Annotated in this window: 120 protein-coding genes, 1 tRNA gene, 3 pseudogenes and 1 other annotated feature (2 of these 125 cut by a window edge); of the genes and pseudogenes, 86 read left to right on the top strand and 38 right to left on the bottom strand. The window is 53.2% G+C overall.

Going from position 1 to position 112644, the window contains the following annotated elements; genetic code table 11:
* A protein-coding gene (locus tag U9M73_RS02350) for a hypothetical protein (RefSeq protein WP_323076146.1) crosses the window boundary here: on the bottom strand, positions 1–122 show its beginning. The gene continues 427 nt to the left of window position 1, outside the view; the window shows 122 of its 549 coding nt (coding positions 1–122); it begins with the start codon at positions 120–122; its stop codon lies off the left edge, out of view.
* Positions 123–334: 212 nt separating this feature from the next.
* On the opposite strand from U9M73_RS02350, the gene U9M73_RS02355 reads away from it, so the two are divergent.
* The 6 genes from U9M73_RS02355 to sufB all read left to right on the top strand — a co-directional run bounded on the left by U9M73_RS02355 (position 335) and on the right by sufB (position 6256).
* Complete coding sequence (locus U9M73_RS02355; RefSeq protein ID WP_323076147.1) at positions 335–808, top strand: Dps family protein; 474 nt, start codon at positions 335–337, stop codon at positions 806–808.
* A 285-nt stretch (positions 809–1093) separates the two neighbouring features.
* Entirely contained in the window at positions 1094–1876 is a 783-nt protein-coding gene (sufC, locus tag U9M73_RS02360) for a Fe-S cluster assembly ATPase SufC (protein WP_016312906.1), read from the top strand.
* Positions 1877–1895: 19 nt separating this feature from the next.
* The gene (sufD, locus tag U9M73_RS02365) at positions 1896–3197 is read left to right on the top strand and encodes a Fe-S cluster assembly protein SufD (protein ID WP_016312905.1); all 1302 of its coding nucleotides are present in this window, start codon (positions 1896–1898) and stop codon (positions 3195–3197) included.
* Positions 3194–4414 carry a cysteine desulfurase gene (locus U9M73_RS02370; RefSeq protein WP_407673870.1) on the top strand — a complete coding sequence of 407 codons (1221 nt, stop codon included), beginning with the start codon at positions 3194–3196 and terminating at the stop codon, positions 4412–4414. Before sufD ends, U9M73_RS02370 begins: the two co-directional genes overlap by 4 nt.
* Positions 4414–4836 (top strand): Fe-S cluster assembly sulfur transfer protein SufU, encoded by a 423-nt coding sequence (gene sufU / locus U9M73_RS02375; RefSeq protein WP_036646693.1) that lies wholly within the window; start codon positions 4414–4416, stop codon positions 4834–4836. Before U9M73_RS02370 ends, sufU begins: the two co-directional genes overlap by 1 nt.
* A 22-nt stretch (positions 4837–4858) precedes the next feature.
* Positions 4859–6256: a Fe-S cluster assembly protein SufB gene (sufB, locus tag U9M73_RS02380; RefSeq protein ID WP_009227089.1), complete on the top strand. Its 1398-nt coding sequence runs from the start codon at positions 4859–4861 to the stop codon at positions 6254–6256.
* A 67-nt stretch (positions 6257–6323) separates the two neighbouring features.
* Here the strand turns inward: sufB and U9M73_RS02385 are convergent, their stop codons facing one another.
* The 3 genes from U9M73_RS02385 to U9M73_RS02395 all read right to left on the bottom strand — a co-directional run bounded on the left by U9M73_RS02385 (position 6324) and on the right by U9M73_RS02395 (position 8667).
* Positions 6324–6662, bottom strand: a complete 339-nt coding sequence (locus tag U9M73_RS02385) for a L,D-transpeptidase (RefSeq protein WP_009227090.1) — start codon at positions 6660–6662, stop codon at positions 6324–6326.
* Positions 6663–6800: 138 nt separating this feature from the next.
* A complete protein-coding gene (locus U9M73_RS02390; RefSeq protein ID WP_028538233.1) occupies positions 6801–7832 on the bottom strand; it encodes an HD-GYP domain-containing protein in 1032 nt (343 codons plus the stop codon).
* Positions 7833–7914: 82 nt separating this feature from the next.
* Positions 7915–8667 carry a molybdenum cofactor biosynthesis protein gene (locus tag U9M73_RS02395; RefSeq protein ID WP_009227092.1) on the bottom strand — a complete coding sequence of 251 codons (753 nt, stop codon included), beginning with the start codon at positions 8665–8667 and terminating at the stop codon, positions 7915–7917.
* A gap of 136 nt (positions 8668–8803) precedes the next feature.
* Here U9M73_RS02395 and U9M73_RS02400 point away from each other — a divergent pair, with 136 nt between their 5' ends.
* The 10 genes from U9M73_RS02400 (at position 8804) to U9M73_RS02445 (ending at position 17577) form a co-directional block, all read left to right on the top strand.
* On the top strand, positions 8804–10237 hold the full coding sequence (locus tag U9M73_RS02400) for a bifunctional metallophosphatase/5'-nucleotidase (protein ID WP_323076149.1): 1434 nt from the start codon (positions 8804–8806) through the stop codon (positions 10235–10237).
* Between the two features lie 36 nt (positions 10238–10273).
* A complete protein-coding gene (locus U9M73_RS02405; protein ID WP_323076151.1) occupies positions 10274–11101 on the top strand; it encodes an undecaprenyl-diphosphate phosphatase in 828 nt (275 codons plus the stop codon).
* A gap of 161 nt (positions 11102–11262) precedes the next feature.
* Positions 11263–12402: a radical SAM/CxCxxxxC motif protein YfkAB gene (yfkAB, locus tag U9M73_RS02410; protein WP_009227095.1), complete on the top strand. Its 1140-nt coding sequence runs from the start codon at positions 11263–11265 to the stop codon at positions 12400–12402.
* 31 nt (positions 12403–12433) lie between these two features.
* Positions 12434–13798, top strand: a complete 1365-nt coding sequence (locus U9M73_RS02415; protein ID WP_009227096.1) for a hemolysin family protein — start codon at positions 12434–12436, stop codon at positions 13796–13798.
* 187 nt (positions 13799–13985) lie between these two features.
* Entirely contained in the window at positions 13986–14204 is a 219-nt protein-coding gene (locus U9M73_RS02420) for a spore coat associated protein CotJA (protein ID WP_009227055.1), read from the top strand.
* A gap of 4 nt (positions 14205–14208) precedes the next feature.
* Entirely contained in the window at positions 14209–14487 is a 279-nt protein-coding gene (locus tag U9M73_RS02425) for a spore coat protein CotJB (protein WP_009227054.1), read from the top strand.
* A gap of 52 nt (positions 14488–14539) precedes the next feature.
* Positions 14540–15109, top strand: a complete 570-nt coding sequence (locus tag U9M73_RS02430) for a manganese catalase family protein (RefSeq protein WP_009227053.1) — start codon at positions 14540–14542, stop codon at positions 15107–15109.
* Positions 15110–15151: 42 nt separating this feature from the next.
* On the top strand, positions 15152–15349 hold the full coding sequence (locus U9M73_RS02435) for a hypothetical protein (protein ID WP_083791541.1): 198 nt from the start codon (positions 15152–15154) through the stop codon (positions 15347–15349).
* A 518-nt stretch (positions 15350–15867) separates the two neighbouring features.
* The gene (locus U9M73_RS02440; protein WP_323076153.1) at positions 15868–16956 is read left to right on the top strand and encodes an AI-2E family transporter; all 1089 of its coding nucleotides are present in this window, start codon (positions 15868–15870) and stop codon (positions 16954–16956) included.
* Between the two features lie 72 nt (positions 16957–17028).
* On the top strand, positions 17029–17577 hold the full coding sequence (locus tag U9M73_RS02445; protein WP_009227051.1) for a CueP family metal-binding protein: 549 nt from the start codon (positions 17029–17031) through the stop codon (positions 17575–17577).
* 60 nt (positions 17578–17637) lie between these two features.
* Here U9M73_RS02445 and U9M73_RS02450 read toward each other — a convergent pair whose 3' ends face one another.
* Positions 17638–18204 carry a sulfite exporter TauE/SafE family protein gene (locus U9M73_RS02450; RefSeq protein ID WP_407673871.1) on the bottom strand — a complete coding sequence of 189 codons (567 nt, stop codon included), beginning with the start codon at positions 18202–18204 and terminating at the stop codon, positions 17638–17640.
* Between the two features lie 301 nt (positions 18205–18505).
* On the opposite strand from U9M73_RS02450, the gene U9M73_RS02455 reads away from it, so the two are divergent.
* From U9M73_RS02455 to U9M73_RS02480, 6 genes are all read left to right on the top strand, one after another.
* The gene (locus U9M73_RS02455; protein WP_157273556.1) at positions 18506–19585 is read left to right on the top strand and encodes an FAD:protein FMN transferase; all 1080 of its coding nucleotides are present in this window, start codon (positions 18506–18508) and stop codon (positions 19583–19585) included.
* A 289-nt stretch (positions 19586–19874) separates the two neighbouring features.
* A complete protein-coding gene (gene yfcE / locus U9M73_RS02460; protein WP_323076155.1) occupies positions 19875–20423 on the top strand; it encodes a phosphodiesterase in 549 nt (182 codons plus the stop codon).
* Entirely contained in the window at positions 20420–21511 is a 1092-nt protein-coding gene (locus U9M73_RS02465; RefSeq protein WP_323076156.1) for a GIY-YIG nuclease family protein, read from the top strand. The genes yfcE and U9M73_RS02465 overlap by 4 nt, the downstream gene beginning before the upstream one ends.
* 241 nt (positions 21512–21752) lie before the next feature.
* On the top strand, positions 21753–23315 hold the full coding sequence (locus tag U9M73_RS02470) for a cellulase family glycosylhydrolase (RefSeq protein ID WP_323076157.1): 1563 nt from the start codon (positions 21753–21755) through the stop codon (positions 23313–23315).
* 417 nt (positions 23316–23732) lie between these two features.
* Positions 23733–23879: a hypothetical protein gene (locus U9M73_RS02475; protein ID WP_009227045.1), complete on the top strand. Its 147-nt coding sequence runs from the start codon at positions 23733–23735 to the stop codon at positions 23877–23879.
* 251 nt (positions 23880–24130) lie between these two features.
* On the top strand, positions 24131–24829 hold the full coding sequence (locus U9M73_RS02480; protein WP_260071506.1) for an HAD family hydrolase: 699 nt from the start codon (positions 24131–24133) through the stop codon (positions 24827–24829).
* A 33-nt stretch (positions 24830–24862) separates the two neighbouring features.
* On the opposite strand, the gene U9M73_RS02485 is transcribed toward U9M73_RS02480, so the two are convergent.
* From U9M73_RS02485 to U9M73_RS02510, 6 genes are read right to left on the bottom strand one after another with little or no spacing between them, the layout of a single operon-like run.
* Positions 24863–25972: a YheC/YheD family endospore coat-associated protein gene (locus U9M73_RS02485; protein ID WP_323076159.1), complete on the bottom strand. Its 1110-nt coding sequence runs from the start codon at positions 25970–25972 to the stop codon at positions 24863–24865.
* Entirely contained in the window at positions 25929–26483 is a 555-nt protein-coding gene (locus tag U9M73_RS02490; RefSeq protein WP_323079048.1) for a GNAT family N-acetyltransferase, read from the bottom strand. Before U9M73_RS02490 ends, U9M73_RS02485 begins: the two co-directional genes overlap by 44 nt.
* Positions 26484–26520: 37 nt before the next feature.
* A complete protein-coding gene (locus tag U9M73_RS02495; protein WP_009227040.1) occupies positions 26521–27645 on the bottom strand; it encodes a YheC/YheD family endospore coat-associated protein in 1125 nt (374 codons plus the stop codon).
* On the bottom strand, positions 27642–29018 hold the full coding sequence (locus U9M73_RS02500; protein ID WP_323076161.1) for a YheC/YheD family endospore coat-associated protein: 1377 nt from the start codon (positions 29016–29018) through the stop codon (positions 27642–27644). The genes U9M73_RS02495 and U9M73_RS02500 overlap by 4 nt, the downstream gene beginning before the upstream one ends.
* Positions 29019–29041: 23 nt before the next feature.
* Positions 29042–30154, bottom strand: a complete 1113-nt coding sequence (locus tag U9M73_RS02505; protein ID WP_323076162.1) for a YheC/YheD family endospore coat-associated protein — start codon at positions 30152–30154, stop codon at positions 29042–29044.
* A 41-nt stretch (positions 30155–30195) separates the two neighbouring features.
* A complete protein-coding gene (locus U9M73_RS02510; RefSeq protein ID WP_323076165.1) occupies positions 30196–31563 on the bottom strand; it encodes a YheC/YheD family endospore coat-associated protein in 1368 nt (455 codons plus the stop codon).
* A gap of 241 nt (positions 31564–31804) precedes the next feature.
* Here U9M73_RS02510 and U9M73_RS02515 point away from each other — a divergent pair, with 241 nt between their 5' ends.
* From U9M73_RS02515 to U9M73_RS02535, 5 genes and pseudogenes are all read left to right on the top strand, one after another.
* Positions 31805–32968 carry a DUF445 family protein gene (locus U9M73_RS02515; protein ID WP_323076172.1) on the top strand — a complete coding sequence of 388 codons (1164 nt, stop codon included), beginning with the start codon at positions 31805–31807 and terminating at the stop codon, positions 32966–32968.
* Between the two features lie 418 nt (positions 32969–33386).
* Positions 33387–33731 carry a YlbF/YmcA family competence regulator gene (locus U9M73_RS02520; protein WP_323076174.1) on the top strand — a complete coding sequence of 115 codons (345 nt, stop codon included), beginning with the start codon at positions 33387–33389 and terminating at the stop codon, positions 33729–33731.
* Between the two features lie 139 nt (positions 33732–33870).
* Positions 33871–34164: a hypothetical protein gene (locus tag U9M73_RS02525; protein ID WP_009227034.1), complete on the top strand. Its 294-nt coding sequence runs from the start codon at positions 33871–33873 to the stop codon at positions 34162–34164.
* 193 nt (positions 34165–34357) lie between these two features.
* Positions 34358–35287, top strand: a complete 930-nt coding sequence (gene hemG, locus U9M73_RS02530; RefSeq protein ID WP_323076175.1) for a protoporphyrinogen oxidase — start codon at positions 34358–34360, stop codon at positions 35285–35287.
* A pseudogene (locus U9M73_RS02535) lies at positions 35287–35808 on the top strand (radical SAM protein); the annotation flags it as partial. The gene hemG and the pseudogene U9M73_RS02535, both read left to right, overlap by 1 nt.
* A gap of 24 nt (positions 35809–35832) precedes the next feature.
* Here the strand turns inward: U9M73_RS02535 and U9M73_RS02540 are convergent.
* Genes U9M73_RS02540 through U9M73_RS02550 form a run of 3 tightly spaced genes read right to left on the bottom strand, consistent with a single transcriptional unit; the run spans position 35833 to position 36679 of the window.
* Positions 35833–36069 (bottom strand): DUF2249 domain-containing protein, encoded by a 237-nt coding sequence (locus tag U9M73_RS02540; RefSeq protein WP_009226731.1) that lies wholly within the window; start codon positions 36067–36069, stop codon positions 35833–35835.
* Positions 36070–36429: a hypothetical protein gene (locus U9M73_RS02545; protein ID WP_323076177.1), complete on the bottom strand. Its 360-nt coding sequence runs from the start codon at positions 36427–36429 to the stop codon at positions 36070–36072.
* 16 nt (positions 36430–36445) lie between these two features.
* On the bottom strand, positions 36446–36679 hold the full coding sequence (locus U9M73_RS02550) for a DUF2249 domain-containing protein (RefSeq protein WP_009226733.1): 234 nt from the start codon (positions 36677–36679) through the stop codon (positions 36446–36448).
* Between the two features lie 227 nt (positions 36680–36906).
* On the opposite strand from U9M73_RS02550, the gene U9M73_RS02555 reads away from it, so the two are divergent.
* Positions 36907–37647: a YwiC-like family protein gene (locus U9M73_RS02555; protein ID WP_009226734.1), complete on the top strand. Its 741-nt coding sequence runs from the start codon at positions 36907–36909 to the stop codon at positions 37645–37647.
* A gap of 51 nt (positions 37648–37698) precedes the next feature.
* Positions 37699–39033: a DRTGG domain-containing protein gene (locus tag U9M73_RS02560; protein WP_323076180.1), complete on the top strand. Its 1335-nt coding sequence runs from the start codon at positions 37699–37701 to the stop codon at positions 39031–39033.
* A 60-nt stretch (positions 39034–39093) separates the two neighbouring features.
* Here the strand turns inward: U9M73_RS02560 and U9M73_RS02565 are convergent, their stop codons facing one another.
* The 3 genes from U9M73_RS02565 to U9M73_RS02575 all read right to left on the bottom strand — a co-directional run bounded on the left by U9M73_RS02565 (position 39094) and on the right by U9M73_RS02575 (position 40419).
* Positions 39094–39393 carry a YtpI family protein gene (locus U9M73_RS02565; protein WP_009226736.1) on the bottom strand — a complete coding sequence of 100 codons (300 nt, stop codon included), beginning with the start codon at positions 39391–39393 and terminating at the stop codon, positions 39094–39096.
* A 199-nt stretch (positions 39394–39592) separates the two neighbouring features.
* Positions 39593–40093, bottom strand: a complete 501-nt coding sequence (locus U9M73_RS02570) for a sporulation membrane protein YtrI (protein ID WP_036646464.1) — start codon at positions 40091–40093, stop codon at positions 39593–39595.
* Positions 40090–40419, bottom strand: a complete 330-nt coding sequence (locus U9M73_RS02575) for a YtrH family sporulation protein (protein WP_009226738.1) — start codon at positions 40417–40419, stop codon at positions 40090–40092. The genes U9M73_RS02570 and U9M73_RS02575 overlap by 4 nt, the downstream gene beginning before the upstream one ends.
* 111 nt (positions 40420–40530) lie before the next feature.
* On the opposite strand from U9M73_RS02575, the gene U9M73_RS02580 reads away from it, so the two are divergent.
* The 8 genes from U9M73_RS02580 (at position 40531) to U9M73_RS02615 (ending at position 50885) form a co-directional block, all read left to right on the top strand.
* The gene (locus tag U9M73_RS02580; RefSeq protein WP_323076181.1) at positions 40531–44283 is read left to right on the top strand and encodes a DNA polymerase III subunit alpha; all 3753 of its coding nucleotides are present in this window, start codon (positions 40531–40533) and stop codon (positions 44281–44283) included.
* An 867-nt stretch (positions 44284–45150) separates the two neighbouring features.
* Complete coding sequence (locus U9M73_RS02585; RefSeq protein WP_009226741.1) at positions 45151–45645, top strand: phosphatidylglycerophosphatase A family protein; 495 nt, start codon at positions 45151–45153, stop codon at positions 45643–45645.
* 250 nt (positions 45646–45895) lie between these two features.
* Positions 45896–46084 (top strand): hypothetical protein, encoded by a 189-nt coding sequence (locus U9M73_RS02590; RefSeq protein WP_009226742.1) that lies wholly within the window; start codon positions 45896–45898, stop codon positions 46082–46084.
* A 123-nt stretch (positions 46085–46207) separates the two neighbouring features.
* Positions 46208–47101, top strand: a complete 894-nt coding sequence (gene accD / locus U9M73_RS02595) for an acetyl-CoA carboxylase, carboxyltransferase subunit beta (RefSeq protein WP_009226743.1) — start codon at positions 46208–46210, stop codon at positions 47099–47101.
* A complete protein-coding gene (locus U9M73_RS02600; RefSeq protein ID WP_009226744.1) occupies positions 47102–48202 on the top strand; it encodes an acetyl-CoA carboxylase carboxyltransferase subunit alpha in 1101 nt (366 codons plus the stop codon).
* 247 nt (positions 48203–48449) lie between these two features.
* Positions 48450–49871 carry a pyruvate kinase gene (pyk, locus tag U9M73_RS02605; protein ID WP_323076183.1) on the top strand — a complete coding sequence of 474 codons (1422 nt, stop codon included), beginning with the start codon at positions 48450–48452 and terminating at the stop codon, positions 49869–49871.
* A 135-nt stretch (positions 49872–50006) separates the two neighbouring features.
* Positions 50007–50426 carry an acyl-CoA thioesterase gene (locus tag U9M73_RS02610; protein WP_009226746.1) on the top strand — a complete coding sequence of 140 codons (420 nt, stop codon included), beginning with the start codon at positions 50007–50009 and terminating at the stop codon, positions 50424–50426.
* A gap of 66 nt (positions 50427–50492) precedes the next feature.
* On the top strand, positions 50493–50885 hold the full coding sequence (locus tag U9M73_RS02615; protein WP_009226747.1) for an FxsA family protein: 393 nt from the start codon (positions 50493–50495) through the stop codon (positions 50883–50885).
* Between the two features lie 91 nt (positions 50886–50976).
* Here the strand turns inward: U9M73_RS02615 and ytvI are convergent, their stop codons facing one another.
* A complete protein-coding gene (gene ytvI, locus U9M73_RS02620; RefSeq protein ID WP_009226748.1) occupies positions 50977–52095 on the bottom strand; it encodes a sporulation integral membrane protein YtvI in 1119 nt (372 codons plus the stop codon).
* 352 nt (positions 52096–52447) lie between these two features.
* Between ytvI and citZ the strand changes: the two genes are divergently transcribed.
* The 3 genes from citZ to U9M73_RS02635 all read left to right on the top strand — a co-directional run bounded on the left by citZ (position 52448) and on the right by U9M73_RS02635 (position 55561).
* Positions 52448–53560, top strand: a complete 1113-nt coding sequence (gene citZ, locus U9M73_RS02625; RefSeq protein ID WP_009226749.1) for a citrate synthase — start codon at positions 52448–52450, stop codon at positions 53558–53560.
* 87 nt (positions 53561–53647) lie between these two features.
* Positions 53648–54943, top strand: coding sequence for an NADP-dependent isocitrate dehydrogenase (gene icd / locus U9M73_RS02630; protein WP_016312838.1), 1296 nt, complete (start codon positions 53648–53650; stop codon positions 54941–54943).
* A gap of 192 nt (positions 54944–55135) precedes the next feature.
* The gene (locus tag U9M73_RS02635; protein ID WP_009226751.1) at positions 55136–55561 is read left to right on the top strand and encodes a hypothetical protein; all 426 of its coding nucleotides are present in this window, start codon (positions 55136–55138) and stop codon (positions 55559–55561) included.
* Between the two features lie 81 nt (positions 55562–55642).
* Here U9M73_RS02635 and U9M73_RS02640 read toward each other — a convergent pair whose 3' ends face one another.
* On the bottom strand, positions 55643–55996 hold the full coding sequence (locus tag U9M73_RS02640; protein WP_009226752.1) for a helix-turn-helix domain-containing protein: 354 nt from the start codon (positions 55994–55996) through the stop codon (positions 55643–55645).
* A gap of 164 nt (positions 55997–56160) precedes the next feature.
* On the opposite strand from U9M73_RS02640, the gene U9M73_RS02645 reads away from it, so the two are divergent.
* The 12 genes from U9M73_RS02645 to U9M73_RS02700 all read left to right on the top strand — a co-directional run bounded on the left by U9M73_RS02645 (position 56161) and on the right by U9M73_RS02700 (position 70490).
* Positions 56161–57051, top strand: coding sequence for a glycosyltransferase family 2 protein (locus tag U9M73_RS02645; RefSeq protein WP_323076185.1), 891 nt, complete (start codon positions 56161–56163; stop codon positions 57049–57051).
* Between the two features lie 98 nt (positions 57052–57149).
* Complete coding sequence (locus U9M73_RS02650) at positions 57150–58019, top strand: SDR family oxidoreductase (protein WP_323076187.1); 870 nt, start codon at positions 57150–57152, stop codon at positions 58017–58019.
* Between the two features lie 304 nt (positions 58020–58323).
* Positions 58324–59877, top strand: coding sequence for a fumarate hydratase (locus U9M73_RS02655; protein ID WP_009226755.1), 1554 nt, complete (start codon positions 58324–58326; stop codon positions 59875–59877).
* Between the two features lie 2 nt (positions 59878–59879).
* Positions 59880–61676 carry a two-component system histidine kinase PnpS gene (pnpS, locus tag U9M73_RS02660; protein WP_036646475.1) on the top strand — a complete coding sequence of 599 codons (1797 nt, stop codon included), beginning with the start codon at positions 59880–59882 and terminating at the stop codon, positions 61674–61676.
* 147 nt (positions 61677–61823) lie between these two features.
* Positions 61824–62549 carry a response regulator transcription factor gene (locus U9M73_RS02665; protein ID WP_009226757.1) on the top strand — a complete coding sequence of 242 codons (726 nt, stop codon included), beginning with the start codon at positions 61824–61826 and terminating at the stop codon, positions 62547–62549.
* A gap of 116 nt (positions 62550–62665) precedes the next feature.
* A complete protein-coding gene (locus U9M73_RS02670; RefSeq protein ID WP_323076191.1) occupies positions 62666–63892 on the top strand; it encodes a methyl-accepting chemotaxis protein in 1227 nt (408 codons plus the stop codon).
* Positions 63893–64130: 238 nt separating this feature from the next.
* The gene (gene pstB / locus U9M73_RS02675) at positions 64131–64886 is read left to right on the top strand and encodes a phosphate ABC transporter ATP-binding protein PstB (RefSeq protein ID WP_009226759.1); all 756 of its coding nucleotides are present in this window, start codon (positions 64131–64133) and stop codon (positions 64884–64886) included.
* An 18-nt stretch (positions 64887–64904) separates the two neighbouring features.
* Positions 64905–65564, top strand: a complete 660-nt coding sequence (gene phoU, locus U9M73_RS02680) for a phosphate signaling complex protein PhoU (RefSeq protein ID WP_009226760.1) — start codon at positions 64905–64907, stop codon at positions 65562–65564.
* Positions 65565–65720: 156 nt separating this feature from the next.
* On the top strand, positions 65721–68381 hold the full coding sequence (polA, locus tag U9M73_RS02685; RefSeq protein WP_009226761.1) for a DNA polymerase I: 2661 nt from the start codon (positions 65721–65723) through the stop codon (positions 68379–68381).
* Positions 68382–68421: 40 nt separating this feature from the next.
* Entirely contained in the window at positions 68422–69279 is an 858-nt protein-coding gene (gene mutM, locus U9M73_RS02690; RefSeq protein WP_009226762.1) for a DNA-formamidopyrimidine glycosylase, read from the top strand.
* 54 nt (positions 69280–69333) lie between these two features.
* Positions 69334–69930, top strand: a complete 597-nt coding sequence (coaE, locus tag U9M73_RS02695) for a dephospho-CoA kinase (RefSeq protein WP_009226763.1) — start codon at positions 69334–69336, stop codon at positions 69928–69930.
* The gene (locus tag U9M73_RS02700; protein WP_009226764.1) at positions 69927–70490 is read left to right on the top strand and encodes a lytic transglycosylase domain-containing protein; all 564 of its coding nucleotides are present in this window, start codon (positions 69927–69929) and stop codon (positions 70488–70490) included. The genes coaE and U9M73_RS02700 overlap by 4 nt, the downstream gene beginning before the upstream one ends.
* A gap of 73 nt (positions 70491–70563) precedes the next feature.
* Here the strand turns inward: U9M73_RS02700 and U9M73_RS02705 are convergent, their stop codons facing one another.
* A complete protein-coding gene (locus U9M73_RS02705) occupies positions 70564–70785 on the bottom strand; it encodes an alpha/beta-type small acid-soluble spore protein (protein ID WP_009226765.1) in 222 nt (73 codons plus the stop codon).
* 137 nt (positions 70786–70922) lie between these two features.
* On the opposite strand from U9M73_RS02705, the gene nrdR reads away from it, so the two are divergent.
* The 6 genes from nrdR to U9M73_RS02735 all read left to right on the top strand — a co-directional run bounded on the left by nrdR (position 70923) and on the right by U9M73_RS02735 (position 75966).
* The gene (nrdR, locus tag U9M73_RS02710; RefSeq protein ID WP_009226766.1) at positions 70923–71393 is read left to right on the top strand and encodes a transcriptional regulator NrdR; all 471 of its coding nucleotides are present in this window, start codon (positions 70923–70925) and stop codon (positions 71391–71393) included.
* A 180-nt stretch (positions 71394–71573) separates the two neighbouring features.
* Positions 71574–72530 carry a phosphate ABC transporter substrate-binding protein gene (locus U9M73_RS02715; RefSeq protein ID WP_260070003.1) on the top strand — a complete coding sequence of 319 codons (957 nt, stop codon included), beginning with the start codon at positions 71574–71576 and terminating at the stop codon, positions 72528–72530.
* An 86-nt stretch (positions 72531–72616) separates the two neighbouring features.
* Positions 72617–73519, top strand: a complete 903-nt coding sequence (pstC, locus tag U9M73_RS02720) for a phosphate ABC transporter permease subunit PstC (protein WP_323076194.1) — start codon at positions 72617–72619, stop codon at positions 73517–73519.
* Entirely contained in the window at positions 73516–74403 is an 888-nt protein-coding gene (pstA, locus tag U9M73_RS02725) for a phosphate ABC transporter permease PstA (protein ID WP_260070004.1), read from the top strand. Before pstC ends, pstA begins: the two co-directional genes overlap by 4 nt.
* A gap of 14 nt (positions 74404–74417) precedes the next feature.
* Positions 74418–75176: a phosphate ABC transporter ATP-binding protein PstB gene (gene pstB, locus U9M73_RS02730; protein ID WP_009226770.1), complete on the top strand. Its 759-nt coding sequence runs from the start codon at positions 74418–74420 to the stop codon at positions 75174–75176.
* Between the two features lie 166 nt (positions 75177–75342).
* Positions 75343–75966 carry a DedA family protein gene (locus tag U9M73_RS02735; RefSeq protein ID WP_036646478.1) on the top strand — a complete coding sequence of 208 codons (624 nt, stop codon included), beginning with the start codon at positions 75343–75345 and terminating at the stop codon, positions 75964–75966.
* Between the two features lie 38 nt (positions 75967–76004).
* On the opposite strand, the gene U9M73_RS02740 is transcribed toward U9M73_RS02735, so the two are convergent.
* Positions 76005–76247 (bottom strand): hypothetical protein, encoded by a 243-nt coding sequence (locus U9M73_RS02740; protein ID WP_260070069.1) that lies wholly within the window; start codon positions 76245–76247, stop codon positions 76005–76007.
* 204 nt (positions 76248–76451) lie between these two features.
* On the opposite strand from U9M73_RS02740, the gene U9M73_RS02745 reads away from it, so the two are divergent.
* Genes U9M73_RS02745 through U9M73_RS02755 form a run of 3 tightly spaced genes read left to right on the top strand, consistent with a single transcriptional unit; the run spans position 76452 to position 76933 of the window.
* Positions 76452–76571 (top strand): sporulation protein YjcZ, encoded by a 120-nt coding sequence (locus tag U9M73_RS02745; RefSeq protein ID WP_198136240.1) that lies wholly within the window; start codon positions 76452–76454, stop codon positions 76569–76571.
* Positions 76572–76623: 52 nt separating this feature from the next.
* A complete protein-coding gene (locus U9M73_RS02750; RefSeq protein WP_260070005.1) occupies positions 76624–76770 on the top strand; it encodes a hypothetical protein in 147 nt (48 codons plus the stop codon).
* A 37-nt stretch (positions 76771–76807) separates the two neighbouring features.
* A complete protein-coding gene (locus U9M73_RS02755; RefSeq protein ID WP_232282365.1) occupies positions 76808–76933 on the top strand; it encodes a DinB family protein in 126 nt (41 codons plus the stop codon).
* A 160-nt stretch (positions 76934–77093) separates the two neighbouring features.
* Here U9M73_RS02755 and U9M73_RS02760 read toward each other — a convergent pair whose 3' ends face one another.
* Genes U9M73_RS02760 through U9M73_RS02770 form a run of 3 tightly spaced genes read right to left on the bottom strand, consistent with a single transcriptional unit; the run spans position 77094 to position 80258 of the window.
* The gene (locus U9M73_RS02760; protein WP_009226775.1) at positions 77094–77927 is read right to left on the bottom strand and encodes a carbohydrate ABC transporter permease; all 834 of its coding nucleotides are present in this window, start codon (positions 77925–77927) and stop codon (positions 77094–77096) included.
* Between the two features lie 23 nt (positions 77928–77950).
* Positions 77951–78838 carry a carbohydrate ABC transporter permease gene (locus U9M73_RS02765; protein WP_009226776.1) on the bottom strand — a complete coding sequence of 296 codons (888 nt, stop codon included), beginning with the start codon at positions 78836–78838 and terminating at the stop codon, positions 77951–77953.
* A 49-nt stretch (positions 78839–78887) separates the two neighbouring features.
* The gene (locus U9M73_RS02770; RefSeq protein ID WP_407673968.1) at positions 78888–80258 is read right to left on the bottom strand and encodes an ABC transporter substrate-binding protein; all 1371 of its coding nucleotides are present in this window, start codon (positions 80256–80258) and stop codon (positions 78888–78890) included.
* Positions 80259–80510: 252 nt separating this feature from the next.
* Between U9M73_RS02770 and U9M73_RS02775 the strand changes: the two genes are divergently transcribed.
* Complete coding sequence (locus U9M73_RS02775) at positions 80511–80693, top strand: hypothetical protein (protein ID WP_323076196.1); 183 nt, start codon at positions 80511–80513, stop codon at positions 80691–80693.
* 140 nt (positions 80694–80833) lie between these two features.
* On the opposite strand, the gene U9M73_RS02780 is transcribed toward U9M73_RS02775, so the two are convergent.
* Positions 80834–82078 (bottom strand): IS110 family RNA-guided transposase, encoded by a 1245-nt coding sequence (locus tag U9M73_RS02780; RefSeq protein WP_016310842.1) that lies wholly within the window; start codon positions 82076–82078, stop codon positions 80834–80836.
* A 563-nt stretch (positions 82079–82641) separates the two neighbouring features.
* Between U9M73_RS02780 and U9M73_RS02785 the strand changes: the two are divergent.
* The 4 genes and pseudogenes from U9M73_RS02785 to U9M73_RS02800 all read left to right on the top strand — a co-directional run bounded on the left by U9M73_RS02785 (position 82642) and on the right by U9M73_RS02800 (position 84092).
* Positions 82642–83173: pseudogene (locus U9M73_RS02785) on the top strand (ATP-binding cassette domain-containing protein).
* A gap of 6 nt (positions 83174–83179) precedes the next feature.
* Positions 83180–83362 (top strand): hypothetical protein, encoded by a 183-nt coding sequence (locus tag U9M73_RS02790; protein WP_260070007.1) that lies wholly within the window; start codon positions 83180–83182, stop codon positions 83360–83362.
* Positions 83359–83859: a hypothetical protein gene (locus U9M73_RS02795; protein WP_323076197.1), complete on the top strand. Its 501-nt coding sequence runs from the start codon at positions 83359–83361 to the stop codon at positions 83857–83859. The genes U9M73_RS02790 and U9M73_RS02795 overlap by 4 nt, the downstream gene beginning before the upstream one ends.
* Complete coding sequence (locus U9M73_RS02800; protein WP_323076198.1) at positions 83835–84092, top strand: hypothetical protein; 258 nt, start codon at positions 83835–83837, stop codon at positions 84090–84092. Before U9M73_RS02795 ends, U9M73_RS02800 begins: the two co-directional genes overlap by 25 nt.
* 95 nt (positions 84093–84187) lie before the next feature.
* Here U9M73_RS02800 and U9M73_RS02805 read toward each other — a convergent pair whose 3' ends face one another.
* Positions 84188–86053 (bottom strand): arginine--tRNA ligase, encoded by a 1866-nt coding sequence (locus U9M73_RS02805; RefSeq protein WP_036646481.1) that lies wholly within the window; start codon positions 86051–86053, stop codon positions 84188–84190.
* Positions 86054–86096: 43 nt separating this feature from the next.
* Positions 86097–86318: a binding site (T-box leader), on the bottom strand.
* On the opposite strand from U9M73_RS02805, the pseudogene U9M73_RS02810 reads away from it, so the two are divergent.
* The 4 genes and pseudogenes from U9M73_RS02810 (at position 86313) to U9M73_RS02825 (ending at position 90386) form a co-directional block, all read left to right on the top strand.
* Positions 86313–87719, top strand: a pseudogene (locus tag U9M73_RS02810) (spore germination protein). (Overlaps the previous feature by 6 nt.)
* A 20-nt stretch (positions 87720–87739) precedes the next feature.
* A complete protein-coding gene (locus U9M73_RS02815) occupies positions 87740–88063 on the top strand; it encodes a Ger(x)C family spore germination protein (RefSeq protein WP_323076199.1) in 324 nt (107 codons plus the stop codon).
* Positions 88064–88270: 207 nt separating this feature from the next.
* On the top strand, positions 88271–88924 hold the full coding sequence (locus U9M73_RS02820; RefSeq protein WP_036646488.1) for a transcriptional regulator: 654 nt from the start codon (positions 88271–88273) through the stop codon (positions 88922–88924).
* A gap of 535 nt (positions 88925–89459) precedes the next feature.
* Positions 89460–90386, top strand: coding sequence for a VOC family protein (locus U9M73_RS02825; RefSeq protein WP_050769828.1), 927 nt, complete (start codon positions 89460–89462; stop codon positions 90384–90386).
* Positions 90387–90542: 156 nt separating this feature from the next.
* On the opposite strand, the gene U9M73_RS02830 is transcribed toward U9M73_RS02825, so the two are convergent.
* Together U9M73_RS02830 and U9M73_RS02835 are read right to left on the bottom strand one after the other, a co-directional pair.
* Positions 90543–90618: transfer RNA gene (locus U9M73_RS02830), tRNA-Ala, on the bottom strand.
* A 132-nt stretch (positions 90619–90750) separates the two neighbouring features.
* Positions 90751–91059, bottom strand: coding sequence for a hypothetical protein (locus U9M73_RS02835; RefSeq protein WP_323076201.1), 309 nt, complete (start codon positions 91057–91059; stop codon positions 90751–90753).
* A gap of 165 nt (positions 91060–91224) precedes the next feature.
* Between U9M73_RS02835 and U9M73_RS02840 the strand changes: the two genes are divergently transcribed.
* The 4 genes from U9M73_RS02840 (at position 91225) to racE (ending at position 93513) form a co-directional block, all read left to right on the top strand.
* Complete coding sequence (locus U9M73_RS02840; RefSeq protein ID WP_323076203.1) at positions 91225–91512, top strand: Dabb family protein; 288 nt, start codon at positions 91225–91227, stop codon at positions 91510–91512.
* A 24-nt stretch (positions 91513–91536) separates the two neighbouring features.
* Positions 91537–91956: a DUF86 domain-containing protein gene (locus tag U9M73_RS02845; protein WP_009222723.1), complete on the top strand. Its 420-nt coding sequence runs from the start codon at positions 91537–91539 to the stop codon at positions 91954–91956.
* Positions 91957–92075: 119 nt separating this feature from the next.
* A complete protein-coding gene (locus U9M73_RS02850; RefSeq protein WP_323076206.1) occupies positions 92076–92516 on the top strand; it encodes a YtxH domain-containing protein in 441 nt (146 codons plus the stop codon).
* 178 nt (positions 92517–92694) lie between these two features.
* Positions 92695–93513, top strand: coding sequence for a glutamate racemase (gene racE, locus U9M73_RS02855; RefSeq protein ID WP_009222725.1), 819 nt, complete (start codon positions 92695–92697; stop codon positions 93511–93513).
* Positions 93514–93602: 89 nt separating this feature from the next.
* Here racE and U9M73_RS02860 read toward each other — a convergent pair whose 3' ends face one another.
* Positions 93603–94499, bottom strand: a complete 897-nt coding sequence (locus tag U9M73_RS02860; protein WP_009222726.1) for a diacylglycerol/lipid kinase family protein — start codon at positions 94497–94499, stop codon at positions 93603–93605.
* Between the two features lie 121 nt (positions 94500–94620).
* On the opposite strand from U9M73_RS02860, the gene U9M73_RS02865 reads away from it, so the two are divergent.
* The 4 genes from U9M73_RS02865 to U9M73_RS02880 all read left to right on the top strand — a co-directional run bounded on the left by U9M73_RS02865 (position 94621) and on the right by U9M73_RS02880 (position 96272).
* The gene (locus U9M73_RS02865; RefSeq protein ID WP_323076209.1) at positions 94621–95244 is read left to right on the top strand and encodes a TraX family protein; all 624 of its coding nucleotides are present in this window, start codon (positions 94621–94623) and stop codon (positions 95242–95244) included.
* A 137-nt stretch (positions 95245–95381) separates the two neighbouring features.
* Positions 95382–95621, top strand: coding sequence for a hypothetical protein (locus tag U9M73_RS02870; protein WP_009222728.1), 240 nt, complete (start codon positions 95382–95384; stop codon positions 95619–95621).
* Positions 95622–95702: 81 nt separating this feature from the next.
* On the top strand, positions 95703–96005 hold the full coding sequence (locus tag U9M73_RS02875; protein ID WP_009222729.1) for a heme biosynthesis protein HemY: 303 nt from the start codon (positions 95703–95705) through the stop codon (positions 96003–96005).
* Between the two features lie 36 nt (positions 96006–96041).
* Positions 96042–96272 (top strand): YuzB family protein, encoded by a 231-nt coding sequence (locus U9M73_RS02880; RefSeq protein ID WP_009222730.1) that lies wholly within the window; start codon positions 96042–96044, stop codon positions 96270–96272.
* Between the two features lie 51 nt (positions 96273–96323).
* Here U9M73_RS02880 and U9M73_RS22130 read toward each other — a convergent pair whose 3' ends face one another.
* The 4 genes from U9M73_RS22130 to U9M73_RS02895 all read right to left on the bottom strand — a co-directional run bounded on the left by U9M73_RS22130 (position 96324) and on the right by U9M73_RS02895 (position 100508).
* Positions 96324–96524, bottom strand: a complete 201-nt coding sequence (locus tag U9M73_RS22130) for an FtsW/RodA/SpoVE family cell cycle protein (protein WP_407673873.1) — start codon at positions 96522–96524, stop codon at positions 96324–96326.
* Positions 96433–96852, bottom strand: coding sequence for a hypothetical protein (locus U9M73_RS02885; protein WP_198136148.1), 420 nt, complete (start codon positions 96850–96852; stop codon positions 96433–96435). The genes U9M73_RS22130 and U9M73_RS02885 overlap by 92 nt, the downstream gene beginning before the upstream one ends.
* 389 nt (positions 96853–97241) lie before the next feature.
* Positions 97242–99302, bottom strand: coding sequence for an LTA synthase family protein (locus tag U9M73_RS02890; RefSeq protein ID WP_323076214.1), 2061 nt, complete (start codon positions 99300–99302; stop codon positions 97242–97244).
* Between the two features lie 60 nt (positions 99303–99362).
* Positions 99363–100508 carry a THUMP domain-containing class I SAM-dependent RNA methyltransferase gene (locus U9M73_RS02895; RefSeq protein WP_323076215.1) on the bottom strand — a complete coding sequence of 382 codons (1146 nt, stop codon included), beginning with the start codon at positions 100506–100508 and terminating at the stop codon, positions 99363–99365.
* Between the two features lie 138 nt (positions 100509–100646).
* Between U9M73_RS02895 and U9M73_RS02900 the strand changes: the two genes are divergently transcribed.
* On the top strand, positions 100647–101276 hold the full coding sequence (locus U9M73_RS02900) for an O-methyltransferase (protein ID WP_009222735.1): 630 nt from the start codon (positions 100647–100649) through the stop codon (positions 101274–101276).
* A 374-nt stretch (positions 101277–101650) separates the two neighbouring features.
* Positions 101651–103000: a lytic polysaccharide monooxygenase gene (locus U9M73_RS02905; protein ID WP_323076216.1), complete on the top strand. Its 1350-nt coding sequence runs from the start codon at positions 101651–101653 to the stop codon at positions 102998–103000.
* 59 nt (positions 103001–103059) lie between these two features.
* Here the strand turns inward: U9M73_RS02905 and U9M73_RS02910 are convergent, their stop codons facing one another.
* Positions 103060–103410, bottom strand: a complete 351-nt coding sequence (locus tag U9M73_RS02910) for a winged helix-turn-helix transcriptional regulator (RefSeq protein ID WP_407673969.1) — start codon at positions 103408–103410, stop codon at positions 103060–103062.
* On the opposite strand from U9M73_RS02910, the gene U9M73_RS02915 reads away from it, so the two are divergent.
* The 4 genes from U9M73_RS02915 (at position 103411) to pfkB (ending at position 106136) form a co-directional block, all read left to right on the top strand.
* Entirely contained in the window at positions 103411–104157 is a 747-nt protein-coding gene (locus U9M73_RS02915; RefSeq protein ID WP_323076219.1) for an MFS transporter, read from the top strand.
* A 10-nt stretch (positions 104158–104167) separates the two neighbouring features.
* Positions 104168–104380 (top strand): hypothetical protein, encoded by a 213-nt coding sequence (locus U9M73_RS02920; protein WP_323076220.1) that lies wholly within the window; start codon positions 104168–104170, stop codon positions 104378–104380.
* A gap of 81 nt (positions 104381–104461) precedes the next feature.
* Entirely contained in the window at positions 104462–105211 is a 750-nt protein-coding gene (locus U9M73_RS02925) for a DeoR/GlpR family DNA-binding transcription regulator (protein WP_323076221.1), read from the top strand.
* A 7-nt stretch (positions 105212–105218) separates the two neighbouring features.
* The gene (gene pfkB / locus U9M73_RS02930; protein WP_036643846.1) at positions 105219–106136 is read left to right on the top strand and encodes a 1-phosphofructokinase; all 918 of its coding nucleotides are present in this window, start codon (positions 105219–105221) and stop codon (positions 106134–106136) included.
* 116 nt (positions 106137–106252) lie between these two features.
* Here pfkB and U9M73_RS02935 read toward each other — a convergent pair whose 3' ends face one another.
* Positions 106253–106954, bottom strand: a complete 702-nt coding sequence (locus U9M73_RS02935) for a cupin domain-containing protein (protein ID WP_009222741.1) — start codon at positions 106952–106954, stop codon at positions 106253–106255.
* 176 nt (positions 106955–107130) lie between these two features.
* Here U9M73_RS02935 and U9M73_RS02940 point away from each other — a divergent pair, with 176 nt between their 5' ends.
* On the top strand, positions 107131–107352 hold the full coding sequence (locus U9M73_RS02940; protein ID WP_323076222.1) for a DUF2905 domain-containing protein: 222 nt from the start codon (positions 107131–107133) through the stop codon (positions 107350–107352).
* A 152-nt stretch (positions 107353–107504) separates the two neighbouring features.
* Here U9M73_RS02940 and U9M73_RS02945 read toward each other — a convergent pair whose 3' ends face one another.
* The 3 genes from U9M73_RS02945 to shc form a co-directional block, all read right to left on the bottom strand.
* Positions 107505–108950, bottom strand: coding sequence for a transposase (locus U9M73_RS02945; protein WP_009222856.1), 1446 nt, complete (start codon positions 108948–108950; stop codon positions 107505–107507).
* 200 nt (positions 108951–109150) lie between these two features.
* Positions 109151–109834, bottom strand: a complete 684-nt coding sequence (locus U9M73_RS02950) for a DUF559 domain-containing protein (RefSeq protein ID WP_323076224.1) — start codon at positions 109832–109834, stop codon at positions 109151–109153.
* A 144-nt stretch (positions 109835–109978) separates the two neighbouring features.
* A complete protein-coding gene (shc, locus tag U9M73_RS02955; protein WP_323076226.1) occupies positions 109979–111913 on the bottom strand; it encodes a squalene--hopene cyclase in 1935 nt (644 codons plus the stop codon).
* Positions 111914–112056: 143 nt separating this feature from the next.
* On the opposite strand from shc, the gene U9M73_RS02960 reads away from it, so the two are divergent.
* On the top strand, positions 112057–112644 hold the 5' portion of the coding sequence (locus tag U9M73_RS02960) for an alanyl-tRNA editing protein (protein WP_323076227.1). Its footprint extends 579 nt past the window's final position; only the first 588 of its 1167 coding nucleotides appear in the window; its start codon is at positions 112057–112059; its stop codon lies off the right edge, out of view.

The following is a 112644-nucleotide window of genomic DNA, read 5'->3' on the forward strand; positions in this document are numbered from 1 at the left end:
AGCAGCTTCATCAGCGCTTGCAGAGCCACCGGGTTCGTTGTCCCTTTGACTAGAATCTCGACGTTAAATAAATAGCCCAATTCGTCATCTTGTTTCTGATGTTGACCGGTTTGATTTTCCATAATTCCCCCACAGTGATTTCAAGTTGGCAGAGAAAGGTCGTCCCTCTTCTGTTGAAAATCCTCAATAATAATAGCACCACTATGACAACAATCATAGCCCAAATTTCAAGAAATTTACACAAATCTATACATCTCATGGATCTTTTGTTTCGTCCTCCCGGAATCAGGGTAAAATAATGACAACTTTTAATTGAAGAAAGCAGGGGATAAGGATGGGCAAATCGGAAGCTACACCGGCAAAGAATACGAAGAAATCCAGCCTGGAGCAGCTGCTGAATGAACAGGTTGCTAACCTAAACGTGCTTTATGTCAAACTGCACAACTACCATTGGTATGTTAAAGGGACGAACTTCTTTCGGCTGCACGCCAAATTTGAGGAGCTATATAATGAAGTTACTGAACAAATGGATGCCATTGCCGAGCGGATGCTCGCACTGAAGTGGAACCCGGCAGCTTCGCTGGAAGAGTATCTGGACCTGGCCACCATTCAGGAGGCAACCGGGAAGGAGGAGCCGCAGGCGATGGTTCAGCATGTGCTTGAGGACCTGGCGACCTTAACGGAGGCGTACAACGAAGGGATTGGTCTCGCGGATCAGGTGGAGGATAACGTCACCAGCGATTTGTTAACCGGTTATCTTGGCAAATGGGAAAAACAGATGTGGATGCTCCGGGCTTACCTGGATTGATAGATCTTCTCTGAGCCAAAGGCAGAGATCACGCATTCCAAGAGGGCTTGGCCGCAAGCGCGGGCCGAGTCCTTTTGCATTGTCTGGGATGACGATATTGCATAACAATGAACATCCGCCGTCATACGTTGCTTATGGATATAAAGTAGGTTAGAATGAAATGAGAATCAGTGAGAATCACTTAGAATTATTCTAATGTGATAATTGTTATGATATAATGGCAAGAACAAGGGCGGCGGCCCTAAGCAAATAACGTTAATTTTCGTGAATGGAAGGAGCAGTTACATGGCAACGCATTTTGTAGTTGAGGGTTTGAAAGCAACAATCGAGGAGAAGGAGATCCTGAAAGGGATTAACCTTGAGATAAAAGGCGGGGAAATCCACGCCATCATGGGACCAAACGGAACCGGGAAAAGTACGCTGGCTTCTGCGCTGATGGGCCATCCGAAGTATGAAGTTACGGATGGTAAAGTGACGCTGAACGGGGAAGACGTGTTGGAGATGGCCGTTGACGAACGCGCCCGCGCTGGGATGTTCCTGGCGATGCAATATCCTAGCGAAATCGCTGGCGTAACGAATGCAGACTTCCTGCGCAGTGCCATTAATGCCCGCCGCGGTGAAGGGAATGAAATTTCCCTGATCAAATTCATTCGTCAAATGGAAGAGCAAATGAAAGTGCTGGAGATGAATCCAGAGTTTGCGCACCGTTATTTGAACGAAGGTTTCTCCGGCGGGGAGAAGAAACGGAACGAAATTTTGCAAATGCTGCTGCTTGATCCGAAGATCGTTATTCTGGACGAAATCGACTCTGGTCTTGACATCGACGCTTTGCGGATCGTGGCTAATGGTGTTAACTCCATGCGCAGCGAAGACCGCGGCTTCTTGATTATTACTCACTATCAACGTCTGTTAAACTACATCAAACCGGACTTCGTTCACGTGATGATGCAAGGCCGTATCGTGAAATCCGGCGGTCCTGAGCTTGCCGAACGCCTGGAAGCGGAAGGTTACGATTGGGTCAAAGAAGAGCTGGGTATCGTGGACGAAACAGTTGGTCAAGAAGCCTAATCGGAAGGAGGAGTAAAGAATGACGACACAAACCGTACTTCCGGTAGAAGCGGAGCAACTCAAACAACTGTCCGCGAAGCGCGGCGAACCGGACTGGCTGACCGACAGCCGGACGAAGGCGCTGCAGCTGGCGGCGGAACTGGAACTGCCCAAATTGGAGAAGACGCGGATTGACCGCTGGGATTTGAGCAACTTCGGAACCCTTGCTGAAGCTCGGGGTGAACATACGCAGCAGTTACCTGACAGCATTCAATCGCTGGTGGAATTGAATGAGCAGAGCAATCTGCTGGTTCAACGGAATGCAGATACTGTATTTACCAAGCTGGCACCGGAGCTGGCAAGCCAAGGCGTGATCTTCACCGATTTGGAGACCGCCGTGCGGGAGCATGGGGATCTGGTGAAGGCGCACCTGCACAGCGTGATCAAGCCGGATGAGAATCGCTTGGCCGCTTTGCATGCAGCTTTGTGGAATGGCGGAGTTTTTCTGTACGTTCCGAAGAACGTGGTGATTGATACGCCGCTGCAAACGATTTTCCTGTTGGATGACGCGAGCTCTTCGTTCACGCCTCACGTTCTGATCGTGGCGGACACGAACAGCCAAGTTACCTACGTGGATAACTATATTTCTGTAAATCTGAATGGAAGCATCGTGCATAACGGTGCAGCCGAAGTGGTGGTGAAGCCGGGCGCCAAAGTCCAATTCGCGACAGTGCACCATTTGGCTGAGCAAGCAACGGATGTGACCTATCGCCGTGCTGTTGTTGAGAATGACGGCAGCATCGAATGGATCATCGGCGAAATGAACAATGGCGATTCGGCGAGTGAGACACTGTCGATCTTGAAAGGGAACGGCTCGAACTCGGATGCGAAGGTCATCGCCGTTGGTTCGGGGAAACAACGTTTGAACTACACGACGAAGGCCGTCCATTATGGGAAGAGCTCGAACAGCCAAATGATTACCCGCGCCGTAATGCGGGAAGAAGCTACTGCGATTATTAACGGGATCACGAAAATCGAGAAAGGTGCCACGAAAGCGGACGGTCAGCAAACTGAGAAAGTGCTCATGCTAAGCCCGAAGGCTCGCGGTGACGCCAACCCGATTCTGCTGATTGACGAAGATGACGTTTCCGCAGGACACGCCGCTTCCGTTGGGCAGGTGAACCCAGAGCAAATTTACTACTTGATGTCCCGCGGGATTACCCGTGCAGAGGCGGAACGCTTGGTCATTTACGGCTTCTTGGCGCCGGTCGTTTCGGATATCCCGCTGGAACCGTTGCAGAAGCAACTGCAAGGTCTAGTGGAAAGGAAGCTGGGACAATGACTATCCATGCTGAAGAGCTGAAGAAGCAATTCCCCATTCTGCAGCAAGAGATAAACGGGCATCCGCTCGTTTATCTCGACAGTGCGGCTTCCTCGCAGAAGCCGACGGTCGTAATTGAAGCGTTAAAGCATTATTACGAATGGGATAATGCGAACGTGCATCGCGGCGTGCATACGCTGGGCAGCCGGGCGACCGATGCTTATGAGAATGCCCGCGAGAAGGTAGCCAGATTTATCGGGGCTGCGCGCCGGGAAGAAATTATTTTTACCCGTGGCACTACGACCTCGCTGAATTTGGTTGCATCCTCTTACGGAGCGGCGAATGTCGGTGAAGGCGACGAAATCGTCATTACTCCGATGGAGCATCATAGCAATTTGATTCCTTGGCAGCAATTGGCGTTGAAGAAGAAAGCTGTATTGAAATATATCCCGCTGCAGCCGGACGGTCATATCGATTTGGCGGATGCGGAGAAGACGATTACTCCCAAGACGAAGATCGTGGCGACCGCCTACGTATCCAACGTCCTGGGCGTTGTTAATCCCGTCAAGGAGCTCGCGGCGATTGCTCATCGCAACGGGGCGGTTATGGTTGTTGACGGCGCGCAGAGCACCCCGCACATGAAGGTTAACGTACAGGAGCTGGATGCTGATTTTTATGCTTTTTCCGGCCACAAAATGTGCGCACCAACTGGAATTGGGGTACTCTATGGAAAGAAGCATCTGCTGGAAGCCATGGAGCCGATCGAATACGGCGGAGAAATGATCGACGATGTCGGATTGTATGAATCAAGCTGGAAGGAGCTTCCGTGGAAATTTGAAGGCGGGACGCCAATTATCGCGGGTGCGGTTGGGTTGGCGGCAGCCATCGATTTCCTTGAAGGCATCGGGCTTGAGGAAATTCACCGGCACGAGGCCAAGCTTGCCACTTATGCGATGAACCGCCTGTCGGAGATCGAAGGACTCACCCTCTACGGACCGCGCGAGCGTGAAGTAGGGCTAATCACCTTCAATCTGCAGGACATTCACCCGCATGATGTTGCGACCGTGCTTGATGCTTCCGGGATCGCCATCCGGGCGGGTCACCACTGCTGCCAGCCGCTGATGCGTTGGCTTGAAGCAAGCGCAACGGCTAGAGCAAGCCTGTATTTATACAATACGGAACAGGATATCGACCGACTGGCGGAAGCTTTAATCCAAACAAAGGAGTATTTTGGGTGATGCAACTAGACGATTTATACCGCCGTGTCATAATGGATCATTATAAAAATCCGCGGAACCGCGGGAAGTTTGAGGAAGGCGCGCTGACGGTCGATTTGAACAATCCGACCTGCGGCGACCGCATTTCCTTGCAGTTGATTGTGGAAGGAGACGTCGTCAAGGACGCCCGCTTTACCGGGGAAGGCTGCTCCATCAGCATGTCGTCGGCTTCGATGATGACTGAGGCCGTCAAAGGACGGACGATCGAGGACGCGATGGAGCTAGCTGGACGGTTCTCCCGGCTGATGATGGGAGAAACGGTGGAGTTTGACGACTATGAAGATCTTGAGGCCTTATCCGGCGTTAGAAAATTTCCTGCCCGCATCAAATGCGCTACGTTAGCTTGGAATGCGCTGAAAAAAGGAATCCAAGCGGAAATCTAATCCCCTGAGGAGGTAGCCGAACATGGCCAAAAAAGCACCGGAATTAGAAGAGTATAAATACGGTTTCCGGGATGAACACAAGGCGATCTTTCAATCCGGTAAAGGCTTGACCCGTGAAATCGTAACGGAAATCTCCCGTATTAAAGGCGAGCCGGAGTGGATGCTTAATTTCCGCCTCAAATCGCTTGAGCAGTTCGAGAAAATGCCGTTGCCGCGTTGGGGCGGAGATTTGAGCGAGCTCGATTTTAACGATATTCAATACTACGTGAAACCATCTGAGAAACAAGGTAAGACGTGGGAAGAAGTCCCGGCAGAAATCAAAGAAACGTTTGATAAGCTGGGGATTCCAGAGGCCGAGCAGAAGTTCCTGGCCGGCGTCTCCGCGCAATACGAGTCGGAGGTCGTATACCATAGCATTCAGAAGGACCTGGAAGATCAAGGGGTTATCTTCATGGATACGGATTCCGCATTGCGTGAGTATCCGGAACTGTTCAAAGAGTACTTCGGTACGGTAGTTCCTGCTGCGGACAACAAGTTTGCGGCTCTGAACAGCGCCGTATGGTCCGGGGGCAGCTTCATTTACGTGCCAAAAGGCGTGAAATGCGAAGTGCCGCTGCAGGCTTATTTCCGGATCAACTCGGAGAACATGGGACAATTTGAACGTACGCTGATCATCGCCGACGAAGGCAGCTTCGTGCATTACACCGAAGGCTGCACGGCGCCGATTTACAGCACGAACTCGCTGCATAGCGCGGTCGTGGAAATCATCGTGAAGAAGGACGCTCGCGTTCGCTACACGACGATCCAGAACTGGGCACCAAACATCTATAACCTGGTTACGAAACGTGCGGTAGCCGAAGAGAACGCAACGATGGAATGGGTTGACGGCAATATCGGCTCGAAGTTGACGATGAAGTACCCAGCCGTTATCTTGAAAGGCCGCGGCGCGAAAGGCAGCGTGCTGTCCATCGCCGTTGCCGGCAAAGGTCAGCTTCAGGATGCCGGTGCGAAAATGATCCACCTGGCGCCGGATACAACGTCGACGATCGTGTCGAAGTCGATTTCCAAACATGGCGGTAAGGTCACTTACCGCGGTCTCGCTTCCTTCGGCCGACAAGCGGAAGGCGCGAAATCGAACATCAAATGCGATACGCTGATTCTCGATAACGAGTCGACGTCGGATACGATCCCATACAACGAGATCATGAACGACAACATCACGCTGGAGCATGAGGCGACCGTATCGAAGGTGTCGGAGGAGCAGCTCTTCTATCTGATGAGCCGCGGTCTGACCGAAGAAGAAGCAACGCAAATGATCGTTATGGGCTTTATCGAGCCGTTCACGAAAGAGCTGCCGATGGAATATGCGGTAGAGATGAACCGCTTGATCAAATTTGAGATGGAAGGCTCGATCGGTTAAAAGTTTAGGCCAAACGAAAGGAGAAGCCCCTGAGCGGGACTTCTCCTTTTTTTTGCGTGGTTGGGCTTTACTGGCGGATCGTTACGCTGGTTCCGATCGGCACGATCCGGGCTAGCTCGATGACGTCCGGGTTATACATTCGGATACACCCGTGTGAAACCTCTTTGCCGATGGAGGAAGGATCATCAGTGCCGTGGATCCCGTAATGGGGCTTGGACAAGCCCATCCAATAGGCGCCAAACGGCCCGCCGGGATTGGGGGCTTTGTTGACGATGGTATACGACCCTACAGGGGTTTGCGTGAGCATGGTTCCGATCCCAACCGGAAACCCACGTACGACGTTGTTGTTATCCAGCAGGTACAGCATGCGATCCGATATATCCACGATGATGCGGTAATTGGGCATGTAGGCGCGCCTCCCGTTGTTTTTTGCTAGTGTATGACGGGTAGGCATAAGTTGGTTGGGCGAATGCGTAAGAGCCGATCGCCAAGGCTTAAGGCAAAATAAAACCCGGGTCCTGTGCAGGCCCGGGAGAATTCCGTATTAGAGATATACTTCTGCGATTGAGGTTTCGCGTTCTTTGGACAGGTCGACAAATCGGGAATCCGTCTTGACCAGCGGACGGAAGAAGTCCGTTTGATTCGTCATGACGATAGAACCGATCTCGCCGGTGCTCAGCATCACTTTCTTGCCGATGAAGTTCGGCAACAGATGACGGATCAATGCTTGCGTTGGCTCCGGGCTCAACTGGCCGAAGCTAAGGCTGTTTAACTCGCGCAGCACGGACAGCAGCTCCTGCTTCGAGCGGTAGACCCGGTTGGAGGTCATCGCCGCATACACGTCTGCAACCGCGGCGATCTTGGCGAACGGATGGATATCCTTGCTTGTTAAGCCATGCGGATAACCGCTGCCGTCCTCCCGTTCGTGATGCTGCAGCGCCACCAAGGCCGAAAGCTCGTCTCCGGTAGAATTGAGAATAATGTCATGACCGTATTCGGAATGACGCTTCACTTCTTCGAATTCCTCCGGCGTCAGCTTGCCGGGCTTGGATAAAATGCTCTGTGGGACCTTGCTCTTGCCGATATCGATCAAGTAGCCGGCTTTCCCAGCCTTGTAGGCTTCTTCCTTAGGATACCCTAACCAGGAGGCGATATAATAACTGAGCATGCCGACTTGCATGGAATGATGGTAAGTATAATTGTCACCGTCACCAATCATCAGCAATAAAGAGACGACGTCCTTCTGGTTATCCAGTTCTGAGATCATCGGCTCTAACAGCTTGTCCACTTTCGCTTCGTCGATCGTCCCGTTCGTTAGCGCTTTCAGGAACAGTTCCTCGAAACCGTCAACGGCTTCATCCATATATGGCTTGGCCCGGAAGGCAGGATCCGAAGGGAATTCGGCGTCTAAGGTTTGCGGTTCGATATCTACGTAGTCGATCCCATGCTGCATTAGCTTAACGATGGAATCGCTGCTCAATTCACAGCCTTTCTGCAAAACAAAAACGCCGAAATGATTAAATACGTCATGTTGGAGACGGTCGCCTGGACTGAGCTCCATAATATGTACTTTCAAAGACGATGACACCTCGTAATCTTCCTGTTTTTCTTAATCATATCAGGAAACAAATGGGTTGACAACGAAATTGTTAGGTTTGTCAATCACCCGAAAGGAGGTGTTCTCCCGGTACACGAGGGTCCCACGGACCAAGTCCATGGCCCTTCCACTCCGAACCGTCTTCCCAGATTTCCTTTTTCCAGATCGGGACAATCTGCTTAAGACGTTCAATCGCGTAGCGGCTGGCCTCGTAGCATCCGGCCCGGTGAGGTGCCGATACGGCGATGACGACACTGATTTCCGCGATATCCACGCGACCGATCCGGTGGCTAATCGCACAGCGGGTTCCTGGCCAGCGCTCCGTGATCTCGGCGCCGATTTGGCGCAGCTTGGCTAAGGCCATCGGCACATAGGCTTCGTATTCGAGATGGACGGTCCGTTGACCTTGCGTCCATTCCCGGGTAGTCCCGGTGAACGTTAGAACGGCGCCATGGTCGGGGGTGATAACCTTAGCCGTGATCTCCTCCACGGACAGCGGTTCTTCCGTGATGATGTACAGTTGATCGTCCGCCGGATCCGAAGCATCGTTCGAACTCCATTCTCCGCCGGATACCGGCGGGATCAGTGCGATCTCGTCCTCCGCATGGATGGGCGTATCGCCTGCAGCGTACTCCTGATTTACCGCAACGAAGGAGGCGGAAATCAGCGCAGCTGCTGAGGGATAAGCCTCAGCTAACGCTTCCTTTAACGAGGCTGCTGTAATTGGACGTTCTGGATAAGGGTATGCAAAGCTTAAGGTTGACGTACCGATCCGGTCCGCCAACCCGGCAAAAAGAGCAATTTGAATATTCATAGGAGTCTCCTCGGAATAGTTTGTAAGTAATATACATTATAACAAGACAACGATCAATTTTAAGGTATATAATACACATTGAACTCTAAAATTTAGAATAAGCCGAATAGATTGAGAGGGCAAGGAGGTAGTGCTTATGCCGGAGACGAACCAGGAAACGTTAACGATACTCTACACCAACGATATTCACAGCCATTTTGAAACGATGGGGCGCATCGCGGCGATGATTGATGAGTTGCGTGCCGAGGCGCCGGCTTCTACGCTCCTTCTCGATATCGGCGACCATATGGACCGGGCGGCGATCGAAACCGAAGGCACCTTAGGACAGGCCAATGTGGACGTGCTGAACCTAACGGGATACGATGCGGTAACGATCGGCAATAATGAAGGGCTGACCTTTACGCCGGAAATGTTGGGCCAGGCCTACGCCGGCCTGCACAGCTCCGTCGTTTGCGGAAATATCGTAGAGATGCGGACGGGACGGCCCCCAGCGTGGATGCAGAGCCGTCTGGTCGTGCACAAGCAGGGGTTTAAGATTGGGCTGGTGGCTGCGACGGCTGCGTTTGCTGAGTTCTATGAGCTGCTGGGCTTGGAATCCCTGAATCCGCTGGAAACGATCGCCAGGGATGTAATTCAGCTGCGCGATGAGGTGGATCTGGTCATTGTGATGTCCCATTTAGGCCTGCCGATGGATCAGCAGCTGGCCGAGACGGTACCGGGCATCGACCTGATCATCGGCGGGCATACCCATCATTTGCTGGAGGAGCCGCTGCGCATCGGATCAACGATGGTTACGGCTGCAGGGAAGTTCGGTAACTACTTAGGGAAGGTTGTTGTTCTCCGGGAGGCCGTAACCGGACGGTTATCGATGGACGGGGTTTGCCTGCCTGTCCGGGAAGGGCCGAAGCTGGAGCAGGTGGAGACGGCCATCGCCTTGCAGAGAGAAGCAGCAAAGCTCCGGTTGAATCGCACGGTTGCGGTGACGGATCGCGAGCTGCCGGTGTCCTACGAGGCAGAATCTCCGTTTGGCAATCTGCTGGCTCAAGCGGTGCGCCGTCATACCAACAGCGAATTTTCTCTGGTGAACAGCGGTCAGTTGCTCGCTAGCCTGCCGGCTGGAGAGATCAGCGAAGGAATGCTGCATGAACGTTGCCCTTCGCCGATTAACCCTTGTACGATGCGGCTGTCTGGGGAAGATATTTTGGCAAGTCTGGAGGAATCGCTGCTTGAGGAGAAGAGGGGTAAATTCATTATGGGATTTGGCTTTCGGGGAAAGGTGCTTGGCGGCATTTGCGTTGACGGATTGGAGATTGAATACAACCCTGACGCTCCCCCTTTCGAGCGGATCATCCGGGCAAGCGTTGCGGGCAAGCCATTGCGGAGCGACCAGACGTATCTCGTAGGCACGCTGGATATGTTCACCTTTGGCGTCGGTTATGAACGATTAAAGCGGGGGACGGAGAAGCGTTATATGCTCCCTGAATTTTTGCGCGATCTGCTCCGCTTTGAACTGCAGACGGCCGGCGCAGTGGATACCTGTTTTCAATCCCGGTGGAAAAAAGTAGAATAACTATAGCGCGAAGTCACACTCGATCAGGAGGAACGAATGAGTCTTATTGTCTCGATTATTTTAGCCATTGTGGAAGGTTTAACCGAGTTTATTCCGGTCTCGTCGACGGGACACATGATATTAACTGCCAAGCTGATGGGATACGATGATCAGTCGCCGGAGATGAAGACCTTTGAAATCGTCATTCAGCTTGGGGCGATCCTTGCCATGGCCTGGGTTTACCGGGAACGGATCTTAAATCTGCTTGGCTTAAGCAAAAAAATAACGGTCGTTGACCTGAACGCCCCGAAGGGCCGTCTTAATTTAATCCATATTCTGCTGGGGATTGTGCCGGCGCTGGCTGTCGGATTTTTCTTCCGCGATTTTATCAAAGGCCTGTTCAGCTCGCAGACGGTATTATGGGCGCTTGTCGTTGGCGGCTTATTCATGATCTTCGCCGAATGGTTTAATAAGAACAAAGCGGTGGTTACTGCGCAAGAAATGGATCAGCTGACCTATAAACAAGCGCTTCTGATCGGGTTGTATCAGTGTATCTCCGTGCTCTGGCCCGGCTTCTCCCGGTCCGGCTCGACGATTGCCGGCGGGATGCTGAGCGGTGCCAGCTACAAAGCGGCTGCCGACTTCTCGTTCCTTATTGCCATCCCGATCATGTGTGCGGTGTCCGCTTACGAAATGCTGGATTCGTACCGCTATTTGACGTCCGAAACGATCGGGTATTTCTTGATCGGTTTTGTGGTTGCTTTTGTTGTGGCCTATGTGGTCGTACTGGCGTTCTTAAAGCTCATCCAAAAGGTGCAGCTTCGCCATTTTGCTTATTATCGGTTTGTTTTGGCCGCCTTGTTCTGGATCTTTATTATGCGTTAATACACTTCAAGGGCGGGCAGTATTTCAAGCTGGAATGAAATCCAGGAAAAAGATTTATAATGAGGACGGGAGAAACGTCATCTTACGACAGTAGATATGTCCGCTTTCGCACTCCATCCGGATTGCGGGAGCGGACGGAATAGAAATGGTGGTAGTGGATAATGAGAAAACAGACGATAACGATAAATGAAGGCATTCGGCCGATCAGCCCGAGTTATGATCCATGGGACCCGATTTTGTCCCTGCGGGAGTTTGGTCGTCATGCCTTAACCAGCGTCGAGCTGACGGTAACGAATTTATGCAATATGCGTTGCGAGCACTGCGCGGTTGGCGACAGTCTCGTGCTGAAGGAACCCGAGCAGCTTCCGCTGCCGCTGATTCTGAAGGCGCTGGATGAAGTTGAACATTTGCAGACGATTAGTATCACGGGCGGCGAGCCGACATTTCGGCGCCAAACCGTGGAGGAGAAAATTATCCCGCTGCTGAAATACGCCAAGGAGCGCGGGATTCGTTCGCAAATCAATTCCAATCTGACATTAGACTATGAACGTTACGAGAAGCTGCTTCCTTATTTGGATGTGATGCACATCTCGTTTAACTATACAAGCGAACGCGATTTCCATGAGATCGGATTCGCTCGCAGCGGACACCCGGTCAAGCCGGAGGTCGCTTATAAAATGTACGAGACGATGATTGAGAACACACGCAAACTCAGCGAAGCGGGCATGTTCGTGTCTGCCGAGTCGATGATTAACTATCGGACGCACCGCAAACTGCCGGAGATTCATCGCATGATCGTAGAAATGGGCTGCAAAAGACATGAGGTCCATCCGATGTATGCGGCCGATTTTGCCGAAGGGTTGCCTGTGCTGGCGTTAAGCGATATGCGAGCGGCGATCCACTCGCTGCTGGACGCTCGGGATCCGGACGTATGGATGCTGTTCGGAACGCTGCCTTTCTTTGCTTGTAACGGGAATGAAGAAGACTTGCAGCTGCTGCGCAGGCTGCGGAAAGAGCCTAACGTGACCGTTCGCAATGATCCGGATGGACGTAACCGCGTAAATGTGAATATGTTCACCGGGGATGTCTTTGTAACGGATTTTGCTGCCATCCCGGCCTTTGGCAATGTGCGGGAAGGGAAGCTGGACGAGATCTTCAGCCGCTGGCTGACGGAGCATCCATTAAACCAGAAGGTCAACTGCCACTGCGATGCGGCTGGTTGCTGCGGCCCGAATCTCTTGGTTGCGGACATGTATTATCAAGATACGGATTTTAAATCGCGTAAAGCGGCTGCTCTATAAGTAGAACTAAACTAGAAAAGAGGCGTATGACATGCCGGTAGCCCTCGATGCTCATACCAATTTTGAAATCGGCAAGCTGATATGGAACTTACTGATCGTCCTAATTCTCGTCTTCTTAAACGGATTCTTTGTGGCTGCCGAATTTTCGCTCGTGAAGGTTCGCCAATCCCGGCTGACTCAACTGGCCCGGGAGGGCAACCGCCGGGCGAATTACGCACTGAAGGTCAATAAGCGGCTCGACACCTACTTGTCGGCGACACAGCTTGGCATCACGCTGGCATCGCTGGGGCTCGGGTGGGTCGGAGAACCTGCGGTGTCCGAGCTTTTAATTGAACCGCTGATGCATAAGATGGGCGCAACCGATCCCACTCTGATCTCCACGGTCTCGGTGGCGGTCGGTTTTGCGATCATTACGTTTTTACATATTGTGATGGGGGAGCTGGCTCCAAAATCGCTGGCGATCCAAAAGTCGGAAGCGGCGTCCTTATGGCTGTCTTGGCCGTTGTTGATGTTTTATCGCTTATTCCTTCCCGTGATCTGGCTCTTGAATACAGCGGCAAACGGCGCGCTCCGGCTGATTGGAATTGAACCGGCCAGTGAGAGCGAGGCGGCGCATTCCGAGGAAGAAATTCGCATTCTCATGGATCAAAGCGCCAAAAGCGGCGTCATCGATAAAGATGAAATGAAGCTGGTGGACAATATTTTCGACTTCTCCGACATGCTGGCCCGTGAGGTCATGCTGCCGCGGACGGATATGGATTGCTTGTACACGAATTTGAGCTGGGAAGATAATATGAAAATCGTAGCCAACACGAAGCACTCCCGCTATCCGGTTGCCGTCGAGGATAAGGATCAGATCATCGGGTTCGTACATATTACCGACCTGCTGCTGCCCGATTCGGAGAAGCCGCTTCGTTTGGAGGAGATGGTTCGCCCGATCCTGAACGTGCCGGAGTCGATGGAAATCAGCCAGGTGCTTCGCTTGATGCAGAAGAAGCATTCTCAAGTAACGCTTGTCGTCGATGAATACGGCGGAACGGCCGGACTGCTGACCGCGGAAGAAATTCTCGAGGAGATCGTTGGCGATCTCCATGACGAGTTCGAGGATGAACGTCCGGATATCGAGAAAATAACGGATGATGTCTATTCGGTGGACGGCCGCTTGTTGATCGAAGAAGTCAATGAACTGGTCGGCAGCGACATTGAAGACGAGGAAGTGGACTCCATCGGTGGCTGGTTGTTTAAGGAGTTGGAAGGCACCCCGGCCAAAGGCAAAAGAAAACAGGTTGACCGCTTCTTATTCGAGGTTGAGGAAGCCAGCCGATTGCGCATCACGCGCGTGAAGGTCATCCGCCTCGTTGTCGAGGAGCCGGAAGAGGAAATCGAAGAGGAATAAAGCCGGACAAGCTTCATCCGGCTGCATAACGCTGTCCCTGGGATTTAGGGGCGGCGTTTATTTTTTTGTAAAAATACGTCTCTTCTGGTTCATTATTTGGGCGATTGTCATATGTTATAGGTAGGATGCAGGGAAAATTTGGTGGCTTGCCTGCATGACCAATGCTTGAAGTAAGGAGGAAGTTTCTTTGAACCATCCTCAAGAACGTGTGTGGACCCCGTATATTGGCCCATTCGATCCGTGTCCGCCGATCACGCAAAAAACCTACAGCACCCCTCCGCAGCTGTTTATCCACTTTCAACCTCCGAATTTGCCGCAGTTTAGCCCGATGGACGCCCTGAGACACGGTACGTTATGGCCGGCTTTGTACAGCCCTTATGAATCCAAATGGGGAAAAGGACGGTGATCCCATGTCGACAAATCCCAACAACCAACCGTTCGATCAGGAGTTTTACGAGAAGCTTGAGAAGCTGCAGGCGCTGGACTTCGCGCTGGTAGAGCTGAATTTGTATCTGGATACGCATCCGGATGATCTTGCCGCGATCCAGCAATTTAATCAGCTGACCCAGGAGCGGACGCAGCACGCAAATCATTTTCAACAGTTGTATGGCCCGCTGCAAAACTTCGGGCGCGCGTATTCGAAATTCCCGTGGGAATGGTCGAAAAGCCCTTGGCCGTGGCAGGTTTAGCTTTCCTGCCTTCCATCCGTGACGGGAAGCTAAAGGAGGTTAAACAGGAATTATGTGGGTGTATGAGAAAAAGCTGCAATACCCGGTACGCGTCAGCAAATGCGATCCGCGGATGGCGAAACTGCTGATCGAGCAGTACGGCGGCGCTGATGGGGAGCTGGCAGCAGCGCTGCGTTATCTGAATCAGAGATATACGATTCCCGACAAGGTGATCGGGCTCCTGAACGACATTGGGACAGAAGAATTCGCCCATCTTGAAATGATCGCCACGATGGTCTACAAGCTGACCAAAGACGCGACGCCGGAGATGCTGAAGGCGGCCGGGATGGATCCGTATTATGTGAACCACGACAAGGCGCTCTTTTACGAGAACGCGGGCGGGGTGCCTTTTACGGCGACGTACATCCAGGCGAAAGGCGATCCGATCGCCGACCTGTACGAGGACATCGCAGCCGAGGAGAAGGCGCGGGCTACATATCAGTGGCTCATCGACATGACCGACGACGTGGATATCCAGGACAGCCTGAAGTTCCTGCGCGAACGCGAAATCGTGCACAGCTTGCGGTTCCGTGAAGCGGTAGAAATTCTGAAAGAGGATCGGGAGCATAAGAAATTCTTCTAATTTTTGAAATGAACTTATTTTATCGTTGAAGGGGATCTGATCATGGCCAAAAATAAACGTGGAAAATCGCTTTGGAACTTACCTTCGCGCGGTCGTGGAACGTGTCCAGTGTGCGGAAGCACGCGAATCAAGCTGCTGTATGTCATAAACACAAGTGCAGGGCAACAGCTGAAAGTCTGCAAGAATTGCTCGAACGCCTCGCAGGCAAGAATTGATGCAGCAGGCCAGCAGGCGGGTTGAGTTAAGGAGTCAGTAGGGTACGAGGTAACAGGAGAGAAACGGCGAATTTCCGCTTCTCTCCTGTTTACGTTACCGCATTCTTTCAGGGTCTATGATTCTTCTTCTAGCTAATGTCTGTTACTCCTTGCATCGTTTGAAGATATCAATAAAGAAGTAATACAGAATTCAGTGTAAATAGAACCCCGAGTATTAAAAATAAGTTTCGAAGTTTATGTCTATTTCTCATCAAATACATATTGCTGGTTTTTTGGCCCACAGCAGGGCTATAGATATTTTAAGCATTCCAAGCATAATAAGTCCACTCTAGGTTTTTAACTTTTTTGATCTTGAATCAATTTCCACATTTGATTTGGAAGCGAGTGTGAGAAATAAGGCCTTTTTTTACCGCTAAACAGCAACGCAACGGACTCCATACCTCGATAAGCTGGGGGAAACCCGCTGAATTTTATTTTTGATCTGAAAACCAATAATATAGAATAGAGATCTTTTTTATTCGACGAATTATACAAAGTGAGGTGATGATGAGAATGAATTTGCTGGAGAGATGGACGCGCGGAGCGAAATTTGTTTTGATTCTGCTGGCCATCGTGTATGTGTTCTCCTTAGTGAGGCCGTTTTTTCGCCCAATGGAGGCCGTCATCGGGGCCCTTTTGATTCCGCTCCTGCTGTCCGGTTTCTTTTACTATTTGCTCCGCCCTGTGGTCCAGTACATGGAAAAGCATAAGATTCGTCGGTCCTTGGCGATCCTTATCCTCTATGTCGTTATGGCGATCTTGGCCATGGCCTTTATCGCGGTGGTCTGGCCGATGTTGCAAGCCCAACTGATCAATTTAGTGCAAAACATCCCCCAATTTATAAGCTTGCTTGAAGAGCGACTAAAGGAATGGGGAGAATTGCCTTTCCTTGCGTCCATTTTTCCTTCCGATTCCGGATTAGCCGACAATTTCTCGGAATACTTAAGCCAGGGAATCTCCTTCTTGACGAATTACTTGAGCGGTTTCTTCTCTTTCTTGTCCCAGTTCGCGATCGTGATGTTTACGTTCCCGATCCTGCTCTACTACATGCTCAAGGAAGGGCATCGCTTCAAACGCAGCCTGGTCAAGCTCTCGCCCATCCGTTATCGGAAAGAAGTGTATCGCGCTGCCATTGAAATGGACAAGGCGCTGAACGATTATATTATCGGCCGGGTGATCGTAAACGCAGCGTTGGGCGTACTGATGTTTATCGGCTTCCTGATCATTGGACTGCCGTATGCGCTGTTGTTGACGACGATTGCGGTTATTATGAATTTCATCCCTTTGTTTGGGGCGATTATCTCCGCCATTCCCATTGTCATTATCGGGCTCATCGAGTCTCCGTCTACCGGCATTTGGGCGTTGGTCATCATTTTGTTGGCGCAGCAGATTCAGGATAATGTGATCTCACCCTACGTGTTCGGAAAAAAGCTGGACATCCATCCGGTGACGACCATTTTGCTCGTTTTGGGAAGCGGCAATTGGTTTGGCATCATTGGGATGCTGATCGTCATCCCGGTGTATATGCTGTTAAAAATTGCCTGGAAGCGGATTTACAAGCTGTTCCTCCGGTCGCAATGGGAAACATTGTGAGGATTATGCTATAATTGGATTGTTCAGAAAGGAACAAGCAATCGAATACTAGGTAGCGAAAGGGTGCCGATAATGAAACGCAATACCATCTTGGCGGCGGCCGGGTTCATTGTGGTTGCCGCGTTGGGAAGTTATTTTCTTATCACGGGACAAGCCGATAAGCAAACGGAATCAAAAGCTCTAGACGCTCAGAGCATCAAGCAGATGGTTCATGACTACAGCGTGGGTAAACTCACCGCTAAGTCTGCTTCGATTACGTCCAGCCATTTGATCGTGGACGGGGATACGGCGGACTCGAAGACGTATGAACTGCCGAAGGACGAATTTTTCGTCTCGATCGCGCCTTACGAGAATCAGACACATCCTTGCGAGATTCATAGCTTGACCGGATGCCGCGGCGAGATGACGGAGCAAGAGTTTCAAGTCAACGTCACCGATGCGAATGGGAATACCGTGTTGGACCAAAAGATGACGTCCCAGGCGAACGGATTTATCGACTTGTGGCTGCCTCGCAATCAAACCTACCGGATTCAAGTCAGTCATGACGGTAAAACCGCCGAGTCGGAAATCTCCACATTTGATGGAGATCAAACCTGCATTACTTCGTTGCAGCTCAGCTAGTGCTAAACGTATAAAAATGACGGACCCTCATCAGAAGGGTCCTTTTTTTTGGATCGATAATTAGAACAAGAGGATTGCGCCGCCCAGCATCGGGGTGAGCACCATGCACGTTTTTAGCCAAGCCGCAGGCACGCGCTTCGTGAGCTTGGCTCCAATATACGCGCCGGTCATCGTGCCGATGACAACGGTGGCGAGCAATTGTACATCCAGGTACCCGATGGTAATGTAACCGGCCCCTCCGGCGAGGGCAATTGGCATAATGACCAGCATGGTTGTTCCGGCGGCGTATCGCATGGACATTCCAAGGAGCAGCATCAGCCCCAGTTGGATAAAGGGGGTCGACCCGATTCCGAACAGCCCCGATAAAGCGCCGGTAATGAAGCCAACGAGCGGTGCATTCACCCCAAAGCGCCAGCCTTTGCCGGATGAGGCGTCCATGATCTCGGGCGTCTTCGGCCGCCGGGAGACATAGGCCATTCGAAACCACAGGGCGAATCCGGAAGCGAACAGCATCCCGGAGGTCAAATATCCCAGCTGATCTTCGGGGATCAGGGATGACCAGCCCGAGCTGATCCACGCTCCCGCTGCAACGGTTAAGCCGACGACCACCCCGGGCCGCAGCTTCATATTCCCTTCCCGGTAATGGCTGATCGAACCGGAGAAAGGTTATCGCGGCGTTCGAGGAGAATTTTGCTACTGGTCATTTTACGTTAGCTTACCGAATTTTGTTGGTGTTGTTCCTGGTTTTTCAACCTTGGCTTGGAGTTGACCATTTTGGGAACGAGATCGATCTCGCTTCTTTTTCATGCTCATTTTATCTTGCAGTACCCAGCTGATCGTGATGTACTTCCTAGACGAAGTGTGATGAAAATTATACAATACGGGAAGTTAACAACAAGCTGCGTGAACTTTCAAATGAGGTGAAATGATGCAACGAACACAGAAATGGAGCAAACGGGCCGTGATCTTAGGCTTGACGGCAATGCTGATGACCCTCCTCTCCGGCTGCGGGGGAAATGCAGGGAACAAGGAGAAACCAACGGCCGCGGAGCCGGCCTCGAAACAATATTATATTTTTGATACGGTGGTTAACATCAAATTGTATGATGACCCGAAGGCTGAGGAACATTTGGATCATATCGATACGATGCTAAAAACCTTGGATCAGGAGTTAAGCCGGACCTTGGAGACGAGCCAGCTCTACAAAGTAAATCAGGAAGCCGGCAAACAGGCGGTTGAAGTGTCGGAGGATACGATGAAGGTGCTGAAACGCTCGCTTGATTACGCCAAAGAGACGAACGGGCTGTTTGATCCGACGGTCGGCGGGCTGGTGGATCTTTGGGATATCGGCCATGAAGGAGCCCATGTTCCGGCTCCGGAGGATTTGCAGCGGGAACTTAGCCTGGTGGGATATCAAGACGTAGTGGTCGACGAAGCCAAGCGCACCGTCTTTCTGAAACGGCCTGGGATGGTGCTGGATCTCGGCGGCATCGGCAAAGGGTATGCGGCGGACGAGGTTGCGGCCTATTTGCGGGCGGAAGGCGTCAAGAGCGCGCTTGTCGACCTCGGCGGCAGCAGCATCATCGTGATTGGAAACAAGCCTAATGGAGACAGCTGGAACGTCGGTCTACAAGATCCGGATAGCTCGCGGGGCACGACCATGGGAACGATCCGTTTAAGCGACCAAGTCATTGATACTTCCGGAATCTATGAACGTTACTTTATCGAGGACGATGTGATGTATCACCATATCCTGGATCCGAGAACCGGCGTGCCGGCGCAAAATAATCTAAAGAGCGTCACGATTCTGGCGGATAACGCAACGGACGCGGACGCGCTGTCGACCTTCGTTTATGTGATGGGCCTGGAGGAAGGGCTGCAATACATCGAGGACTTGAATGACGGGACGGAAGCGATGTTTATAACAAAAGACAACAAAATTTACGTCACGTCCGGTATCAAAAATTCGTTTAAGGTGACAGATCCGCAGTACACGCTGGTTGAATAATAGAAGGCTAAGGACGTTCAAGCGATTGGACGTCTTTCTTGTCTTATTTGCTTATCAGACGCTGTCTGAAGGATATTGGCATAGGGATCTGGGAACGTCAGCACCTCAAACAGAACGTCTCTTAGTAGGAAAAATAAGATTTTCCACATCCCCCAAAAGACTAGAAGGATCACTACCCATTTCTTGATGGACTTCATACTAGGTATCTCCGATGATAAATTTCAGTGTGTTTCGCCAGACGTTCTTTCTTCCTTTATACTAAAACGAAAGAGGTAAGGAGTTGGTTTCGATGAAATTGATGTTGATTTCGGATATCCACGGGTCAAGCGCTTGGCTGGATCGGGCGATGGCCAAAGCGGCAGAGGAGCAGCCCGATCAAATGATCATGCTGGGGGATTTCCTGTATCATGGGCCGCGAAATCCGCTGCCTGACGGATACGATCCGAAGCAGGTCGCGGCAACGCTTAACGAGCATAAGCATAACCTGATCGCTGTTCGCGGGAACTGCGATGCGGAAGTGGATCAAATGCTGCTGGAATTTCCGATGATGGCGGATTATGCCATGCTCTACTTGGAAGGACGTCGTATTTACGTCACGCATGGGCACGGATACAGCATCGAGCAGCTTCCGCCGCTAGCGCCGGGTGACGTGTTTATTCAAGGACATACGCATGTGCCGGTGGCCGACATCAAAGACGGCATTTATGTTCTGAACCCGGGGTCCATCGCCTTGCCGAAGGAGAATTTCCCTAATTCCTATGGCATTTTGAAGGCAGGGGCGTTTATCGTTAAGGATTTTGCCGGGGAGATCATCAAACGGATTGAGTTTGCTCCATGACAAACGAACGGGTCGAACAGCAGCTGCGCACCCTCCCGGCCGCGCCGGGGGTGTACTTGATGAAGGACGCGGCGGGAGGCGTCATTTATGTCGGCAAGTCGAAGAACTTGCAGCAAAGAGTGCGCTCTTATTTTCATGCCTCCCGTCACCGCTCCAAGAAGGTCGAGAGATTGGCGCATAACGTCAAGGATTTGGAGATCCTCAGGACCGACACCGAATTCGAAGCACTGATGCTGGAGTGCCGGCTGATTCGAGAACTGAAGCCGATGTATAACAAAAAGATGAAGAGTCCGCACGGTTATGTCTATTTGGTGATCCGCGACACGGACGGGATTTGGGACCTGGAGGTCGTCGATGTGCCGGAGGCCCCGGGAATCCGCCAAGTTTACGGACCTTATTCGGCGAGCCGACATTCTGTGGAGGCGGCAGTCCGGAGCGTTCGCGAAGCCTTGCGTATCGCTTGCAGCCGTCCCCGTTCCGCTCCCACTGGAGTACCCTGTTTGAACCATTCGCTGGGCTTATGTCTCGGCGCATGTTTGGGCGGGGAGGCGGTTGAACTCAACAACTGCGTGATGAACCGCTTTGCTGCGCTGCTGGATGGCTCGGATTCCAGCCTCCGGGAAGAGTTGGAGGGACGAATGCGGGACTCTTCCGAACGGGTTGATTTTGAAGCCGCAGCCAAACTCAGGGATGCCCTTCATGCCATCGATCTGTTTGCGAGACAAGAGGAGATCGCCGGATTTGTTGAGCAGAACGGGAATTTCGTGGTCCTGGAACGTTGGAGTGAGCGGAAGGCCAAGTGGTTCATATTGCGGCGAAATACGATCCTGTATAGCCGGAAGGTTGAAATTTCAGAAGGAAGCTCCCGAGCCTCTCTGTCTCTGAAAATGGCGGAGAAGGCATTGGCCTGTCTAAGCCATAGCTCTCCTCCCCTGACGGGCAAACCTACCCGAGATGAAATAGATGAGGCTCGGATCATCTACCGTTATTTACAAAGCAGTGAGTGCCGCTTCGCGCGGATTCCACAGGCATGGATTGAAGCCGCAGTTACGGCCCGGATCGCACATCTGCTAGAAGCGATCATCTGAAAGAATCGATGAAATGATCTTTCTATTGACGGCGCTTACAATAATAGTTTATGTTTAAAAAGGAAATATAAACCATTATTGTAATAAAGGAGGATTTGTGATGATCATGATCCGACCCAATGCTGTCCGTGACATCCAGAGAATACTCCGCACTTTCCTACTCTGTATGATTCTTGCTGCTTTGACCTTAAGTAACTCCATGTTTGTTCCTTCTGCCCAAGCCGCAGAGGGAGATTCCGGCATGAATGTGTCGAGAATTGAGCAAAGCGGTTTCCTGAAAGCCAACGGTACGGTGCTGCGGGACAACTACGGCACAGGCAATATCGTCAATCTGCGGGGGACCAACCTAGGCGGTTGGTTGTTGCAGGAGAGCTGGATGTCACCGCTTGGCGTGAAGGACGAATGGACGCTGCGTGAAACGTTGACGAGCCTGCATGGCGCGCAAACGGCGGAAAGCCTGATCAAAACGTATCAAGACGCTTGGCTGACTACGCGGGATTTGGACAATATCAAAAACATGGGGATGAATATGGTCCGCGTGCCTATTCTGTACCTGGAGCTGATGGACAAGTACGGCAATTGGAAGGCGGATCCGTGGAGCAAGCTGGATTGGCTCGTCCGCGAAGCGGGGAATCGGGGCATTTACGTTCTGCTGGATCTGCACGGTACGTTTGGGGCCCAGAACACCTTCGATAACTCGGGCGAGGTCAACTCGGATCCGCAGCTGTGGAAGAACCAGCAGTATCAGGATCGTACCGTCCGGTTGTGGGAAGGGATTGCAGCCCATTTTAAAGGCAATCCGACCGTGGCAGGTTACGATCTGTTAAATGAACCTGACCGGGTGAGCAAGGAGCAGTTGAACGCTTTTTATGACCGACTCTATAAGGCGATCCGCGCAATCGATCCCGATCATACGATCTTCATCGAAGCGGCCTGGAACTGGAACCAGCTCTATGACCCGGATACGTTTGGTTGGACTAACGTGGTGTACGAGATGCACTATTACGCGATGGCCGGCAACGAGGCTTCTGATTGGAATGTGCAGAACAATCTGGTGAACACCGCTTTGCAAGGACTGCGCGATCACCAAGCCCGGTGGAACGTGCCGGTGTATGTCGGAGAATTTTGCCTGTTTGATTTTACCGATCTGTGGGAGAAGTTCTTGGCTGGAATGAACGCCTCCAATATCTCTTGGACGAACTGGACGTATAAGGTCAGCTCGAACTACGGGAACTGGGGTTACTTCAACAACAACCCAAATCCGGTGCCAAACATCTTAAGAGACAGCCCGGCGACGATCGCCGCTAAATGGAGCAAATTTAATACTGAGAATTTTCGGCCAAACACCACACTGCAAAATTTGGTGAAAAAATATACGACCGGGTCAACCCCGCCTCCTACGCCTACCGGGTTCGTTTATTTGATTTCGGAAGCGAATAAGAAGATCGTCAGCGCGGAGAACGCCGGCAGCGCTCCGCTGGTCGCAAATCGCGATACAGCCCAGGATTGGGAGCTGTTCGAAATCATCAACAACAATGATGGAACGATTTCGTTGAAATCCAAAATCAATGGAAAATACGTCACCGCGGACTTGAACGACGGCGGCAAGCTGATTGCCCGCGGCGAGAGCATTCAACTATGGGAGAAGTTCCGGAAGGAACAGCTGGCCGACGGGACGATCGCCTTGTTCGCCTTGGCCAATGACAAGTACGTGACAGTGGAATTGAATAACGGAGCTGGACTGGTGGCTAACCGGGATCAGGTTGGGGGCGCTTGGGAAGCCTTTTGGCTGATTACCCAGTAATGGCAGCCGAAGCTCAGACAAAGGCAACGGGGAAGTGTATACGTCCCCGTTGTCTTTTTTAAGATATCAGAAAGTATAAACTTCGGGGCATTGGCATCCTGATATCGCAAGAAAAACTTCCGCTAAACGCGGTCTGTCTACTTTGAATGTACGTCGATAGACGTTTTTCTTATGCAAACTTCCGGACGGGATTCATTGATAAAATTTGCTTAAATTGGGAATAACATATCCACACTCTTTGGTGAAAGGAGGAAATCCCTTGCAGATCAAGGAACGCCTTCATTCTTCAGTCGATGAGAACATCGCATTATTCAAACGGATATTTCCCGGCGATTCCACTATTAAATTCCGTAAATTTCAACATCGAGGTCAGTGGAAAAGTCGGTGATTGGGCCACCCTAGGGGTTTACCGAAACGTTGATTACCAATTTGTCGACCGCCCCGGTCATGGAATTGTTTGATTTCGCCGATACGGTGAATACACCTGGCATTAGCAGCATACTCCCGATGATTAGCCTGAAGGATCATCAGCGGTCGAAATCCGGGTCAATACGCACACCGTAATTGGGACTTTTGATTACGTATTTAGCCAACTCGTTGTACAACAACATTATGGAGATGTGGGATTTTGCAATGAAGACCTATGACTTCTACGAATTTCCATTTCAGGTTATTTTTCCAATCTTGTTGCTGCTGGGGGCCGAGATCAAGAGACGTTGGGGAACTCGGGCGAAATTAGGATCATGCTTCGGTTTACAAGGAATGCTGATTGACATATCATGAGGCTATATCATACATACGGAAGGAATGTGGAGATGGAGAGACAGGCTGTCAAGCTTTCTAGGCCGGAAGCGATGATCTTTGACATGGACGGGACGTTATTCAAAACAGAAACGCTGCTCATACCGGTTTTTCATAAGGTGTTTGACCAGTTGCGAAAAGAAGGGTTGTATGCCGGGGAGACGCCGCCGGAAGAATTGATCCTGAGCTGCTTGGGGATGCTGCTGCCGGACATCTGGCGCCGGGTGATTCCGAACCATAGCGAGACGGTGCATCGCCGGGCCGATGAACTGCTGCTGGAATATGAGCTGGAAGGGCTGCAGCAGCTGGCTACCGAGTTGTATCCGCAAGTGCCGGAAACGTTGCAGGAGCTCAAAGCACGGGGCGTACGGCTGTTTGTTGCCAGCAACGGGCTAGAGCATTATGTCAAAGGAGTGGCCGAGGCGCATGGAATTGCTCCGCTGTTTGAAGGGCTCTTTAGCGCAGGGGAGTTTCAAACGGCGACCAAAGTCGATCTCGTCAAGTTGCTCCTAGATCGGCATGGCATCACCCGCGCGTGGATGATTGGGGACCGCTCCTCGGATGTTGAAGCGGGCAAACGGAACGGGCTAGCCGTGATCGGCTGCGCCTATGCCGGCTTCGGGGATGACCGGGAGCTGGCCGGCTCCGACGTGCGGATTCGCAACTTCGATGAACTGATCTCCTTGTATGATCAGGCGGCGGAGGAAGCGTAATAGGCAAATAACAAGCAGTAAGCCGCTTCCCTCCTAATTGGAGGGGGAAGCGGCTTTTTGCTTATGCAGCCATAACGCGTATTCCAGCGGCCTAATGATCGCTGCGCGGTACGCTTGGGAGTCGCCCGATTGATGGAACACTTCGCGGGCAGGTTTGGGGTTCACCTCAAGCAGGTAGATCTGGCCATGGCGGTTGATCGCCAAATCTAGTGCCAGCTCGCACAAGGCCCCAAACGTCTCCTCGAGGTAGGCTGCGACCTCCAGACTGAGCTTCTCCGCCGTCCGGCGCACCTCCTGCTGCCGCTCCTCGCTTGGGATCCACTGCTTCAGCAGCGTATTCATCGCCACGGCATGACCGCCGCCGTGGAGATTGGAGGTGACGCTGCGGGGAGGACCCACCCTTCCGGCGCAGCCGGTCACTTCCCATTGGCCTTGACCGTTCTTCTGCACCAGCATCCGGTAGTCGTGAACGCGGCCGCTGGGCAGCTTGATCTGGATGCCCTGCTGGGCGATGAAGCGTCCGCTTCCTTTCCAGCCCAGCAGGAACGTGCCCAGCCGGGATTTGTGGATTTTCTGGGGAGCGATGATATTGCGGTTCTGTCTCCGTCCCTGGATCAGGAAGAGATTGCTGTCCAGGCGTTCTACCCGCAGGATGCCGCGGCCTCCCGTGCCGTTAATCGGTTTGACGTAGACGGCGGAATACTTTTTGAGCAGGTTAAACACATCGCTGCTGCTTTGAAATAACACCGTCTCCGGCAGGTTGGACCGGAATCGGCTTTTGCGGGACAAGGTTTGATATATCGTCCACTTATTGCGCAGCGGCCGGTTGAGGAAGGTCAGATGACGGTAACGCGCCCGAAACTTCAGCAGCTGCTCGAACCGCTTGCTGCGCTGGATCCGGCAGCGGTCAAAGATCAGGTCTGGGAAGCTGCGCCATTTGCGGAACCATTTCTTGCCCTTTGGATCGTACTCGAGGGCAAGGATCTGCTTTTTCTGGTCAATCACGTCCATTGGGGTGAACACGAATATGTCCAGGCCCATTTTTTTTCCCTCAGTGATCATGCGCTGGTAGATATGGCGTTCCTCCAGCAGCTTCTTGTCATTGAGGTACAAGGTCAGGATGCCCAGGACGGGTTGTGACAATAATATCACCTTCTTTGCTGGTATGGGAGACCGACGTTGCAGGCGTTGGGGAAACGGGCCGGGTCTCCAGCAGAAGCAGCGGTTTCCCGTTCGGATCCCGGGTCAGGCCCGAAGCGTAAATCCCTGCACGAAAGCACATGCGCAAGCTCTGAATCTGACTCAACGCCACCCGGAAGCTAAGCTGCCCCAGCCGAGTCAGCTGGGCTTGGAGCAGCCCCGCGCCGATCCCGCGGCCGCGGTACAGCGGATGGACGACGACGACGCATAGCTTGCGGCCGTAATCCATGACGCAAGAGGCGCCGGCCAGCCGCTCCCCGTCCTCCGCTCGGATGCGGGCAACGAGCAAGGAGCAGCCAGGCCGCTTCAAGTCACTTGGCGTCAGCCGGAGCAGATTCCGGAGGACGGTGGGCGGAACGCGGCCGGAGTTATATTTTCGGATGAAAGCTAATATTTCACTGTGCTGCGGCTCCCAAGGAGTCTCATCGTCCACGAACACGGCTCGGATCTCCATCACGACCGTCCTCCTTTCGTGTTGATATTCGTTCGTTTCAAGGTTTGTGTTTCGGTTGGCGGTATAAATACTGGCTGTATTGAAAAATCCGCTCCAGCGATTTCTTGCGAATATGCGGCTCATCGAACTTCATCGGCTTGGCGTTCGCTTCGAAAAACCACAGGCGTCCGTCGGTGTCCACCCCAAGATCCATGGACATCTCCCCAAGCAGGAAGCCCGATTCCTTCTCGATTTGCTTGGCGATCAAGAGGGCGCTGGACTTAATCCGGCTGAGGAGCAGTGTCGTCATATCGGACCCGAAGGCGGGGAGAAGCATCTTCTCCGGGTCTTCAATGCTGCCGCCTTGCGGAACATGGGTTGTAATCCGTTTCGGTCCGGCCAGACGGGCGCCGATCCCGGTCACCATCCAAATGCCTTTGCCGTTCTTTTGCACGAGCACGCGCATGTCGAAGTGGCGTCCACGATAGGAGGTTAGCTCGATGCCCTCCTGCATGATGTAGGGCGTCATCCCGGCTTCTCTTTTGATTCTCCTCCACAACAAGGGCAGCTTGGCGGTTCGATAAATGATGTTTCGGCGCTTCTTCCCTTGGATTGTCAGCCGGTAAGGTCTCGGATGATCCACGTCCAGTCGTAGCAGCATGATCCCTTTTCCGGCTTTTCCGCCCTCAGGCTTAAGGTACAGGGAGCCGTATTTCTCCAGCATCGCGGTCAGCGTTTTGGGTCCTAGCATTTTTTTCGTGTCCGGCACAAGCGTTTTGGTCGCCCGGCCTTTCTTCAGCCATTCAAATAGTCGCCGTTTATTGAAGAAAAAAGGATTAAACAGATGAATCGATTCATGCTGGATCACCTCATCGATTTTGCGGCGCACCTCCGGCTTCTTCTCATCCTCCCGGAGGGGGATGCGGTTGTAGATGACGTCGGGCAAGGGGAACCAATGCTTCTTCCACGTCTTCTCCTCCGGGTGGAACAAATATCCTTGGACGCGTTTGGCGCTAAGCTTCAAGTCTTTGGCCGTTAAGACATATACGGGACAATCCAGCTCTTGCCCGGTTTTGACGAGGTCTCTGAAGTTGCTGCGGTTACCGCGGAATAGCCGGACGTTATCATCCACGGTCAGCACGGCGACGACGGGCTTCTTCTCGTTCAATACTGGATTGTTCATGAGCCATCTCTCCTCCGGAATTTGCTCAAGTAGAGGCAATGATCCAGGATGTGGTCTACTGACGCCTTCCCTTCTGCCCGAAGTGAAGGGTGTTTAAAGATCGAACGGCCTGGCTTGGCGTTCGCTTCGAACATCCAAATTTTCTCTTCCCGGTCGATCCCGATATCAAATCCGATCTCGCCGATCAAATGCTGCTGATGGGATTCAATCGCTTCGGCCAACGTGATCGCGACGGCTTTCGCGTTCCGCAGCACCTCATCGGCACGCGAGCCAAATGCGCGGGTGAGCGCCTGCTCTGGAGTGAGCAGGGAGCCGCCGTTCTTCAAGTGCGTGGTTACGCTGCCTTTGCCGGCTTTTTTCGCGCCGATGCCAACGACAACCCATTGGTTCTTCCCGTTCTTGTGCATGTGGAAGCGGAAATCGATCGGGCAGTTGTCGATTTCGATGAGACGAATCCCCTGCTGGGCCACGTATCCGCGGAGCGCCCGGCCGTGTCTGGCTTGCAGCGTGCGCATTAGGCTGTTGAAGGAAGAGAAGCGCAGCAGGGCGTTCCGGCCATTTTTCCGATACCTGGCATAATAACCGCTTCTCGGGATGTAGGACAGGCGATATATCCCGTTGCCCAGACTGCCGCTGTTCGGCTTGTAATAAACCAGGGAATGCCGGTCCAGCATCTCCTTAATTTGCTCCGGCGTCGGACTCATAATCGATTCGGGCACGTAGCGTCCCACCGTCGGGTCTTTCTCCAGCAGGCGGTAAATATCGGATTTATTAAAAAAACTCCAGTTAAAGAAAGGAATCCTCCGGCGGACGAACCGGTCCCGAAGCTGACTGATCGAGCTGGTCGTTTCGGCTCGGCGACTGGGGAGGCGGTTATACACCACGTCGGGCAGCGGTACCCGCTTCCGCACGAACCGCCCAGCTTCGTTCAGAAAGTAGCCGTTCACCGTTTCGTCTCCCCAATGGATATCCCGCGGGGTGAACGCGAAGATATAGGATATCCGGCTTCCCTGCCGAAGGAGTTGCTTGATGAATGCGGTGCGCGAGCCAAACGGGTTCGTTGGCGAGGACGTGGGGCCGTCGGACAACACGCCGATAAGCGGGCCGATCTGCACTTCTCCCTCTTGCTGGCTGCGGAGGTAGACGCCGCCGGGTTTGGGGATTTTAATGCCTCTGCGAACGCCGCTGGCAAGGTACAAGTGGTTTCCCGCTTTATTAATCCGTTTGATGGTGGCGGGGACCCGATCTCCCCCGAGTCTCAGATGAACCAACTTTTTTCCGGACAGCTTCAGATTCTTCATAAGAGCCCCTGACACGTAAACCACCCGGTCGGGGGCTTGCGTGAAATGGACGTTGCAAAAAGTCAAACTCATGGATTTTATCCTCCTAAAAGTGATCAGGGTTTGCTCAGCAGTAAATAGCGGGCATAGCCTATCGGATTTTCCAGCGACCTTCTGGCGGTTTCCGGATCGCCGATCCGAAAGAACGAGGAGCGCCCCGGTTTGGAGTTGACCTCCAGCACCCATACACGGCCTTGGCGGTCAACGCCGAAATCAAGGCCCAGCTCCGCCAGCCTGCCGAAACGGGTCTCCAGATAGGCCGGAATCAAGAGTGACAGTTTGCGGATTGCGGCTTCAGCGGCTTTGCCTTCAGACTCCCCGAGTTCGCGAATGAGATAAGGCAGTGCCCGATGGGCGGTACCGCCTCCATGCAAATTGGAGGTTAGCGAATCCTTGCGGCCCGCGCGGACCGCCATCCCCGTCAAGCTCCATTCGCCCTTGGCGTCTTTCTGCATGAGGACGCGGACATCAAAGGGTTCGCCGTCCGAGCTGTTCAACTGCAAATACGGCTGAACCAGGAACGGCTGTCTCCCGGTAAAGCGGTCAATCCAATCCAGCCCTGCTCGCTTGGTGGAAAAGCGACGCCGGAAGACCGTATTCCGCCCGCTCCGGCCGACAACCCTGACTTCATCACGCGGCAGATGCCATTTGACGTGCAGCGTCCGTTTGCCGTGCGTACCGTTCCGCGGCTTCAGGAAGGCTTCCCCGTCATGGGCTTGCAGCCATTGGTCCAGCTGAGCCTGCCCTTGGTACAGCGCCGTTTCCGGTAAATATTCGGCAACCTCCGGGCATTCAAGCAGAGCTTGGTATACCGCCCATTTCCCCGCAAGACCCCGGGCCAAATAAACGAAGGGATGCTCTTTCGCCAGCCGTTCGAGCAAACGATGCTTGCGCAGCTGCTGCTTGCGGTCATGGATCAGGCAGCGGTCGTAAATGATGTCCGGCCGGGGGCACCATTTGCGAATCCAGGTTCCGTGTTCAAAGGTGTAGGCGGGAATGCCGGCAGCGTTCCCCAAAGCGATCCAGCTGAGGCAGAAGACGTACACGTGAAGCCCATGCCTTGCGCCGATGCGGCATAATCTGCGGCAGAACGCAACTTCCGCGAAGGGGAGCGGACCGCTGCTTTCGGAGACCAGGATGCCAACGTTCCCTTGTGATGTTTTGTACATGGCTGATTCCCTCCTTCCAAGAGGCCCTCCAAGGGCAACCTCTAAAAGCCGGACAAATAGCGGGTATATTCGATCATTTGCTTGACCGAAGGGCGGATTTTGTCTTCGCCGATCGGAGTATTATCGTTCTTGGACGGCTTGGAGTTGACCTCCAGCAACCACACCCGGCCGCTCGTTTCCACCGCCAAATCAATCCCGAACTCCCCGAAGTGGGCCGGGATTTGCGCATCGACGCTCTGGGCGACGTCCAGCGCCACCTTCTTCAGCTTTAAGGCGAGTTTGCTTTTGATTCCAGCCGGCAGCGAGCTGCGGGCAATCGCGTCCTTCACCTTACTCAGCGTGCCGCCGCGAGCCAGATTGGACACAAAATGATGGTTCCCGGCGATCCGGGCCACGATGGAAGTCGTATTCCATTTGCCGTACAGGTTCTTCTGGACCAACGCCCGAAAATCAACCGGCCTATGATCCACCTCGATCAAGTGAAGCCCCTGCTGGATTTGGTAGCGAGTCGTTTTCATTTTGCCGGATAACGCGGTGAACAGCTTAGCGAGGCTCGGATATACTTGGCGCTGTGCGCCACCAACCTGGGTCGATAAGGTCTGGAAGGCGCCGCCTTCAAGCCGCGAGATACGGATGATGCCTTTGCCCAAGCTTCCCTTGATTGGTTTCAGGAAGACGACGGGATATTTGCTGCACATCGCTTTCAACATCGCGTAATTGCGAAACAGATGCGATTCCGGCAAATAACGCTGCACGGAGGCATCTCGGCTAAGCGCGTCGAACACTTCGGTTTTGTCGAGATATTTCTCGTTGAAAAAATGGCTCCCGTAGCGGGATTTTACTTCTTTCATAAAATGCTGTACGCTAGGTTTGTTCTCCAATTTCCGCGAATTCAGCCGGTTGTAGAATACATCTGCGGCGGGCAGCTGGGTTTGCTTCCACCCGTTGCCATAGACCCAGCCCGAGATCTGGCTTGTGCTGGTGCCGATATGATTGGGGGTAAAGAAATAGACGAATACCCCTTGGCGCGAGCAGGCGTTCACGAGCTCTTTGCAGAACTTGGTCATTTGGCCAAACGGCCGTTCCGGATTACCGGGGAAATCCTGACTGAGCAGAACTCCTAACAGCGGACCCAGTTGAAGGGTCGAGGAATGCGGCCGATAGATGAGTCGCAGCGGCGACCGCGGTTGGATTCCCATTTTTCTAGCCAGACCCGAGCTCATGCGAACTCCGTCGGATCTGGATAAGGGAATGACCTTCACGCGGTGCCGAAATGATCCGAAGGTGAGTAGAAGCGGAAGATGCGTTGGGATTTTCCACTGTTTGATCAGCATGTCTCCGAGCACGAGAATGTCGTCTTCAAGAATGCCCGGACTCATGATTTGTACCGTAATTTTTTTGGAGGGCATGAATGCGGATCTCCTTCCAAGCTAAGCTAGAGTCTTGGATGCAAGTAAAGATCATCTGCGTAAAATGCATGTAATGCATCATATGAGGACATAGAATCCTTGGTGATTAACCTATGCCCGTTTTCGGCGGCTTCCGGGCGAAGGAATAAAGCGATTTACTCCTTGCCAGGCGCGGGCCGAAGACGGATATCGCGGAAGATAGTTAGGGCAGCAGCCTAAGAGAAAGAAGGAGGAAGAGAGGGTGCCCGATTGGCTTTACGTGTTGGTGAGCGTCGCGGTGGCTGCTTTTGTCGGCGGCGTGACCAACCATTTTGCGATTAAAATGTTGTTTCATCCGCGCAAGCCCATACATATCGGCAAATTTCACGTTCCCTTTACACCGGGACTGATCCCGAAACGCCGTGACGATATCGCCGAATCATTGGGTCAGGTGGTGGCCGAGTATTTGGTGACGGCCGAAGGGCTGCAGGAAACCGTGCAGCGTCCGGCGTTCCGGAACAAGGCGGAGAATGCCTTGCGCGGCTTCGTGGAACGCGTAAGCTCCAGCGAGTTAACGCTTCGGCAAGCGGCACTCCGGGTGTGGAGCGAGGAGGAGTTCGAGGCGCTGAAGTCCAAGCTGGCGGCTGGGGCTAGAGCAACGGCGATGCGGGGGCTGGCGCGTCTATGGGAACATGCGGACCTAAGCAGCCTGCCAGTGAAGCGGCTTGTTCCCGGTTGGTCTGAGGAGAACCGCAAAGCCTGGAGCGCTGCGCTGGCCAGTGCGTTACTGGGCGTCGTGGAAGAGGAACTGCTGTCGGCCAACGGACAGCGCATGCTGTCGAAAATGGCGGCGGGGCTGATGGACCGGGCCGGCGGATTCCTTGGCACGATGGCGGCGATTTTTGTGGATGAGGACAAATTGGTGCAAAAAATGACCCCAGCGCTCGTTCAGGCGCTGCGGGGCGAGGAAGCTTTAAGCAAAACCGCCCAAGCGATCGAGACGCGGCTGGAGCTGTACGGCGAGAAGCCGGTGGCGGAACTGCTGGCGCTCTTAACCGGCGAAGAGGCGCTAAGCTGGCTGAGCGGCAAGCTGGAGCAGCTGCCGCTGGAGCGTTGGCTGGAGCAAGCGGAGAACCGACCGATTCGCTCGTTGATCGAGCCGTGGAAAGCGTCGGTGCAGGGCTTCGTTCCGGTGCTGACCGAGCGGCTACTGCGCTTGATTGCCAAGGGCATTCCGGCGGCGATGCAGGCGGTGGATTTGCCGGGCCTCGTCGAGGAACAGGTGCAGAGATTCCCGATCGAACGGCTGGAGGAGGTCATCCTCAGCGTCTCCGGCAAGGAATTTCGCGCCATTACTTGGCTTGGCGTATTGCTTGGCGGAATCATCGGCTTGTTCCAGTCGCTGTTACTGCTATGGTTGGGTTAGGCTGACGGGCGAGGGCTTGACGGTTGAACCGCCCGCCCGGGTTACAGTCGTGGGCTATGGGCCACGCAACTTGCTCTAACGCTTATGAGGAGCGCTAATGGTGCCGAAAAGAGGGAAATGAAATTCTAACGCTTACTGTAGAGCTTATTTCCCGTTTTTCGCGATAAACAGCGGTATTTTCGGTTCGATAAGCTTTCTGATCAGCGTTAAAAATTGTACTCCTCGTTTTTTGGGCAAATAAGCTTCTTGATCAGCGTTAGCACAAGAACGCAAGAAAGCGAGCTAGAACGGAAGTTAGATAGTAAGCTAGAAAGCAAGCTAAAAAGCAAGTTAGAAAGCAAACTGGAAAGCAAGCAGGGGACAGACTCGTCTTACGCCCGCTTGGATTACACTAAATCAAATTTGGAGGTTTAACTTAATGAACATTTATGACAAAGCACATGAACTGGCGGCAGCCTTGAAGGACAGCCAGGAGGTAGCCGAAATCACGGCAGCGATGAAGCTGGTGGAGGCCGATCCCGAAAGCAAACGGATGCTCGACGATTTTCGGGTTCGCCAAAATGAAGTCCAGCAGCGAATGATGGCTGGAGAGATGCCGACGCAAGAGGAAATGGAACAAATGGAGAAACAGTTCGAGGTGCTGAGTCTGAACTTGAATATCCGTCGTCTGTTTGACGCCGAACGCCGGCTTAGCGTGATCATTCAGGACGTCAACAAGATTATTACGGACAGCCTGGTCCACCTGTACGGCGCGGGGATCTAACTTCGCGCTTTTACGCACGCTTTCTTGATTCACAAGTTTCTATCATATTCCTGCAGCCCCGTTCATAGAGATAGAAGAGACAAGGGGAAGACCTCATCAACGTATCTCGTAATCTATGAAAATAAAGGAGCTGCAGAGGATGAAAGTCGTAAGAAAACCAAGCAAATGGAAGCATGCCGTTTATCTGATTCTGGCATTAGCGATGCTCGTTTATGCCTTGCCGATGATTTCGTTTGAGCCTGGAGCCGGCTGGGTGTCGGTATTTGGCGCGGTGTGGGCAGGGTTTGCCTTCCTCGTCATCGGGGCTCACCTGCATTTCCTTCTTGGTGTCAATGAAGAGAAGCAGCGGGAGTTGGACCGAATCCGGCGGGAAAAATACCGGGAATGGGAGCTCCAATGGGGAGCGGACGGAAAACACGGTGAAAAGGCATAAGCCCGTGCTAAAAATGGACAGGGACTGTTCCGGAAGTGTAATGATCTTCCGGAACAGTCCCTTTTTTTCGTCCTCGGCTCATTTTGTATGGCACTACCTCTCGTCTTCGCCGGTCAGCATTTGATCGTTGCTGGCTCCGTGCGGGACCATCGGGTAGACGTTTTGCTCCCCCCGTACGTTAAATTCCATCAGGATGGAGCCGCTGCTCGCCGGCATTTATGCCGGAGATACGGCGGAGCTTAGCTTGAAGGCGACGTTCCCGCAATTTAGGGAGATGGGGCGGAAACATCGCAGTTTGATCCTCGGCCTCCTGGCGAGCAAGAAACAACCCGCTCCGAAGCCGCGGGAGGGAGTGCCGAAGGTGGCGTATAACAGCCTATTTTTGACGTTGGAGGGCGGATTAACCGTGATGACGGACGCTTTGGCCGCGGCCTTACAGGAAGAGCGTGTGATCACTGGACAAGCGGTGGTTGGACTGACACGGCAGGGTCACCGTTATCAGATGGAGCTCAGTGGAGATGAGCGGACCGAGGTGGAAGCCGTCATCCTGGCGACTCCAGCTTATGCGGCGGCTCGCCTGCTACAGGATCAGATCGCCGCTGCGGTCTATTTGGAGCAAATCCGTTATGTTTCGGTGGCAAATTTGGCGTTTGCCTACCGGCGCGAGGAGATCCAGCATGATTTGAACGGGTCCGGCGTATTGATCCCGCGCGGCGAAGGGCGGATGATTACGGCAATCACCTGGACGTCCTCCAAGTGGCTGCACTCAGCGCCGGCAGATCGGATGCTGCTTCGGACGTATATCGGCCGTTTGGGGGATGAAGCCTGGACCCGGCTGTCCGAACCGGAGGTCCGTCGGCGCGTAGCTGCTGAACTCAAGGAGTTAATGGGGATCGAGGCTGAACCGCTCTTTTGCGAAATGTCGTCATTGCCTGCCTCGATGCCGCAATATCCGGATGGTCATGTGGAGCGTCTGCAAGAGCTGCGCGTTGAGCTGGAGCGGACGATGCCCGGCGTCTTGCTGTGCGGTGCGGGATACGGCGGGGTTGGCATTCCCGATTGCATTCGTCAAGGCAAGGAATCGGCGGAAGCGATGTTAACCGGGTTAGGAGATGAACGGTGATGCAGCAAATTCAATTAAAGGACTATAACGAGAACCCGTTTATTGTCATCTGGGAGGTGATGAGAGCTTGCGCGCTGAAATGCCTGCATTGCCGTGCGGAAGCGCAATATCGCCCTGACCCCAGACAGCTGACCTTCGAGGAGGGGAAGCAGCCGATCGACGATATTGCGAAAATGGACGATCCGCTGTTTGTATTTACCGGCGGCGATCCTTTGATGCGTCCGGATTTGTTTGACCTGGCACGATATGCGATCCATAAAAAAGGCCTGCCTGTGTCCATGACCCCGAGCGCCACGCCAAGAGTTACCTTTTCCGCCGTAAGTAAGGCTAAGGAGGTCGGTCTCTCCCGCTGGGCGTTTAGCCTCGACGGCTCGTCCGCAGAGATTCATGATCATTTCCGGGGGACGCGGGGTTCTTTTGAGATGACGATGAAAGGAATTGGGTATTTGCAGCAGCTGGATATCCCGATTCAGATCAATACGACGGTGTCCCACTTGCACAACATAAAAAGGAGGCTGGAGGCCTCCTTTTCTTTTCTGAAAAACCTAAGCTTGAATCGGTTCAAATGTCACCTTCCAATGATCCGCTGCCAGTTGTTCGCATTCATGACGGTAGCCCTTACCTTCAAGCACCTTCAGGAGCGGGACGGGCTTCATTGTGGCGTGCAGAACAAGGCTGTCACCCTCCTGCAGCTTCCCAACCGTGTCCATAATAACGCTGAACGGCTCTTCGCCGCGGCGAAGAATCGGCCGAACGTCGAGTTCAACGATCTGGTTTGCCATTTATGGATTCACCTCCACGTCCGTCCGTTCGGCGGCAAATGCTTGGCAGAGCCGAGCTGCACCGCTGAGTCCCTTCATGCCGCCGTACAGCTTATAGAAGAACGAGTCCGGCGCATCCAGCGAGAAGGACAAATACTGCTTTGGATCGATCCCCAGCATTTTTTCAAACAAAGCGGAAGTATCGTAGGCATAGAAACAGAAATAGGTGTATTGGAATTCCGGCATTTTTTCCGCGATGGTGAGGATCTCGCTGGCATAGCGTTCCAGATTGCTTTCCGCTTCCTCAATCATCCGCAACGCATCCTCGAGCTCGACGGCAATCTTAATCGTTTTCTCATCGACAACCGTAATCGTTGCCATAGGGCATTCCCCCTGCTTAGTTTTTGCCGATTTTCACCTGGAACATCTCTGGCCCCTGCTCAATGTACTCCCAAGTGAAACCGCCGGGATGCATGGCCTCGAACTGAAACCGGAGCGGTACCGGGTCATGGTCGTTAATCAGCAGCATCGCTTCCCCCGGCTCCAGGGAATTAAAGGTTGCAAAGATGGTCTTATGCTTGAGCTGCGGCGGATATTCGGTGGCGTTGACAGTAGCTTTGAATTGACTCATGGGAAGTCCTCCTAAATGTTTAGAATTTAACCCCCATTATAGCAACGGACTTGAGCGGGATTGTGATATCAGTCACAAGATGCGAAACCGTCAAAAATTTCTCGGCGGATTTGTCCGGAAGCTGCCATGAATCAAGTGATTTCTGTCACTTGGGTGCCGATGCCGGACGATTATAATGTGCGTAATTTGAATTTGATGGCTCACGATTAGAAGGAGGAACCGATAACATGCGCGTCCGAGATTACATCCCGAATCAACATGGAGCCTGGGCCATGCTGATCGTTCCGTTTCTGTTTGGCATGCTCGCCTCTACCCCCGGGGCGATCCACGGTTTGTTGTTTGTGTGCTGGCTTCTCATTTATCTGTTTATGTTTCCTTTGCTGCAATGGATTCGGAGGGGAAAAGCCAAGACCAAAGCCAAAGCCGACCGATACCGCAAGCCTTTGCTGCTCTACGGTGCGTTGCTGGTCCCTGCGGCGCTCACTTTGGTCCTGCTTCGCCCCGAGGTGCTGAAGTTGGCTCTCCTGTTCGTGCCGCTGTTTGGGGTGAATGCCTTCTATGCCAAGCAGAAGCGCGAACGCGCTCTGCTGAACGACATCGCGGCGATCGTGCAATTCAGCTTGATGGTGTTTATCTCGTATCAGCTTGGAGGAGGAACCGATCTTCGGCTCGCCACGGAACTGTTCCTGATCAGCACGTTGTATTTTGTAGGGACCGCTTTTTACGTGAAAACCATCATCCGTGAACGGAATAATAAGCGATTCTATTGCTACTCCGTAGCCTACCACGTTATGCTGATGATCTTGGCCGTATGGCTGCTCTCTCCGGCGCTGTGGATCGCCGCATTGATCCTGCTGGCTAGAGCGGTCTGGTTCCCGCGGACGGGGATTACCGCCAAGCAGTCCGGCATGCTGGAAATTGTCTATTCTGTTATCGTTCTTGCCGCCTTCTGGATGACCTACGCCTGAATGTGTATAATGAATACAGAATAGTACAGATTCGGGCAGGGGGTATAACAGTTGGAGGGACCGGAAGAAAGCGTAACAAAACACGAACAGCTGCTCCAACATATCGAAGGACTCAAGATTGGAACGAAAATCTCCGTGCGCAAGCTGGCCAAAGCGCTGGGGGTAAGTGAAGGTACCGCCTACCGGGCGGTGAAGGAAGCGGAGAATCTCGGGATCGTCATTACGAAGGAACGGATCGGCACGCTTCGCGTGGAGAAGAAGCCGCGCAACATCTCGGACCAGCTCACCTTTGGCGATGTGGTTGAGATCGTCGAAGGTCATGTGCTGGGCGGCGGAGAAGGATTGAACAAAACGCTGAACAAGTATGTCATTGGCGCGATGAAAATCGATGCCATGGCCAGATACATTGACGCCGGCAGCCTGCTGATCATCGGGAACCGCGATAATGCCCATTCACTTGCCCTGGAGCAAGGCGCCGGGGTATTGATCACCGGGGGGTTCGGGACGAGCCGCGAGGTGAAGACGCTGGCGGACAAGCTGGCATTGCCGATCATCTCCTCGCGTCACGACACGTTTACCGTCGCATCGATGATTAACCGGGCGTTATTTGACCGTTTGATTAAGAAAAAAATCATGCTGGTGGAAGACATCGTCAGCCGCAAACCGCGGGTGAGCATGCTGAAGGCGACCAGCAACATTTCCGATTTTGATCAGTTGTCTTTAGAGACGGGGCAGCAGCATTTTCCGGTGGTGGACGAGTGGAACCGGGTCATCGGGATCGTCAGCCGGAAGAACGTCGAAGAGCTGAGCGGCGACCAGCCGATTGAGAAATGCATGACCCGCCATCCGATCACCGTTGGCCTGCAGACATCGCTCGCTTCGGCAGCGCAAATCATGGTCTGGGAAGGGATCGACTTCTTGCCTGTCGTGGACCGCAACCGGAAGCTGGTCTCGTCGGTGACGCGCCGCGAGGTGCTGCAAGCGATGCGGGACGTACGGAATCAGCCGCAGCTGGGCGAAACGTTTGAGCACTTAATGTGGAACGGGTTTGCCGAGGAACGGGACGAAGAGGGGAAATTGTTCTTCCGCGGAATGATTACGCCGCAGATGGCGACCGATTTGGGGACGATCTCGCATGGGGTCCTGACCTCGCTGATGACCCAAGCCGGACTTCGCGCGGCCAAAGACGCCAGCGGCGGCGACTTTGTGGTCGATAACCTGACGACCTATTTCGTCCGTCCGGTGCAAATTGAAAACCCGGTGGTTATCACCCCCGTATTACTGGAGATGAGCCGCCGGGCTTGCAAGCTGGAAATTATGTTAACCTATCAGGATTCGCTGGTTTCGAAGGCGGTCATGACGCTGCAGTCCATCGACCATGCCTAAGCAGCGGAGCGGGGATCCTGCATGCAAAGAGGGATAGCCTAACGACCTGGGGCCGCGAGGTTATCCCTCTTTTTGCCGGGCATATAAGCCATGGTTGCGGAGGCCGGCGAAGATGTTAAACGCCCCCAGCACCATAAACACAGCGCCGATGACAACGCGAAGCGTCGAGCCGCTGAACAGGAACATTTGGATGAGGGCCAGAACGATCAGCATCACGCCCATACTGATATTCATTTTGGCGGCCGCCATTCCCCGCGTCTTCGGATCGAGCGAACGCCGGGACTTAAAGCTGAAGAAGACCGAGCCCACGCAACTGATGATCAAAATCACGTAAAGAATGGATTGGATCGTTTGGATCATGAGAGGTTCGTAGCTCCTTTAATCGTAGAGTGGATACGCGCTTGAGCAGCAACAGAACGTCGAATTCCTGCAAAAATACAGTTTTTAATCGCAAAAACAGTTATTCAATCCACATGCTCTTGAAATGGAGAAAATTCCTGCACTTTTACAGTTTTGTTTGCCGTCTCAAGTGAATTACCTCATATTTTAGCATGATTTGCTAGAGACGAATATAGGGCCGCATGTCCACCCAAACCTGAAGCACCCCGTCACTCACCAGCATCGTCTTGATTTGAATCGCGTATTCCTTGTCGCGAACGACATAGATTTTTCGGTTTAACAGCGTGCGGGCCATTTTGGCATCCGAGTCAATATCAAAAATATTTCGACCCCGCAGCACCTCTAATTCGTTGTGAAGCTGCTCGGCGACCTCCTTCACCGCCAGCGAATCGAGCGGCGGATCGCGTTCCTCCACGCGCACCTTGATCTCTTTGATGACGGTGGAACGGTTGTTGTATTTTTTTAGCGTCCGAATGTCCTCTTCGGCTTGATGCAGCTGGATGGTCAGGTCTTTGTTCTGGATCCACAGCAAATTGTAGCTGGTCTGATAAATGACGTTATACACGATACTTCCGGTTACCATGCCGAGGATAAACACGGCGGTGAATTGCATAAACCTGCGAAAGCCCGTTAGCTTCGGTTGTTTCGCCTCTTCATTCATCCCCGTCCTCCCCCGCACATCCAGCGCACCAATTCCGAACCCATATGCGCCCCGAGAAAGGCGAACAACAGGTACAAGATCTGTTTGATGGCCGGAGACAGGTTCCCGTCAAAAAAATTGCTCTCAATGACCCGCATCGGGTCGATCGTGCCGCCAACTGCAGCAGCCAGCGCCCATATTTTAATGCGGTCGGCAATGTCCAGCATCGTCTGCGTCGGAGGCTGCAGTGAAACGACTGCGCCGATGCCGCCAACCATGGCGCCCCCCACCACAATTCCGAAGGCGATAAAGAAATCCATGACCGCTTTGGTCAAAAACGTGCTCATGCGCGCTTGCCCCTTTCCGAGGTTTGTCCGGTCTTTCTACCATTCTATGGGCGGGCAATGCCTATGTATGATAAAATATTAGAGGTAAACCGATTGAAAGGAAGGGATCGCATGGACAGCTTTGTTCATTTGCACGTACATAGCGAATACAGCTTGCTGGACGGAGCAGCCCGGCTTGAGGATCTCGTCGCCAAGGCGGCGGCTTCTGGCATGAAGGCGCTGGCGCTGACGGATCATGGGGTCATGTACGGCGCGGTTCCTTTTTATAAATTGTGTAAAAAACACGGCATCAAGCCGATCATCGGCTGCGAGGTCTATTTTACGGCAGGCTCGCGCAAGGAACGGGGAAGCCGGCAGGATCAGCCGATCCATCACTTGATTTTGCTGGCCAAGAACGAGACGGGCTACCGCAACCTGATGAAGCTGTGCTCCATCGGTCATCTCGAAGGCTTCCACTATAAGCCGCGAATCGACTGGGATGCGCTGCAGCGGCATCGCGAGGGCTTGGTCTGCCTTAGCGCTTGCTTGGGCGGGGAAGTCCCGTTCCATCTCCTGCGCGGTCATTACGAGGAAGCGAAGAAAGCGGCGCTGCGTTATCAAGCGGCGTTTGGCGAGGATTTTTACCTGGAGCTTCAGGATCACGGCATCCCCGAGCAGAAAAAGGTAAATCCGCTTCTTGTCCAGCTGGCTGGAGAAATCGGTGCCGAGCTTGTAGTCACCAATGACGCACATTACCTGAGCAAGGAAGACGCCGAGGTCCAAGACGTGCTCATTTGCGTAGGGACAGGGAAAACGGTGGACGACGAGGACCGGCTCAAAATGCACACCAATCAGCTCTATCTGAAAACCGCGGAGGAAATGGCCCAGCTGTTCCCTCACTTGCCGGAGGCGTATGCCAATACCGCGAAAATTGCCGATTCCTGCGAGTTGGAGCTGGAGTTTGACCGACATATTTTGCCGGCCTACCGTCCGATCCCGGAGGGGCATACTGCAGGCAGCTACTTGGCGGAGCTGTGTCAACAAGGATTGGTGGACCGCTACGGCGAGCTGGACGTTTGGCGTGACCTGACTGAGCGAGAGAAGCTGGAGCAGCGGCTGCGGTACGAGCTGGAGATCATCGCCAGCATGGGCTTCTCCGATTATTTTCTGATCGTGTGGGACTTTATCGCCTTTGCTCACCGGAACGGAATCGCCACCGGACCGGGACGGGGCTCATCGGCGGGCAGCTTGGTGGCATACGTGCTGCGGATCACCGACGTGGATCCCATCAAATATAACTTGTTGTTTGAACGGTTTTTGAACCCGGAGCGGGTGACGATGCCGGATATCGATATCGACTTCAGCGACGAGCGGCGGGATGAAGTCATTGCCTATGTGGTCGACAAATATGGGGCAGAGCATGTCGCGCAAATTATCACCTTCGGTACGATGGCGGCGCGCGCGGCGGTCCGCGATGTAGGGCGGGCGCTGAATGTGCCGTTTGGCGAAGTGGACAAAGTGGCGAAGCTGATTCCGGGCCATCTGGGCATGACGATTGAACGCGCGTTAAAGGAAAGCCCGGATCTCAAAGCGATGTATGACGGGTCCGAGCGGGTGAAGCGGCTGCTGGACATGGCGATGAAAGTTGAAGGCATGCCAAGGCACGCTTCGACCCATGCCGCCGGGGTGGTTATTTCGCGCGATCCGTTGACCGATGCCGTTCCGTTGCAGGAAGGCAGCGAGCATACGGCGTTAACGCAATATTCCATGGAAAACCTGGAAGCGATCGGTCTGCTGAAAATGGACTTCCTCGGCCTTCGCACCTTATCCATCATCGAGCGCTGCATGAACTGGATTAAGGAGCAGTCGGGGGACGCCCCCGATTTCCGGCTGGTCCCGGATAACGATCCGGCCACGTACGAGATGCTGGGGCGCGGGGAAACGACCGGCGTGTTCCAGCTGGAGTCCACCGGGATGCGCCGGGTGCTGAAGGAGATGAAGCCGTCGGTGTTTGAGGACATCATCTCCCTGCTGGCGTTGTATCGCCCGGGGCCGATGGAGTTTATTCCGAAATACATCGCCGGCAAGCACGGGCAAATCACCGTCGAATATCCGCATCCGGATTTGGAGCCGATTTTGAAGGATACGTACGGCATTATCGTCTACCAGGAGCAGATCATGCAGATCGCCTCTCGCATGGCGGGCTTCTCGCTGGGCGAAGCGGACCTGCTGCGACGTGCCGTCTCCAAGAAGAAACGTGAGGTGCTCGACGAGCAGCGCGGACATTTCGTCAGCGGCAGCGTGCAGCAAGGCTACACCGAGGATGAAGCGAACGTCGTTTATGACATGATCGTCCGGTTCGCCGATTACGGCTTCGCACGAGCCCATGCGGCCGCCTATGGCGTGCTGGCGTTCCAAACGGCCTACCTGAAGGCGCATTATCCGGTGCAGTTTATGGCGTCGATGCTGACCGCGGTTACGGGCAGCCACCGCAAGGTGGCGGAATACATCGTGGAATGCCGGCGGATGGGGATCGTCGTGCTGCCACCGGACGTGAACGAGAGCAGCGTTCTGTTTACGCCGCAGGTAGGGGCTGGTTCTGCGGATGCAGCCCTTTCGGGTGAAGCTAAGGGCCGCGATGCGAAGGACGGACACGCCGGATCCGGACAGGAGCCGCCGGCCCTTGGCGTGATCCGCTTTGGCCTGGCCGCGATCAAAAATGTCGGCACGCAGGCGATTGAAAGCATTTTGCGCGAGCGGAAGGAGCGTCCGTTCGACAGCTTGCTCGATTTTTGCCGGCGGGTGGATTTGCGGACATGCAACAAGCGGGTGATCGAGTCGCTGATCCAAGGCGGGGCGTTTGATTCCTTGCCGGGTCACCGTGCGCAGCTGCTGGCGATGCTGGACGAGACGGTCGAGGCGGCGCTGAAGTGGCGCAAGGAGCGGGATGAACTGCAGATCCAGCTGTTTGATTTCGTGGAATCGCCGAACTGGGACATCGAGTACCCGGATGTCCCGAAGTTTACGGCAGCCCAGCAGCTGGATTTGGAGCGCGAGCTGCTCGGGCTGTATTTGTCCGGCCATCCGCTGGACGATTTCGACGCCTTGCTGGAGGGAGAAGGCGTCGACCGGCTGATGGATTTGGCCGAAGCGCTGGACGACACCCGTACCGTTGTGGCGGGGATGGTCGTGTCCGTGAAGACGATCACAACCAAGCAGGGGAAAGCGATGGCGTTCATGGAACTGGAGGACCAGATCGAGCGCTGCGAGGTTGTGTTGTTCCCCGAAGTGTGGCGGCGCTCGGCCGCCCACGTCGAGAAGGGGGCTTTGCTCGCGTTGCGCGGCGTCGTCCAGCAGCAGGACGAAGGCTTTAAGCTGCTGGCCGACGAAGTGGCTCCGCTGAGCGAGCAAAGCCTGGCCCGGCTGCGCCGCGGCCTTGCGCGCGGGCGCGGGCCCAGCGCCGCCGGTGGCACCGGCGGCGCACGCGGTGCGGCCGCGGGCTCCCGCGCGGCCGAGGGAGCGCCTGCGGGCGCTGCGGGCGGGCTTCGCCCCGCCAGCGCCCCAGGCGCAGGCGCCGCTGCGCGGCCGGCCGCCCCGGCCGCGGCGGCGGGGGCCGCGCCCGCGCCGGGCGCGCGGCGCGAGCGGGAGAAGACGCCGGCGCAGCGCGTCTTCATCAAGATCACGGCCGCGGCGGAGAACGCGCGCCTGCTGGAGCGGCTCAAGTTGCTGCTGGAGCGGCATCCCGGCCCGATCGCGACGGTGCTGTTCTACGAAAGCACCGGTAAGCTCTTGGCCTTGAACGAGCGCTACAGCATCAAGCCTTCGCCCGCTTTGATCCGTGAAATGGAGCAGATGCTTGGCCCCGACACGGTCAAAATCAAATGACGGCGATCTGCCAATCTAGAGTCGCCATTACCCGGTTGCCAAAACCCGGTTCTGCACATGTGTGCAGTGCCGGGTTTTTAATTTGCCGGACCCCCACATCAGTTGCAACGGACTCCAGCGACGTTATTCCAGCATTTACGAGAAGACAGGCAAAATAACGGACCTGAGAGACCTTATTTCTTCTCATAGCGCCTGGAATCTCCTGTTTAGAGTTAAATAACGACCGTGGAGTCCGTTACATCGGGAAATGTGCGGGAAATGGGCAAATAGCGTCGCTGAGGTCCGTTAGCGCCGGTAAGCTTCGTCTTGGCGAGGAGCGGTTGGTGGGCGACGGGAGAAAGGGACATGCCATTAGCGCTTGGTGAGCAGATCCGCAGCAAGGGACAAGTTTTAACGAACATTTTCGGAGGGTGGTGCATACACTTAGGAACACGAATGACCAAGAATCGATCATGAAATGAATTCCGGCATCGTCAACAAGCGGGGGCTCCACAACTGGCCACAACGGTCCACATCGATTGGAATCAGTAAATGAGCAGGTACCGCTGCTCAAGAGGTGCGTCGGCTATTTGACGTTGACATTTGAGTAACGCTCGCACTTGATTGACATTGGCACCTGATTAACGCCAGCATTTGTATGGTGCTAGCACCTTTCTGACGCCAGCACATGTCTGATGTCAGCAACTATCGGACATCAGCAACTAGCAACTATCTTGCAACAGCACCTGCTTGACATCAACAACTGGAAGTTACGTTCACAACGCGTAGACAATCGACAGATGGACAGCACCCCGCAGCGTGACTACAACCCCATCGCGACAAATACCGGCAGCGGCGGTTGCGCCGGGATCAAGGGAGGAAGATACGATGACATATGAATTGGCGAAAGCGCAGCTGCTGCGCCGCGGAGTGAAGCTGGAGGATATCGCTCAAATTGTGCATTCGCTGCAAACGGCGTATCATGCCGATCTGACGCTGGACCAATGCTTGGAGAGCGTCAAAGCCGTGCTGCAGAAGAGAGAGGTTCAATATACCCTGTTTACGGGAATCGCCCTCGATGAGCTGGCCGAACAGAAGCGGCTTCCAGAGCCGCTGCAGGCAATCCTGGAGGCCGACGAACCGCTCTATGGCGTGGATGAGACGATGGCGCTCGGCATAACGAGCGTGTTTGGGATGATTGGCCTGACGAGCTTCGGCTATTTGGACAAGGTCAAACCGGAGATCATTGGGAAGCTGAACAATCGCGGCGAACGGATTCACGTCTTTCTCGACGATTTAGTCGCCGGTCTCGCTGCCGCGGCTTCCGCCCGGATCGCCCATAAGCATGAACAGGCCGCTACGTACCCATCCAGTCCCTCTTAAACGAACTAGAGCAGCTTGCCTTTGGACGAGATGCCTCCCTAATCCAACGCCCTTAACCCATTTCCTCTGATAACAGCTTACAGAGAAATGCCCCCTGTAACTTTGATCCTAGCGCCGGGCTCTGCGGCAAATCCGTGCCGCGAGCCGCTTTCGGCGCGGGTTTCCTTTTGTTGCGGGATTTTTGAAAATTATGTTATCATTACTCTATTATACGGGCTCAAAGATTAGGTTAGGGGGCTTTGAAAAGGGCATGTGGACTGTTATGTATATTGCGCCTACCGCGAAAGTTGCGGACATGATCAAGACGAAACTCACCGAAGAAGGCTTCCTTGTCCAAACACGTCCTGTTAATTTATCCAAACAGCAATATGAGATTTTAGTACCTTCCGGGGAACTGGAAGAAGTGCAAGAAGTGTTGAATTCGATTTTGCATCCATAGCAAAGGGATTCGAGATTCCTAGTGCAGATGAGGCCTAGAAGTGCGGGTTCATATAGGGTCGTCTGGGTTTTTATAGACTTTGTGGAACTGCTACGATAAATAAACGGCTGAAGAGGTGTAGTTGTGTTCAAAGATTTGTTTCAGAAGAAGAGGAAGTACGCGACCATTCCCTCAGGACGAACCGGCAATGAAGAGGGCTCGCCGCAGGCAGATCGCCCCAAACGCGAAATTCCGGAAGGCCTGATGAATAAATGCGGCCGCTGCGGCGCGATTCAGTACAGCAAAGAACTGGAGAAGAATTTGATGGTGTGCCCTTCCTGTGGACACCATATGCGGCTGAACGCTCTGGATCGGATTCGCTATACCTTTGATGAAGGCAGCTTTACGGAGTACGATGCCGACCTGATCTCGGTCGATCCGCTGAAGTTCCCGGGGTATGCCAGCAAGCTGGAGCAGCAGGCTTTGAAATCGGGATTACGCGAAGCGGTGGTGACCGGCGAGGGGACCATCCATGGCTATCCAGCTGTGGCAGCCGTGATGAGCTTCGATTTCTTCACCGGGAGCATGGGATCGGTTGTAGGGGAGAAAATTACGCGTGCGATCGAGACGGCCATCGAAAAACGCCTGCCGATGATCATTTTCTCCACATCTGGCGGAGCGCGGATGCAAGAGAGTATCCTAAGTTTGATGCAGATGGCCAAGACGAGCGCCGCTTTGGCCCGATTAAGCGAACATGGCGGTTTATATATCTCAGTCATTACAGACCCGACGACGGGTGGTGTATCGGCTAGTTTTGCCATGCTTGGCGACATTATTGTGGCCGAGCCCGGGGCCGTGTTTGGTTTTGCCGGAAGAATCGTTATTGAGCAGACGATCCGTCAGAAGCTTCCGGACGACTTCCAGACGGCGGAATTTAACCTGCAGCATGGTCAGATCGATCTTGTCGTGCACCGCAAGGATATGAAATCGACGCTGGCGAAATTGCTAGAATTGCACGGCGTGAAGGGAGGAGTATAAATGGCAGGCGAATTGCCTTTTGAGACGCCTCTTGTGAAGCTGCGTGAGAAGATTTCCGAATTGGAGCAGTTTGGCAAAGAGAAGGGAATCGATTTTACAGAAGAAATCGCGCGCTTGGAAGAGCGTTACCGGCAGCTGGAGGAAGAGATCTACAGCAACATTTCTCCCTCCCAAAAGATGCACCTGGCCCGCCATCATCAGCGACCGACATCCCTGGATATGATCGGCCTGATCTTTGAAGATTTCATCGAACTCCACGGGGACCGGGTGTTTGGTGACGATTTGGCCGTCGTTGGCGGGCTCGCCAAGCTGGGCGGCGTACCGGTAACGGTGATCGGACAGCAGCGGGGCAAGGATACGAAGGATAATATCGCCCGCTTCTTCGGCAGCGCTCATCCGGAGGGCTTCCGCAAGGCGCTGCGACTCATGCAGCAGGCGGACAAGTTCCGGCGGCCGATCATTACGTTTATCGATACGAAGGGCGCCTATCCGGGAATTACGGCGGAGGAGCGCGGGCAATCGGAAGCGATCGCTCGGAATTTGCGCGAGATGTCGATGCTGCGGGTACCGATCATCTGCGTTGTTCTCGGAGAAGGCGGAAGCGGCGGCGCGCTCGCCCTTGGCGTAGGCAACCGCGTGCTGATGCTGGAGAATGCCATTTACTCCGTTATTTCGCCAAACGGAGCGGCCTCGATCCTTTGGAAGGATGCCTCCAAGGCGGATCAGGCGGCGGAAGCGATGAAGATCACCGCCCAAGATCTACTCGCGATGGGCGTCATTGAAGAGATTGTTCCCGAACCGCGCGGCGGCGCGCACCGGGATTACGATTCGACAGCCGCCTCGATCAAAGAGGCGTTGCTTCGTCATTTGGAAGAACTGTCCAACTTGAATCCCGATGAGCTGGTGGAGGACCGTTATCGGAAATTCCGCAAAATCGGCGAGTTTCAGGTGGCAGGCAAGGCAGAAGAGCCGAAGGCACAGGAAACTGTGGTGCCGGAAACGGTGGCTGAGGTCGCCGGCATCCCTGAGGATGAGAAGTCTTCAGAAGCGCCAAGCGAACCGGAGGCGGCTTCGAAAGTTCAAACTGCCAAGCCAAGTTAAAGTTTCACAGCGATAACCTTACGGGGGAACCTACGGGACCTGCGGTAAGGTTATTTTCGCTGTTTTCGGGAAATACTGGAAGTTTAGATGCCGAGAATCCCTGCGCTTAGCCAAGTCGTTAGGCGCGTAATCATGGATAGTTCGTTACAATATGATAAACTTCCTATACAAATCGACAAAACTGTAGTAAATTTAGTTGTTGGAAAAGATTATATAGAGAGAACTATTTTAAACGGAGGAAACCCAAATGCGCAAAACAAAAATCGTATGTACTATCGGTCCTTCTAGTGAATCGTTAGAAAACATCAAGAAGCTGATCATGGCCGGAATGAACGTCGCTCGCTTGAACTTCTCCCACGGTGATTACGAAGAGCATGGGAACCGGATCAAGAATATTCGTCAAGCGAGTGCGGAGCTGGGGAAATCGATCGCCATACTGTTGGACACCAAAGGTCCTGAAATCCGTACCGGTAAATTGAAAGAAGAGCCTATCGAGCTGGTACAGGATGAATTCATTACCTTGACGACCGAAGAAATTCTCGGCGATAAGAACCGGATTTCCATCACATACAAAGATCTTCCTGGAGATGTGGAAGTCGGTTCGACGATTCTGATCGACGACGGTTTGATTGGTTTGACAGTCGTTGACATTCAAGGAACGGAAATCAAATGCCGCATCGTCAATGGCGGAACGATCAAGAGCAAAAAAGGCGTGAACGTACCCGGCGTAAACATTTCCCTGCCAGGCATCACTGAGAAAGACGCTAACGACATTAAGTTCGGGATCGAGCAAGGCATCGATTTTATTGCCGCTTCCTTCGTTCGTAAAGCGAGCGACGTGCTTGAAATTCGTCAACTGCTGGAGCAACACAACGCAACTCATATTCAAATCATCTCTAAAATCGAAAACCAACAAGGTGTGGACAACCTTGATGAAATCCTGGAAGTATCTGACGGCCTGATGGTTGCTCGCGGTGACCTCGGCGTGGAAATTCCTGCGGAAGATTTACCGCTCGTGCAAAAACGCATGATCGAGAAATGTAACCGTGTTGGCAAACCGGTCATCACAGCTACGCAAATGCTTGACTCCATGCAACGCAACCCAAGACCTACGCGCGCAGAAGCCAGCGACGTGGCTAACGCGATTTTTGACGGTACGGACGCAATTATGCTCTCCGGTGAAACGGCTGCCGGGAAATATCCGGTGGAATCGGTGCTGACGATGTCCCGCATCGCAGAGAAAGCAGAATCCGCTTTGGAATATCGTGAAATCTTCTTGAAGCAAAGCAATGCCCAACAAACGACCGTAACCGAAGCGATCAGCCAAGCAGTTGCCAACTCGGCGCTGGAGCTGAACGCGAAAGCGATCATTACTTCGACGGAAACCGGTTATACGGCACGGATGGTCTCCAAATATCGTCCGAAAGCACCAATTATCGCTGTGACGACGGAAGATCAAACCTTGCGCCGCCTGGCCCTGAACTGGGGCGTAACGCCGGTGAAAGGCGATATCGCCAGCACGACGGACGAAATGTTCGACAAAGCGATGAAGGGCGGCTTGGATTCCGGACTGGTGAAGGAAGGCGACCTCGTAGTCATTACTGCCGGGGTACCGCTCGGACGTTCCGGTTCCACGAATCTGGTGAAAATCGGGCAAATCCGCAAGTAGCTTAAGGTTTATATACATCGACTTCAAGTCACAAAGAAAGCAATGGGGCCCGCTGAGGGACCATTGCTTTTTTTGCCGCCGAACGGGAACTGTACCTGCGGCAGCATCAGGCAAATCAGAAAGGAGCGGAGAATCGTGTACGTATGCGAACTGTCTATTGAGCCGAAATATTCGGAGTTTGACATGATGGGGATCATTTACCATGCCCGTTATATCGAGTGGTTCGAGCAGGGGAGGCTGCATCTGAGCCGGAATCTCGGCTTCGATTATTTCGATATGGAGCAGGCGGGGTATATCTCGCCCGTTCACGAAATGAAAGTAGAATATAAACGCGGGATCCGGTACGGGGATACCGTCCTGCTTAAGACCCGGGTCATTGAGAACAACGGGGTCAAAACGGCCTACGGATATGAGGTGTATAACGGGGAAGGCACGTTGTGCGTCGAGGGTTCTTCTTCGCATTATGTCGTTCGCCGCGAGGATTTCAAACCGGTGCAGTTCAAGAAGGTGTTCCCGGAATGGTACGCGGCGTTGGAGGAAGCCCGAAAACCGTAAAATTTTGATTATGTGACGCGGAGGCGGTAAAATACAAGTACAGGAATGTGATAAAGGAGTCCTGATATGCGTAAATGGATAGCCGCTCTCATCGTGTTGATTCCGATTGTTGAGTTTTGGGGGTATATGTACGTCGGAGAGAAGCTGGGCGTTGGGAAGACGATATTTTTGACGCTGGCGACTTCGGTCATCGGCGGGTTGATGATGCAATTTGAAGGACGTAAGGTGCTCGCGGATGCCCGAGCTCAGATGAGCGGCGGCCAACTTCCGGGACGAATGGTCCTAGATGGCTTATGCGTATTTGCCGGCGGGATTCTGCTGCTGATCCCTGGCTTCATTACCGATATCATTGGGTTTACGATGGTGTTTCCGCTGACGCGTATTCTCTATCGGATCCCGCTGATGAAATGGGTCAGCAAGAAGATCAAGGACGGAACGATTACGTATTTCCGCCGTTAACTCTGGTGGCAGGCAGCCCCTAAACAAGTCAAGAAAGGCATCTCGTCTCGGAGGGACGGGATGCCTTTTTTTTTCAAGCGTGAAGCTAATTCTATCTCAATCGACCATGCAAAATATAGTTCCGCAAATCCCGGACAACACCTGCACGGACGGCAGCACCCAGGATGACCAGCGTCACCGGACCGATGATCAGTCCCAATACGCCAAACAGCTTGAGCCCAACAAACATGGCGATCAGCGTGGGCAGGGGATCAAGTCCTACGCTGCTGGCTAGGACCTTTGGTTCAATGAGCTGACGGGCCAGCAGGATGACGCCGTACAAGACGGCCAGTCCAATCCCCAGCGTGTCGTGACCGGTGGCAAAGGCGTAGATGAGCCAAGGAATCATCACTGTACCGACACCGAGATAGGGCAACAGGTCGACAAGGCCGATCAGCAGGGCGTAGGTGAAGGCGGAATCGACGCCGAGGATGAGCAAGCCGATGAGAACGATAAACGCGGTGATCGAGATCATGATAAATTGCGCGCGCAGATAACCCGATAACGCCCGCTGGAGGTCGCGCCAGATGGCGCCTACGGTTTTGCGGAACGGCGCAGGGACCGAGGCGGCCAGAAATCGCATATCCCGCTCCCAATGATTGCTGATAAAAAAGGTGGCCAGCAGGATCACCCCGAGGATCACCCCTAAATTCGGGAGCGAGGAGAGCAGGTTGACGATCGTTTCCAAGACGTGATTGATAAGACGGGATACAAACGATCCGAACCTTTCAGCGGTATTGTCGATGTTTTTGTGGATCGTATTTTCATAGCCAGGGTTATCCGCAATAAACCGGTTGATTTCGGTAATGATCGACTGAATGCCTTCGCTTTGCGTCCATGAGATGAGCAGATTCCTCCACTCGGCGATCCGGTGATCAAAGGATTCGGCGAAATGAATGAGCTCTTTGACCAGCCGCGTTAAGGCCGCTGACACAATGATTCCTGCACTGCCTACATAAATGAACAATGAAAGCGTCACGGCCAGCCATTTAGGCACTTGCAAGTGTCTTTGGAACCACAGGACCAACGGATTCATCGCGTAGGCGATCAGCCAGGCGATAAGAAATGGATAACCGAGCGGGAGGAGCCAGTAGATCGCCAGGACGGAGACGATGAGGACAATGCATATCCAGCTGCCGCGCAGCACGCGCTTGACGATCACGTGATCCAAGTGGCATCTCCCCTTTTTCCCAGAAACCTGTCCTAGTTCAACTCTATGATTTGTCCACCTCGAATATTCCGCAGTGCACATTTTTTGGAAGTTGTGATATAATTCATTGCACAACTGCAATCGTTTACAAAATTTCTTTATGGTTGTGATAAAATCATTTAATGTACCCGGCGGTGCTGAAGCGGTTCCCATGTTTTCGGAAATCCAGTATGATGAAGAAGTAAGCGGTGTAGCTCTATTTTTGCAATTATAGGCCTGTTATTGGTTAACTTCGAAAATTTAAAACTTTCAATTTTGAGAGTGTTTCATGGGCTTGTTTGCTCACAAAATGTTAACAAAGGAGAGATGAATCATGACAGCTACGAAAGGCCTGGAAGGCATTGTTGCGGCAACCTCTTCGATCAGCTCCATTCATGATGGCGTTCTCGCTTATCGTGGTATCAATATCGACGAATTGGCGGAACGTGCGAGTTTTGAAGAAACAGCTTATTTGTTGTGGTACGGCAAATTGCCTAATCGAGCCGAATTGGACCGCCTGCAGCAGCAATTCAGCGATTACGCCGAAGTTCCTGAAGCGGTGCTAGAACAGATGAAGCTGTATCCGCAGACTGCTAACACGATGGCAGTGCTTCGTACTGCCGTATCGGCTCTTGCTTTGTATGATGAGAACGCCAATGACAACTCCCGCGAAAGCAACCAATTAAAGGCGATTAAGCTGCAAACCCAAATACCGACCCTGATTGCCGCGTTTGCCCGGATCCGGGAAGGTAAGGAGCCTGTCGCTCCGCTGAAGAACGTATCGATCGCACACAACTTCTTGTACATGCTGACCGGCGAGGAACCGGATCCGATTGCCGTTCGCGCTTTGGATCAAGCGCTGGTGCTGCATGCCGACCACGAGTTGAACGCTTCGACGTTCTCTGCACGGGTAACGATTGCAACGCTGTCTGATATTTACTCCGGAGTGACCTCCGCGATTGGCACCTTGAAGGGACCGCTGCACGGCGGCGCCAATGAAGCGGTGATGAATATGCTGGCCGAGATCGGGACGCTCGATCAAGTAGAGCCGTATATTCAGAAGAAGCTGGCCAATAAGGAGAAAATTATGGGCTTTGGCCACCGGGTATACAAAAACGGCGATCCGCGCGCAAAACACCTGCAAAATATGTCCCGTCAGCTGAGCATTCTGAAGGGCGATACCACGTTGTACGATATGTCCGTCAAAGTGGAACAGCTGGTCACCGCGCAAAAAGGGCTGAAGCCGAACGTTGACTTCTATTCCGCTTCCGTATATACGATGCTGGGCATTCCGCGTGACCTGTTTACGCCGATTTTTGCCATCAGCCGCTTGTCCGGTTGGACAGCTCATATTCTGGAGCAGTTGGAAGATAACCGCTTGATCCGTCCTCGTGCGGAATATACCGGTGCTACCAATCAGAAATACGTTCCTATCGAATTAAGATAAACAGCAATACGGGAGCTCCAAGGAACATTGTGGTAAAATGGAGACCGTGAGATGCAGCAAACAGACTTGAAGGAGGAAAACGTAAAAATGTTGAAACTCGAAAAGTTTGATCTTCCTACTGAAGGCGAGAAAATTACGATTCAGAATGGGAAGCTCCAGGTGCCTAACAACCCGATCATTCCGTTTATTGAGGGCGACGGGACTGGCCGTGATATTTGGAAAGCTTCGAAACGCGTACTCGACGCCGCCGTGGAGAAAGCCTACGGCGGTGAGAAGAAAATCGCGTGGTATGAAGTGTTCGCCGGCGAAAAGGCCTTCAATACATACGGGGAGTGGCTGCCAGCGGATACGCTGACGGCGATCCGTGAATATATTGTGGCCATTAAAGGACCGTTGACTACGCCAATCGGCGGCGGCATCCGCTCGCTGAACGTGGCGCTCCGTCAGGAGCTGGACTTGTACGTCTGCCTTCGTCCGGTCCGTTATTTCCAAGGCGTGCCTTCTCCGGTGAAGCATCCTGAGCTCGTGGACATGGTGATTTTCCGCGAGAACACGGAGGATATCTATGCCGGCATCGAGTATAAAGAAGGCTCCGAGGAAGTTAAGAAAGTGCTGGCCTTCCTGCAAAACGAAATGGGCGTGAAGAAAATCCGCTTCCCGGAAACGTCCGGTATCGGTATCAAGCCGGTTTCGGAAGAAGGGTCGAAGCGTCTTGTTCGCGCAGCGGTTGAATATGCGATCAAGCATGGCCGTAAGAGCGTTACGCTGGTGCATAAAGGCAACATCATGAAGTTTACGGAAGGCGCGTTTAAGAATTGGGGTTATGAAGTGGCGGAAGCCGAATTCGGCGATAAAGTGTTTACTTGGGCCGAATACGACCGGATTAAGGAACAGTCCGGTGTGGATGCAGCGAACCAAGCGCAGAAAGCGGCAGAAGCCGAAGGCAAAATCATCGTGAAAGATGCAATTGCCGATATTGCGCTTCAACAAGTATTGACGCGGCCGACGGATTTTGACGTCATCGCTACGTTGAACCTGAATGGCGACTACTTGTCCGACGCCTTGGCAGCGCAAGTAGGCGGCATCGGTATCGCGCCAGGCGCTAACATCAACTACGTCACCGGACATGCGATCTTCGAAGCAACGCATGGTACAGCTCCGAAGTATGCGGATCTCGACGTGGTGAACCCGGGCTCTGTGATTCTGTCGGGCGTCATGATGCTGGAGCATCTGGGCTGGCAAGAAGCGGCGGATCTGATCTATAAAGGCTTGGAAATTTCGATTAATAACAAAACGGTGACCTACGACTTTGCCCGCTTGATGGACGGAGCAACGGAAGTGAAATGCTCCGAGTTTGCTGATCATGTCATCAAAAACATGTAATCGCTCATTTTAAGCTTTAGCAGGGCAATCTCCGTTGATGTAGACCCTCCCTAGCGTTTGGCAGGGAGGGCTTTTTTTGCCTTGTCCTTCAGCGATTTCTTTGGTTTCCATCCTTTGTTTCCATCCTTTGTTTCCATCCATAAATAAAATAGATTATAATAAATGTAATTGACACGAAAGGACGGTTAGGGCATGTACCAAGTCATGTTATTCCTACATATTGTCGGCGCATTGGCGCTTGGCTTCTATCTGGTTCTGCCGTTTGTGCTCGGCCGAATCGGCAAATTGTCGCTGGCGGCTCAGGAAGGGACGGTATCGGCAGTGATCTCCCTGAACCGGTACGCGCAAATCGGGCTGATCATCCAATTGTTGACGGGCGGTTATTTGATTGGACAAGGCACTTACTCCGTCGCGTGGATGATTGTGATCGTCATCTTGTACCTGGCGATCGGCGCGTTTAGCGGAATTATGGCCAAGCCGCTGCGCTTGGCGCTGGAAGGAATTCGTAAGAATCAAACCGTGACGGCTGAGGAAGGGAAGCTGCGTACATTAAGCGCTCTGCTCTCCGTGACGGTATTGCTTATTTCGTTCTTTATGGTGTTCAGCACCATTATTTAATCGAAAAGTTCAAAGACCTGCCGGTAGATTTACCGGCAGGTCTTTTTGCTGAACGCTGCTTTAAGCCGCGTTGGCGCTTGGTTAGGAAGGACTTTGATTCGCTTTTTTTAACTCGTCCAAATGGGTGAACATTAATTTTAAAATATCGAGCGCCAGTTGTTTCTCTTTCGTAGAACGGTTCATGACGATCTGTTGGATCTGATCCAAGAAATGGTCGTCACTGATCTCAATCGAATCGTGGAGCAAATAATCAACGGTAACGCCCAATTGATTCGCCAATTTCACCAGCGTTTCCAGGGACAAACTGCGTTCTCCCCGTTCGATTTGTCCTATGTATGCGTCCGAAACTTCAATGCGTTCGGCGAGTTTTTCCTGGGTCAAGTGCATTTTATGCCGTTCTTGACGCAGCCTTTTCCCCAATGCCTCGTAATCCATATTACCCCTCCTGTATTTACCTTAAGTTAGAACCTGATGGAAAGATAATAAACTACAGGTTTTGTTTGTATTTACTGCAAGTACGAATTGGGTTATTATGGAATTACAGGATTTTTTAAATTATATCCTATTATTTATTCTAACTAAATATAAGGAGATCATGTATGTCTTCCTCATCAACTTCAGTTTCAATTATTATCGCTGTCAAGAATAACGGAATCGATTTGTACACGACGATGGAATCTTTGAAAGTGTCGCATACGACCTTGCCTTATGAAGTGATTATCGTTGATGAAGGTTCGATTGACGGGTGCTGTGATTTTTTGATGAATTACCGGTTCGATCGGCCGATTCAACGGATCAAGGGAGAGCCCGGAACATCGGCGCGCAATCTCGGCGCAGCGCATGCGAGAGGGGATTACCTGATCTTCAGCGGCTCTCATTTATATTATGATGACGGATGGATGGAGCGGCTGCTGGAGCCGCTGATGCAGGGACAAGCCGATGCCGTGTCACCTGCGTTTGAGAAGAGTGAACGCTCTACTGCCCCGGCCGGTAAGGACGTCGGAGGGATGATTGGCTTGTTGCGCCGCTACCCGATCCAGAGTGCAGGTCAGAATCTAGACATCCCGTGGTTGTCCTGGGAATGCTTTGCGGTCCGGCATGATACGTTTCGGGAGATGGAGGGGATGGTGGACGGCTTTTTCGGCAAAGATGTGGAGACGGCTGAATTTTCCTTGAGGCTTTGGCTGCAGGGTGGAACCTGTCGCATCGTCCCGGATGTGACGTTAATGCAGGTGTTCCGTCAGAATTTCCCCTATGACAATAGCCGGGAAATGTGGGGTGTGGATCTAATGACCCTTGCTAATTTACATTTTGGGGATGAACTGATCTCGGTTTGCCGGGAACAGGTGAGTCAAGCGTTTGGCGGAGAGCTGCTGGAAGCGGACCAGCTCAGCCAACGGGCTTTGGCTCGGAAGGAGAAATTTGCCTCCCTGCGGAAGCGCGATGCAGAGTGGTTGTTTAAGCGATTCGGGATCCATTGGAAATCGTAGACGGATAAGCTGGGGCTGTCAGGCTATCCTAAGAGGTGAGTGAGTGGACAGGTACGTTCGTACCTATTTCACCAATTACCGTAAAGGAGGATGCAGCAATGGCAGGTAACGGACAAGCGAAGCAAACCTTGCCGCCTCAGCATCAAAATCATCAGCCCGGCATCGAAGCCGAGATGCACCCGCGCCCGGTTTATGAGGGGAATTACAAGGCTGCCGGCAAGCTGACGGGCAAAGTAGCGCTGATCACCGGAGGCGACAGCGGCATTGGCCGGGCTGTGGCCGTAGCTTACGCCAAAGAGGGTGCCGATGTGGCCATCGTCTACTTAAATGAGCACGAGGACGCGAACGTGACTCGGCAGGAAGTCGAACAGGAAGGGCGCAGATGCCTGTTGATCGCCGGTGACATCGGCGACGAAGCGTTTGCCGAGAAGGCTGTGCAACAGACGGTACAGGAGCTCGGGCGCTTGGACATCCTGGTGAACAATGCTGCTGAGCAGCATCCGCAGCCGGACATTACAGCCATTACGTCGGCGCAGCTGGAGAAGACATTCCGGACGAACATCTTCTCCATGTTTTATTTGACCAAGGCAGCGATGCCGCATTTACGCAAGGGCAGCTCGATTATTAATACCGCATCGGTAACGGCTTATAAAGGCAACCCGCAGCTCATTGACTATTCCGCCACCAAAGGGGCGATTGTCAGCTTCACGCGGGCGTTATCGATGAACGTCGTTGGGAGCAAAGGCATCCGGGTGAATGCCGTTGCCCCTGGACCGATTTGGACGCCTCTCATCCCGTCTACCTTTGATGAGAAGCAGGTATCCGAGTTCGGAGGAACAACGCCGATGCAACGTCCCGGTCAACCGGAGGAGCTGGCTCCGGCTTACGTATTCTTGGCTTCGGACGACTCCTCGTATATGAGCGGCCAGGTGTTGCATATCAACGGCGGTGAGATTGTAAACGGCTAGCCTTCGGGCTGAGATTCTGAGATTGGATCAACCCATGCAATCGAACCCTCAAGAGATTCGGCACAGTACCGAACAAGCTTGAGGGTTCTTTCCGTATTTTTCGCCGATTCAGCCTTTCAAAGGAATTCTTCAGTGATAATTCTCACTCATTTCGGAGCTGATTTTGGACAGAAATCGTCAACCGAAACGAGTTCTTATGTTATTATTAATCTGAAGAATGCGATAGGTTAACGACACCATGTGATGAAGGATATTACGCGCCAAAGGGTCAAACAAGATGGCAGGGAGAGGGGAATCTTGGATCATGCACCAGTTTGAAGAAAGCGTATACGAATTGATTGTGGAAGCTTCAACGAAATTGCCGGGCGACGTTCGGCGTGCAGTGAATCGGGGCCGTGCCTTGGAAAACCGGGCGACACGGGCCGGTTTGGCCATGTCGACCATCGCGCAGAACATTCGGATGGCGGAGGAGCAGGTTTCACCGATCTGCCAGGATACCGGGATGCTCACGTTTATGATACACACGCCGGTAGGGGCGAATCAAATTGAAATGAAAAAGGCGATTCACGCCGCGGTGAAGCGCGCCACGGAAGAAGGCAAGCTGCGTTCCAATTCGGTAGATTCGCTCACAGGAGCGAACAGCGGAGACAATTTAGGCCCAGGGACGCCAGTCATTCATTTCGAGCAATGGGAGCAGGACTCGATCGACATCCGGCTGATCTTAAAAGGCGGCGGGTGCGAAAATAAAAATATCCAGTACAGCCTTCCAACCGAGCTGGAGGGGCTGGGCCGTGCCGGACGGGACCTCGACGGCATCCGTAAATGTATCCTGCATGCCGTGTACCAAGCGCAGGGGCAAGGCTGCAGCGCAGGATTTCTTGGCGTGGGCATCGGCGGCGACCGTACGACGGGATACGAGCTGGCTAAACAGCAACTGTTCCGCCCGCTGGATGACGTGAACCCAAATCCGGATTTGGACCGACTTGAAAAATATATTATGGAAACCGCCAACCAGTTGGGTATCGGAACGATGGGCTTTGGCGGGGAAGTCACTCTCTTAGGCTGCAAAATCGGGGCGATTAACCGGCTTCCGGCAAGTTTCTTTGTCTCCGTTGCTTATAACTGCTGGGCGTTCCGCCGTCAGGGCGTGGAGATCGATCCGGCAACCGGGGCGATCCGTGAATGGCTTTATGAACGCGGCAGCGAGGTGCCGGTGGACGGCGAGCTTGAATCGGTTGCAACAGGAGCAGCTGCCGAAGGGACTCCAGCGCCAGCCAGCAGAGAAGTTGTGCTGCAAACCCCAGTGACGGAAGAGCAAATCCGCAGCCTGCGGGTGGGCGATGTGGTGATCATCAACGGGGAAATGCACACTGGACGGGATGCTCTGCACAAATATTTAATGGATCACGACGCCCCGTTGGATTTGAACGGTGCGGTCATTTACCACTGCGGACCGGTCATGCTGAAAGACGAGGAAGGTTGGCACGTGAAGGCGGCCGGACCAACAACCAGCATCCGCGAAGAACCGTATCAAGGGGATATCATGAAGAAATTTGGCATCCGCGCCGTGATCGGCAAGGGCGGCATGGGGCCGAAGACGCTAGCTGCCTTGAAAGAGCATGGCGGCGTGTATTTGAATGCGATTGGCGGGGCAGCGCAGTACTATGCGGAATGTATCAAGAAAGTCAACGGCGTTGATTTCTTGGAATTTGGCGTTCCGGAAGCGATGTGGCATCTCGAGGTCGAAGGTTTTGCGGCGATCGTAACGATGGATTCGCACGGGGACAGCCTGCATGAAGGCGTGGAGAAAGATTCGTTGGCGAAGCTCGCCGCATTTAAGGATCCGGTGTTTAAATAAACATGAAAACCTTTCGCTCGCGCCTAACCCTCATCCTGATGATTTTGCTGGGCATCTCCATGCTGGCTGCCGGCCTGGCGATGGCCCAGATGTTTAAGAATATGCATATTCGGGCGTTGGAGGACAATATGGCCCGGGAAATTAACTTGCTGGAAGCTACCGTGGATTTCGTTTCCGCCCAAGGGAATCCCGAGGCCCAGGCCTACTACGAACGTCAAGCGAAGCAATTCGAGGAGCTGACCGGTTCCCGAGTCACGTTCATTACCCTGGACGGGAACGTTGTTGGCGATTCGGAATCCAATCCTGAGCATATGGATAACCATGCCCATCGTCAGGAGATTGAATCTGCAGCGGGCGGGAACGTCGGGAGTGCGATCCGGTACAGCGAAACGATCGGCGAAAATATGCTGTACGTCGCCCAGCGCGTGACCGCCGGCGAATTTGACGGCTATATCCGTCTTTCGATGAGTTTGGCTGACGTGGAGGAGGGGCTAGCCCAAGCCTGGATGTGGCTGTTTGGCGCGTTGCTTGTTCTATTCCTCATCGCGGGGCTGGTGAGTTACCGGGTGGCGGCGGGGTTAACGAAGCCGCTGGAACAAATTACTCGCGTAGCCCACCGTATCTCTCGATTTGATTACGACGCGAGAGTCAAGCTGGCCCGTAAGGACGAAATCGGTCAACTGGGCATGGCAATAAACGGAATGGCGGACAGCTTGCAGCAGCAGCTCAAGCGGATCCGGGATAACGAGGATTTGATGCAAAGCGTCCTCGCAAATATGACCGGCGGTATTCTTATGGTAGATGCCACCGAGCATATCGCCTTGATTAACCGGAAAGCGGAACGCATCCTCCATACCAAGGGCGAGCTGGTGTTAGGCAAACCGTATCAGGAGCTCAAGCGAAATTACGAATTCGTTAAATTTATGGAGGAAGGCATCGCCCGGAAAGAAGCGGTACAGGAAGAACGCAACGTCTACGATCCCGAGGAGAAAATATTGCATTTCGACGGGGTGCCGATGTTTGAGGATAACGGCAACTATCGCGGCATGTTGTTCCTGGTGCAGGATGTCACCGAAATCCGCAAGCTGGAACGGATGCGCAGCGAATTCGTGGCCAACGTATCCCACGAATTAAAGACGCCCATTGCCGCGGTCAAAGGCTTTGCCGAAACGCTGCTCGCCGGCGGGGTGAAGGACGAGGAGACCACCCGTTCCTTCCTGCAGATCATCTATGATGAAGGCGACCGGTTGAACCGGCTGATTGGCGACCTGCTTGAGCTGTCCAAAATCGAATCGAAGCGGGTGCCGCTGGAGTACGCGCCCGTGCAGTTAAGCGAGCTGTTTGACAGTCTTTATGAAGTGCTTCTCCCGGCTGCGGAGAAGAAGTCGATCTCGATGTCGCATGACGTGCCCGAGCATTTATTTATCGAAGCGGACGAGGATCGGCTGCGGCAAATCTTTATGAATTTGCTGTCCAATGCGATCAGCTATTCCTTGGAAGGCGGGAAAGTGCGCGTTTCCGCAAGCATCATAGGCGAAGGCGGGGACGAGGAGAAGGTGCGTATTCTCGTTAGCGATACGGGTATCGGCATCCCTAAAAAGGATCTACCGCGAATTTTTGAACGGTTCTATCGGGTAGATAAAGCCAGATCCCGCAGCTCAGGTGGGACAGGACTTGGCCTGTCCATCGTCAAGCACCTCGTGGATCTGCACCGCGGCACGATCCGCGTGGAGAGCAAGGTTGGCGAAGGAACAACGTTTATTCTGGAACTGCCCCTGATGCATTCCCTGGATGATTAGGATCGGTCCGGGGATCATAAAAATAAAATGTAAACCGTTTTTTGTTTAACTTTACACTACGTTAACATTGCCGTGATATGCTGGGCTTGTCATTAAAGTGATATTGGTTCAGAGATGAACTTGTACCGCAAACAAATGGAGGGTACTATGACTCAACGTCTATTGGTTATCGAAGATGAACCGACGTTATCCCGGCTTTTGTCTTACAACCTGACGAACGAAGGCTATGAAGTTATCGTAGAGGATCACGGGCAAATCGGTTATGAAACCGCACTGCGGCAGGATTTTGATTTGATCTTGCTGGATTTGATGTTGCCGGGCATGAACGGTTTTGAGATCATGTCGAAGCTGCGCAGCGAGGGTGTGAAGACGCCGGTGATTATCCTGACCGCCAAAAATGCGGAGGAAGAGGTCGTCCAGGGCTTGAAATCCGGTGCTGACGATTATATCACGAAGCCGTTTGGCGTTGCGGAGCTGTTGGCTCGTGTTGCCGCCGTTCTCCGCCGTTCCACCGGCAAGGAAGAACGCGAGAAGCCGGCTGAGCAGGATAATTCACAAATCGTGCTGGGCGCCTTGACGATTTACCCCGAGAAATACGAGGTCACGTTAAACGGGGAACCAATCACGCTGAGACCTAAGGAGTTTGAGGTGCTGCTGTACTTGGCTCGCAAGCCCGGCGTGGTGATGACCCGAGACGATCTGATGAACGCCGTGTGGGGATTTGACTATATCGGAGGACAGCGGACGGTGGATGTGCACGTCAGTTCGCTGCGCAAGAAGCTTGAGCTGGATCCGCAGTCCGTGCATATCGATTCCATTCGCGGTGTTGGCTATAAACTGGTTGTGAATAAGAAGCAAGCGTCCATCATGTAACTTTTATGGTGGACGTTCTTTTTTACATAGGGCTAACATCCTGGGAACATAAGCTTAACATTATCCCTCTATGATTAGATCGAACGCAGCGTTTACATATGGGGGAGTGAAGCAGGTTGGGAAAACAGGCCATAGCACTGCTGGAAAGCTCGACAGATCAAGAGACAGGGAGCGGGACAGCAAGCAGCGAAGTAGGCGAGATTCACCGTGCGGTGTTGGTGAGGCAAGAGGATCGCTCGAATGGAGGGCGGGCAGGTGCAGGAAGTAGGGGGCTAACAACGGTTGAAGCCCGTTCCTTCTGTCGCAAGGTTCCGGTTATTGGCCCGGAGGTTCCCTGTCGCCAGGTGATGGGGGAGTTTCAAAGGCAGCCTGAGCTTCCGTGCATCGTGATTTGTGATGAGGATCACAAATCGTTGGGGCTGCTGATGCGGGATCGGTTTTTCCGCCACTTGGCGGGGCGGTTTGCCGCTGATCTATTTTATGAAGTCGCATCGTTTCAGTTTGCCGAGCAGCAACCTTTGATTTGCGAAGGTGATACGCCTGCTGGTGAACTGCTGGATCTGGCGTTGGGAAGGGAGGGAACCTCCTTCTACGATGGTCTGATCTTAACCGATCAAGGGAAATATTACGGAATCCTGACGATTCAGGATCTGATGCAGATGTCCCGGGAGCTGCAGCGGGAGGCGGATGAAGCGAGGCAGGCGGCGGTGCGTGACAGCCGCGACCGGGTCGTAGAGATCGAGCAGTCGATTGCAGCGGTGGCGGAATCGGCAAAACGAAGCTTGCAGGAGACCGAGCGGATGAATGATTTATCGTTGGAGGGGCGGCAAGAGCTGGAGGCCGTGAAGGCGTCGTTTACCCGCGTGCTCGAGATGGCCCGTTCCCAAGAGAAGCAAATGGCCAAGCTGCTGGAGCAGATGCAGCAGATCTCATCGGTTGCGGATCATATCCGCAGTCTCGCGGACCAAAGCGGCATGCTGGCGATGAACGCCTCAATCGAAGCGGCACATGCCGGCGAGCACGGGCGCGGGTTTGCGGTCGTCGCCTCCGAGGTTCGTAAGCTTGCACTGCAGACCAAGCGATTCTCGGAGGAAATTGGCGACACGTTAGGGGTGGTGAATCACTTGATTCAGCAAACGGCAGCCACCGTCTCCTCAACAGCGGAGGAGATGGCGGAAAGCCACGAACGGGTCGGTAACGCGGACGGGACGTTCCAAGCGCTGGTGGAGTCCGCCCGGGCGGCAGAGCAGCGCAGCCAGGAGATGTTCCGCTCATCGGAAACGGCGGCCGAGCGAACGAGAACCGTGCTCTGGGAGTTACAACATTTAACATCACTTTCGTAAAATTTTACACCACGTTTACAATGTAGCTCATGTGCTTTTACATAAGTGCGATAGAATACAATTGTTTGACATGAGACAATTCGCGAATATGCGTATACTAGCTAAATCGATGTAGAATTGGCACGGGCTCGCGGGAAGGCGGGTACCGTGCTTCAAGCTTGCTTGGCATTCCCCGGCCCGTAACGGCTTAGAGGCTGCGGCCGGTGGCTTAGACGTATTTTGGTGAAGGAGAACTGCAATGAAACCTATCATCCGGATTCAAAAATTAAACTTATATTATGACCGATTCCATGCGTTGAAAGACGTTTCTCTGGATATTCCGGAAAAAGCAATTACCGCTTTCATTGGCCCCTCCGGCTGCGGCAAATCGACGCTTCTCCGCACATTGAACCGGATGAACGATATGATTCCGGGCACGCGGATCGAAGGGGTTGTCCAAATTGCCGACACCGACATTTACGGCGACGATGTTGAAGTGGAGGCTTTGCGCAAACGGGTGGGGATGGTGTTTCAGCAGCCGAATCCTTTTCCGAAATCGATTTATGACAATGTGGCTTATGGCCCGCGGTTACACGGCATCAAGAATAAAGCGGAGCTGGACGAGATCGTGGAACGAAGCCTTCGCCAGGCCGTGTTGTGGGACGAGGTGAAGGATTTCCTGAATCGGTCGGCCCTGAGCCTGTCCGGCGGACAGCAGCAGCGGCTTTGCATCGCCCGGGCGATCGCTGTGCAGCCGGATATTTTGCTAATGGATGAAGCCACTTCAGCGCTGGACCCGATCTCTACCCTCAAAATTGAAGAGCTGGTGCAGCAATTAAAAGATAGCTATACGATCGTTATGGTCACCCATAACATGCATCAGGCGGCGCGCATCTCGGGTAAGACGGTCTTTTTCCTGAACGGAGAAATTGTGGAGGCGGACGATACGCAGAAGCTCTTCTCCACGCCGCAGGATCCACGCACTGAAGATTACATTTCCGGTCGTTTCGGATAACAAGGAGGCTGCAGCAAGATGATTCAAAGAAAGGAATTTGATCAGAATCTGGAGGATTTACGGCAGCTGCTGAGAAAAATGGGCGAGCATGTGGAGGATGCCTTGACGGGGGCGATCAGCGCCCTGCAGGCTCTGGACTCGGCCAAAGCGAAAACCATCATTGAACGCGATGTCGAGCTGAACCGGATGGAAGAGCAAGTGATGGACCTCGGCTCGCGCCTGATCGTGACTCAGCAGCCGGTGGCCAAGGACCTGCGGCGGATTATCGTGGCGTTTAAAATTTCCAGCGATTTGGAGCGGATGGGAGACTTGGCGATCGATATCGCGAAGGTCACCCTGCGGCTGGAAGGCCAGCAGTTAATCAAGCCGCTCATCGATATCCCGAAGATGTCCGAGCTAGTCATACTGATGGTGCGGGAATCGCTGCAATCGTATTTGGATGAGAATACCGATCTGGCTTACAAAATGGCCAAGGATGACGACGAGGTAGATCACCTGTACAGCCAGATGATTCAAGAGTTGTACGGGTTTATGATCGAAAACCCGGAATCCCTCCAGCAGGCGATGCTGCTGACGCTGGTGGGCCGATACATCGAGCGAATCGCCGACCATGCAACCAATATCGGGGAAAGCGCCGTTTACCTGGTGACCGGGCATCGTCCTGACCTGAACCAATAACTTTGAAATGAAGTTTTTCGTGCGTCCAACCGGTCGCAGCTGGCGAAATTACGCAGGCTGCGACCGGTTTTTCTTTTCCAAGGACGGCTTTGGTGTTATCGGGATGGCCCCTGTGTTATCATAAGATAAGGTAGAATACTGTGGACGAGGTGTCGTATGGAAAAATTGATTCTTATAGATGGGAACAGCATCATTTACCGGGCATTTTTTGCGATGCCGCCGCTCACGAACTCCAGCGGGTTGCATACGAATGCCGTTTACGGTTTCACCAATATGCTGCTGCGCCTGATCCAAGAGGAGCGCCCTACCCATATGCTGGTTGCCTTTGATGCGGGCAAAGTGACGTTCCGGCATGAAGGCTATCAGGAGTATAAAGGAGGACGCGACAAAACGCCGCCGGAGCTGTCCGAGCAATTTCCGCTGATGCGCGAGCTGCTGGAGAGCTTTGGTATCGCCTGGTTTGAACTGTCCGGGTACGAAGCGGACGACATTATCGGCACCTTGAGCAAACGGGCGGAAGAGGCCGGTCATGAAGTGCTGGTCGTGACCGGCGATAAGGATATGCTGCAGGTCGTCAGCGATCGGGTTAAAGTGGCGCTAACGCGCAAGGGTGTCAGTGAAGTCGAGCCTTACGGCCCGCAGCAAATTGAAGAGAAATATGGGCTGAAGCCGCTGCAAATCATCGATTTGAAGGGCCTGATGGGCGATACGTCCGACAATATTCCGGGAGTGCCGGGAATCGGAGAGAAGACAGCCCTGAAATTGTTGCATCAATACGGTTCCGTTGAGGAAGTGTTGGCCCATACCGACGAATTGAAGGGCAAAATGAAGGAGAATCTGGTGAACCACGCAGAGGACGCCCGCATGAGCAAGCAGCTGGCAACCATCTTCCGAGAGGTTCCTATTGAACGCTCCTGGGAGGAGATGAAGTTTGACGGCATTCCGGAGGAAACCGCGGTCCCGATGCTGCGCAAGCTGGAGTTTAAGTCGCTGCTGGAGCGGATGTCCTTTGCCGGCGGCGAGAATGCAACCGGCGAAGCGGCTCGCGCGGAGCAGGTTGACATCCAGGTGACCACGGTGGACTTGGACAACCTTAAGGAGCTTACGGCCGATTTGCCAAACATCGAAGGAATCATCGTGGAGTCCCACGGGGAGAACCCGCATCAGGCCGAAATGATGGGCATGGTGCTGTCTACGGCCAGCCGCCACTACTTCCTGTCGTTTGACGTGCTGCAATCGGAGGCTGCGGCGGAAGTGCGCGCTTGGCTGGCGGACGAGCAGGTGCCGAAGCGCGGGTATGATCTGCACCGGGCGGATTTGGTGCTGTTCTGGCATGGCGTTGCTTTTGCCGGAGCCGAGCACGACGTGCAACTGGCGGCCTATTTGCTTGATCCGACGGAGAGCGACCAGACGATCAGCGGGCTGGCCGCGAAATACCAGCTGCCGCAGGTTCCCGGAGACGATGAAGTTTATGGCAAAGGCGCGAAATTCAAAGTGCCGGAGCCGGATGTATTGAGCCGTCATCTGGCTCGCAAGGCGGATGCTTTGCTGCGGATCCTGCCTTTGCAGCGTGAGGATTTGGCGAAATACGAGATGGAGAAGTTATTTTATGAGTTGGAAATGCCGTTATCTCGGATTTTGGCCGACATGGAGAAGCAAGGCGTTGCCGTCAACAAGGAAGCCTTGAAAGAGCTGGGCGTGGAATTTGAAGCCCAAATCAATAAACTGGTTGCGCGTATTTATGAGATCGCCGGCCAGGAGTTTAATATCAATTCCACGAAGCAGTTAGGGGAAATTCTGTTTGATAAGCTGGGCCTGCCGGTCATCAAGAAGACGAAAACCGGCTACTCCACAGATGCGGAAGTGCTGGAGAAGCTGGCGCCTTACCATGAGATTGTGCAGTTTATTTTGGAATACCGCCAGCTGGCCAAGCTGCAATCGACCTATGTCGAGGGGCTGCTGAAGGAGATTTCGCCGAAAACGGGCAAAGTGCATACGTATTTCCGGCAGACGATTGCCGCCACCGGACGCTTGAGCAGCCAGTATCCGAACCTGCAGAATATCCCGATCCGGCTGGAGGAAGGCCGCAAAATCCGCAAGGTGTTTGTGCCGTCCGAGGAAGGCTGGTTTATTCTGTCCGCGGATTACTCGCAAATCGAGCTTCGGGTGTTAGCGCATATTTCCGGGGATCCAGGGCTGCAGGAAGCGTTCCTGCACGATATGGACATCCACACGAAGACGGCCATGGACGTGTTTGGCGTAGGACCGGATCAGGTGGACGCCAATATGCGACGTTCCGCGAAGGCGGTCAACTTTGGCATCGTCTATGGGATCAGCGATTACGGCCTGTCCCAGAACCTGAACATCACGCGGAAGGAGGCTGCTCGCTTTATTGAGCAATATTTTAATGCCTTCCAAGGGGTTCGGCGTTACATGGATGAGATCGTGAAGGCAGCTAAGCGTGACGGATATGTTAAGACGCTGCTGGAGCGCCGCCGTTATCTGCCCGAGATCAACGCCTCGAATTTCAACCTGCGTTCCTTCGCGGAACGGACGGCGATGAATACGCCAATTCAGGGGACAGCGGCGGATATCATCAAGCTGGCTATGGTGCGCATGGATGAGGAACTGCATAAGCACGGATTAAAGAGCCGCATGCTGCTTCAGGTGCATGACGAATTGGTGTTTGAGGTGCCGCCGGAGGAGCTGGAGTTCATGAGCAAGCTGGTTCCGGAGACGATGGGGAAAGCGTTGGAGCTCTCTGTACCGCTGAAAGCCGAAGTATCCAGCGGATTAAATTGGTACGAAGCGAAGTAAGCTCTGCGCATGACAACAACTTAGATCGAGGTGAGAGGATATGCCGGAATTGCCGGAGGTGGAAACGGTCCGACGGACCTTAACCCAATTGATCGTGGGCAAGACGATCCAAAGTGTTCATGTGTTTCTGCCGCGCATCATCCAACGGCCGGATGATATCCGACGGTTTGAAGCCGAACTTGCCGGCCATACCATCTTAGAGATTGGCCGCCGCGGAAAATTTTTGCGGATTATCATGGATGGGCTGGTGCTCGTCTCCCATTTGCGGATGGAAGGGCGTTACGGGCTGTATCAGCCCGGAGAAGAGGTGGAGAAGCATACCCATGTCATTTTCCGGTTTACGGACGGGACGGAACTCCGCTACAAGGATGTACGCCAGTTTGGTACGATGCATCTGTTTGCTCCTGGGGAGGAGTTTACGAACAAGCCGCTGGTGAAGCTGGGATTGGAGCCGCTGGAGGAGTCGTTTACCCTTCAAGCATTCCAGGACAAAATTTCCCGGCGAACCACGAAAATCAAGCCAGCCTTGCTGAACCAGGAATACATCGTTGGCTTGGGGAATATATATGTAGATGAAGCATTGTTTCGGGCAGGCATCCACCCGGAATATCCGGCGGACAAGCTGACCAAGAGGCAGCTGGAGCAGCTTCATGCCGCCATCGTTGAGACGTTAACCGAAGCGGTAGAAGCTGGTGGCTCCTCCATCAAATCGTACGTGAACGGGCAAGGGGAAATGGGGATGTTTCAACATTCCTTGCGGATGTACGGCCGCCAAGGTGAGCCTTGTCTGAACTGCGGACAGCCGGTGATGAAGACCGTTGTAGGGGGGCGGGGCACGCATTTTTGCCCGAATTGTCAGCCGCCTTATCGGACAAGCGGGTCTGCACGCGCCAAGTAACGGCTAACGAGATAGAACGAGGCTCCAAGTTATGAGTGTGAGGTGGATAGGGTTATGAACATCGGACTGACCGGAGGCATTGCGACCGGGAAAAGCACGGTTTCCCGATTGTTGGCCGAGCGTGGGGCCGCCATCATCGATGCAGATGTGATCGCCAGGGAGATTATGGAGCCGGGCCATCCGGTATTGGCCGCCGTTAGCGAACGATTTGGCCCGGGCGTGCTGCACCCCGATGGAACGCTGAATCGCAAGAAGCTAGGCGAGATCGTCTTCTCGCATCCGGAGGAGCGCAAGGCGCTGGAGGCACTAACGCATCCGGCGATCCGCGCTGAAATGAAGCGGCGCATGGAAGAGCTGGAAGCAGCGGATCCTCACAGATTGGTGGTGGCGGATATCCCGCTGCTTTATGAATCGGGTCTTGATCCGTTATACGATCAAATTATGGTTGTCTACGTCCCCCGCGAGGTACAGTTAACCCGGTTGATGTTGAGGGACGGGTTATCGAAGGAGGCGGCCGAGCAGCGGATCAGCGCCCAGATGGATATCGAAATCAAGAAAGAGAGGGCGGATATTTTGATTGATAACAGCGGTGGACTTGAGGAAACGAAGCGGCAGATAGATGACTTTTGGCGGGATCAGGGACTACGATGAGGTGGCTTCGCAAAAAAAGAGTCTTGCTTCTGTTGTTTATCGGTTTCATCATCCTCATCTTTTTTAATTCGGCATGGCTTTCGTTGTTTTACCCGATTTATTATAAAGAAGAAATCCGGCGGCATGCCAAGAACAACGGCCTGGATCCGTTTATTGTTGCAGCGATCATTAAGGTGGAGACGAACTACAAATCGGGCGTGGAGTCCCGGAAAGGCGCGCTCGGAATTATGCAGATCATGCCCGATACGGCGGAGTGGGTGATTTCCAAAGCGAAGTTGCCCAATACAACGCTGGAAGACATCCGCAACGAGACGGAAACGAATATCCAGATCGGCACCTGGTATCTGAGATCGCTCTCCCAGCAATTTGACGGTAACACCATCGCCATGATCGCAGCGTATAATGCCGGACCAACCAATGTGAAAAATTGGCTGAAGAGCGGGCGATGGGACGGACGACTGGAGACGGTGCAAAATATTCCGTTTGGCGAGACCCGGCATTACGTCCAGCGGGTATCCCACTATTACAAACAATATTTAAAGATATATGATGATTTTTAAGGGGGCCTAAGGTTATAACAAAAGAAAGCATTGACCGACCTCACGCCAGCCAATGCTCTCTTCAGTTGATCGGTTATTTGAATTGACCTGCCAGCTGTTGTTCAGCCAGGGTCACCAGACGTTTCGTGATGAAACCACCGATCGAACCGTTTTCGTAAGAAGTCAGGTTACCAGCATATCCGTCTTGTGGGAAAGAGATGCCAAGCTCCTGAGCGATTTCATATTTCATTTGATCCAAAGCTCCGGATGCTTGTCTAACCACCAGGTTGTTCGAAGAGTTATTATTTTGGGCCATGATTTGTTCACCTCCTTGTGGTTGGTAACAGTATTATGTGCCGGACTAGGAATTTCAATCACATGAATTTGCAGTAATTTATTGCCATCCGGTGAGACAGGCCGTGATGACGTCATTTAGAGGGGAGGTGTTCTAGTTTGAAATGTCCTTATTGCGACTATTTAGGCACCAAAGTGCTTGATTCGAGACCGGCGAACGAGAACCGTTCGATCCGCCGCCGGCGTGAATGCGAGAAATGCAACCGGCGGTTTACAACGTTTGAAATGGTGGAAGAAGTGCCGTTGATTGTGATCAAAAAGGATGGAAGCCGCGAGGAATTCAGCCGGGAGAAAATGCTGCGAGGTCTGATTCGAGCCTGCGAGAAACGTCCGGTTTCCGTCGAACAGCTGGAATCCATCGTATCCGAAGTGGAACGTTCCTTGCGCCACTCGGCGAACGCCGAGGTAGAGAGCCGGCAAATCGGCGAATTGGTGATGGAGCAGCTCTATCCGGTGGACGAGGTTGCATATGTACGGTTTGCTTCGGTTTATCGTCAATTTAAAGATATCAACATGTTTATGAAAGAACTCAAAGGCCTGCTGTCCAAAAATACAGGGGTCACGGAATAGTTCACTTCTCAAGCACTCTTCGCCGGCCGGCGCGGGAGTGTTTTTTTATTTTTTGCATAGAATAAACCTAAAGACTAAGGTGCCCTCTTATTTTACACAAAGTTTACAAAACGAGAACACAGCATTGATCTTCGCTTTCTATAATCAAACTGTAAATCAATTAAGGGGGAAACCTAAACAATGAAAAAGAGTATGTTATTGATTTTGACTTTGGTGCTGAGCTTCGCGCTGGCAGCATGCGGTCAAAACAACGCGGCACCAAACAACACGGCCGGCACCAACGGAAGCACTGCGGATGAAGCATCCGCGAGCAACGGGGGTAATGCAGCGACATCGGAACTTTCCGGGTCGATCTTGGCTGTAGGTTCCTCGGCTTTACAACCTTTGGTAGACCAAGTTTCGAAAAAATTTATGGATCAAAATCCAAATGTTTCTATACAAGTTCAAGGCGGCGGAAGCGGCACCGGGTTGACGCAGGTTTCCGGAGGCCAAGCGGACATCGGGAACTCCGACGTCTTCGCAGAAGAGAAGCTGGATGCGGCTCAAGCTGGTGAACTGGTTGACCACCAAGTTGCTGTCGTCGCGATGGCAGCTGTCGTTAACCCGGACATCACTGTCGACAATTTGACAAAAGACCAACTGGTCCAAATTTTCACGGGTAAAATCACAAATTGGAAAGATCTTGGCGGTCCGGACCAAGCGATTCAAATTGTAAACCGTCCGTCGAGCTCCGGGACTCGCGCCACATTTGAGAAATACGCGTTGGGTACGAAAACGGAGGACCTGCAAGGTTCGATCCAAGAAGATTCCTCCGGTACGGTAAAGAAACTGGTTGGCGAAACGCCGGGGGCGATCGGATATCTGGCCTTGTCCTACCTTGACGATACGGTCAAAGCTGTGAAGTACGAAGGCGTGGACGCAACGGAAGAAAACGTAGCAAACGGAACTTATCCGGTATGGGCTTATGAGCACATGTATACGAAAGGCGAGCCAAACGAAGTCGTGAAAGCCTTCTTGGACTACATGGTTTCCTCGGATGTTCAAGGCGACAACGGCGACGTAGTAGAGCTTGGCTATATTCCGATCAGCAAAATGCAAGTGGAACGCGATGTTGACGGCAACATCACGAAGAAATAACCAGCAGATTCGATAACATCATATCAGCGCGGCAAGAGGCGGACGGTTCTGCCTCTTTCTGTGCTGTTCTTAAAGGGAGAGGTTTCATGGCTCAGTCCGGCGGAAGAAAAAAAATACAACCGCATATCGTCGAGGAATGGACCGGCAAAATTTACGCTTCATTTTGTATCGTATTGCTGGTGGTTACGATCTTCTCGATGGTTTATTACGTAGCAACCAAGGGGTTAAGCACTTTTGTTCAAGACGGAATCTCACTAGGTGAAATTTTCGGCAGCACGAACTGGAAGCCGGATGGGGAGCCGCCGATGTTTGGCGCCCTGCCGTTTATCTTGGGCTCGTTCAGCACTTCGATTCTGGCGGCGTTGATCGCAGCACCGCTTGGCATTTGCGCAGCATTGTTTATGGTTGAAATTATGCCGAAGTTCGGCAAGAAGTATTTGCAGCCGGTCATCGAGCTGCTGGCCGGGATACCTTCGGTCGTGTATGGTTTTGTGGGGCTTAGTATCATCGTACCTTTTTACAGAGATATTTTCCCGGGACAAGGTCTGGGGATCTTGGCGGGAGCGACCGTACTGTCGATCATGATATTGCCGACGATCACTTCGATCGCCACCGACGCCCTGTCTGCCCTGCCTCCCGGCTTGAAAGAAGGTTCCTACGCCCTTGGCGCTACGCGCTGGCAAACCTTGTCACGGACCGTATTGCCGACGACCTTACCGTCCTTGCTGACCGGGGTTGTACTCGGCATGGCTCGGGCTTTCGGGGAAGCCCTGGCGGTGCAGATGGTTATCGGGAACGCGCCGCATATCCCGCGCTCGCTCTTTGAATCCACCTCGACCTTGACCAGCGTCATTACGCTGAGCATGGGGAATACGGTCATGGGCACGACGCAGAATAACGTCCTCTGGACGCTGGCACTAATCTTGATGCTGATGACGTTTGTATTCGTCTTTATCGTGCGTTGGCTGGAAAGGAGAGCAAAACGATGAGCGCCAAAACCGTCGACAAAATCGCAACAGTTGTTATTATCGCTTTAGCTGGCTTAATTGTCTTGATTATGGCGGGGTTACTCGGCTTTATTTTAGTCCGGGGGCTGGGTCATATCAGTTTCGATTTTCTCACGTCACCTCCTGAAACGATTAAGGCAGGTGGCGGGATTGGCCCGCAATTGTTTAATTCCTTGTTCCTCTTGGTCTTGACCATGATCATCACGATTCCGCTCGGTATCGGCGCGGGGGTCTATATGAGCGAATACGCTAAACCGGGGAAAATCACCGATTTTATCCGTTTGATCGTTGAGGTATTGTCCTCTTTTCCATCGATTGTCGTGGGTTTGTTTGGTTTGCTCGTGATCGTGAACCTGTTTGGCTTTGGCTTCTCCCTGTTCTCAGGGGCGTTAGCTTTGACGATCTTTAACCTGCCGCTGATGGTGCGGATTACCGAGCAAGGGTTAGCCAGCGTGCCGCAGGCGCAAAAGGAAGCCAGCTTGGCGCTGGGCTTGTCCAAATGGAAAACGATCCAATCGGTGATGCTGCCGATCGCCATGCCGGTGATTCTGACCGGGACGATCCTGGCGGCGGGCCGCGTGTTCGGCGAAGCAGCTGCCCTGTTGTTTACGGCCGGGATGAGCAGTCCGCGGCTCGACTTTAGCAACTGGAATCCGTTGAGCCCTACGTCCCCGCTGAATCCGTTCCGTCCGGCGGAGACGCTGGCGGTTCATATCTGGAAGATCAATTCCGAAGGCTTGGCGCCGGATGCGCCTGAAATTGCCGCCGGTGCGTCGGCCGTCCTGATTTTGACCGTGCTGGTGTTTAACTTGCTGGCTCGCTGGCTCGGACGCGTGATGCTCAAGAAATTTACGGCGACGAAATAGGAGGGCGAAGCCAAGTGTCAAATATTGAACTATCTACGAAAAACTTAAGCGTCTATTACGGAGAGAAACAAGCCGTTAAAAATATATCGCTCGATTTCGCTTCCCGGCAGGTAACCGCCTTGATTGGCCCTTCGGGCTGCGGCAAGTCCACATTCCTGCGCAGCCTGAATCGGATGAACGATTTGATCCGCGGGGCGAAGATCACGGGGGAAATCTGGATCGGGGACGACAATATCAATGATCCGAAGACCGATGTCGTGCTGCTGCGCCAAAAGATCGGCATGGTATGGCAGCGGCCAAACCCGTTCCATAAGTCCATCTATGAAAATATCGCTTTTGGACCGCGTTACCACGGGATTCGGGACAAGAAGAAGCTGGATCAGATCGTTGAGGAATCGCTCACCAAAGCGGCCCTTTGGGACGAAACGAAGGACCGACTGCACAGCTCCGCCTTGGCCCTGTCCGGCGGCCAGCAGCAAAGACTGTGCATCGCCCGATCGATTGCGGTCAATCCAAGCATCATCCTGATGGATGAACCGGCCTCGGCCCTGGACCCGGTATCCAGTGCCAAAATTGAAGAGCTGATCGCCGAGCTGAAGCAGGAATACTGCATTATCATCGTCACGCACAATATGCATCAGGCGGCTCGGGTGTCGGAAAAAACGGCGTTCTTCCTCATGGGGGAGCTGGTTGAGTACGGCGATACGAGTAAAATCTTTACCAATCCGTCCGAGAAACGTACAGACGATTATATCAGCGGCCGGTTCGGATAAGATACGTCTCTCCTTTTGCCACCTAGGAACAGGGCTGGACCCGGGGCGGGGAACCGCCCCGTTCGCGGTCCCTTTTAGATTGGAAAATCTCCGTATATACTGATAACATAAAGAGTGGACTGATTGGCGTGGGCAGCGCCTGCAATGGCTAAAGGAGATTTGGATAATGGACGTATTGGATTGGATTGAAAGGATGTTTGAGCATTACGGCTATTTTGTTCTGCTGCTCGGACTTCCCATCGACTTTATCGCGCTGCCGCTGCCTCCGGGTCAAACGACTCTGACCTATACGGGATATTTGGCATATAAAGGCGTGCTAGGTTTCCTGCCGGCACTCTTCGCTGGATATGCTGGGGCGGTGATCGGGGTGACGATTACCTATTTCGTCGGACATCGGGTCGGTGTGCCGTTGATCGAACGCTATGGCAAGTGGATTATGGTCAAGCCCTCACATTTGGACAAAACGAGGCGGGTCTACGAGAAATACGGCAATAGAATGCTGCTTATCAGTTTCTTTGTGCCGGGTGTAAGGCAGTTTTTTGGTTACTTTGTTGGCATTATGCGCATTCCTTTTCGAACCTTTGCCTTGTATGCTTACACAGGAGCAGCGCTCTGGGTGACTGTTTTTGTAAGCATCGGATTGGTGTTTGGCGAACAGTGGCAAGTTGCCATCGACCTGGTGGAGAAATATTTAAAGTTTTTCTTTATTGGGCTGGGCGCGCTGCTGTTGGTGCTCGTGTATTTGAAATGGCGGCGATGGAGGCTGAAGGTAGCCAAGTTGTCCCGGTAATACCTCAAAGGCGCTGGAGCTGGCTCCGGCGCCTTTATTTATTTCCGCTTTTTATTTTTATTTTCGGGTTTGCTTTGGTGCAAGATGAACTCGTCAAGCAGCGTCTCCTCAGTATCACCGCCGTTCTGCCCCTTTTCCTCCTTCAGCTTCAACAGGGAGAGCAAATCGAAAAGATCCCCAAGCACGGTGAACCCGGCACCGATAATGGCCAAGTCGTCCGAGGATAGGTCATTTTCTTGGATTCTTTGGTATTGACGCCTCTTTTTTCCTCCCAAGAACACCACCTGCTTTTAAATCTACTTGTTTCATCTTATGCAAATGGCTATTGGCTTGACTAGGCGTGAGCTAGGCTAGAGCCGCCGTCTCATATTCAGCATGGGTACCTGGTGAACGTATACCCATTTTTGCCTCTCTCCGCGAATGTCCCGATCGTTCGCTAACGAACTGTAATATGATGTTCTATATTTAAAAAGGAGGGAAAATCAATGTCGGGATATGAAAATGGCGTAGGTGGCGTAGGTTATGGTGGTTTCTGGACTTCCACAGGGACGATTCTGGTTCTCTTCATCCTGCTGGTCATTGTTTCCAAAGCGTTTATCTTTTAATTGAATAGTACCTCATGCAAAGGCCCTGCTGCAGCAGGGCCTTTGTTCATTTTTGCATTTGTTAGACAATTGCTCTAAAGCCCCGGCAGCGGCGCAAATCGCAGAGGAGTACCAGCGGATCAGCGGGGCACTCATCGAGGCGATCCGCACGCAATGGACGGACGAGCAGCTCCTGAACACAACGGAGATCGCAAGGTGAACCCTGGTCAAACGGGGCATCGCTCCGGTTTACGCTGATGCATCAGGCGCATCATCGGGGACAAATGACGGTATTGATGCGTCAGGCGGGACTGCGAGTTCCTGATATTTACGGGCCAACCTACGAATCGTGGATCGAGCCAGGGATGGAGCCCCTCGCCTAAACTGGGCCAGGCGGTCACAAAAGCAGCAACTATTTCCAGTTATTGCCGGAATCTCTGGAGGACGCCTCCTTGCATACCTATGTGCCTTACTACTTGCTTCCGTATGGGAAAGCTCTAACGATTGTGGAGCCGGATGTCCTGATCGGACGAATGGTGGAAGTCACCCCTTCGTTCCCCCTTGTAAACCAAACCCCTTGGACATAAACCGCTGGGACAAGATGTACAGCACGATGGACGGGATCGCATACAGGATGGAGAAGGCCGCAAGATTGCCGTATTCAATCATCCCGTATTGACCAAAGTACTGGTATAACTTCAGGGAAGCGGGGAAGTTCTCCGGATTTTGCAGCAAAATGTACGGGACAAAGAAGTTCCCCCAGCTGCCCGAGAAGGTGAAGATGGCCACCGTGCAAATGCCCGGCACCATCAGCGGCGCTACGACTCTGCGAATCCCCGTAAATACCGAGGCCCCGTCGACCCATGCCGCTTCCTCCAGATCCAGAGGGACGGAATCCATGAAGTTCTTTAGCATCCAAATGCCGTAGGGCATGGATGAAGCTACATAGAACAGGATAACGCCAAAGATTTGGTCATACAGCTTCAAACTTAGAAACAGCTGGTAGACCGGGACCATCACCGCCGTAATCGGCAAGGAAGTCATAAACAGGATGGTCAACATAAACGGCTTCTTGTATTTCATTTGATAACGGGACAACGGATAGGCGGCTAACAGTGCCAAGAGGACGACGAGCAGCGCCTGCCCCAGCGACATGATCAAACCGATCAGGAAAGCGCGCTGGTTCTCGCGGCTGGTGATCACGTTGATATAATTATCCGCCGTGATCCGCTGCGGCATTTTCAGCGTCTGCATGGCATTGGGATCAACCGAAGCAACCATCACCCAAAGCAAGGGTAAGACGAAGCAGATGCCGATGATCGTGAGGATCGTATAGGGCAAGATCCGGTAGATGAGTTTCCGTTGTTTTGCGTTCATAAGGAGTTCTCCTTGCTCTTGGACTATTTCAACGAGCGGGTATAGAACAGGCTAAGCACGATTCCGATGAGCAGAAGCAGCAAGGAGATCGCGGTTCCGTACCCCAGTTGATAGTTCACGAAGGCTTGGTTGTACATGAAGATCGGCAGTGTGGTCGTAGACGTTCCCGGGCCTCCGCCGGTCATGGCATAAATCAAACCGAACACGCCCAACGTCTGTAACGTGACCAGCATCATGTTGGTCATAAACGAATCTTTGATATAAGGGATGATGATCCGAATCAGTACCTGCCATTTCGAAGCTCCGTCGACCACCGCCGCTTCTTCCACCTCGCTGGGCACGTCGTCGAGAGCCGCTTGAAAGACGAGCATTGAGAAGGCGGTGCCGTGCCAGATGTTCGCGAGGATGATCGTCAGCATCGGAACGGTATACAGCCAGGTGACTGCCGGAATCCCCAATGAGGTGATGATCGAGTTAAGCGTCCCCTCGTCGCCGAAGAAGCTGTACAAGCACAACGCACAGACGATTTCCGGGGTTACCCAGCCGGCGAGGACGATCGTGCCGATCACCCGCCGGAACGTCCGGTTTCTGCGCTTCATCAGCAGGGCGATGAATAAGCCGAGCAGCTGCTGGCCAATCACCGCGGAGCCAAACAGGAAGACCAGCGTGTTCCAAATGCTGATCTTGACCGTCGGGTCCTTGAACATGTGAAGATAGTTGTCAAACCCAACGAATTTTAACTCTCTTGCCGATTCCCCCGTTAAAGCCAGGTTCGTAAATGAATAGAAGAAAGTAAGGAAGACCGGAGTGATAAAAAACACCAGCATTATCACAATCGAAGGGAGCAAGAAGTACAGCCACGTGTACGTATTTCGTTTTCTGGAATATCCTTCAGCCGTCATGCTGCTCATGGTTCGTTCTCCTTCCGGAAGGCATTGCTTTGCCGCTTGTTATGATTGGTCATTTTCTTATGACAGCGTCCTCGCCTACGATGCGGGTGATGTCTTGGGCGTATTTTTGAGCTGCCTCTGCGGGGGAGGTGCCTGTGGCGACGGATTCAACCATCGTCTGAATTTGTGTCGATACTTCCGGGTACTTATCCTGAGCAGGCCGGAACTCGGCGTTCTGCAGATATTCCGTAGCGATTTCGTTAAACGGCATTTGCGTGTATTCCGGATCTTTGGCGACGTCGGCTCGCACAGTAATATTCCCTGAGGAGGTGACGAGCTTCTTGCTGTTCTCTTTGTTTAATGCGTATTTGATAAACTCCCAGGCTTCGTCTTTATGCTTGGCGTTGCTCGGAATGGACAGCGCCCAACCACCGGCAAGGGTAATGGTCCCCGGTGCCTGACCTTGGCTCGTCGGCATCGGAGCAAAGCCCAGCACATCCTTGTATTCCGGCCATGGGGAAGCACCGGTTTCCAGATAGTTGCCGGTAATCCAGGAGCCGTCGAGGGAGATGGCCAACTTGCCTTGAGGCAAATATTCACGGGAAGCGGTGTTACCGGCCTGCCCGTTCAGAACCTTGGAGAGCGGCGGTCCGAGCTTTTCCTTGTTTACGGTTTCAATAAACCCTAATGCGTCCAAGATACCTTGGCTTTCGATGATCCATTTTCCGCTTGCATCGTCATACAGTCGTTCGCCGGTACCGTAAAGGAGCATTTCGTACGTCTGCATGGAGGTGGCTTCCCCAGTCGCCTTGCCCATGTTCATCCAGATCGGGACGATGTCCGGGGCTTTTTCCTTAATCGTGCGAGCCGCATCAAGCACTTCCTCCCAGTTCTTCGGCGTCCACTCTTCGGGAAGGCCGACCTGCTTAAAGATCTCTTTGTTGTACCAAAAGCCACGGGAATCCGTGTTGTACGGTACGCCATACACTTTGCCGTCGCTGGCGGTAACGCCTTTCTTCATCGCCTCGATAAACGAGCCGTTCGACCAATCCTCCCAGTCCTTCAGCCGCTCATCCAGTGGTTCCAGATAACCGGCGCTGGCGTCCGAATTGAGGATGAATGTGTCCTCCGTCACGATATCCGGAGCGGTGTCTATGGATTTCAGAGACAAGGCGACTTTCGCAAAATAGTCCCCTTCAGAGGCTTGAATCGGTGCTGGTTTAATCTCGACATCCTTGTTCGGGTAAGCGGCAGCGATCTCTGTCAACCAACGGTACAACGTGCCTTTTTCTCCGGCTCCGTCATCCCGATAGGTCACCGTAATCGTCGTTTTTCCGGAGCTGCCCGACTTGTCGCCCGACCCGGAACACCCGGCTAGCAGCGCCCCGCCTAAAGCCGTACACAACAACATGGAAGCGATGGCCCAACTTCTTTTTTTCATAAATGCCATGCTGTGATCCCTCCCTGGTAAGTAGTCTTATTCGGGTTTTGAGCTCAACCCGATGGTTTAACGCATTAAAAAAATACTGTGTACATCCCTTCCAGTAAAACATACTTGCCGAAGGAGCAATTTATTCAAAAAAACTCCACGAATAAATATTGACCGAATCGGTTTACGGAAGTATGCGAAATACGATCACACGGTGACGGATTTCTTCGAGCGAATCAAACAAGCCGCGAACATCAGGTCGCGATGATCGATAAGCATCCGGCGTTACTGTCTTTCTTGACCAGCGTTTATTTTGAAACGAATGAGGAGGTTCATCCGGAAATTAAGGCGATCTTGGCCAAAGGGGAGGAGGTTCGGAACCGGATCGCTTTGACCGGCGTGGATGAATCGAAGTTTAAGTCCAGCGGTATGATGTCAAGCTGTTGATTTAATCGAATTGGAAATTTCCCGTGCCTGTTGAGCGCGGAGTCACGAAAAAAGGGCGCATCAAACCAAACCCAGCCAAAAACCATGTCAGATACCAGATTTTTACTGGGAATTCGTGAAGGACTAAGGCAAAGGAGGCGTTAATCCTTGGCGCTATTCACCTTCCTTCGAGGCGTGTAGAGTTGGCCGCTGCGTAGCAGCACATCGACCAGACGCACGAGTTTTCTTGCCGTTAAGACGAGGGCGCGTTTGTGTTGATTCTTGGGCACTTCGTGATACTTCTTCCGGTAATATTCACCGAATTCTTCATCGCGCATCCTAACCGAGTTGGCAGCTTCAACGAGGTAGTAGCGCAGGAATCGGTTGCCGGATTTGATGCGGGCGGTGTCCTCCGCCTCGAAGACGCCGGACTGGTGCCTGCGCCACGTCAGACCCGCGTACTTGGCGACGGCGGCTTGATCCTTGAACCGTTCAATATCGCCGAGTTCGCCGAGCAGACCGGCTGCATAGACTTTGCCGATGCCGGGCACTGACAGCAAGCACTGAGCGCCTTGAATGCCGTCGAGGACCCGCTCGATCGCTTTGTCGAGATCCTTGAGCTGCTTCTGGATGCTGCGGATGGATTCGATGGAGGTGCCGAGCACCAGGTCAATCGAATCCTCCACGACCTTGGACAGCCGATAGGAGGCGCGGGCAGCTTGCTGAATGCAGCGGGCGACCCGCTCGGGATCGGGGAAACGATTGCGTCCCTTGTCCCGCAGATAGTCGGCCAGATCGGCCACGTCCATCTCGGCGATGTCATCGAGGCTGAACTTCTCGGAGAGCATCTCCATGAGCGCATGGCCAAACACGGAGCTGTCGACCTCGGTTGTAAACGCATTGCACTTGTAGAACAGGTTCTGCAAGAAGTACTGCTTCTCGCGAGCCAAGTTATGGACCAAGTGGAAACGCATGCGCGTGAGGCGTTGAAGGGCGACATACTGCTCCTGCATGACGATGGTGGTCGTCAGGCGGCCGAAGCGCAGGCGATCCGCAATGACCCAGGCGTCGAGCCGGTCGGTCTTGTCCATATCCGCATAGGCTTCTCTGAACTTGCTGATGAGCTTGGGGTTCAAGGTGAACACCTTGGCCTTGCGCTCTCGAAGCGCTGGATCCTGATGCAGGTACATGGCAGGGTGCCAGCTGTAGACGGAAGTGGCTTCCAAGCCGATGTGAATCTCGGTGACGGCCAACTTGTCCGCTGCAGCGACGATTTGGTCACGCAAGTGCGAGGCGCCATTCAAATTGTTTTTGACGGTGAGTGTCTCAAGCTTGTCACCGTCAGCGTTCATGAAACACGCTTCGAGCTCTTGCGAGCTCACGTCAATACCGACAAAAAGCTTCAAGTGAAATTCCTCCTTTCGCTAGGGATTCAGGGAATGGACGCTCCGGGATGCCTCCGGCGCACGCGCAGATCTATCACCCTCGCGTATGAGGACACACTTCGGGCCATGAGCTGCCCCGGATCTGCTAAAACCGGGCATGGGATGCCGAAGGGAACAGCCAGCGGGTAAGAAGCTCAGACGCGTACCGGAGAAACAGACTTAAGGAGTAGACGATGCTACTGGAGGCAGAAGGATTTCCCCGAATGGACCCTACGTTCCATTGTCCAGAGGCATACCGGAAAGTCCAGTCCCTGATGGAATTTTCAAAGAACAAGCTGGAAATTTGGAGGCTGTTTTCCATCCCCCGGGGGGATGGAAATGAACCTAAAAGAGCTTTTTAAAGATACTATACGAGGAAGGCATTGATCTGAAGCTTCTCATGAACATGTTGACTTAGATGGCGGAGGGGTTCACCAACCAGATGTCCAGGGAGAACAAACTCGATATCGAGGAAATCACAAGGGGGTTCCATGGGCGTGATCGAATTAAGAAACCTCACGAAGCGATAGGGCAAGGCCAGAGGGATTACTGACGTGAACCTTCAGGTGGAGGAGGGGGGAGATCTTTGGCTTTATCGGTCCCAACGGGGCGGGGAAGTCAACGACGATTCGGACGCTGCTTGGGCTCATTTATCCGACCAGCGGCCTGGATCCACTGATGCAGCAGACCTTCTTCGAGCTGATTGCGGAGGAGCACCGGAAAGGGGCGACCGTGTTTTTCTCGTCCCATATTCTGAGCGAAGTCCAGAAGATGTGCAGCCGTGTCGCCTTCATTAAGGAGGGCGGATCATCAAGCAGGAGAAGATGAGCGACTTGCAGGATAACAGCTACAAGAAAGTCAGCCTGGAAGCCAAGTCCGACATCGATCCGGCCGCCTTTAAGAAGCTGGATGGCGTCAGCAACCTTGAACTGAGGGGATCTTCGGCCAGCTTCATGTTTAAAGGCAGCCTAAACGCGTTTGCTGCAACGAATCGCTACCGTTGATTTAATCAACATCTCGATTGTGGAGCCCGATCTGGAGGAAATCTTCCTGCATTACTACGTGAAGGAGGAGTAGGCCGTCATGAATATGGTCATGCATGAGTTGAAGTCGCTGAGGAAATCGGCCTTCGTCTGGACCTTGGAGATGATCGCCTTGGCCGCCCTCTACTTATCGATTTATCCCAGCTTAGCGAGCGATGCCGAAGATTTCAAAAAGCTGCTTTGGCAGTTATCCGGAATCCGTTCAAGCGATGTTAGGCATTGATTTGGATAGGATTACCGCGGGCCAAGATCGTCAGCTCCAAGCTGCTGGCTGCGATGCTCCTCCTGATCGCGACGAATATCGTCTTCTATGCAGCAGCGTTTCTCATCGCAAACGGAGTCAAAACGGAGGATTTCAGCCAAAAGCTGTTTCTGCTGATCCATATGACGTTATTTTTTGTTCAGTTGATGTTTTTGGCGATTGGTATGGCGTCGTCCGTGTTTTTTGCCAAACTCCGGAGCGTCCTTCCGTTATCGCTGGGCGTGGTCATCGGATTGTATCTGATCGGCGCCTTGCTCGCAAGCGGGGAGGACAAAGAGATGATCCGCTTCATCTCGCCCTTCAAATATTTCGCACTTAAGGCCTACCTTAGAGGCTTGATCATCTGGAGCGTATGCATGTTCTTGCTAGTTGTCAGCGGAATGAGCAAGTATTCGGCTCTTTTGAAGTCACGCAGATCAGTGGATTTTTTGCCATGCTGTTTTTGTATATTGAGCTGACGGTCGCGATTCACGCGGTCCTGCTGGGAAGCTTTGCGATTTCCAAACTTACGGACTTGACAGATCAGCTAAACGCACTGAACGTGCTCTCTCCCTTCAAATACTTCAGCTATGAGCGTATCTTAAACGGAGAAGGCCTTCATGCGGGGATTGTCGCGCTATCCCTCCTCCTGGTGGCGGTGCTGGTTGTTGTCACTTATGCGGCTTATCGCAAAAGAGAACGAAACGTTTGATCGTTGCACGAGTGGCGGTTAGAACGCCCATGCAAGAGGCGCGGCCGGTTGATCCGGTCGCGCCTCTTTTTTGCTTGGCGAAACACTTGCCTTGCTTACATGCGATCCGGAGCCGGCAATCCGATGACATCCAGCGCCTCCGCGATGGTCTCCTTAAATTTCGCAGTAAGCCACAGACGGTAGGGTTGCCGCTCGGGCTCGGCTTTTAGGATCGGACAGGCGGTATAAAAATGATTAAACAAGGTGGCGAGCTCATACGCGAAATGGCAGATCGGTGTAGGAGAAAGTTCCTCACACGCAGTGCTCAGCGTATCCGGCCATGCTGCGATTTGCCTCAGCAGGGCGTGTTCGGCACGTTCCTGCGGTGCGATGTCCTCCGGCAGCGACTCCATCCGAGGGAGCCCGTCGGCTTGGGCTTTGGCTAAGATGCTGGCGGCCCGGGCATGCGCGTACATCAGATAAACGCCGGTGTTGCCGGTGGTTTCCGTGGCCTGCTGAATGTCGAATACTACTTCAGTCGGCAAGGCGAATCGCAGCAGATAATAACGGATCGCCGCTGCTGCGATCAGCCGGCTGGACAACCCTTCGGAATCGGACCGCTTGGCTTCGATTTGCGCTTCCATAAGGTCCAGCAAATCGGACACTTTGATGCCGATCCCTTGTCTGCCGGACATAGCGTACGAGGCTTTGCCGTCCGAGGTGTCGAGGCCAAGCTCCCGGGCTGCGCCAGGGCTTAGCGATACGACGCCGTAACCGACGTGGCGCAGCTTCTCCGCTTGGGCTGTGAAGCCTAACGCCTCCAGCGCTTGCTTCACCATCGCCTGCGGATACGCTTGCCTGTGGTCGATCACGTTGACGACGAGATCTGCCTTGCCGTAATCGGCGGCGACACCTTCTGCACTGGTTGTCCAGAGCCCATCTGCAAACGGTTTGTACCTGAAATCGTTCCCCAGCAAACCGAACTTCCAAAGATGATAGGCGATATCCTTGGCCGTATACGTCAAAATTCCGTTGGACCGAACGAGCACCTTATCGGCCTGATGCTCGGCTTCAGACTCCACATCTTCTGCTGCAGGTTGCTTCAGGACCCAGCAGCCCTCCAGCTTACCGGACGTTTCCTTATGGAAGAGTGCGGTCTGCTGCAACAAACGGAAGGCCGTGTCCCAGAACCCTTGCCGGACAATGTTGCTCTCCCAGACCAACAAATCATAATCAATCCCAAACGCCTTCATTTCCTCCAGATGCTCCCGCACGATACGCTCTGCCGTAAGCAAGCCAACCCAAGCCAGGTTCCCGTCTCCAGCTTCCAGCGCCTGCAGCACCTTCGTTCTCTGCTCCAACAGCGACGGTTGATCATCGTATTCCTTGTTAACCCGGGAATAGATGTCCCAACAGAAATCGCCGAATCTCACGTGGGCAGCCTGATGATCCACATTCAGCAACCCAACGACGGTGTCTGCCAACTGATTACCCAGATCGTCGATGTAATTATGCACTTCGATTTGGTATCCGGCCCTCTTGAGCAGCCGCGCCAGCGAGTCGCCGATACAGGCGTTTCTTAGATGACCGATATGAGCGGATTTGTTCGGATTGATGGAAGTATGTTCGATCACGACCTTTTCGCGAACTGCCCGCGGAAGTTGAAAATCCTTGCGGGCCCATTCGTTCCAATCCAGGCGGAAGTTCAGAAAGCCCGGCGGCGCGGTTTCGATCTGGTGGAATAGCCCCTCCATCCGGCCGGTTTGTTCCAATTCATTCTTCAGTTGTGCGGCAATATGCAGCGGTGGTTGACGCAGCGTTTTGGCCAGCTGCATCGCGATGTTGGTCGAATAATCCCCGTGTTCCGCACGGGCGGGCCGCTCGATCACAATGTCCGGGAGCTCCTCGGTGCTGTGGCCAAGCCTTGAAAGGACTTGTCGTACGGACAATTCAAGATATTTTTTCATCCAACTGCTGATCATAAAATCCACTCCTCCCTGGCAAAAAAATAAGCCTTCATCTCATCAAAGAGACGAAGGCATTACGCGCTCGCGGTACCACTCTTGTTGTTAAACTTCATGTTTAACCACTCTGAAGGATAACGGTCTTGGGCCGTGGCTGCTTACTCGACTCACGTTCAGCAACCATTCTCATGGGTCCGTTTCACTGGAAGCCCTGTACCGGTTTCCACCCTCCCGGCTCGCTTGGACTAGAACAGCCAGCTACTCTCCCAATCGTCGAATGTGGGATATTTTGTATTATTATATCCGCTTAATTTGGAATGTCAATCCTGGACTTCCCCAATATCAACCCACGAGCCCGACTTCTAGAGTAGGAGAAGAAAATTTTGGTCATACTCTTACTACTTCCATCAGAACAAAGGGGCTAGCGACATGCAACAACCGGACGAGTTTATCGAAACAACTGCAGCAAAACCTGGAAGGTCTTCGCGAGCTTCTCGGGAACAGTTCGGATGTCGTGTTCCGTCAGCTTTTGCCGGCGGACTGTACGCAACTCGCTATCGTTTACATCGAAGGACTTATCGACAATCAACTCTTGCAACAGGATGTGATTCGCCCGATTCTGGAGACCTCCTCAGACGGGAAGATGACGCCAACTCAGGTTAAGGACAAGGTCGTCAACGTCGGCGGCGTTAGCTCAGTGACCACCTATGAGGATGCGTGCAACGGATTGTTGTCTGGCGGTGCGCTGATCCTGATCGATGGGTATATGGATGGTTTGATTGTCTCAATTCCCGGGTTAGAGGAACGCGCGATTGCCGAATCGAAGGCCTATCCAAATATTCGGGGGCCTCAGGACGCATTCACGGAGGCGATAAAACCAAAACAGAGCTAGCTATCATGTACATGCACGGATTAGCGGATCAACAGATCGTAAGTAAGTTGACTGAAAAACTAAACAACCTCCAGGTGGATCGCGTGCTGGAGGGCGAATATATTGAAGAAGTTCTGAATCAGGATAACAAGCTTACGATTTTTCCTATGCTGTACAACACCGATCGTCCAGATACGATCGCAGCGGGCGTAATGGAAGGCCGAATTGCCATCTTTATTGACGGAACGCCATTCGTTCTCCTTGACCCAACCTTATTCGTCGACTTTCTTCAGTCCGCCGAGGATAATTATCAGTCGTATCTTAATTCCGACGGTATTGTTATTGAGCTTAATGGCCCAACGTGAAGGGGTCCCTTTTCCAGCTTTCCTTGAAGCGTTGATCATGGAAGTCGTTTTTGAGATTTTGCGGGAAGCCGGGCTGCGGATACCGAGATCGATTGGTCAAGCTGTGTCCATCGTGGGTTCTATCGTCATAGGACAAGCGGCGGTCGAAGCAGGCATCGTCTCTACCGTTATGGTGGTTGTCGTAGCGATTACGGCCATATCCAGTTTCGCCATTCCGTCCTCTTCCATGTCGATCCCGATCCGGATGCTGCGTTTCGGGTTCATGGCGATTGCTTCAACCCTGGGGCTTTATGGGCTGACCGTCGCTTTTATTGTGCTTGTCGTGCATTTAAGCGGGCTCCACTCCTTTGGCGTTCCTTATTTATCGCCCGTCGCTCCCTACAAGGCACGGAAGCAATCGGATGCCATCCTTCGCTTTCCCTACCAACCTGGAGCTAAAGGACCGTAGAAATCAAGGAGATGATCCCTGTGTACCGACAGGTAAAGCGATTTGTTCTTGTCCCCATATCCCTCGCGATGATCCTGCTGCTGTCAGGTTATTGGAACCGCAATGAATTAAATGAACTTTCGATCGTGCTAGCCATGGGGATCGATAAAGCGGATGACCTTTACGAGGTCAGCTTCCAGGTCGTGAATCCAAATCAGATGTCGCGGAAGCAATCGAGCGAGCGTACGCCTACGTTCGTATTCTCGGTACGTGCCGATTCCATTAGTGAAGCCGTGCGAAAAAACGGTGGGCATGTCGTCGCGGAAATTGTATATGTCCCATCTGCAAATTTTATTCCTGGATGAGGCCACGGTATTTGGTGAAGATGTCTTTGCATGGACATGCTGCGAGATGAATTCGGGCAACGACTTGCTTGAAGATATGTCTTGTGATACATTATTTTCCATAATGAATGTTTCGGTATGAAGCACATACCGCTTCGATCTGACTTGCTCTTGGAGCAAGGGGGAACGGGGCGGTTTTTTTATTGACTCGGAAAGGGAGTGTGCATGATGAGTGAGTTCGATGATGTTTACTTGGAGTGGCTGGAACGGCAGATCGACGAGGAGACCAACCCAAGAAGAAAGGAGTTTCTTAAAAAGGGATTAAGCCGGGGGACAACGGATTTTCTGCGGTACATTTGGTATCCCGCCATTGGAAACCTCAATGATCTCTATCCTGAGTATGAGGTTCGCGACTTTAATAATGGCTTCCGCTACCTCGATTTGGCCTATCGACCGGGCAACGCCAAAGGATGTATCGAGATTCAGGATTATCGAAGCCATGCTCGGGATATCGAGGCCGGGCGGTTTAAGGATTTGTGTATGAAGCAAGCTCTGCTGGCGTTAGACGATTGGTTGTTCCTACCGATTGCCTATCTATCCATTCGGGAAGACCCGGGAGTTTGCAAGCAGCTGGTCTTATCCTTTGTTGGTAAGTTCCTGTCCAACGCCGTACCTTCTAACCTTCATTGGGCCGAAGCGGAAACCTTGAGGTTTGCCAGACGACTGATGCGCCCCTTTACGCCGGCAGAGCTCGCGGATCATCTCAGTCTATCCAAGCAGCATACACGAGCAATTCTGCATGCTATGCACAACCGAAAGTTGCTGGAGGTCGTAGGCGGGAGACAACGGTATCGAACGTTCCGGCTTCCGAACGCGCGTTAGGGGCAAGGCGCTCTGATGGCAGGATGTAACTGGGGCTAAGGCTAGCTCTAAATCCACTTCTGGTGCTGAGGCTGTTGCTGGTGTGGAATCTATTGTTGGTGCGAATGCTGTTGTTGATGTGGATGCTGTTGCTGGTGCTAATGCGATTACTGGTGCTAACATAACACTAACTCTAACGCTTGTGAGCAACGCTATTAAGGCAAATTTGCTCTCGAAAAAATTCTAACGACGATGAGACACTCTATTAAGGTGAAAATCGAGAAAAATAGGGGGAAACAGAGGAATAAGCTCTGTAGTAAGCGTTAGAATCGCAAAGTGTCCTTTTTGGAGCAAATAAGATCTGTGGCAAGCGTTAGCGGTTAATCGGAGGGGATTCGCAGACCCACGGGGGTAAAAGAAAGCACCGGCAGGCACTAGGAGGTAAAGGATGCTCCCGTAGGCACTCAAAGTCACCTCTAGGCACTCATAGCACTCATCAGCACCCGCAGGCCAAGGGGAATGAACTATGTTAGAATGAAGAAGAATATCCTTATTCATGCAGAGGAGGAAAAAGGTGAGTACATCCATCAGCTTGCATCTATGGTTCGATAAACAGGCGAAGGAGGCCGCAGAGTTCTATTGCTCCGTATTTCCGGAGTCCCGAATCACGGGGGTTACGACGCTAAACGATACCCCTTCGGGTGATTCCGAAATGGTTTCGTTTACCGTTTGGGGTTTTCCGTTTATGGCGATTTCGGCTGGACCGTACTTCAAGCTAAATCCGTCGATCTCGTGCATCGTCAATTTCGACCCTTCTAGAGACCCTAACGCCAGAGAAATGCTGAATGAAGTGTGGAACAAGCTGTCTGACGGCGGGACTGCGCTCATGCCGTTGGATCGATACCCCTTCAGCGAGTGGTATGGCTGGATTCAGGACAAGTACGGGGTTACGTGGCAGCTGATGTTAACGAATCCGGAGGGGGAGCCGCGTCCACCGATTGTTCCGTCCATGATGTTCACAGAGGATAACTGTGGCAAAGCGGAAGAAGCACGTGAATTTTATCTCTCCGTCTTCCGGAATGCGAAACCGGGCACGATCGTGAAGTATGGCCCCGGACAAGAACCGGACCGGGAAGGGGCGGTCATGTTCACCGATTTTATGCTGGAGAATACCTGGTTTGCAGCGATGGACAGTGCGCACGCTCATGGGTTCGTCTTCAACGAAGCCATTTCCTTCTTGGTGAATTGCGACACGCAGGAGGAAATTGATCATTATTGGGAAAGTCTCTCCGCCGTTCCTGAGGCCGAACAATGCGGTTGGCTCAAAGACCGGTATGGCCTCTCGTGGCAAATCACTCCGTCCGCCTTGGATGAGATGCTGACCCAGGGAACCTTGGAACAACGGAATCGAGTGACGCAGGCGTTTCTGAAGATGAAGAAGTTTGACCTCTCGGAGTTGCAACGGGCTTTTGAGGGGAAGTAAACTCTATGGCAATGGCGCGGTAATCGCTAACACGCTTTCGTACGGAGTGAGGAAAAAAACGCCCCGGGATTCCTGATCGTGAATCAGGATCCTCAGGGCGTTTTTCGCCACAGAATTAAAAAAACAGCCCCGAATGGACTGTTATATTTGTATGTATGGTGGAGCCTAGGGGGATCGAACCCCTGACCTCATCGCTGCCAGCGATGCGCTCTCCCAGCTGAGCTAAGGCCCCGTATGAGCGACTTCTTTATTGTATAAAAACGTAGTCAAGCTGTCAATATCCCTTCAGCGAAAAAAATGTGTTCCTCCTCCCATCCAGCCATCCCGGTTACCGAATGGGAGGACCACGCCGGTTTCACGCGGTTTACAATTTGATGCTCGTGATTTTGGCGACCGGGACGATCACCTGCCGACCTGACTCATCGATCATTTCCAGGGCATCGTTATGCACGGTGACCAATGTGCCTTGTATGACGGAGCCCGTCGTCTCAATAGTGATGCTGAGTCCGATCGAGGCTTTCATTTGCTGCCGGGTCGCCGAATCCGGGAAGGAGGCGGCCTCAAGCGCCTGCTCCAGATGCTCCACCCGGCTGGCTAGCAGCTCGAGTTCCGCTTGCAGCAGGCGAATTCGCCTTCGCAGCGGTTCATTTAGCAGAAAGCGCAGGAGGGTCATTGCGATTCACCTCTTTTCCCTCTGATTCTCGTCTCTAGTAAATGAGACAATATATCATATGAAGCTAGATTGATAGAGTTTCGGGTGGGGCTTACTTTCCGGCGGATACCCTTTATGTTATGCTGAAATGAGATACGGAATCGTTAATAAGGAGAAGGATGAACTATGATCAAGCATATCGTATTGTTTAAATTGAAGGATGCATCCCCGGAAAATGTGGCACGTACGGTTGAAGTGCTGCGCGGCATGCAGGGCAAAGTGGAGCAGCTCAGAAGCCTTGAGGTTGGCACCGACGTGATCCGTTCCCCCCGTTCCTATGACATTGCGCTCATTGCTACCTTTGATTCGCTTGTGGATTTGGAAGGATATCAAGTTCATCCGGAGCACAAGAAAGTGATTGAGCACATGAACGAAGTACGTGAGAGCCAGGTCGCAGTCGATTTCGAATTTTAGGCTGGACCGAAGGAGGGAACCCCCGTGTATTATGTAAACCGGGAACAAATCGAACGCAGACTGGACATGCTGCCGGAATTGCTGCAAGCCCTTCGTGAATCGGCGGAGGCAAGCTCATCCCTGCTGGGGCGTTATGCGGAGGAGCGGGCGTTGCATTTGGCTCTGGAAATCGTGACGGACGTCGGCAGCTATTTAATCGACGGGTTTATCATGCGTGACGCCAGCAGCTATGAAGACATTGTTGACATCCTCTTGGATGAAACCGTAATTGATGCGAAACTGCACGCTACGCTCATCGAGCTGGTTCGGCTGCGGAAACCGTTAGTTCAGGAATATTTTGCTTGGGATCGCCAAGAGGTCGAAGGACTAAGGGGGCGGCTGCCCGAGGCTTTGCAGGATTTTTCGGCAAATGTGCTGAAGTATTTGGATCAGGAAGGCGTCTAATCTAAGACGGACAAGCCCAAAAATTATTCCTTACAAGTGTGACCGGACAGACCATTGCTGCTTATAATACATTATCGATATGGGCATTCGCGGAGAAAGCCAAAAAGGAGAGATGAGTCGTGAGCAAAGGAAACAAAGGTTGGATATGGGGGGCAGCCATCGGCACGGTTGCCGGTGCGGTAACGGCGCTGTTATTTGCCCCTAAAGCCGGGAAAGAGCTGCGTAAGGATATTGCCAACGGGGCTCGTCAAGTCGGAGAGAAGACGCAAGAGGCTGCCGAGAAAGTCTCGGAGCAAAGCACCGTTCTTGTCGGTAAGGTGAAGGAAGCCGCTGAAGTGCTGATCAGTGAAATCCAAAGCCGTCGTTCCGAAAAGACCACCGATGAAGATGAGGTAATTGCTCGAGTCTCCGAATTTGCAGATGAGGATGAGGAGACTGCGGCCGAAGAAGAGACAGTGGCCCTTGGCGTCGTATCGGAAGAAGAAACGACGGAAGCCGGTGAACCGGTGGCTGCAGCTTTGGAAGCGGCGGCAACTTCCGACAACGAGGAAGGCCAATAATTCGATCGGCTGTCCACAGCGATCGCCCGAAAAAGACCCGCTCCCGGGTCTTTTTCCCGTTTTCTCCGCCCTTGCGGGTTTTCTTGCACTACAAATTGAGTTAAGATTTAGGTACCCTCTGTGATGCGAAGTCATAAAGTAATGAGAAGGATTTTACACTAAACATAAAGGAAGCGGTATGTTCGTGCAGCAAGCTATCGCCATATTAGACTCGGGAGTGGGAGGCCTCACCGTCTGCAAGGAAGTGATGAGGCAGCTTCCCAGAGAGAAAATCATTTACTTCGGCGATACGGCCCGGGCTCCTTACGGTCCAAGGTCGCCCGAGGAAGTCCGCTTGTTTACCGAGCAAATCGTCGATTATTTAATCCAGTTCCATCCGAAAATGATTGTCATTGCCTGCAACACTGCAACAGCGGCTGCACTCGATTTCATCAAGGCCAAGGTTGATATCCCTGTAATTGGCGTCATTCATCCTGGTGCACGGGCAGCGATCAGCGAGACGAAGACCGGAAAGGTTGGCGTCATCGGGACGGTGGGTACGATCCGAAGCGGGGCCTATACGGTGGCGTTACGTGAGTTGAATCCGCAAACCGAAATCGTCAGCGAAGCTTGTCCTGAATTTGTTCCGTTGGTAGAGCATGGGTTGTATGAAACGAAGGAAGCGCTGCATGTGGTCGAGAGATCTCTTCGGGAGATGAAGAAGCAGCCTATGGACTGCTTGATTCTAGGCTGTACCCATTATCCGTTCTTGAAGGACCCCATCCAACGTGTCATGGGGCCGAACGTGAAGTTAATCAGTTCTGCGGATGAAACCGCCCGCGAAATCAGCACCATCCTGCATCAACGGGGGTGCTTAGCTCGCGGCAACGGTACTCCCGTGCATCAGTTCTTCTGCAGCGGGGATGCCGAAATGTTCCGCAAGATCGCCAGACAGTGGTTGGGCGAGCAAGTCGAGCTGAGTCCCATCGTTTGGCAGGTATCCAGCCCGGTGAGGTAAACAATCAAAAAACCTTTGGGGGAGCTTAAAAATCCCGCCCAAAGGTTTTTTTGAACCACGTCATAGTTCGTCACGCTGTACCGTTCCCGTTACGGGCGAATGATCCGAATGGAGCCGGGTTCCAAGGAAGCGCGAAGCGGCGTGGTTGCCACGTGCTCCCCGTCACCTAAAGCAAGGCGCGGCAGAGAGCTGGAAATCGTAATGTTTTGGCCCTTCAGCATCGTTACGAAGGAGAGCTTCGTATGACCTCCAAACAATACGGTTGGAAATAACAGGAGCAGCTTCAGCTTGGAGCAATCGTGCACGACGCACAGATCGAGCATTCCGTCATCCGGCTTGGCGTCCGGACAGATGGTCATTCCCCCGCCATAGCTGGAAACATTATTTATTGCTGTCAGCCAGGCTGACTCGAACCGGTAAGTAGTTCCGTCACATTCGAGCGTTAACGGTCCGGGACGATAGGTTAGAAGGGTATGAAAAATGCCGATGATATAAGCTAACCTGCCAAGTCCAATCGCGTTGCATATTTTTTTGTAGCGGCTGTTGTTGACATTGTTGGCAACCTGAGCGTCAAAGCCGACAGCCAGTGCGGTCAATGTGCTGTCTCCATCGATGGAGATGAGATCGGCCGCCGTTGACCGGCCGCTCAGCAGCACCTTCAGTGCGCCGCCTACCCGGCGCGGGATGCCGAATCCACGGGCGGTGTCATTGCCCGACCCGGCGGAGAATACGGCCAGCGGCACGCCGGAGTGGCGCATTGCGGGCAGCAGGCTATGGATCGTGCCGTCGCCTCCGATTACGCCCACCGCGCGCCAAGGCACTTCCCCGGATAGCTTGGCCTGAAGGAATGTATGCGCTTGCTCGGCGCTTGTTGTGTAGACGTGCTCGTAAGGAATACCAAGCCGTTGCAGCTTTTTGCTGATTTTATTCCAACCCCGGCGGCCTTCGCCGTTACCCGCATTTGGATTGACGATAAACAAATACATGATGACTCCCCTATCTATGATGGCAACACCAATTTGGCATAGTTTCAGTCTACTGAAGTTTGGAAAAAATGAAAATCAAAATTTTTTAAACCCCTGTCGATCGACGAAAGGAGTGTAGGCCGTGCAACTGATCGCCATGATCACCATGCTGATCGACCATGTCGGGCTGCTGTTTTTTCCCGGAGATGTACTGTGGCGGATTATCGGACGAATTGCCTTCCCGATCTATGCCTACGCGCTGGTCCAGGGTTATCAACACACCTCCAATTACCGGAAGTACGCTTTACGGTTGTTACTGATTGCTGTACTTTCGCAAATTCCTTATCAGCTAGCCTTCGATACGAACGGTCTAAATGTTGTGGCGACCTTGTTTGTCTCTTTATTGGTTCTGCGCATGCTGGATTCATCGAAACCGGGGCCGCTGTCCGCGATCATTATCGCCGGTGTCTGCGTGATCATGGAGGTACTTCCGTTTGATTATGGCGCTTACGGCCTGCTGCTGGTGCTGATCTTCAAATTTGCCAATCAAGGAAAAACGGTGGCGATGCACTTGCTCCTGAACCTCGTGTATCTGTTCGCCTACGGCTGGGTGATTCAGCTGGCCAGCATCCTGCCGACGCTGGTGATTGCCTACGGGCCGGGGCTGTGGCGAAAGCTCGAAGCCTGGCGGCTGCCCCGCTGGGTGTGGAGAGCTTTTTATCCTGCGCATTTAGTGGTGCTGGCGATCTTGGTGTACCTGTTGTAAAGAGAGAATGGAGCAAAGTTTGGGGGTGGAAAAATCCGGGGTTTGTCTCGGATTTTTTTTATTGGGCCATGAACCATGGTACAATAGGGTATCCTAAGTAGCAGCGCAACACTTACGCCGAAACGGGAGGGATGGAAATGAAATGGAAAAGCTGGTGGTCGCTTCGTCGTTGGTCCCATATTTTTCGCCGGACTCTCCCGCTGCTCACTTCGGGCAACATTCCGCTTACCGATAAGCTGTTGCTGGTCGTGCCGGCGCTTGCTTATTGGGTTCTGCCGGATGTGCTGCCGTGGATTCCGATCGACGACATGGCGGTGACGATGCTGCTGATGGATTGGTTTGTGACCCGGGCAGAGCGGAAATATCCGGGTGCTTAGCGTTGAGCCTTGCTTGTTGAGCTGTGTTTCTTTACAATAGGAATGTTAGGGGAAGCCATTTTGTGCGATAGGAGAGATCATATGAGAGTCAAAATTACCCGCAATGCGGCGAAAGTGATACAAAAGGAACTGGCCAAGGAAGAAAACCAAGGGTTGACGCTGAAGGTATTCATCACCCATTCTCATGGCGACCATGCTCACTACGGCCTGGATTTGGTCAAGCCTACCGAGAACGACCAAATCGTCAAGACCGATAAGGACATCGATGTCATCGTGGAAGGAACGGATCCGTTGTTGGATGGCGTGAAGATCGATTATTTGTATTTTCCGGAGGAAGGCTTCGTGATTACCAACCCTTCCAAAGGCAATCACGGGGATCACTAAGCTAAGCTTTAGCTAACGATAAAGAAGGGACCTGGCATGGCTAACGATATTCGGATTTGCGATAAATGCAATCATATCCGCATGAAGACGTTTGTACCGAAGCTGCAAAAGCTCGCGCCGGATGCCGAGATCAAAATCGGCTGCAAATCGTATTGCGGTCCGTGCGGCAAAAGAGCGTTCGTATATATCAACGGCAGATACGTCAGCGCACCGACAGAGGACGAGGTGCTGGCGAAGGCTGCGCCTTTTGTGAAGAAACCGAAGTAAGGGAAGGAATTGAAACCGCCGGAGCTGGGCTCCGGCGGTTTTTTAAGGGTATCAGCCGTTTCGGATTCTGCCTTTTAAGCTAATCATGTCTTTCCTGCGATAGACACTGTAGATGAGGCCGATGGCAGCTAACTGAGCCAACAACTGGCTTCCTCCATAACTAAGAAAAGGAAACGAAACTGCAGAAATCGGGAGCAATCCCAGCGACATGCCCATGCTCCAGAATAAAGCTCCAAGTCCGGAAATGAGCATTTTCCCATAAGTATCGCTGGCGCAGCAAAAATCCGAGCAGCCGATCGTGACTGCGTTCGCTTAGCAGCATCGGCAAGAGGTAGGCCGCTGTGACGAATGCCAGGTAAGCGGCTGCCCAGGGACGTGCATACCTGGAGATGGCTAACATGAAGGTGAACGTGGCGGCATATAGCAGAAGGCTTGCAGACGACGGAATGGATGCAAACAGCAGTAAAGGAAGGACACCGAGTAGAATGATTTTCCCTAAAGCCTTCCCGTACCCCTCATTCTTCTCGACCCTGGACAGCAGTCCGGCTGCCGCGATGATAAAGAGATAGGGGCAGAGCACTTTAATACTTATCCCTCCGAAAATATAACCCCGAACGCCATTGATCTGCTGGCTCCAAAGATGGGCAGCCCAAATAAGACCTACCGATAATCCATAAATCATCCAAGGCCTTAAAGCGGGAAAGAGCGACGCTGGCGACACTCCATTTCGTTCTTCCCGATAACGGTAAAAAAGTTCGCTATATCGGCCAATTTACGTAACTGACCGAGAATAACGGACTTTTTTGGCTCTATCTAACGGTAGTATAGCTCCAAATGGCGATTTAGCCAACTGTCCACGAAAATAACACCATAAAAGGGCGCTATTTCGCGATATGATCAACAATTGGACGAAATAACGCCCTATATTACCGCTATTCCACTCGCTCGCGTTGCTCGCCGCGCGGCCCCTTAATCCTCCTTGCGGAACGTCGCAATCAAATCGGAAGTGATGATTTCGTCTGAGATGCGCAGGCGCTTCATCGCTTCTTCGTGCGGAGCGCGGCATGCCTCGATCTCGGTAGCGTTCCGGCTGGTTAAGTCGTAGCAGCTGCCATTCGTGAACAAGTTATCGTCGGACGGAATGTAGTACCGCTCGCCGTCCGTAAACGCGCCTGAGCGCAGCACGACCAAACGATCCAGCGCGTGGTCATTTCCGGTGCCGGCAAACAGATTATGCCCCATCATGTAGTAGGAATCCGAGGAAATGCCCAGCAGATGCAGCAGCGACGGCGCCAAGTCGAGCTGACCGGCAGGCTCCTCGTAGACGCCGGCGTGCTGGCCGTCCGGCAGATGGATGAGCAGCGGCACCTGATTCATGATTTGGTGCATATCGAGATCGCTTAGCGACTTGCCGAAGAACTGCTCATACACCGTTTTGTCGGTGATCGAGTTGTCGTGGTCCCCGTAAAATGCCAAGATCGTATGCTCCCACAAGCCTTCTCGCTTTAGGCCCTCCACGAACTCCCCAAGCGCGGCATCCACGTAATGCACGGCCTGCAAATAATCGCCGAAAATAGTGCCTTTGAACTCACCGGTATCCAGTTCCTGTACCGCAGCCGGCAGCGAATAGGGATGATGGCTCGATAAGGTGATCATAAACGAATAAAAGGGCTGTTTCTCCTGAGCCATGATCGTGAGCGACTGCCGGAAGAAGGATTTGTCCCCCAGCGACCAGCCCAGGGGCTCGTCCAGTTGGAAATCTTTTTTGCTGAAAAACCGGTCGTAGCCCATCGCTTGATACATATTGTTACGGTTCCAGAAGCTGCCCTCGTACGCATGAAAAGCATCGGCGGTATAGCCGGCTTGCGTCTTCAGAATCTGCGGCAGCACGTCGAACGTATGGTTCGGGTAACGGACAGCAACCGAGCCTGTTGGCAACGGATGCAGGGAGCTGTTGGAGGAGAAGTCCGCATCCGAGGTGCGCCCTTGACCCGTCTGATGATAGAAATTCGAGAAATAAAGGCTCTCATCCATTAGCTTGTTGAAGTTCGGCGTGATTTCTTGGCCGCCAATGGTCTTGCCGATCATGAAATTCATAAAGGCTTCGGCCTGAATGACGATCACATTGCTGCCGGCGTACGCCCCAAACAGGTCATTATCCGCATGGCGGCGCTGGCTGGCTTCACTGAACCACTGGCGGATCTCATCCTGCTCCTCGGCGCTGACCGTTTGGACGCCTCCGAGATGCTCCTTGAGGAACCGGCTCGTATCATAGTAATGGAAGCCTAGCAAGCCGGTCACATTGTATAAGGAGACGTTCCACCAGTTGTTTTCGAACAGCCCCACCGCCCAGGTTTGGGTATAGAAGCGAATGGGCCCCATCGTGAGCGCAAAGCCGAGCACAAAGACGCCGATCCCCGTATAGAGGCGGCTGAATCGGCGCCAGCCGACCGAGCGGCGGGCGGTGCCGCCGAAGGAAACGGGCGCGAAGGAGCCGCCGCCCAGGCCGGTGTAGGCGTTGTAGCCGCCGGAGCTGCGAAGCCAACCTGATTGACGGCGGCTTCCGCCACCGCGTATCAAGCGCCGGACAGCCTTAAACGCCGCCCAAACGGCCCAATCGGCGATAAGCCACAGATCGGCTACGCGGATCAGCTCGCGAATGCTTCCGCCCAGATCCCCGACTTGTCCGGCCTGCAGCAGGACGGGCACGGTCAGAAAATCGCCGAAATAGCGGTAATAGATCAAATCGGCGAAGATGAGTACGGTGAGCAGCACGTTTAGCACGCCTAACGCGATCCCTCTGCCACGCGGGGGCAGCCACAACGTCCAGAACGAAGCCAGTAGGATGGAACCGACGGCGATCAGATCGTCCAGCAGGTTCATGTCGATATAGCGGGCGTGCAGATTATTATGCAAAATGACAAGTTTCATGAAGATGGCGGCCACAAAAAAGAAATAGACGAAATGGCGGTACTGCAGCCGAATGCTGAATCGACTGCCGAAACCGCGAGGAGATGTCAAACGCAGCATGACGACATGTCAGCTCCTTTCCTTGCAAAGGTGTAAAAGGGAGAGACCCTCCCTCTGCACCTAATGGCGCGGAGGAAGGGGCCCAAGATACTGCAAATATTGGCATTCGATACGCCCGTTGTACAGCTTGCGGCGCTTGTCCGCTTTGCGCTGGAAGTCGTGCTCGAACTGCTTGGTCGGAGTCAGCGCGAAAAAGGACCATGTCGGCAGTCCGGCCATCACTCTCCCAAGCTGGGCGATCAGCTTGCGCACTTCCTTCTCTTCACCAATCCGCTCTCCGTAAGGCGGGTTGGTGATCATCACGCCGTAATCGCCCTGCGGCTGGATCTTGGCGGCAGGCATGCAGGCGAACCGGATTTCGTTCGCCAGCCCGGCGCTTTTGGCCGCGGCTTTGGCGATTTCGATCGCGGCCGGGTCAATGTCGCTGCCTGCGATGTTCAGCGGCACGTCATCCCGTACCGCGTCAATCGCCTCGTCGCGCGCTTGCTGCCACAGCTCTGGCGGTACAACCGGCCAAAGCTCGGCGTTAAACGTGCGCCGCAAGCCCGGCGCGATGTTCCAGCCGATCATCGCCGCCTCGATCGGCAGCGTCCCCGAACCGCAGCACGGGTCGTAGAACGGGCGCACCGGGTTTTGATTCCAGCGGCTGAGCAGGATCATCGCCGCCGCCATCGTCTCCTTGAGCGGTGCTTCGGTCGCGTGCTTGCGGTAGCCGCGCTTATGCAGCGCCGGACCGGTGGTATCCAGTGTCAGCAGCGCCTTGTCGTTGAGCAGGTTCACTTCGATCACGTAGCGCGGTCCGGTTTCTTCGAACCACTCGGTATGATAGGATTGCTTCAGCTTTTCGACAATTGCCTTTTTAACAATCCCCTGACACGCCGGCACACTGCTGAGCTGCGATTTGTGCGAGCGGCCCTCCACCGGAAACTCCCCGTTGGCCGGGATAAAATCCTGCCAAGGCAGTGCTTTGGTACCCTCAAACAGCTCGTCAAAGGTGACGGCAGTAAACTCGCCCATTTTGATGAGGACGCGGTCCGAGGTTCTGAGCCACAAATTGCAACGGCAAATGTCGATCAAATCTCCGGTAAAATTCACCCGGCCGTTCTCCACAGCCGTATCTTCATAACCTAATTCTTTTAATTCACGCGCCACCACGGCTTCCAGGCCCATCGGGGCGGTTGCGATCAGTTGCAAAGGTCCAGCCATATTTACGTCAATCACTCCAGCTTCGCATAGACTTGTGAGAATAGCGGAAAAACCATACAATTCAGTATAGGCCAATGTCCAACAAGTTACAAACGGTTCTTCGATTAAGGAATGAACGGATGAAAGGAAGATTAATCCATGCTGACACCGGAAGAATACGGTGATGAATTATATGCCAAGGATGAAGTGCTGGAACGGGTGACCGAATCGATCGCAAACCATGGGATGCGGGATGTGTCGATTGCACCGGGATATGGGCGGCTGCTGACGCTGTTAGTTAAGCTGGCTGGAGCCAAATCCGTGCTGGAGATCGGTGCGCTGGGCGGGTACAGCGGCATCTGCATGGCGCGGGGATTACCTGCGGACGGGCGGCTCGTGTCCCTGGAGCTGAAGGAGGAGAACGCCGAGCTGGCGCGGAGCAATTTGCAAGAAGCTGGATTCGGGCAGATGGTGGAATATATGGTAGGCCCCGCGCTGGACAGCTTGCATACCTTGGAGCAACGGGGGGAGCGGTTTGATTTCTTTTTGATTGATGCGGATAAGGAAAACTACCCGAACTATCTCGAATATGCGATCAAGCTGGCGAAACCGGGGGCGCTGATTGCCGGCGACAATATCCTGCTGCGCGGTCGGACGTTAAATCCGGACAAAAACGGGCCGTCGGTGCAGGCGATGCGCAGGTTCAACGAGATGATCGCCCGAGACGAGCGGCTGATCAGCACGCTGCTGCCGGCGTATGACGGGCTGGCGCTGGCGATGGTGAAATAAGGCATCCGACAAGAAACATAAGATAGACAAGAACCTGCTGGAATGGCGGGTTTTTTGATGTGGCAAGTTGCCAAGAATGCACTATTTTTTACAAAAAATAAATAATTGTTCACAAAAATGCAGCAAATCGTGTATAATTTGGACATCAGCAATATTCCCCATAATTAACATCCTCTTCTATTCTTGTTAATTCCCTTCATGATCTCACGGCGAAATGAACTTACGGTATAAGCTCCTTTGGGGGTTTATATATACTTCCTTCAGAAAGGGGGGCGTTTAGGGTTCCTGCAGAAGGTATGTAGAAGGTAGAATCTGAAATGCACAGCCAAGGATCAGACACAAGGCACATTTCCAATTTCAAAGGAGGGACAAGCATGACTTCAACACGGCTAGCACAATCGTTAGTTTTGAAGGCGCTTACTTCTTTGTTGGTCATGGTGATTGCTGGAATCGGAATGATCCTGTTATCGGAACAAGCTTCGGCCCACGGCTGGGTGGACGGGCCGGCAAGCCGGGCGATCTTGTGCAAAAACGGCCAGAATACGGACTGCGGTGCGATCGTGTACGAGCCTCAAAGCTTGGAAGCGCCCAAGGGCTTCCCCAATTCCGGCCCGGCGGATGGGAAGATCGCCAGCGCAAATGGAGCTTTCCCCAAACTTGATGAGCAGTCGGCTAACCGCTGGACCAAAGTGAACATCTCGGCTGGTACGAACACCTTCACCTGGAAATTTACCGCTCCCCATGCTACGGCAAACTGGAAATATTACATGACGAAGCCGGGCTGGGACCCTAATGCCCCGTTAACGCGCAATTCCTTTGATCTGACACCGTTTTGCACGGTTAACTATGGCGGTGTGCAGCCTCCGTTTACGTATTCGCATACTTGCAACGTACCGGCGCGGACAGGGTACCATGTCATCTTAGCCGTTTGGGAGATCGCCGATACCGCGAATGCCTTCTACAACGTAATTGACGTGGATTTTGGCGGCGGCAATTCAGGGGACACGACCGCTCCAACGGCGCCGACTGATCTGACGGCTACGGCGGTCACCTCGAACTCGGTTACGCTGGGCTGGAACGCCTCCAGTGATAATGTTGGCGTCACCGGCTATCGGATTTATAACGGCAGCAACCTGGTCGCCACTGTATCGGGATCGACGCTTAGCCATACCGTGACCGGGCTGAATGCGAACACGTCCTACACGTTTACCGTCAGGGCGGTGGATGGAGCGGGCAACAGCTCCTCGCCCAGCAATTCGGTGACGGTGACGACAAGCCCGGCCGCTAACGATCCCGAGGCTCCTTCGGCTCCCGGCAACCTGCATGTCATGGGGACAGCTACGTCCTCCAGCGTGACGTTAATGTGGAATGCTTCCAGTGACAATGTGGGTGTAACAGGCTACCGGATTTATCGCGGATCCACCTTGTCCGTCACTGTGCCTGGGACGCAGACCAGCTTTACGGTAACGGGACTTAGCGCTGCGACTTCGTATACGTTCACCGTTCGTGCGATTGATGCGGCCGGCAACGAATCGGCAGCCAGCAACGCGGTGCAAGTGACGACAGCGTCAGCCCCCGCCGCGCAGCCTTGGGCCCCCAATACCGCTTATGCGGTAGGGGAATTGGTCAGTTACAACGGGGCGATCTACGAATGCCGCCAGGCCCATACTTCCCTAGTAGGCTGGGAGCCGCCGAACGTACCGGCTTTGTGGCTGCTGAAATAACCTGAATAACCTAAAATCCCTCGGCTTGCCGCCGAGGGATTTTTTTTTTCGCCGGACATTTAGTTGTCATGGTGCTGAACAGGGGGGTTATTCCATCTGGCTGCCCAATTTTCCATCTCCTTCAGCGCACTCTGGAAATCGAGGCCTTTAGGAGTTAGCGAATATTCAACCGTGACGGGGACGGTGGGGAAGACCTGGCGGTGAACGATGCCGCTCTTCTCCAAATGACGCAATGTGTCGGTCAATGACTGCGTCCGGACGATGGACAAGGCGCGCCGAAGTTCCTGGAACCGTTTCGGTCCTTTAGACAGCTCGAACATGACAAGAAACGACCATTTCGCCCCAAGAATTTGCAGCACAGAGCAGATATTGCCGAATTCGTCGTCGTTACGTTCCCAAAACTTAACGATATGGATGCTAACGCTTGGCGTCTTTCTAACCGCGACCTCAGAGCTAACCGTCTCAGGGGTGATCAGCCAGATTGCGGGGGATTTTGGTATTACATTAGGCCTTGCCGGGCAACTGTTCACGGTTTTCTCATTGGCTTATGCCATCGGGACCCGCTGCTGATTTCCCTCACGTCACGTTGGGATCGCAAAAAGCTGCTTCTCTATGCTCAGCTTGCCTTTATCGCCGGCTGCCTCGTGGCTTGGGTGAGCCCGAATATCGCCGTGCTGATGATCTCGCGCGTGATCTTAGGAGCGAGCTCGGGCGTGTTCCTTGTCGTTTCCTTTGCGGCGGCTGCCAAAATCATCGCTCCGTACAAAATTGGAAGTGCCATCAGCACCCTGGTTCTGGGTTTCAGTCTTTCCATGATATTGGGCGTTCCGATTGGGATCGCCATCGCCGATTGGTTGAACTGGAAAGCGATCTTCTTGTTGCTTGGTCTGATCAGCGCCGGAGTCGCCTGGTTGATTACCAAGCTGCTGCCACCTATAGAAGGGGATGCGCCTGTACCTTATTTTCAACAGTTTAAGGTGCTGGGGAGCAACCCGCACGATTGCGGCAGGGCTAATTGCACAAACCGCGGCTTTGACCGTTTTACCTTTCACGGCGGGAGCGGTTTTTCCTGGGATTGGCTTTATCGGTTTGATGGTTGTAGCCATGTTTATGACCGGGCCGGCGATCCAAAGCTATTTTATTCAACGTTCGCCTGAATCTTCCGGTATGGCACTGAGCATCAATACGTCCATGACCCATATTGGTTTGGCTGCGGGGGCCGGGACCGGGGGAGTGCTGTTCCAGCAGGTATCGACGCTTCACTTCCACCCTTGGTTGGCAGCTACGATGGTGGGGATCGGGCTAGGTATTGCATATGTCGGATTTGCAGGGGAACGGAAGCGGCGTTCACAACTTGTGATGAAGGATGATAGAATTTGATTGAAAATGATTGATTATGATAGAATATGATTGATTTTTGCGTAGGATATGATACGATGGTTGGAGTTGGGAGGGGGAACGATGTTAACCGAAGAAAGACATCGCCGGATTCTGGGACGGTTGCAGGAGGTAGGCACCGTTAAGCTTCAGGAGCTCTGCGTCTTGCTTGAAGCGTCCGAATCCACCGTAAGGCGCGATTTAGCCGATTTGGAAGAACAGGGGCTGCTTCGCAGAGTGCACGGCGGTGCGACGCTCCCGATGATGCCCGGAGGCTTGGAGCCGGGGATGGTGGAGAAGTCCGCCGTCAATCTCCCGCAAAAGCAGCAAATTGCTGAAATGGCGTCCGGCTTGGTACGCAGCGGGGAGGCGATTTATCTGGATGCGGGAACGACGACGTTGGCCATGATCCCTTATCTGCGAGGGAAATCGATCACCGTCGTGACGAACGGCTTGCCGCAAGTGGAGGCGCTGTTGGAGGCGGACATTCCGGCTTATCTGCTCGGAGGTCTGGCCAAAAAACGCACGAAAGCCCTAGTCGGCCACCTGGCGTTGGAGCAATTGGCACATTTTCGGTTTGACCGGTGTTTCCTTGGGGCGAATGGGGTTCATCCCGATGCGGGGTATACGACGCCGGATCCGGAGGAAGCTGCGTTAAAACGCCGCGCTCATGAGCAGTCCTCCCTAACGTATGTACTTGCCGATTCCAGCAAAATCGGGAACATTGCCTTTGCCAAGATGTTCGAGTTGGAGCGGGCGACGCTTATTACGGAGCAGGTTCCGGAACGCTGGCGCAAGCCCATCACGGAAATCACAAACCTAATTGGAGGATAAACCCATGATGATCTATACCCTCACTTTAAATCCTTCCATTGACTATATCGTGGAGGTTGACGACCTGCAGCTTGGCGGACTTAATCGTATGAAACGGGACCTGAAGCTCCCCGGCGGGAAAGGTCTTAACGTCTCCCGCGTTCTAAAGCGGCTTGGGGCGGACACGACCGCTATGGGGTTTCTTGGCGGCTTCACCGGTGATTTTATTGAAGCAGCTTTACAGAAGGAGGGGATTCCTGCCGATTTTGTACGCATTCGCGGCGGAGAGACCCGTATCAATGTTAAGCTCAAGCATGGCGAGGAAACCGAGATTAACGGCGGAGGGCCGCCTATCACGGCGGAAGAAGCGAATGCCTTGGTGGAGAAGCTGTCCATCTTGAGGGAAGGCGACCTGATCATTTTGGCCGGCAGTCTGCCTTCAACGCTTCCCGGTGATTTCTATGAACAGCTGATCCGGATGTGCCAAAAGCAAGGGGCTGAGTTCGTCATCGACACCACGGGTGAACCGCTGCGCCGGGCGCTGGCGTACCACCCGCTGCTTGTGAAGCCGAACCATCATGAACTGGCCGAGCTGTTTGGCGTCGTGATTGAGACCCGGGAGCAGTTGATCGCTTACGGCCGCAAGCTGCTGGAAGAAGGGGCACAGCACGTGTTGATTTCGATGGCCGGGGAAGGCGCTCTGCTGATCAGCGGCGACGAGGTTTACCATGCGAACGTCCCACCCGGCAAGGTGCGCAACTCGGTTGGCGCCGGCGATTCGATGATCGCCGGATTTACGGGGATGCTCGCCTTGGGCGGAGACTTGATGGAGGCGTTCCGGGCCGGCGTTGCCTCGGGCAGCGCCACCGCTTTTTCCGACGATTTGGCCGAGCGCGGGCTGATCGAGGAGCTTCGGACGCAGGTGAGTATTGAGAAGATTGGATAAACCCGGAACCCCTAAACCTAGGGTATATCAAGATTAAGACCCCCAAGTTTCGCTTGGGGGTCTTGTTATCCACACTAAGAAATTTGATGGAATGCTTGGAGTTCTCTCCGCTGCCTTTAGGGTCCGTCGTGGTACAAATGCGCCCAGCCGTTGCCAATGACCTGCGGACGACGGGGATTGCCGTCGCTTTGCTGGTAAGGCCGCAGCCCGTAACCCTGGTTATACGGCGGATGATAGGAATGTGACGCAGAAGTCTGTTGCGCCTGGAATTGCGGGTTCGGTTGATGACAGCCTAGCGGAGGACCGATGATTACGGTTTGATTCAGCGGTGCGAACGCGGCTCTCACTTTTTCAACATCCAGGCAATAGGTGTGGGCGAACGCTTCAGGCGGAGTTAGCCGCAACATATCGGAAGCGGGAATGATCTCCGGAATCGGCTGATCAAAAATAGCCAGAAAACGCGTCCCATCCATCGTCGCGGTGTCATAATGCCACCAGCCTTGCGGGACGCTGGTCGCCCAACCGGGACGGGTGGGGTAGTGTTTCAGTTCTTTGGTAAACGGGTTGATGATCGAGACGACGACTTCACCCGAAATGCAATACACCAGCTCCGAGGCGTTTTGGTGAATATGCATTTCGATGACGTTACCTTTGTCGAGGTAGGTATCCAATAACGACATATTGCCCAGCGTATTTAGCTGCTGAATGGATAGTGTGTTGATGAAGTTACGTTGATCCTTGCGGAATGTCGTGTTCCGGTTGACGTCGAACGTGAACTGTGCGTTTGGTGACGTGAAATCCATATAAGAAACCGCCATGTTGTTCCCTGCCTTTCCGATGTATAGGCGCTATTGCTTCTACAGAATATCTATGTTTGAAATCTGGTTGATATGTATGTTTTGGGGAATCTTATAGGAGCCCTCGGGTTTGCATTTTCGGCAGACGGTTTGTATCATGAGGTCAAAACAGCATTTACATTAAAGGAGACGGGTTCATGAGTAACGTTCCGAAAATACTGATCGTTGCCGGTGCGGTTCTTATCGTGATTGGCTTGCTGTGGATGTTCTTGGGGAGGTTTTTGCAACTGGGGCGGCTTCCGGGGGATATTGCGGTCGAACGCGGCAATTTTCGGTTCTACTTCCCGATCGTAACGTGTATCGTGCTCAGTGTCGTGTTCTCTATAATCATGGCCGTGATTCGGTGGTTTATGAAGTGATCCATCTAGGGGGGAGACCCTCCATCCAAGAACTGGCTGCTTGGCTGTTCGCTTCTGCCGCCTCCATAAAACTGCAAAAGAAGTCAATTTCATAATTCAATTTATTAGCTACTGCAGGTAACCAATTTCGAGGTGTACATTTTCAAAAAAAGTTACGCGGCTTGTTTGGTCAAACGGATGTTCATGTTCAAATAATCCAGCGCATATTTAGACACATTGTACGCTAGGTAACTTAGTTCGAGATCGACGAACGCACGTTTTTTGAGCCTTCGTGTAGTGCCCATGCCAAAGTATAACTTCAGATATGCAAAGACGCGTTCAATAGCGGTCCGCTGCTTAAACAATTCGGCAAACTTCTCGCTTCCCCGGCCAGGTGCTGTGTATTTGCGGACGTCGGTTTCTATCCGGATTTTATACACCTTCTGGCAACCTGTAGCTTGCAGCGGACATTCCTTGCATTCTTTCGGACGGGTAAATTTCACGTTGCCCCCCTTGGGGTCGTAGCTGTCATAACGGTACGGATGGCCTTGTTCACACAGCGGACGATAATATTTGTCTTCCTTCAAAGGCAGTTTGGTGCGGTGAATTAACGGGATAATCGGAAAAGCACCTAACTTGCGGATTTGTCGGTATACCGCTTCGCCGTCATAGCCCTTATCAGCCAAAACGTGCTTAACCTGCAGATCCGGAAATCGCTCCTGAAGTCGCTTCAGCAGCATAATGGCCGGTCTCTGGTCACTGACATGAGCGGAGCAGGTCTCGCCGGCAACAATATATTGGCTTGCCGTGTCGACGAGCAGATTCGCCTTGTACCCGTACCAGAATTTCACGCGGTGGGTGCCTCGCGGATCGCCTTTTGCGCCAGTGCTTGGGTATTGCGGCATATCGCGGGCGAGTTCTTCGTAACTGGCTGGCAACATGTCGGCTACTCCCCGTTCGAAGAAACCAAGCGACGCTTCGTAAGCATCCATTTGCTTCCGCCACTCGTCCCATTCCGCTTTCGGGATTCTCCCGCGTTTGGAACGTTTGGGCTTCTCCGGCTTGGCTTCCTGGGACGGCGTGCATGTGTCCGCGGAGAACAAGGCAGGGTCTTCGTCAACGAGAGGGCTGGAAGAAGTCGTCGTCTTCCCTTCATCCAGCTTCGAATTTCGGTCGAAGGCCTCAATGTGGGACGAATCTATTGCCAGAACCTCACCCGAAAGAAACCCTGCGGCAATTGCCTGGTCTACCACTGTATCCAGAACGTGTCTCAGTACGCCGCTTTGAGCCAGCCTGGCTACAAGGCGGGAATAGGCGGCTTCACTCGGTACCCGGTCCGAATCGGTAAAGCGGCATAACCTTCTGAATTCGGAGCTGGTTCGCAGACGCTTGATCAGATCTTTCGTATAGCGGATATGTTCCAGTTTTCCAATAATGAGGGAATACATCATCGCTCTGGTATTTAAACTTTCGGAGCGGCCGCGGGTACTTTTTTTGCTAACGGCATGCAGGATGATCCCCATGGGGACGTGTTCCAGAATGGCACTGTATTTTGCCTCATCCGCCATTCCCATTAATTCCTCGAAGGAAAATAGCTCTGCTTGTTGAATACCATACATGGGAGTACTCCTTTCTCGTGGTTGGTGTGGTAACCTTTACTTCGAGATTTTGGGGAGGTACTCCTTTTTTACATGCTGAAAAACCTTATCCCACAAGGGGTTACAAATTATGAAATTGACTTTTTTTGCAGTTTTATACTTCGGCGGCCTGCCAGTGATGAAATTTGCAGGGAGGGAGGGGTACTCCCCTCAATCTCCCCCTATAACCGCAAAATCGCATCCTTATGGAGTTCGTACTTTGTAACGTGCTTTCCTTCCGGTCCTGCGACTGCGAGGAGAACCCCTTTCGCGCTTAACGATTGCAGCGTACGTACAGCGGTCCGATGATTGAGGCCCAGGTGGGTCTCAACATCCACGGGTCGCAGCGGCCGGGCAAGCGTGCAGGCTAGGCGCAAAATCTCCCGCTCCCTTAGCGTAAGCGGATCGGCGGGGGAAGCGGCCGGCAAGTAGCGGTTGAGCACCATACGAAGCAGGGTGACGCACAGTTCCGGCCGGTTGGCGACATCATCGTAGGCGAAAGAAATCACCTGAAACCCCATCGCGGCCAAAAACGTTTCCCGGTTCAGCTCATAGCAATACTTTTGCCTGTCCATATCTTTGACATGGGGGCCATAGCCTTTAATTTCAATAACCAGCTTGACCGGCCCAGCTAACCAAACGAAATCGCAAAAATAGGACAATCCCCTCCAGTCCAACACTTCGTACTCCGGGTGCAGCCCCTCGAAGTTACCTTGAACCTCCCACCACACCTTTCGGCAAAAGAGCTTTTCGGCCTCTCGATGCCCGCGTTCCAAACGTCCTTTGCGTTCACCGGTCCTACGCTTCAGGTGCTCCTCAATAAATGCGGCGTGCGCTTGTTCAAACGCCATCTCCGTTCCCATCATTCCATCCCTCCCAGGAAAAAAAGAAAACGCCCCGGCTCCATCAACCTAAATGGATCGGGACGTTCTTCGTCTTATGGCCATTATACCTGGCAGAAGACGTCTTGGAAACTATCTTATTCGCAGCCTGTGTCGTGAGGGACAGATTCACCGCTCAGGCGAACTGTCCCCATATTTGTTGACGTAATGCGAAAGGGCCAAAAGCGGCCAGATATATCGATAGCTGTGATAGTGCACGTAAAAATAACCCGGCAACCCGGCTCCCGTTGGATAAGTGGAGGGCCAGTCATCCTCATGCAATAGCGCGATCAACCGGGCAACGCCTCGCTCGATCTCCGGCGCCCGCCGATCGTGGACGGCGATCAGCGCATCCAACGCCCAGGCGGTTTGGGACGGCGTGCTGGCATGGAGCGGGACGTATCGTCTCACCTGATCGCTGCGGCACGATTCGCCCCAGCCGCCATCTGCATTTTGGATGCGGATCAGCCAGTTAGCCGCCTTGGCGATGCCCGGGTGATCGGCGGGCATGCCCACGGCCATCAGCCCGGTGAGTGCCGCCCAGGTCCCGTAGATGTAACAGATCCCCCAGCGACCATACCAAGAGCCGTCCGCCTCCTGATGGCTCAGCAACCAGTCAGCCCCGCGGGCAACCCAATCCTGCCGAACGCTCAGCTTGGCGAAGTTACCCAAATACTCCAGCGTCCTTCCGGTCAAGTCCGCTTCGGAAGGATCCGTGGCTGCGGATTTCGCCCCTTCAATCGCCAGCCAGGTGAGCATTTCTTTGTTGGTGTTTTTTTCGAAAGCGGGCCAGCCGCCGTCGTTATTTTGCATCGACCAGACCCAGTTGAGCCCGCGGTTCCATGCGTCTAAGACCGCAGGTTCGCTGCCGTGTAAGGCAGATAGGGAACGGAGGGCGGCGGTGGTGTCGTCAACGTCAGGGACGAACGTATTTGTCTCCGAGAAACCCCAGCCGCCGGGTACGATGCCCGGATTATGAATCTGCCAATCGCCGGGGCGGCGATGCTGACTGCTCCGCAGGTAATCGGCGGCCCGTTGAATGGCCGGATGGGAAGATGAAACCCCTGCTTCCTGTAAAGCGTAGGAGATCAACGCGGTATCCCAAACGGTGGAAGGGGAGTTCTGGATCGTGACATAGCGGGTTCCCCATTGGCCGGTGCTGTCCACCGTAAACTTCATCTGAGATAACCCTTCAACCGCACGTTGGATCACCGGATGCTGCGGTTCGTATCCCAGCGCCAGCAAGGCGAACACCATCAGCACAGTACAGCTGGCGTACGTGTACAGCGTCCCGTCGCTTTCAATCCGATCCAGCATGTATTGCTCGGCTCGGTTTACAGCAGCTTGCCGGATGCGCCGAGGTGTACCTACCAGATGCGCCAGCCCCGATTGGATGAGCTTCAGCGGTTCCCGGCTTTCCGGGGTTAGCGTGAGCGGGTCTTCCTCCCCGTTGCGGGCGTCGAGAAACAGCTCACTTAAATCGGGCGTCCGCACCGATCTGGTGCGAAAGTTTCGCTCGGCCATGATCAGAAGCGGCACGAGATGAACTCGCGAATATCCGGAGAAATCATAAAAGTTCAGGGGTAACGATTCGGGCAGCAGCAGGATTTCGATGGGGATGAGCGATAAGGAGGCCGGCCATTTTCTTTGTCCAGTGGCGGCCAGGATGGCTTTGGTGAGCAGGCTTCGCGCTTGACCAATGCCGCCCCGATCCAGGATATATCGTTTCGCCCGTTGGATCGGTTCATCCTCCGGCCGGCTGTATCCGGAGCACAGCAAGGCGTAGTATGCCTCAACCGTAGCGGACAAATGGCCCTCCTTGTCGTCATGATACCATCGCCAGCAGCCCTCCGGCTGCTGGGCGGCGACGATGCGATCGTGCAGCTGTCGGATCAATTCCTCCTTGTCGACATTTAACGTACGAAGGAGAATGATCGTGCACGCGTCAATCGTGATGCCGTTTTCGAAGCAAAAGCGCCACGAACCGTCCGGCTCCTGCCGCTGAATCAGTTCCTCGGATAATCGTTGTATTTCTTCCCGGATCTCGCCGTTGCTCAGTGCCATCCTTGCTCCCTCCCTTTACCTGTCACCTCATTATATGAGTGGGGGATGGTGTAAAGTCCGGCGATAATTCGGTATAGTAGGATGGAAGAAGTTTGGTGATGAGGATCCTATAGACCGTTACCTAAAAGAGAGGGAACCAAGTGATGACGACAAGACTTTATTTTGACGATGCCTATTTAACCGATTGGACCACCCGCGTCAAGGACAAGCTGGAGCGGGAGGACGGCGTTTACGTCGTGCTGGAAGAGAGCGCCTTTTACCCCCATGGGGGCGGACAGCCCAACGATACCGGAAGGATTGGCGGGATTCCTGTTCTGGATGTGATTAGTGAAGGCGATGAGGTGCTGCATAAGGTGGAGCGTTTCCCAGAGGAGGCCCAGGTGCGCTGCGAAATCGACTGGAACCGCCGGTTTGACCATATGCAGCAGCATAGCGGACAACATCTGTTATCTGCGGTTTGCCGCGAGCTTTATGAGGCGATGACCTTGAGCTTTCACCTGGGTGAAGATTATTGCACCATCGATGTGGACCGGCCCGAGCTGTCATCGGAACAGCTGGAAGCCATTGAACGCGAAGCAAACCGCCATATCTATTTGAATCACAAAATCTCCGGCTACTTTGTCACGCAGGAGGAGGCGTCCCGACTGCCGCTCGTGAAGCCGCCGAAGGCGGTGGACCGCGTCCGCATCGTCGAGATGGAAGATGTGGAGTACAACGGTTGCGGAGGTACG

Origin of the sequence: Paenibacillus phoenicis (genome assembly GCF_034718895.1) — a bacterium.
GTDB lineage: Bacteria > Bacillota > Bacilli > Paenibacillales > Paenibacillaceae > Fontibacillus > Fontibacillus phoenicis.

Coding starts and splice junctions, on each gene's coding strand:
- U9M73_RS02355 (WP_323076147.1), top strand. CDS start 335: ATGGGCAAATCGGAAGCTACACCGGCAAAGAATACGAAGAAATCCAGC.
- sufC (WP_016312906.1), top strand. CDS start 1,094: ATGGCAACGCATTTTGTAGTTGAGGGTTTGAAAGCAACAATCGAGGAG.
- sufD (WP_016312905.1), top strand. CDS start 1,896: ATGACGACACAAACCGTACTTCCGGTAGAAGCGGAGCAACTCAAACAA.
- U9M73_RS02370 (WP_407673870.1), top strand. CDS start 3,194: ATGACTATCCATGCTGAAGAGCTGAAGAAGCAATTCCCCATTCTGCAG.
- sufU (WP_036646693.1), top strand. CDS start 4,414: ATGCAACTAGACGATTTATACCGCCGTGTCATAATGGATCATTATAAA.
- sufB (WP_009227089.1), top strand. CDS start 4,859: ATGGCCAAAAAAGCACCGGAATTAGAAGAGTATAAATACGGTTTCCGG.
- U9M73_RS02385 (WP_009227090.1), bottom strand. CDS start 6,662: ATGCCCAATTACCGCATCATCGTGGATATATCGGATCGCATGCTGTAC.
- U9M73_RS02395 (WP_009227092.1), bottom strand. CDS start 8,667: ATGAATATTCAAATTGCTCTTTTTGCCGGGTTGGCGGACCGGATCGGT.
- U9M73_RS02400 (WP_323076149.1), top strand. CDS start 8,804: ATGCCGGAGACGAACCAGGAAACGTTAACGATACTCTACACCAACGAT.
- U9M73_RS02405 (WP_323076151.1), top strand. CDS start 10,274: ATGAGTCTTATTGTCTCGATTATTTTAGCCATTGTGGAAGGTTTAACC.
- yfkAB (WP_009227095.1), top strand. CDS start 11,263: ATGAGAAAACAGACGATAACGATAAATGAAGGCATTCGGCCGATCAGC.
- U9M73_RS02415 (WP_009227096.1), top strand. CDS start 12,434: ATGCCGGTAGCCCTCGATGCTCATACCAATTTTGAAATCGGCAAGCTG.
- U9M73_RS02425 (WP_009227054.1), top strand. CDS start 14,209: ATGTCGACAAATCCCAACAACCAACCGTTCGATCAGGAGTTTTACGAG.
- U9M73_RS02430 (WP_009227053.1), top strand. CDS start 14,540: ATGTGGGTGTATGAGAAAAAGCTGCAATACCCGGTACGCGTCAGCAAA.
- U9M73_RS02435 (WP_083791541.1), top strand. CDS start 15,152: ATGGCCAAAAATAAACGTGGAAAATCGCTTTGGAACTTACCTTCGCGC.
- U9M73_RS02440 (WP_323076153.1), top strand. CDS start 15,868: ATGATGAGAATGAATTTGCTGGAGAGATGGACGCGCGGAGCGAAATTT.
- U9M73_RS02445 (WP_009227051.1), top strand. CDS start 17,029: ATGAAACGCAATACCATCTTGGCGGCGGCCGGGTTCATTGTGGTTGCC.
- U9M73_RS02450 (WP_407673871.1), bottom strand. CDS start 18,204: ATGAAGCTGCGGCCCGGGGTGGTCGTCGGCTTAACCGTTGCAGCGGGA.
- U9M73_RS02455 (WP_157273556.1), top strand. CDS start 18,506: ATGCAACGAACACAGAAATGGAGCAAACGGGCCGTGATCTTAGGCTTG.
- yfcE (WP_323076155.1), top strand. CDS start 19,875: ATGAAATTGATGTTGATTTCGGATATCCACGGGTCAAGCGCTTGGCTG.
- U9M73_RS02465 (WP_323076156.1), top strand. CDS start 20,420: ATGACAAACGAACGGGTCGAACAGCAGCTGCGCACCCTCCCGGCCGCG.
- U9M73_RS02470 (WP_323076157.1), top strand. CDS start 21,753: ATGAATGTGTCGAGAATTGAGCAAAGCGGTTTCCTGAAAGCCAACGGT.
- U9M73_RS02480 (WP_260071506.1), top strand. CDS start 24,131: ATGGAGAGACAGGCTGTCAAGCTTTCTAGGCCGGAAGCGATGATCTTT.
- U9M73_RS02490 (WP_323079048.1), bottom strand. CDS start 26,483: ATGGAGATCCGAGCCGTGTTCGTGGACGATGAGACTCCTTGGGAGCCG.
- U9M73_RS02495 (WP_009227040.1), bottom strand. CDS start 27,645: ATGAACAATCCAGTATTGAACGAGAAGAAGCCCGTCGTCGCCGTGCTG.
- U9M73_RS02500 (WP_323076161.1), bottom strand. CDS start 29,018: ATGAGTTTGACTTTTTGCAACGTCCATTTCACGCAAGCCCCCGACCGG.
- U9M73_RS02505 (WP_323076162.1), bottom strand. CDS start 30,154: ATGTACAAAACATCACAAGGGAACGTTGGCATCCTGGTCTCCGAAAGC.
- U9M73_RS02510 (WP_323076165.1), bottom strand. CDS start 31,563: ATGCCCTCCAAAAAAATTACGGTACAAATCATGAGTCCGGGCATTCTT.
- U9M73_RS02520 (WP_323076174.1), top strand. CDS start 33,387: ATGAACATTTATGACAAAGCACATGAACTGGCGGCAGCCTTGAAGGAC.
- U9M73_RS02525 (WP_009227034.1), top strand. CDS start 33,871: ATGAAAGTCGTAAGAAAACCAAGCAAATGGAAGCATGCCGTTTATCTG.
- hemG (WP_323076175.1), top strand. CDS start 34,358: ATGGAGCCGCTGCTCGCCGGCATTTATGCCGGAGATACGGCGGAGCTT.
- U9M73_RS02540 (WP_009226731.1), bottom strand. CDS start 36,069: ATGGCAAACCAGATCGTTGAACTCGACGTTCGGCCGATTCTTCGCCGC.
- U9M73_RS02545 (WP_323076177.1), bottom strand. CDS start 36,429: ATGGCAACGATTACGGTTGTCGATGAGAAAACGATTAAGATTGCCGTC.
- U9M73_RS02550 (WP_009226733.1), bottom strand. CDS start 36,679: ATGAGTCAATTCAAAGCTACTGTCAACGCCACCGAATATCCGCCGCAG.
- U9M73_RS02555 (WP_009226734.1), top strand. CDS start 36,907: ATGCGCGTCCGAGATTACATCCCGAATCAACATGGAGCCTGGGCCATG.
- U9M73_RS02565 (WP_009226736.1), bottom strand. CDS start 39,393: ATGATCCAAACGATCCAATCCATTCTTTACGTGATTTTGATCATCAGT.
- U9M73_RS02570 (WP_036646464.1), bottom strand. CDS start 40,093: ATGAATGAAGAGGCGAAACAACCGAAGCTAACGGGCTTTCGCAGGTTT.
- U9M73_RS02575 (WP_009226738.1), bottom strand. CDS start 40,419: ATGAGCACGTTTTTGACCAAAGCGGTCATGGATTTCTTTATCGCCTTC.
- U9M73_RS02580 (WP_323076181.1), top strand. CDS start 40,531: ATGGACAGCTTTGTTCATTTGCACGTACATAGCGAATACAGCTTGCTG.
- U9M73_RS02585 (WP_009226741.1), top strand. CDS start 45,151: ATGACATATGAATTGGCGAAAGCGCAGCTGCTGCGCCGCGGAGTGAAG.
- U9M73_RS02590 (WP_009226742.1), top strand. CDS start 45,896: ATGTGGACTGTTATGTATATTGCGCCTACCGCGAAAGTTGCGGACATG.
- U9M73_RS02600 (WP_009226744.1), top strand. CDS start 47,102: ATGGCAGGCGAATTGCCTTTTGAGACGCCTCTTGTGAAGCTGCGTGAG.
- pyk (WP_323076183.1), top strand. CDS start 48,450: ATGCGCAAAACAAAAATCGTATGTACTATCGGTCCTTCTAGTGAATCG.
- U9M73_RS02615 (WP_009226747.1), top strand. CDS start 50,493: ATGCGTAAATGGATAGCCGCTCTCATCGTGTTGATTCCGATTGTTGAG.
- citZ (WP_009226749.1), top strand. CDS start 52,448: ATGACAGCTACGAAAGGCCTGGAAGGCATTGTTGCGGCAACCTCTTCG.
- icd (WP_016312838.1), top strand. CDS start 53,648: ATGTTGAAACTCGAAAAGTTTGATCTTCCTACTGAAGGCGAGAAAATT.
- U9M73_RS02635 (WP_009226751.1), top strand. CDS start 55,136: ATGTACCAAGTCATGTTATTCCTACATATTGTCGGCGCATTGGCGCTT.
- U9M73_RS02640 (WP_009226752.1), bottom strand. CDS start 55,996: ATGGATTACGAGGCATTGGGGAAAAGGCTGCGTCAAGAACGGCATAAA.
- U9M73_RS02645 (WP_323076185.1), top strand. CDS start 56,161: ATGTCTTCCTCATCAACTTCAGTTTCAATTATTATCGCTGTCAAGAAT.
- U9M73_RS02650 (WP_323076187.1), top strand. CDS start 57,150: ATGGCAGGTAACGGACAAGCGAAGCAAACCTTGCCGCCTCAGCATCAA.
- U9M73_RS02655 (WP_009226755.1), top strand. CDS start 58,324: ATGCACCAGTTTGAAGAAAGCGTATACGAATTGATTGTGGAAGCTTCA.
- pnpS (WP_036646475.1), top strand. CDS start 59,880: ATGAAAACCTTTCGCTCGCGCCTAACCCTCATCCTGATGATTTTGCTG.
- U9M73_RS02665 (WP_009226757.1), top strand. CDS start 61,824: ATGACTCAACGTCTATTGGTTATCGAAGATGAACCGACGTTATCCCGG.
- pstB (WP_009226759.1), top strand. CDS start 64,131: ATGAAACCTATCATCCGGATTCAAAAATTAAACTTATATTATGACCGA.
- phoU (WP_009226760.1), top strand. CDS start 64,905: ATGATTCAAAGAAAGGAATTTGATCAGAATCTGGAGGATTTACGGCAG.
- polA (WP_009226761.1), top strand. CDS start 65,721: ATGGAAAAATTGATTCTTATAGATGGGAACAGCATCATTTACCGGGCA.
- mutM (WP_009226762.1), top strand. CDS start 68,422: ATGCCGGAATTGCCGGAGGTGGAAACGGTCCGACGGACCTTAACCCAA.
- coaE (WP_009226763.1), top strand. CDS start 69,334: ATGAACATCGGACTGACCGGAGGCATTGCGACCGGGAAAAGCACGGTT.
- U9M73_RS02700 (WP_009226764.1), top strand. CDS start 69,927: ATGAGGTGGCTTCGCAAAAAAAGAGTCTTGCTTCTGTTGTTTATCGGT.
- U9M73_RS02705 (WP_009226765.1), bottom strand. CDS start 70,785: ATGGCCCAAAATAATAACTCTTCGAACAACCTGGTGGTTAGACAAGCA.
- U9M73_RS02715 (WP_260070003.1), top strand. CDS start 71,574: ATGAAAAAGAGTATGTTATTGATTTTGACTTTGGTGCTGAGCTTCGCG.
- pstC (WP_323076194.1), top strand. CDS start 72,617: ATGGCTCAGTCCGGCGGAAGAAAAAAAATACAACCGCATATCGTCGAG.
- pstA (WP_260070004.1), top strand. CDS start 73,516: ATGAGCGCCAAAACCGTCGACAAAATCGCAACAGTTGTTATTATCGCT.
- U9M73_RS02735 (WP_036646478.1), top strand. CDS start 75,343: ATGGACGTATTGGATTGGATTGAAAGGATGTTTGAGCATTACGGCTAT.
- U9M73_RS02745 (WP_198136240.1), top strand. CDS start 76,452: ATGTCGGGATATGAAAATGGCGTAGGTGGCGTAGGTTATGGTGGTTTC.
- U9M73_RS02755 (WP_232282365.1), top strand. CDS start 76,808: ATGCATCAGGCGCATCATCGGGGACAAATGACGGTATTGATGCGTCAG.
- U9M73_RS02760 (WP_009226775.1), bottom strand. CDS start 77,927: ATGAACGCAAAACAACGGAAACTCATCTACCGGATCTTGCCCTATACG.
- U9M73_RS02765 (WP_009226776.1), bottom strand. CDS start 78,838: ATGAGCAGCATGACGGCTGAAGGATATTCCAGAAAACGAAATACGTAC.
- U9M73_RS02770 (WP_407673968.1), bottom strand. CDS start 80,258: ATGAAAAAAAGAAGTTGGGCCATCGCTTCCATGTTGTTGTGTACGGCT.
- U9M73_RS02775 (WP_323076196.1), top strand. CDS start 80,511: ATGATCGATAAGCATCCGGCGTTACTGTCTTTCTTGACCAGCGTTTAT.
- U9M73_RS02790 (WP_260070007.1), top strand. CDS start 83,180: ATGAATATGGTCATGCATGAGTTGAAGTCGCTGAGGAAATCGGCCTTC.
- U9M73_RS02800 (WP_323076198.1), top strand. CDS start 83,835: ATGCTGTTTTTGTATATTGAGCTGACGGTCGCGATTCACGCGGTCCTG.
- U9M73_RS02805 (WP_036646481.1), bottom strand. CDS start 86,053: ATGATCAGCAGTTGGATGAAAAAATATCTTGAATTGTCCGTACGACAA.
- U9M73_RS02820 (WP_036646488.1), top strand. CDS start 88,271: ATGAGTGAGTTCGATGATGTTTACTTGGAGTGGCTGGAACGGCAGATC.
- U9M73_RS02825 (WP_050769828.1), top strand. CDS start 89,460: ATGCAGAGGAGGAAAAAGGTGAGTACATCCATCAGCTTGCATCTATGG.
- U9M73_RS02835 (WP_323076201.1), bottom strand. CDS start 91,059: ATGACCCTCCTGCGCTTTCTGCTAAATGAACCGCTGCGAAGGCGAATT.
- U9M73_RS02840 (WP_323076203.1), top strand. CDS start 91,225: ATGATCAAGCATATCGTATTGTTTAAATTGAAGGATGCATCCCCGGAA.
- racE (WP_009222725.1), top strand. CDS start 92,695: ATGTTCGTGCAGCAAGCTATCGCCATATTAGACTCGGGAGTGGGAGGC.
- U9M73_RS02860 (WP_009222726.1), bottom strand. CDS start 94,499: ATGTATTTGTTTATCGTCAATCCAAATGCGGGTAACGGCGAAGGCCGC.
- U9M73_RS02870 (WP_009222728.1), top strand. CDS start 95,382: ATGAAATGGAAAAGCTGGTGGTCGCTTCGTCGTTGGTCCCATATTTTT.
- U9M73_RS02875 (WP_009222729.1), top strand. CDS start 95,703: ATGAGAGTCAAAATTACCCGCAATGCGGCGAAAGTGATACAAAAGGAA.
- U9M73_RS02880 (WP_009222730.1), top strand. CDS start 96,042: ATGGCTAACGATATTCGGATTTGCGATAAATGCAATCATATCCGCATG.
- U9M73_RS22130 (WP_407673873.1), bottom strand. CDS start 96,524: ATGCTCATTTCCGGACTTGGAGCTTTATTCTGGAGCATGGGCATGTCG.
- U9M73_RS02890 (WP_323076214.1), bottom strand. CDS start 99,302: ATGCTGCGTTTGACATCTCCTCGCGGTTTCGGCAGTCGATTCAGCATT.
- U9M73_RS02895 (WP_323076215.1), bottom strand. CDS start 100,508: ATGGCTGGACCTTTGCAACTGATCGCAACCGCCCCGATGGGCCTGGAA.
- U9M73_RS02900 (WP_009222735.1), top strand. CDS start 100,647: ATGCTGACACCGGAAGAATACGGTGATGAATTATATGCCAAGGATGAA.
- U9M73_RS02905 (WP_323076216.1), top strand. CDS start 101,651: ATGACTTCAACACGGCTAGCACAATCGTTAGTTTTGAAGGCGCTTACT.
- U9M73_RS02915 (WP_323076219.1), top strand. CDS start 103,411: ATGGATGCTAACGCTTGGCGTCTTTCTAACCGCGACCTCAGAGCTAAC.
- U9M73_RS02920 (WP_323076220.1), top strand. CDS start 104,168: ATGGCACTGAGCATCAATACGTCCATGACCCATATTGGTTTGGCTGCG.
- U9M73_RS02925 (WP_323076221.1), top strand. CDS start 104,462: ATGTTAACCGAAGAAAGACATCGCCGGATTCTGGGACGGTTGCAGGAG.
- pfkB (WP_036643846.1), top strand. CDS start 105,219: ATGATCTATACCCTCACTTTAAATCCTTCCATTGACTATATCGTGGAG.
- U9M73_RS02935 (WP_009222741.1), bottom strand. CDS start 106,954: ATGGCGGTTTCTTATATGGATTTCACGTCACCAAACGCACAGTTCACG.
- U9M73_RS02940 (WP_323076222.1), top strand. CDS start 107,131: ATGAGTAACGTTCCGAAAATACTGATCGTTGCCGGTGCGGTTCTTATC.
- U9M73_RS02945 (WP_009222856.1), bottom strand. CDS start 108,950: ATGTATGGTATTCAACAAGCAGAGCTATTTTCCTTCGAGGAATTAATG.
- U9M73_RS02950 (WP_323076224.1), bottom strand. CDS start 109,834: ATGATGGGAACGGAGATGGCGTTTGAACAAGCGCACGCCGCATTTATT.
- shc (WP_323076226.1), bottom strand. CDS start 111,913: ATGGCACTGAGCAACGGCGAGATCCGGGAAGAAATACAACGATTATCC.